The organism is Mycetocola zhadangensis (assembly GCF_003668565.1).
GTDB classification, from domain to species: domain Bacteria; phylum Actinomycetota; class Actinomycetes; order Actinomycetales; family Microbacteriaceae; genus Mycetocola_A; species Mycetocola_A zhadangensis.
In genome coordinates this window covers 1-114239 of the sequence record NZ_RCWJ01000002.1, presented here as the reverse complement: position 1 = coordinate 114239, position 114239 = coordinate 1, and the positions used below count along the sequence as shown (strand labels likewise).

General features: G+C 65.0%; 109 protein-coding genes (1 of these 109 running past the window's edge). 60 read left to right on the top strand and 49 right to left on the bottom strand.

All coding sequences use genetic code 11. The features are described from left to right. The 4 genes from D9V28_RS07015 to D9V28_RS07000 form a co-directional block, all read right to left on the bottom strand. Positions 1–1199, bottom strand: partial view of a coiled-coil domain-containing protein gene (locus D9V28_RS07015; RefSeq protein WP_121659031.1) — the 5' portion only. Its footprint begins 94 nt before the window's first position; the window shows 1199 of its 1293 coding nt (coding positions 1–1199); the start codon lies at positions 1197–1199; its stop codon lies beyond the left edge, outside the window. Positions 1200–1257: 58 nt separating this feature from the next. Next, a complete protein-coding gene (locus D9V28_RS07010; RefSeq protein ID WP_183086457.1) occupies positions 1258–1956 on the bottom strand; it encodes an HAD hydrolase-like protein in 699 nt (232 codons plus the stop codon). A 65-nt stretch (positions 1957–2021) separates the two neighbouring features. Continuing rightward, on the bottom strand, positions 2022–2717 hold the full coding sequence (gene nucS, locus D9V28_RS07005) for an endonuclease NucS (RefSeq protein WP_121659030.1): 696 nt from the start codon (positions 2715–2717) through the stop codon (positions 2022–2024). 49 nt (positions 2718–2766) lie between these two features. Further along, a complete protein-coding gene (locus D9V28_RS07000; RefSeq protein WP_121659029.1) occupies positions 2767–4008 on the bottom strand; it encodes an MFS transporter in 1242 nt (413 codons plus the stop codon). A 154-nt stretch (positions 4009–4162) separates the two neighbouring features. Here D9V28_RS07000 and D9V28_RS06995 point away from each other — a divergent pair, with 154 nt between their 5' ends. Further along, entirely contained in the window at positions 4163–5242 is a 1080-nt protein-coding gene (locus tag D9V28_RS06995) for a LacI family DNA-binding transcriptional regulator (protein ID WP_121659028.1), read from the top strand. A gap of 143 nt (positions 5243–5385) precedes the next feature. Here D9V28_RS06995 and D9V28_RS06990 read toward each other — a convergent pair whose 3' ends face one another. From D9V28_RS06990 to D9V28_RS06945, 10 genes are all read right to left on the bottom strand, one after another. Next, positions 5386–6480 (bottom strand): FUSC family protein, encoded by a 1095-nt coding sequence (locus D9V28_RS06990; protein WP_121659027.1) that lies wholly within the window; start codon positions 6478–6480, stop codon positions 5386–5388. Between the two features lie 68 nt (positions 6481–6548). Further along, complete coding sequence (locus D9V28_RS06985; RefSeq protein WP_121659026.1) at positions 6549–7118, bottom strand: GNAT family N-acetyltransferase; 570 nt, start codon at positions 7116–7118, stop codon at positions 6549–6551. A gap of 72 nt (positions 7119–7190) precedes the next feature. Next, positions 7191–7844, bottom strand: a complete 654-nt coding sequence (locus D9V28_RS06980) for a response regulator (protein WP_121659025.1) — start codon at positions 7842–7844, stop codon at positions 7191–7193. After that, positions 7841–9013, bottom strand: a complete 1173-nt coding sequence (locus D9V28_RS06975; RefSeq protein WP_121659024.1) for a sensor histidine kinase — start codon at positions 9011–9013, stop codon at positions 7841–7843. The genes D9V28_RS06980 and D9V28_RS06975 overlap by 4 nt, the downstream gene beginning before the upstream one ends. Positions 9014–9074: 61 nt before the next feature. Continuing rightward, a complete protein-coding gene (locus D9V28_RS06970) occupies positions 9075–9947 on the bottom strand; it encodes an ABC transporter permease (RefSeq protein ID WP_121659023.1) in 873 nt (290 codons plus the stop codon). Further along, a complete protein-coding gene (locus D9V28_RS06965) occupies positions 9940–10881 on the bottom strand; it encodes an ABC transporter ATP-binding protein (RefSeq protein ID WP_121659022.1) in 942 nt (313 codons plus the stop codon). The genes D9V28_RS06970 and D9V28_RS06965 overlap by 8 nt, the downstream gene beginning before the upstream one ends. A gap of 81 nt (positions 10882–10962) precedes the next feature. Then, entirely contained in the window at positions 10963–12786 is a 1824-nt protein-coding gene (locus D9V28_RS06960) for a glycoside hydrolase family 15 protein (RefSeq protein WP_229727931.1), read from the bottom strand. An 83-nt stretch (positions 12787–12869) separates the two neighbouring features. After that, the gene (locus D9V28_RS06955; RefSeq protein WP_121659673.1) at positions 12870–13766 is read right to left on the bottom strand and encodes a glucose 1-dehydrogenase; all 897 of its coding nucleotides are present in this window, start codon (positions 13764–13766) and stop codon (positions 12870–12872) included. 39 nt (positions 13767–13805) lie between these two features. Beyond that, positions 13806–14393, bottom strand: a complete 588-nt coding sequence (locus D9V28_RS06950) for an RBBP9/YdeN family alpha/beta hydrolase (protein WP_121659021.1) — start codon at positions 14391–14393, stop codon at positions 13806–13808. Between the two features lie 173 nt (positions 14394–14566). Beyond that, positions 14567–15880, bottom strand: coding sequence for an MATE family efflux transporter (locus D9V28_RS06945; RefSeq protein WP_121659020.1), 1314 nt, complete (start codon positions 15878–15880; stop codon positions 14567–14569). 295 nt (positions 15881–16175) lie between these two features. On the opposite strand from D9V28_RS06945, the gene D9V28_RS06940 reads away from it, so the two are divergent. The 5 genes from D9V28_RS06940 (at position 16176) to D9V28_RS06920 (ending at position 20238) form a co-directional block, all read left to right on the top strand. Then, positions 16176–16529, top strand: a complete 354-nt coding sequence (locus D9V28_RS06940) for a VOC family protein (protein ID WP_121659672.1) — start codon at positions 16176–16178, stop codon at positions 16527–16529. Between the two features lie 50 nt (positions 16530–16579). Further along, positions 16580–17605 (top strand): ABC transporter ATP-binding protein, encoded by a 1026-nt coding sequence (locus D9V28_RS06935; protein ID WP_121659019.1) that lies wholly within the window; start codon positions 16580–16582, stop codon positions 17603–17605. Beyond that, a complete protein-coding gene (locus D9V28_RS06930) occupies positions 17602–19221 on the top strand; it encodes an ABC transporter permease (protein WP_121659018.1) in 1620 nt (539 codons plus the stop codon). Before D9V28_RS06935 ends, D9V28_RS06930 begins: the two co-directional genes overlap by 4 nt. 122 nt (positions 19222–19343) lie before the next feature. Then, entirely contained in the window at positions 19344–19787 is a 444-nt protein-coding gene (locus tag D9V28_RS06925) for an META domain-containing protein (RefSeq protein WP_121659671.1), read from the top strand. Positions 19788–19836: 49 nt separating this feature from the next. Beyond that, on the top strand, positions 19837–20238 hold the full coding sequence (locus D9V28_RS06920; protein ID WP_121659017.1) for a GlcG/HbpS family heme-binding protein: 402 nt from the start codon (positions 19837–19839) through the stop codon (positions 20236–20238). 57 nt (positions 20239–20295) lie between these two features. Here the strand turns inward: D9V28_RS06920 and D9V28_RS06915 are convergent, their stop codons facing one another. Continuing rightward, on the bottom strand, positions 20296–21741 hold the full coding sequence (locus D9V28_RS06915) for an MFS transporter (protein ID WP_229727933.1): 1446 nt from the start codon (positions 21739–21741) through the stop codon (positions 20296–20298). A gap of 50 nt (positions 21742–21791) precedes the next feature. Between D9V28_RS06915 and D9V28_RS06910 the strand changes: the two genes are divergently transcribed. The 5 genes from D9V28_RS06910 (at position 21792) to D9V28_RS06890 (ending at position 26934) form a co-directional block, all read left to right on the top strand. Next, positions 21792–22358, top strand: a complete 567-nt coding sequence (locus D9V28_RS06910; protein ID WP_121659015.1) for a TetR/AcrR family transcriptional regulator — start codon at positions 21792–21794, stop codon at positions 22356–22358. Positions 22359–22432: 74 nt separating this feature from the next. Then, positions 22433–24487, top strand: a complete 2055-nt coding sequence (locus D9V28_RS06905) for a M13 family metallopeptidase (RefSeq protein ID WP_121659014.1) — start codon at positions 22433–22435, stop codon at positions 24485–24487. Positions 24488–24681: 194 nt separating this feature from the next. Next, a complete protein-coding gene (locus D9V28_RS06900) occupies positions 24682–25605 on the top strand; it encodes a serine hydrolase (RefSeq protein WP_229727935.1) in 924 nt (307 codons plus the stop codon). 39 nt (positions 25606–25644) lie between these two features. Further along, a complete protein-coding gene (locus tag D9V28_RS15925) occupies positions 25645–26064 on the top strand; it encodes a hypothetical protein (protein WP_147440930.1) in 420 nt (139 codons plus the stop codon). A gap of 444 nt (positions 26065–26508) precedes the next feature. Further along, positions 26509–26934: a VOC family protein gene (locus D9V28_RS06890; RefSeq protein WP_220700469.1), complete on the top strand. Its 426-nt coding sequence runs from the start codon at positions 26509–26511 to the stop codon at positions 26932–26934. On the opposite strand, the gene D9V28_RS16255 is transcribed toward D9V28_RS06890, so the two are convergent. After that, entirely contained in the window at positions 26931–28076 is a 1146-nt protein-coding gene (locus D9V28_RS16255) for an NUDIX hydrolase (RefSeq protein ID WP_229727937.1), read from the bottom strand. The two genes, D9V28_RS06890 and D9V28_RS16255, sit on opposite strands and share 4 nt — an antisense overlap. After that, on the bottom strand, positions 28073–28822 hold the full coding sequence (locus D9V28_RS06875) for an alpha/beta fold hydrolase (protein WP_121659011.1): 750 nt from the start codon (positions 28820–28822) through the stop codon (positions 28073–28075). Before D9V28_RS06875 ends, D9V28_RS16255 begins: the two co-directional genes overlap by 4 nt. Positions 28823–28933: 111 nt before the next feature. On the opposite strand from D9V28_RS06875, the gene D9V28_RS06870 reads away from it, so the two are divergent. From D9V28_RS06870 to D9V28_RS06855, 4 genes are all read left to right on the top strand, one after another. After that, positions 28934–29788: a hypothetical protein gene (locus D9V28_RS06870; protein ID WP_121659010.1), complete on the top strand. Its 855-nt coding sequence runs from the start codon at positions 28934–28936 to the stop codon at positions 29786–29788. Between the two features lie 166 nt (positions 29789–29954). After that, positions 29955–31340 carry a glycine--tRNA ligase gene (locus D9V28_RS06865; protein ID WP_121659009.1) on the top strand — a complete coding sequence of 462 codons (1386 nt, stop codon included), beginning with the start codon at positions 29955–29957 and terminating at the stop codon, positions 31338–31340. Positions 31341–31464: 124 nt separating this feature from the next. After that, complete coding sequence (locus D9V28_RS06860; RefSeq protein ID WP_121659008.1) at positions 31465–31668, top strand: hypothetical protein; 204 nt, start codon at positions 31465–31467, stop codon at positions 31666–31668. Positions 31669–31796: 128 nt separating this feature from the next. Continuing rightward, positions 31797–32231, top strand: coding sequence for a DUF4190 domain-containing protein (locus D9V28_RS06855; RefSeq protein ID WP_121659007.1), 435 nt, complete (start codon positions 31797–31799; stop codon positions 32229–32231). Positions 32232–32314: 83 nt separating this feature from the next. On the opposite strand, the gene D9V28_RS06850 is transcribed toward D9V28_RS06855, so the two are convergent. Both D9V28_RS06850 and D9V28_RS06845 read right to left on the bottom strand, forming a co-directional pair. Then, positions 32315–33694, bottom strand: a complete 1380-nt coding sequence (locus D9V28_RS06850) for a glutamyl-tRNA reductase (protein WP_121659006.1) — start codon at positions 33692–33694, stop codon at positions 32315–32317. An 80-nt stretch (positions 33695–33774) separates the two neighbouring features. After that, positions 33775–34884, bottom strand: coding sequence for a hypothetical protein (locus tag D9V28_RS06845; protein ID WP_147440928.1), 1110 nt, complete (start codon positions 34882–34884; stop codon positions 33775–33777). Between the two features lie 134 nt (positions 34885–35018). On the opposite strand from D9V28_RS06845, the gene hemE reads away from it, so the two are divergent. From hemE to D9V28_RS16065, 12 genes are all read left to right on the top strand, one after another. Continuing rightward, complete coding sequence (gene hemE / locus D9V28_RS06840) at positions 35019–36131, top strand: uroporphyrinogen decarboxylase (RefSeq protein WP_121659004.1); 1113 nt, start codon at positions 35019–35021, stop codon at positions 36129–36131. After that, positions 36128–37696, top strand: a complete 1569-nt coding sequence (hemG, locus tag D9V28_RS06835; RefSeq protein WP_229727941.1) for a protoporphyrinogen oxidase — start codon at positions 36128–36130, stop codon at positions 37694–37696. Before hemE ends, hemG begins: the two co-directional genes overlap by 4 nt. Before the next feature lie 44 nt (positions 37697–37740). Further along, entirely contained in the window at positions 37741–38100 is a 360-nt protein-coding gene (locus tag D9V28_RS06830) for a hypothetical protein (RefSeq protein ID WP_121659003.1), read from the top strand. Between the two features lie 18 nt (positions 38101–38118). Then, on the top strand, positions 38119–38532 hold the full coding sequence (locus D9V28_RS06825) for a phage holin family protein (protein WP_121659002.1): 414 nt from the start codon (positions 38119–38121) through the stop codon (positions 38530–38532). Next, a complete protein-coding gene (locus tag D9V28_RS06820) occupies positions 38519–38761 on the top strand; it encodes a hypothetical protein (protein WP_121659001.1) in 243 nt (80 codons plus the stop codon). Before D9V28_RS06825 ends, D9V28_RS06820 begins: the two co-directional genes overlap by 14 nt. A 130-nt stretch (positions 38762–38891) precedes the next feature. Beyond that, complete coding sequence (gene hemQ, locus D9V28_RS06815; protein WP_121659000.1) at positions 38892–39611, top strand: hydrogen peroxide-dependent heme synthase; 720 nt, start codon at positions 38892–38894, stop codon at positions 39609–39611. Continuing rightward, a complete protein-coding gene (locus tag D9V28_RS06810; protein WP_121658999.1) occupies positions 39608–40789 on the top strand; it encodes a ferrochelatase in 1182 nt (393 codons plus the stop codon). The genes hemQ and D9V28_RS06810 overlap by 4 nt, the downstream gene beginning before the upstream one ends. Further along, the gene (gene hemC, locus D9V28_RS06805; protein ID WP_229727958.1) at positions 40786–41766 is read left to right on the top strand and encodes a hydroxymethylbilane synthase; all 981 of its coding nucleotides are present in this window, start codon (positions 40786–40788) and stop codon (positions 41764–41766) included. Before D9V28_RS06810 ends, hemC begins: the two co-directional genes overlap by 4 nt. A 7-nt stretch (positions 41767–41773) precedes the next feature. Beyond that, positions 41774–42565, top strand: a complete 792-nt coding sequence (locus D9V28_RS06800) for a uroporphyrinogen-III synthase (RefSeq protein ID WP_121658998.1) — start codon at positions 41774–41776, stop codon at positions 42563–42565. 116 nt (positions 42566–42681) lie between these two features. Beyond that, on the top strand, positions 42682–43608 hold the full coding sequence (gene hemB, locus D9V28_RS06795; protein ID WP_229728000.1) for a porphobilinogen synthase: 927 nt from the start codon (positions 42682–42684) through the stop codon (positions 43606–43608). Further along, entirely contained in the window at positions 43605–44924 is a 1320-nt protein-coding gene (gene hemL / locus D9V28_RS06790) for a glutamate-1-semialdehyde 2,1-aminomutase (RefSeq protein ID WP_121658996.1), read from the top strand. Before hemB ends, hemL begins: the two co-directional genes overlap by 4 nt. 97 nt (positions 44925–45021) lie before the next feature. Beyond that, positions 45022–45789, top strand: coding sequence for a hypothetical protein (locus D9V28_RS16065; RefSeq protein ID WP_183086456.1), 768 nt, complete (start codon positions 45022–45024; stop codon positions 45787–45789). An 81-nt stretch (positions 45790–45870) separates the two neighbouring features. Here D9V28_RS16065 and D9V28_RS06780 read toward each other — a convergent pair whose 3' ends face one another. Together D9V28_RS06780 and D9V28_RS06775 are read right to left on the bottom strand one after the other, a co-directional pair. Continuing rightward, positions 45871–47862: a sialidase family protein gene (locus tag D9V28_RS06780; protein WP_121658995.1), complete on the bottom strand. Its 1992-nt coding sequence runs from the start codon at positions 47860–47862 to the stop codon at positions 45871–45873. A gap of 175 nt (positions 47863–48037) precedes the next feature. Continuing rightward, complete coding sequence (locus D9V28_RS06775; RefSeq protein WP_121658994.1) at positions 48038–49048, bottom strand: MDR family oxidoreductase; 1011 nt, start codon at positions 49046–49048, stop codon at positions 48038–48040. 75 nt (positions 49049–49123) lie between these two features. Between D9V28_RS06775 and D9V28_RS06770 the strand changes: the two genes are divergently transcribed. The 3 genes from D9V28_RS06770 to D9V28_RS06760 all read left to right on the top strand — a co-directional run bounded on the left by D9V28_RS06770 (position 49124) and on the right by D9V28_RS06760 (position 52169). Continuing rightward, positions 49124–50527, top strand: coding sequence for an MFS transporter (locus tag D9V28_RS06770; RefSeq protein ID WP_121658993.1), 1404 nt, complete (start codon positions 49124–49126; stop codon positions 50525–50527). 51 nt (positions 50528–50578) lie between these two features. After that, a complete protein-coding gene (locus D9V28_RS06765; RefSeq protein ID WP_121658992.1) occupies positions 50579–51829 on the top strand; it encodes an MFS transporter in 1251 nt (416 codons plus the stop codon). 94 nt (positions 51830–51923) lie between these two features. Next, positions 51924–52169 carry a hypothetical protein gene (locus tag D9V28_RS06760; RefSeq protein WP_121658991.1) on the top strand — a complete coding sequence of 82 codons (246 nt, stop codon included), beginning with the start codon at positions 51924–51926 and terminating at the stop codon, positions 52167–52169. A gap of 204 nt (positions 52170–52373) precedes the next feature. Here the strand turns inward: D9V28_RS06760 and D9V28_RS06755 are convergent, their stop codons facing one another. The 4 genes from D9V28_RS06755 to D9V28_RS06740 all read right to left on the bottom strand — a co-directional run bounded on the left by D9V28_RS06755 (position 52374) and on the right by D9V28_RS06740 (position 56697). After that, the gene (locus D9V28_RS06755) at positions 52374–54359 is read right to left on the bottom strand and encodes a DUF222 domain-containing protein (protein ID WP_183086455.1); all 1986 of its coding nucleotides are present in this window, start codon (positions 54357–54359) and stop codon (positions 52374–52376) included. Between the two features lie 194 nt (positions 54360–54553). Beyond that, on the bottom strand, positions 54554–55471 hold the full coding sequence (gene trhO, locus D9V28_RS06750; protein ID WP_121658989.1) for an oxygen-dependent tRNA uridine(34) hydroxylase TrhO: 918 nt from the start codon (positions 55469–55471) through the stop codon (positions 54554–54556). 108 nt (positions 55472–55579) lie between these two features. Next, positions 55580–55987, bottom strand: coding sequence for a hypothetical protein (locus tag D9V28_RS06745; RefSeq protein WP_121658988.1), 408 nt, complete (start codon positions 55985–55987; stop codon positions 55580–55582). Positions 55988–56130: 143 nt separating this feature from the next. Further along, positions 56131–56697, bottom strand: a complete 567-nt coding sequence (locus D9V28_RS06740) for a dihydrofolate reductase family protein (protein ID WP_121658987.1) — start codon at positions 56695–56697, stop codon at positions 56131–56133. Between the two features lie 242 nt (positions 56698–56939). Here D9V28_RS06740 and ppk2 point away from each other — a divergent pair, with 242 nt between their 5' ends. From ppk2 to D9V28_RS06690, 10 genes are all read left to right on the top strand, one after another. Then, on the top strand, positions 56940–57770 hold the full coding sequence (gene ppk2, locus D9V28_RS06735; protein WP_121658986.1) for a polyphosphate kinase 2: 831 nt from the start codon (positions 56940–56942) through the stop codon (positions 57768–57770). A 103-nt stretch (positions 57771–57873) separates the two neighbouring features. After that, positions 57874–59067 (top strand): thiolase family protein, encoded by a 1194-nt coding sequence (locus D9V28_RS06730; RefSeq protein WP_121658985.1) that lies wholly within the window; start codon positions 57874–57876, stop codon positions 59065–59067. 140 nt (positions 59068–59207) lie between these two features. Next, positions 59208–59972 carry a 3-hydroxyacyl-CoA dehydrogenase gene (locus tag D9V28_RS06725; RefSeq protein ID WP_121658984.1) on the top strand — a complete coding sequence of 255 codons (765 nt, stop codon included), beginning with the start codon at positions 59208–59210 and terminating at the stop codon, positions 59970–59972. 70 nt (positions 59973–60042) lie between these two features. Beyond that, a complete protein-coding gene (locus D9V28_RS06720) occupies positions 60043–60816 on the top strand; it encodes an enoyl-CoA hydratase/isomerase family protein (protein ID WP_121658983.1) in 774 nt (257 codons plus the stop codon). 41 nt (positions 60817–60857) lie between these two features. After that, positions 60858–61685 carry an SDR family oxidoreductase gene (locus D9V28_RS06715; RefSeq protein ID WP_121658982.1) on the top strand — a complete coding sequence of 276 codons (828 nt, stop codon included), beginning with the start codon at positions 60858–60860 and terminating at the stop codon, positions 61683–61685. 64 nt (positions 61686–61749) lie between these two features. Continuing rightward, on the top strand, positions 61750–62784 hold the full coding sequence (locus tag D9V28_RS06710; RefSeq protein ID WP_229727961.1) for an enoyl-CoA hydratase/isomerase family protein: 1035 nt from the start codon (positions 61750–61752) through the stop codon (positions 62782–62784). A gap of 92 nt (positions 62785–62876) precedes the next feature. Then, on the top strand, positions 62877–63545 hold the full coding sequence (locus D9V28_RS06705; protein ID WP_121658980.1) for a GntR family transcriptional regulator: 669 nt from the start codon (positions 62877–62879) through the stop codon (positions 63543–63545). After that, complete coding sequence (locus tag D9V28_RS06700) at positions 63542–65065, top strand: MmgE/PrpD family protein (RefSeq protein WP_121658979.1); 1524 nt, start codon at positions 63542–63544, stop codon at positions 65063–65065. The genes D9V28_RS06705 and D9V28_RS06700 overlap by 4 nt, the downstream gene beginning before the upstream one ends. After that, positions 65066–65965, top strand: coding sequence for a methylisocitrate lyase (gene prpB, locus D9V28_RS06695; RefSeq protein WP_121658978.1), 900 nt, complete (start codon positions 65066–65068; stop codon positions 65963–65965). 90 nt (positions 65966–66055) lie between these two features. Then, positions 66056–67165 (top strand): bifunctional 2-methylcitrate synthase/citrate synthase, encoded by a 1110-nt coding sequence (locus tag D9V28_RS06690; protein WP_121658977.1) that lies wholly within the window; start codon positions 66056–66058, stop codon positions 67163–67165. 79 nt (positions 67166–67244) lie between these two features. On the opposite strand, the gene D9V28_RS06685 is transcribed toward D9V28_RS06690, so the two are convergent. Further along, positions 67245–68624, bottom strand: coding sequence for an FAD-binding oxidoreductase (locus D9V28_RS06685; protein ID WP_121658976.1), 1380 nt, complete (start codon positions 68622–68624; stop codon positions 67245–67247). Positions 68625–68736: 112 nt separating this feature from the next. Here D9V28_RS06685 and D9V28_RS06680 point away from each other — a divergent pair, with 112 nt between their 5' ends. After that, the gene (locus D9V28_RS06680; RefSeq protein ID WP_121658975.1) at positions 68737–69684 is read left to right on the top strand and encodes a DNA-3-methyladenine glycosylase family protein; all 948 of its coding nucleotides are present in this window, start codon (positions 68737–68739) and stop codon (positions 69682–69684) included. Positions 69685–69960: 276 nt separating this feature from the next. Here D9V28_RS06680 and D9V28_RS06675 read toward each other — a convergent pair whose 3' ends face one another. From D9V28_RS06675 to D9V28_RS06660, 4 genes are all read right to left on the bottom strand, one after another. After that, entirely contained in the window at positions 69961–72000 is a 2040-nt protein-coding gene (locus tag D9V28_RS06675; protein ID WP_121658974.1) for a bifunctional diguanylate cyclase/phosphodiesterase, read from the bottom strand. Positions 72001–72091: 91 nt separating this feature from the next. After that, positions 72092–73768: a phytoene desaturase family protein gene (locus D9V28_RS06670; RefSeq protein WP_121658973.1), complete on the bottom strand. Its 1677-nt coding sequence runs from the start codon at positions 73766–73768 to the stop codon at positions 72092–72094. Positions 73769–73805: 37 nt separating this feature from the next. Beyond that, complete coding sequence (locus D9V28_RS06665) at positions 73806–74216, bottom strand: VOC family protein (RefSeq protein ID WP_121658972.1); 411 nt, start codon at positions 74214–74216, stop codon at positions 73806–73808. A 429-nt stretch (positions 74217–74645) separates the two neighbouring features. After that, a complete protein-coding gene (locus D9V28_RS06660; protein ID WP_121658971.1) occupies positions 74646–75539 on the bottom strand; it encodes a LysR family transcriptional regulator in 894 nt (297 codons plus the stop codon). Positions 75540–75693: 154 nt separating this feature from the next. Between D9V28_RS06660 and D9V28_RS06655 the strand changes: the two genes are divergently transcribed. From D9V28_RS06655 to D9V28_RS06645, 3 genes are all read left to right on the top strand, one after another. Beyond that, the gene (locus D9V28_RS06655) at positions 75694–79371 is read left to right on the top strand and encodes a proline dehydrogenase family protein (protein WP_121659666.1); all 3678 of its coding nucleotides are present in this window, start codon (positions 75694–75696) and stop codon (positions 79369–79371) included. 120 nt (positions 79372–79491) lie between these two features. Then, positions 79492–79848, top strand: coding sequence for a hypothetical protein (locus tag D9V28_RS06650; RefSeq protein WP_121658970.1), 357 nt, complete (start codon positions 79492–79494; stop codon positions 79846–79848). 3 nt (positions 79849–79851) lie between these two features. Then, positions 79852–80163 carry a DUF7882 family protein gene (locus D9V28_RS06645; RefSeq protein WP_121658969.1) on the top strand — a complete coding sequence of 104 codons (312 nt, stop codon included), beginning with the start codon at positions 79852–79854 and terminating at the stop codon, positions 80161–80163. Between the two features lie 10 nt (positions 80164–80173). Here the strand turns inward: D9V28_RS06645 and D9V28_RS06640 are convergent, their stop codons facing one another. After that, on the bottom strand, positions 80174–81124 hold the full coding sequence (locus D9V28_RS06640) for a TolB family protein (RefSeq protein WP_183086454.1): 951 nt from the start codon (positions 81122–81124) through the stop codon (positions 80174–80176). A 198-nt stretch (positions 81125–81322) separates the two neighbouring features. Between D9V28_RS06640 and D9V28_RS06635 the strand changes: the two genes are divergently transcribed. Further along, positions 81323–82714 (top strand): MFS transporter, encoded by a 1392-nt coding sequence (locus D9V28_RS06635; RefSeq protein ID WP_121658967.1) that lies wholly within the window; start codon positions 81323–81325, stop codon positions 82712–82714. On the opposite strand, the gene D9V28_RS06630 is transcribed toward D9V28_RS06635, so the two are convergent. After that, entirely contained in the window at positions 82715–83083 is a 369-nt protein-coding gene (locus D9V28_RS06630; protein WP_121658966.1) for a GntR family transcriptional regulator, read from the bottom strand. It abuts the gene before it with no gap. 125 nt (positions 83084–83208) lie between these two features. Here D9V28_RS06630 and D9V28_RS06625 point away from each other — a divergent pair, with 125 nt between their 5' ends. Then, a complete protein-coding gene (locus D9V28_RS06625; protein WP_121658965.1) occupies positions 83209–84096 on the top strand; it encodes a Vgb family protein in 888 nt (295 codons plus the stop codon). A gap of 3 nt (positions 84097–84099) precedes the next feature. On the opposite strand, the gene D9V28_RS06620 is transcribed toward D9V28_RS06625, so the two are convergent. Further along, positions 84100–84843 carry a GTP pyrophosphokinase gene (locus tag D9V28_RS06620; protein ID WP_121658964.1) on the bottom strand — a complete coding sequence of 248 codons (744 nt, stop codon included), beginning with the start codon at positions 84841–84843 and terminating at the stop codon, positions 84100–84102. A 142-nt stretch (positions 84844–84985) separates the two neighbouring features. Between D9V28_RS06620 and D9V28_RS06615 the strand changes: the two genes are divergently transcribed. After that, a complete protein-coding gene (locus D9V28_RS06615; protein ID WP_121658963.1) occupies positions 84986–85816 on the top strand; it encodes an alpha/beta fold hydrolase in 831 nt (276 codons plus the stop codon). Positions 85817–85890: 74 nt separating this feature from the next. Here D9V28_RS06615 and D9V28_RS06610 read toward each other — a convergent pair whose 3' ends face one another. Next, a complete protein-coding gene (locus tag D9V28_RS06610) occupies positions 85891–86229 on the bottom strand; it encodes a cupin domain-containing protein (RefSeq protein ID WP_121658962.1) in 339 nt (112 codons plus the stop codon). Positions 86230–86358: 129 nt separating this feature from the next. On the opposite strand from D9V28_RS06610, the gene D9V28_RS16060 reads away from it, so the two are divergent. Continuing rightward, positions 86359–86523, top strand: a complete 165-nt coding sequence (locus tag D9V28_RS16060; protein ID WP_183086453.1) for a hypothetical protein — start codon at positions 86359–86361, stop codon at positions 86521–86523. A gap of 249 nt (positions 86524–86772) precedes the next feature. On the opposite strand, the gene D9V28_RS06605 is transcribed toward D9V28_RS16060, so the two are convergent. Next, on the bottom strand, positions 86773–87210 hold the full coding sequence (locus D9V28_RS06605) for an Lrp/AsnC family transcriptional regulator (RefSeq protein ID WP_121658961.1): 438 nt from the start codon (positions 87208–87210) through the stop codon (positions 86773–86775). A 183-nt stretch (positions 87211–87393) separates the two neighbouring features. Here D9V28_RS06605 and ddaH point away from each other — a divergent pair, with 183 nt between their 5' ends. The 4 genes from ddaH (at position 87394) to D9V28_RS06585 (ending at position 91875) form a co-directional block, all read left to right on the top strand. Beyond that, the gene (ddaH, locus tag D9V28_RS06600; protein WP_121658960.1) at positions 87394–88257 is read left to right on the top strand and encodes a dimethylargininase; all 864 of its coding nucleotides are present in this window, start codon (positions 87394–87396) and stop codon (positions 88255–88257) included. A 17-nt stretch (positions 88258–88274) separates the two neighbouring features. Continuing rightward, entirely contained in the window at positions 88275–89501 is a 1227-nt protein-coding gene (rocD, locus tag D9V28_RS06595; RefSeq protein WP_183086495.1) for an ornithine--oxo-acid transaminase, read from the top strand. Positions 89502–89602: 101 nt separating this feature from the next. Then, on the top strand, positions 89603–91069 hold the full coding sequence (locus D9V28_RS06590) for a peptide MFS transporter (RefSeq protein ID WP_121658958.1): 1467 nt from the start codon (positions 89603–89605) through the stop codon (positions 91067–91069). 68 nt (positions 91070–91137) lie between these two features. Then, positions 91138–91875, top strand: a complete 738-nt coding sequence (locus tag D9V28_RS06585) for a polyprenol monophosphomannose synthase (RefSeq protein ID WP_121658957.1) — start codon at positions 91138–91140, stop codon at positions 91873–91875. Between the two features lie 53 nt (positions 91876–91928). Here D9V28_RS06585 and D9V28_RS06580 read toward each other — a convergent pair whose 3' ends face one another. The 8 genes from D9V28_RS06580 to D9V28_RS06545 all read right to left on the bottom strand — a co-directional run bounded on the left by D9V28_RS06580 (position 91929) and on the right by D9V28_RS06545 (position 99309). Further along, positions 91929–93197: an alpha-hydroxy acid oxidase gene (locus D9V28_RS06580; protein WP_121658956.1), complete on the bottom strand. Its 1269-nt coding sequence runs from the start codon at positions 93195–93197 to the stop codon at positions 91929–91931. Between the two features lie 52 nt (positions 93198–93249). Then, positions 93250–94008 (bottom strand): FadR/GntR family transcriptional regulator, encoded by a 759-nt coding sequence (locus tag D9V28_RS06575; protein ID WP_121658955.1) that lies wholly within the window; start codon positions 94006–94008, stop codon positions 93250–93252. A gap of 113 nt (positions 94009–94121) precedes the next feature. Further along, a complete protein-coding gene (locus D9V28_RS06570; protein WP_121658954.1) occupies positions 94122–94796 on the bottom strand; it encodes a signal peptidase I in 675 nt (224 codons plus the stop codon). Further along, positions 94780–95613: a hypothetical protein gene (locus tag D9V28_RS06565; protein ID WP_121658953.1), complete on the bottom strand. Its 834-nt coding sequence runs from the start codon at positions 95611–95613 to the stop codon at positions 94780–94782. Before D9V28_RS06565 ends, D9V28_RS06570 begins: the two co-directional genes overlap by 17 nt. A 2-nt stretch (positions 95614–95615) precedes the next feature. Next, positions 95616–96938: an RICIN domain-containing protein gene (locus D9V28_RS06560; protein WP_121658952.1), complete on the bottom strand. Its 1323-nt coding sequence runs from the start codon at positions 96936–96938 to the stop codon at positions 95616–95618. Between the two features lies 1 nt (position 96939). Beyond that, complete coding sequence (locus D9V28_RS06555; RefSeq protein ID WP_121658951.1) at positions 96940–97584, bottom strand: hypothetical protein; 645 nt, start codon at positions 97582–97584, stop codon at positions 96940–96942. A gap of 2 nt (positions 97585–97586) precedes the next feature. After that, positions 97587–98174 carry an alternate-type signal peptide domain-containing protein gene (locus tag D9V28_RS06550; RefSeq protein ID WP_121658950.1) on the bottom strand — a complete coding sequence of 196 codons (588 nt, stop codon included), beginning with the start codon at positions 98172–98174 and terminating at the stop codon, positions 97587–97589. Positions 98175–98388: 214 nt separating this feature from the next. Beyond that, complete coding sequence (locus D9V28_RS06545; RefSeq protein WP_121658949.1) at positions 98389–99309, bottom strand: 2-hydroxyacid dehydrogenase; 921 nt, start codon at positions 99307–99309, stop codon at positions 98389–98391. 70 nt (positions 99310–99379) lie between these two features. Between D9V28_RS06545 and D9V28_RS06540 the strand changes: the two genes are divergently transcribed. Beyond that, entirely contained in the window at positions 99380–99598 is a 219-nt protein-coding gene (locus D9V28_RS06540; RefSeq protein ID WP_121658948.1) for an SCO4848 family membrane protein, read from the top strand. A 76-nt stretch (positions 99599–99674) separates the two neighbouring features. On the opposite strand, the gene D9V28_RS06535 is transcribed toward D9V28_RS06540, so the two are convergent. The 3 genes from D9V28_RS06535 to D9V28_RS06525 form a co-directional block, all read right to left on the bottom strand. Next, on the bottom strand, positions 99675–101042 hold the full coding sequence (locus D9V28_RS06535) for a rhamnulokinase (RefSeq protein WP_121659665.1): 1368 nt from the start codon (positions 101040–101042) through the stop codon (positions 99675–99677). An 85-nt stretch (positions 101043–101127) separates the two neighbouring features. Continuing rightward, on the bottom strand, positions 101128–103164 hold the full coding sequence (locus tag D9V28_RS06530; protein WP_121658947.1) for a bifunctional aldolase/short-chain dehydrogenase: 2037 nt from the start codon (positions 103162–103164) through the stop codon (positions 101128–101130). 82 nt (positions 103165–103246) lie between these two features. Continuing rightward, on the bottom strand, positions 103247–104008 hold the full coding sequence (locus tag D9V28_RS06525; RefSeq protein WP_121658946.1) for a DeoR/GlpR family DNA-binding transcription regulator: 762 nt from the start codon (positions 104006–104008) through the stop codon (positions 103247–103249). Positions 104009–104202: 194 nt separating this feature from the next. On the opposite strand from D9V28_RS06525, the gene D9V28_RS06520 reads away from it, so the two are divergent. The 6 genes from D9V28_RS06520 to D9V28_RS06495 all read left to right on the top strand — a co-directional run bounded on the left by D9V28_RS06520 (position 104203) and on the right by D9V28_RS06495 (position 110539). Continuing rightward, a complete protein-coding gene (locus D9V28_RS06520; RefSeq protein WP_183086452.1) occupies positions 104203–105015 on the top strand; it encodes a DeoR/GlpR family DNA-binding transcription regulator in 813 nt (270 codons plus the stop codon). 97 nt (positions 105016–105112) lie between these two features. Further along, a complete protein-coding gene (locus D9V28_RS06515) occupies positions 105113–106147 on the top strand; it encodes an autoinducer 2 ABC transporter substrate-binding protein (protein WP_121658944.1) in 1035 nt (344 codons plus the stop codon). A gap of 74 nt (positions 106148–106221) precedes the next feature. Continuing rightward, positions 106222–107757 carry a sugar ABC transporter ATP-binding protein gene (locus D9V28_RS06510; RefSeq protein ID WP_121658943.1) on the top strand — a complete coding sequence of 512 codons (1536 nt, stop codon included), beginning with the start codon at positions 106222–106224 and terminating at the stop codon, positions 107755–107757. Then, positions 107754–108764, top strand: coding sequence for an ABC transporter permease (locus tag D9V28_RS06505; RefSeq protein WP_121658942.1), 1011 nt, complete (start codon positions 107754–107756; stop codon positions 108762–108764). Before D9V28_RS06510 ends, D9V28_RS06505 begins: the two co-directional genes overlap by 4 nt. Continuing rightward, a complete protein-coding gene (locus D9V28_RS06500) occupies positions 108761–109849 on the top strand; it encodes an ABC transporter permease (protein ID WP_121658941.1) in 1089 nt (362 codons plus the stop codon). The genes D9V28_RS06505 and D9V28_RS06500 overlap by 4 nt, the downstream gene beginning before the upstream one ends. A gap of 111 nt (positions 109850–109960) precedes the next feature. Continuing rightward, on the top strand, positions 109961–110539 hold the full coding sequence (locus D9V28_RS06495) for a dienelactone hydrolase family protein (protein ID WP_121658940.1): 579 nt from the start codon (positions 109961–109963) through the stop codon (positions 110537–110539). Positions 110540–110633: 94 nt separating this feature from the next. On the opposite strand, the gene rhaI is transcribed toward D9V28_RS06495, so the two are convergent. The 3 genes from rhaI to D9V28_RS06480 form a co-directional block, all read right to left on the bottom strand. Further along, positions 110634–111800, bottom strand: coding sequence for an L-rhamnose isomerase (rhaI, locus tag D9V28_RS06490; protein WP_121658939.1), 1167 nt, complete (start codon positions 111798–111800; stop codon positions 110634–110636). A 133-nt stretch (positions 111801–111933) separates the two neighbouring features. Then, positions 111934–112119 (bottom strand): hypothetical protein, encoded by a 186-nt coding sequence (locus D9V28_RS06485; RefSeq protein ID WP_147440927.1) that lies wholly within the window; start codon positions 112117–112119, stop codon positions 111934–111936. A 95-nt stretch (positions 112120–112214) separates the two neighbouring features. Further along, positions 112215–112544, bottom strand: coding sequence for an L-rhamnose mutarotase (locus D9V28_RS06480; RefSeq protein WP_121658937.1), 330 nt, complete (start codon positions 112542–112544; stop codon positions 112215–112217). Between the two features lie 244 nt (positions 112545–112788). Between D9V28_RS06480 and D9V28_RS06475 the strand changes: the two genes are divergently transcribed. Beyond that, positions 112789–113802, top strand: a complete 1014-nt coding sequence (locus D9V28_RS06475; protein ID WP_121658936.1) for a LacI family DNA-binding transcriptional regulator — start codon at positions 112789–112791, stop codon at positions 113800–113802. Positions 113803–114239: the final 437 nt, after the last annotated feature.

The following is a 114239-nucleotide window of genomic DNA, read 5'->3' as shown; positions in this document are numbered from 1 at the left end:
GCGGTGTCCAGTGCCTCGACCGGGTCATCGGCCGCATTGGCCAGCGCCAACTGTCGCTCAGCCTCGGCGAGCCGAGTGCGAGCGTCTGCACCAACCCGACCGCGGTTGTCTTCGATGAAGCCGCTGGCCACATCGAGGTGACTGCGTGCTGAGAAGAGAGCCCCGCGCAGCGCCTCGCGCGCGTTGTCGATGCGCTGCTGCTGACTCCGCGCCGTCGCCAGGGCGGCATCGAGGCGTGAAACGGCGTCGCGAAGTTCGTCCAATCGGGCCAACGGATCCGGCAGCTGCCTGCGGTCGGTGACGAGCGCGATCGTCGCCGTGGCGACATCCAGTGCTCGTGAAATCTCGTCGGCAGACTCAGGAAGTGTCGCGGCGTCGCGTTGTGCTGCCGCATCACTCACGGCACGGCGGGTCTGAGCCACGACGGTGGCGAGTTCGGCGCTTGAAGAATCGAGGCCGGATGCTGTCCGGCTGACGGATTCGATGGCGTGGCGAGCCGCTCGCAGCTCTTGAGCGGCGGAGTCGAGGGCTTCCGCTGCCGGTTCGCGTGCGGCGAGTTTTTGCCGTGCAATGGCCAGCGCCGACTGCGCCGCGGAGAGCGACTCGGTTGCATGGGCCGGGGCGGACTCGACCCGTGAGTACGTTGCCGGCGCGTAGGTTTCGCTGAGCCTGTCGAGGGTCGCCTCCGCCTCGGCAACCTCAGCCCGTGTCGCCGCGATGCCCCGTTCGAGTTCGGACAGCTGTTCGGGTGCAGATCGCTCGATCGATCGCCGACCGTCCAGCTGGGTCATCTCGGTTGTGAGACCCTGTGAGATCGCGCCGCACAACTCGACAATGCGTTCCGACCAGCGGCGTCGCTGAGAGTCGCTGTCTGGCACAGCGTCGTGAAGTTGCTGGTGCAGGTGAAATGCCTCGCGCAGCTGCTCCCGGCCCGACTGAACGGCGGAGGCCAGACCAACAGCTGCGCGATCACCGAACTGGGCGCGGGCGAATTCGACCTCGTCCTCGGCGGCGCTCAACAGGTCGTCGACTCGCACCAGCTCGACGCCAGCGGACTGCTCAAGCGCAGCGCGCGTTGACACCGGGTCGATACCCCGTGTGCGCTGGCGTGAGCGCAGTGCTCGTGCACCGAGAATCACCGCGAGCGCGGCTGTTCCGAAGACAAGAAGCGACGGGAGCCACCACAGTCCGTTCAGCATGCTCCGAGTGTAGGTCGGGCCGTTGGGAGGACGCCGAGAACGGCCAGCGGAATGAACGCTAGCCGAGGAGAAGCTTGCTCAGCTGGTCCGTTGAGTGGACGACGGCCATCGCGTGCTCGGCCTCGACGGGAGAGCCGTAGCCCCACTCGACCATGATGGTCGGGATCCCGTGCACAGCGGCGCCTTCGACGTCGTGATGACGATCGCCGACGAGCACAACCTGGTTGAGGTCGATCTCCTTCGCGGTGAGGCGGAGGAGTGCTTCCTGGATCACGTCGGCCTTCGAGCTGCGCACCTCATCTTCCGATGCGCCACAGAGCTCGGTGAAGTACTGGCTCAGATCGAAGTGGTCGAGCACGGCACGCACCTGCGACTCGGGCTTGCTGCTCGTGATCGCGATGGGAATTCCTGCGGCGAACAGGTTCTTGATGACGCCGGCGATGCCCGGGTAGACGGCTGAACCGGTCCACGGTCCGTCGATGTCTGAGATACCGCGGTAGACGGTCAGGGCGTTGAAGGCCTCAGCGGCGGTCATCCCTGCGCGAACCTCGAGCGATTCAAGCAGGGGTGGTCCGACCCAGTTCAGCAGTTCGTCGTCGGATGGGACGGGGAGACCGAGCGCAACAAAGGTCTTGGCGAGACGGGCGACGATTCCGGGAGCGGAATCTGTGATCGTGCCGTCGAGGTCGAAGAGCACGCACGACCAGGTTCGGGTGACCGTGCCGGTGCTCGTCAGTTCGGGTGAGGTAATAGACATAGGGACTCTATGATAGGCAATTTCGCGATCAACGCCACAATTACCTGTGTGTAAGCAGGGAGCTCCTAGAACAAGCGCCCGTCTGCGTTGTCGAGTCCGCGCATGGCGTCGTAATCAAGAACGAGACAGCGGATGCCACGATCCTCGGCAAGCGTCCGGGCCTGCGGTTTGATTTCCTGGGCCGCGAAGACACCCGAAACCGGTGCGAGGTGCGGATCCCGGTTCATCAGTTCGAGATAGCGCGTGAGCTGCTCAACGCCGTCGATGTCCCCGCGCCGCTTAAGTTCAACGGCGACGGACGCGCCGCTGGAGTCCCGCGCGAGGATATCGACTGGGCCGATCGCCGTCATGTACTCACGGCGAACGAGGGTGTGGCCATCGCCGAGAAGTTCGATCTGTTCGGCAAGCAGTTTTTGCAGGTGCGCTTCGACACCATCCTTCTGCAGTCCGGGGTCGATGCCCAGTTCGTGCGCCGAATCATGCAGCACGTCGTAGATCGAGACGATCAGTGCGTCCCCGGTCTTGGCGTGCGTGACCTTCCAGGTCTCCGTGACACCGGCATCCGCCTGGGTCTGATCCGGTTCAACGATGGTGAGGCTGCACGGCGGGCTCATCCAGTTGAGTGGCTTGTAGCTGCCGCCGTCGGAGTGGACGAGGAGGCTGCCGTCGCTCTTCACCATGAGCAGGCGCGTCGCCAGCGGGAGGTGCGCCGAGAGTCGTCCTGCATAGTCAACGGAACACTTCGCAATCACCAAACGCACTCGACGAGTGTAGCCCGGCTCAGGGCAGCGCGCCCACCGGTCAGGATTGTCAGGGCGTTGGAGCCGGCCGCACCTTCTGCTCGCGGGCGGCCGGGGACGCGAGGCCCGAAAGCACGACCAGAATGAGGACGACGTAGAGCGCATTGAGCAGGCCGACCTGGTCGCCGAGCAGGCCGATCAGCGGCGGTCCGACGAGGAATGCCAGGTAGCCGATCATGGCGACGGCGCTCACCCGGGCTGCGGCGTTTTTGCCCTCAGCAGCCGCAGACATGCCGAGCGGGAAGCCGAGCGCGCTGCCGAGCCCCCAAAACACGGTGCCGAGAACGATGACCCAAAGCTCGGACCCGAGGATGAAGACGAGCAGACCGATGACAGCGGACACGGCCGAGACCTGCAGCACCAGCACGCGCCCGAAGCGATCAATGAGCGGGCCACCGGCCACCCGGCCGACGGTCATCGCTGAAACGAACACACCAAACACGATCGCGCCGGTCGGCTCGGACTGGCCGTGCCCCTCGACTGTGGCGAGAGCGAGCCAGTCGTTGGCGCTGCCTTCGGCGAACGCCATGCCGAGCATGATCACACCGATCAGAATGAGCCGCAGATCGGCCCAGACCGACAGGTTGGCACGCAGTCGTGCTTTCCAGTCCAGCTTGTGGGAGTGCGTCGGGGTGTCGTCACCCAGGTTTTCGCGCACCGGCACGAAACGCACAGCGATCACCACAGCAATCGCTATGACCGCCGCCATTCCGGACGCGTGCCAGACAACACCGATTTCCAGAGCGGATGCCACGGCGCCGATTCCGGCACCGATCACGGTACCGAGACTGAAGCAGGCGTGCATCAGCGGCAGGACTGTCTTTCCCAATTCGGTTTCGGCCGCAGCGCCCTCGACGTTCATCATCACGTCGACGCTTCCGTTGCCGAAGCCGAACAGGGCGAGGCCAACAAAGACGAGTGCAGGCGAGAACGCGACACCGGCTCCGATGCCGATGAGCACGAGGCCAACCGCAACACACGAGAGCGAGAACACCATGCCGGCGCGCGCTCCGAACCGCACCATCAGCCAGGCAGAGGCCATCAGTCCGAGGATCGACCCGGCGCTCATGCCGAGAATGAGGATGCCGATGGAGCCCGTCGATACGTCGAGGTTCGATTTGATCTCGGGCAGGCGCGCTGCCCAGGTCGCGATGCTCAGGCCGGACAGCGTGAAGATCACGAAGATGGCGTTGCGCCAGGCGGCCAGTTCGTTCCGAGAACGGGTGGCTGGAGAAGTGCTGGGGGATGGCATTGGGCGTCCGAGTCTCTCTAGGCGGAAAGCGAAGGTGTCGACGGCGAGGATCGAATCGATTCGACCTCGTGCTTCGCCTAAGCTAACGCCAGGAAACACCCTCGGTCAAGGGCGCCGTGCCCGCAACCGATGGTCTGGCCAATCGAGAGTAAGTATGACAACCCAGCCACAGGCATCCGCTTCGAATTCGCACGAGGGCAGGCCAACGCTCGCCGCTGTCGCCGCGCGGGCCGGTGTGTCGCCATCGACGGCATCGCTTGCCTTCAGCGGGCAAGGCCCGGTGTCGGATTCGACGCGCGAGCGGGTGTTGGCGGCTGCCCGTGAACTGAACTACGGCGGGCCTGACCCGCTTGCCCAGTCGCTCCGGCGGGGCCGAAGCGGGATCGTTGGGGCACTCATTCCCGCACGCATCGGTGTCTCGTTCCGCGACCCTGTCCTCATCCAAACCCTCGACGGACTCGCCGAAGAGATCAGTGTCATCGGTGCCGGGCTGCTCCTGATGCCAGACCTGGGTGATGGTGTGGTGAGCGTGACGACCGCGCCGGTCGACGCCGTTGTTCTTGTCGGCTGCAACGCCGACGCAATCGAGACGCTCGAGGTACTGCGCCGCCGCAACATCCCGATTGTGCAGATCGAGGGCCCAGGCGACAGCGGAGTGCACACCGTGAGCGTCGACAACCGTGGCGGGTCGAGGCTTCTGGCCCAGCACCTGGCCGACCTCGGCCACACCCGCGTCGCCCTCGTCACGCTCGGCCTCGACCGCAACCGAGCGCTCGCACCGCTCACTGCCGAGCGGGAAGCGGGAGCCACGGTGACCACAACGCTCGAGCGCATCGCCGGAGTGCGAGAGGTGTACCCGAACGCGACAGGCATGATCGCGGCAGGCAGCCGCAGTGACGCCGGTCGGGAGGCCGGCCTGCGCCTGCTCGACGTTGCGGCCGACGTGCGCCCGACCGCGATTCTCGCGCAGAGCGACCTGCTCGCGGCCGGGGTCATCGCAGCGGCGGAGGAGCTCGGTCTGCGGGTGCCCGAAGACGTCAGCGTCGTCGGTTTCGATGGCATCAGGGTGGACGGCCTCGACCGGCAACTCACCACGGTGTGGCAGCCGGCCCAGGGCAAGGGTGCGGCGGCCGGGCGCGCTGTCGTGGAGATGCTCGCGGGCGAAACGCCGGCCCCTGTGGCCTTCGAGGTGCGCTTCCAGCCGGGCGACACCACGGGTCCGCCGCCGGCCTGAGATCCCGGGTCATCAGGCCTCAACCTGGCGACCTGGTTCGCTCAGGTTACGCGAAAGCATCGCGTAGCTCGCTTCTCGGCGTGGTTAACGCGAGCTTGCGGCACTGGAACGAGGAGACAGCGAACGGATGCCATGTGTCCCGCTCACTCGGCCGGGTCGGCACGCTCCATGCTGGCGAGAATCCGGTGAAGATCCATAGCGACGGATGCCACGGGGCTGAGCGTCGACGGAGCACTGTCGCGATCCTCATCGAGTCGCGCAATCAAAGTGTCCGCCGCTGTATTGGCCACAAGAACCGCCTCATTCACGCCCTCGCCTGAGTTGTGCGCCTTGAGCACCTCAGCGACCGCGTGCAGGGTGTCCGACAACGGTTCGCGCAGGCGATCGGGAACTTCGGAGTGGAATGGCGCGTCCCAGATTGCCGCGGCGAGCACTTCGGTGAGGTCTCGAATGTAAAAGGTGATCCGCTCGAGTCTTTCGAGCTCACGGTAGTCCTCGCCGAGGTCTCGCTTGTGCCTGCGCGCGCGAGGGTTGCCCTTACGGCTCTCGTCTGCCTCACCGACGGCCTGGCGAACAGCGTCTGCTGTGGTCACGAGCGTCTGGCTGCGGCTTGCCCACTCCTCGTGCTCCGGCGGCCACGTCTCGGTGAGCGCGGCGCCGATGTCGTCGAGGTGTTTGGCGAGCAGCGTGCGAAACTGGGCCAGTTTCATCACGGCACCGCTGAAGTTAAGCGGCGGAAAGATCAGCAGGTTGACGAGCAGGCCGACAGTGATGCCGACGCTCATCTGCACGAGATAGCCAATCGAGTACTCGTCGGCGTTCGGCCCTCCGATGATCAGGACGAACAGCGCGGCAACCGCGACATAGTCTCCGCCTGTGCGGAGCCAGCGACTGCCGGCGATGACCACCCCCGCACCACAGACCAACGAGATGGTGAGCACATTTGGTTCGGCAACGAGCAGGACGATGACGGCCAGCACAATTCCGATCGCGAGTGACGCCAGGGTCTCGACGCTCGTGCGGAGGGAGCTCATCAGCGTTGGATACATGCTGATCAGGGCGCCGAGCGGCGCGTAGTACGGGTATTCCTCGGCGACGCCAGGCACGAGTTGGGCGATCGTCCACGCGATTCCGACGGCGATCGAAGTCTTCACGGCCAGCAGGAAGCGAGGGTGAGCGAGCCATGACTTCACACGCGTGCTCATACTGCGTGCTGTGGTGCGTGGTGCTGACGTCATTGCCCCATCCTCACAAACTGACCCTGTGAGAGCCATCGACGTCGACCCGTGTGGAGTCCGAACCGGCGTCACCCGCTTGCTGCTGCCCACTCTCGGTGGAGGATCGCGTAAACGCCTGTGTCAGCCCACTCGCCCTTTACGCGCATGTCTTCGAGCAGGTGAGCCTCTTTGCGCATGCCCAGGCGATGGCAGACGCGCACCGAGGCCTCATTGGCGGGGTCGAGGGTTGCAATCACGCGATGGGCGCCAACGGTTCGAAACGCGAAATCAAGCAACGCGAACGCAGCCTCCGTCGCGAAGCCGCGCCCAGCGTAGTCGGGGTGCATGATCCATCCGATCTCGACACATTCGTTCTCCACGCTGTCGATGCTCAGGTACATCTGGCCCATCACCCGGCCGTCGTCACGCCGCTCCATCGTCGGCTGGAGGTAGTCGCCCGGTTTCTCGAGCCGGGTTTTTGTGGTGCTCTCCGCCACCTTGGCCTCGACCGAGGCGCGGTCGCGCGGCGCGAACAGAAGGTAGGCGCAGACGTCCTCGCGCGACTGGAAGGCGTGGATCGCGTCGACATCCGTCAGCTCAGGACGCCGAAGGGTCAGCCGCTCCGTCTGGATGGGGCGGGAGAACTCGGTCGGGCGCATGCCTCATGCTAACCAGCAGCGTCGAACCGAACCAGACCGAGCCTCTGCCACGCGACCAATAAACATCGTCGTTCAGAGCAGCCCGAGCTCAAGGGCCAGCGTCACGGCACGTGTCCGATCCGAGACGCCGAGCTTCTCGAACACGTGGATGAGGTGCGTTTTCACCGTGGCCTCACTGATGAAGAGCGTCCGCGCGATCGCCGCGTTACTGTTGCCGACGCTGACCAGTTTGAGTACCTCAAGTTCGCGCGCGCTCAGCCGGGGACGCTCAGGAGCAGCGCCCTGTCGCATCCGCTCGACCAGTTTCGCCGCAATCGCGGGGGCGAGCACGGTCTGCCCGCCAACCACCGAGCGCACTCCGGCGACGATCTCGTCCTGCGGCGCCGCCTTGAGCAGGTACCCGCTCGCTCCGGCCTCGATCGCGCCGAGGATGTGGTCGTCGGTTTCGTATGTGGTGAGGATCAGCACGCGGGTGCCTGGGACCGTCGCGATAATCTGCGCGGTCGCCGCCGCGCCGTCGACCTCGGGCCCGTTGGCCACAGGCATCCGCAGGTCCATCAGCACGAGGTCGGGCTCGAGCGACTGCGCCAGCGAGATTGCCTCTGCGCCGCTGGCGGCCTCGCCGACCACCTCGATGCCATCGGCCAGGGTCAAGAGCGACGCGATCCCCGACCTCACGATGGGGTGGTCGTCTGCCACGAGAACCCGAATCGAACGGTCGGTCATGCTGTGTGTGCTTTCATCAGGGGAATGTCGACGGTGAGAATTGTGCCGGACGCGGTGTCAGCATCCGTCACCGTCAATGTACCGCCGACGAGACCCACACGATCGCGCATGCCACTGAGGCCAAAACCGCGTTCGTCGCCCGGTGTGTAGCCGCGGAGCCCGCGACCGTCATCGCGGATCTCCAGGGTCACGCTGGATTCGGTGGACGACACGGTGACGGATGCTGTTCGTGCGGCGGCGTGTTTTCTCACGTTGGCGAGGCCCTCCTGTGCGCAGCGCAACAGCACAACTTCGATATCGCGGGGCAGCCCGGACAGGGTCACATGCGTTGTGACGGCGACGGAGGTTTCGCGGGAGAAGCGCTCGCCGAGTCTGGACAGCGTTTCGGCGAGGGAAGCGTCGGTCGACGGGAGCCCGGCGTTCGCGGTGACCAGCGCCCGCGCTTCTCCGAGCGCGTCGCGGGCCGTCGATTCGATCAGCTCGAGTGCGGTCTCGGGGGTGGGTTGTTCGAGCCGGGCGCGCTGGGCCAGCATGACAATGCTCGTGAGGCTCTGGGCGATGGTGTCGTGAATCTCGCGGGCAATCCTCTCCCGCTCTGCGGTCGCACCGGCAATCCGGCTCATGCCCTCGAGCTCGCCCTGGGTGGCGCGCAACTCGGCGAGCAGCCTGTCGCGTTCCTCGGCGTAGTTCGCGATGCTCGTGATCCAGAGGCCGAGCGCGAGGCTGAAGGCCAGCGACAGGCCGGCGACGAAGAGCGCCTGGATGGCGCCCGTTGCGCCGCCGAGTCCGATACCGAAGCCGACGGCTATCACGATGGCCGCGAAGATGTTGGCGATCACGGCCTGCCTGGTGTTGAGTGACACCACCCAGATCAACGGGAAGGCGATGGCCTGCGCCGTCACGACGTTCGGTTCGAACGCGGCGCCGACCGCGACAATAATGGCGAGCAGCGCTTGGAACGTGATGCTCGGTGCCATCGACGTTGGCGGCGGGACCCGATCGGTCGCCCCGACCAGCCTGCGGCCGAACAGGTAGTAGACGAGGCACAGCATCACGAGGGAGACGAACGCAGCCCACCCTTCGTAACCGCCCGTGGTGTAAACCACGGTGATACCGACAATGACCGCGGTGCCTGCGACAGCAATGTCCCACCATTTCGGATTGTTCACGGCACTACTCTCTCGCATTGGAAGCGGGCAGGTGACGCTCGACCGGGGTGAACGCCAGGCGTCAGCTATCCTTGCGGATCCAGCGGAAGGTGAACCGGCACAGCACCAGGCCGACAACACACCAGATCAGCAGAACCAGCGCAACCCATCCCAGCTCCCAGCTCCCGTTCTGCTCCAACGATGCAAAGCTCTCGGGCAGGAACACCGACCGCATGCCCTGCGCCAGCCATTTCAGCGGAAAGATGCTCGCGATGTTTTGCAGCCACTCGGGCAGCATGGTGAACATCAGGTAGACGCCGGAGATGAACTGCAGCACGAGCACAATCGGGATGACGACAGCTGTCGCGCTCTTCCCGGTTCGCGGCAGTGCCGACAGCGCGATACCGAGAACCGCCGAGGTGACGATACCGAGCAGGTAGAGCCACGCAAAACGTGCCCAGAGTTCGGGCTCTGTCGGCAGCTCGATCGAGAACACCACACGCGCGACCAGCAGGAGGAGAGCGATCTGCGCAAGCGACGTCACGAACACCTGCCCCATCTTGCCGATGAAGTAGCTGATCACCGGAAGTGGTGATCCCCCCAACCGCTTGAGCGTCCCGTCACTCTTCTCGGTCGCAATATCAACGGCGAGATTCTGCACCCCAGAGAGCAGGATGCCAGCTGCGATCATTCCCGGAAGGAAATACGCACCCTGGGTGATCCCGCCGGTGCCGTCCGGGTTGGTACCGACATTGCCCGAGGCGCTGAATGCCGCCGCAAAGATCGACAGCATCACCACCGGAAAAAGGAAGGTGAAGAAGACCTGGTCGCCGACGCGAAAGTAGGTCTTGATCTCGTACCCGATGCGTTTCATTCCCAAACGGATGCCACGGCCACGCGGCAGCGCCGGAACCGGTTGTGTTGTGTTTGGCCGGGTGAGTGTCGATTCAGACATGGGCTGCTCCTGTCGCGTGGGTTGCGGAAGTCGCGTCTGCCGCTTTCGCGTCAGCTGCGCTGACAAGGCCGAGGTAGACGTCCTCGAGGCTCGGCCGGATCACCTCAAGGTCACGCGGTTCTTCGCCGATCTCCGCGGAGAGGGCGCGAACAAATGCGGCGGGCTCGAGTGTGCGTTCGGTCCGAAGACCTGCGGCGTCCCGCCAGCGCACAACGGGGACTCGGGCGTCTGCGCCACCGATCGTGTCGACCGGCCCGATCTCGACCAGCCGGCCGGCCGCGATGACCGCGACCCGATCAGCAAGCTGTGCGGCTTCGTCGAGGTAGTGGGTGGTGAGAAGGATCGTCGTACCCTCGGCCTTGAGTGACCGGATGAGGTCCCAGAAGTGGCGACGGGCCTCGGGGTCGAATCCCGTCGTCGGCTCGTCAAGGAACAGCAGCTGTGGGCGCCCGACGACGCCGAGCGCCACGTCCACCCGTCTGCGCTGACCGCCGGAGAGTTTGCCGATCCGAGTTTTCGACTGGTCGGTCAGGCCGACGGCCGCGATGACCTCGTCGACGTCGCGCGGATGCGGATAGTACGCCGCGAACTGCTCGACCTGCTCACGCACTGTGACGTGTGCGGCCTCAGCGCTCGACTGCAGCACGATGCCGAGTTGCGCCTTCCAGGCCAGGTCTCCCTTCTGCGGGTCGACGCCGAGAACCTGCACATCGCCGCTCGTGCGATCGCGGTATCCCTCAAGGATCTCGATCGTTGTCGACTTGCCTGCACCGTTAGGGCCGAGCAGGGCAAAGGTCTCGCCGCGGACGATGTCGAAGCTGACCCCGCTTACGGTGGTCTGCGCGCCGTAGCGTTTGACGAGGTTCCTCACCTCGACCACGGGCGAACTTGAGAGACCAGCGGATGTCTGCGCCACGTTTATCGGAGAAGTCATGGTTACAGGATCGTCCTGTATCCGATAGTGCAACAGAGGTGGTTCGACTGATATCCCGATCAACCGATCGGTGGATGGCCGTCAGTCGGAGAGTTCGCTGATGAGGATGGCCGTGTAGATGAGTGACAGGTGGCTGAGCCCCTGCGGCAGGTTTCCGGCGAAGTCGAGGGAGTCGGCGTCGATCATCTCCGCGTACATGCCGACGTTGTTCGCGAGCGGGATGAGCTCGTCCATGAGTGCGCGAGCCTCGTCGATGCGGCCGACACAGGCCAGCGCGCCCGCTCGCCAGAAGGCGCAGGCCACAAACGTCGCCTCTTCCTCACGCATCCCCGTGTAGCGGTAGACCAGCGGGCCATCGCCCAACTCAGCCGTGATTGCATCAATGGTCCGTGACATCCGCTCGCCTCGGTTAAAGCCACTCGGCGCGTGAAGCAGGATCGACGCGTCAAGCTCGTCAGAGCCGGGGTACATCGTGAACGCCCCTCGCTCCTCTGACCAGCAGTTCTCGTTCACCCAGTCGGCGATCCGGTCGCGTTCGGTCTCCCAGCGCGCGGCGTCGCCGGGGATCTCGCCGAGTTTCGCCAGGTGAACGGCGCTCGAGAGTGCCTGCCAGCAGCCGAGCTTCGACGTCGTGTAGTGCCGGTTTTGCTCGAGCTCCCAAATGCCGGCGTCGGGTTTCTGCCAGTCGTCGCAGGCCTGGTCGGCGACGGAGGCCAGTGAACGGCCGGTCTCGGCGTCGAGGATGTTGCCCGCGTCGACGTAGCTGCGCATGACGTCGAACAGGTCGCCGTACGGCCCAAGCTGCAGCTGGTGTTTCGCGTCATTGCCACACACGACGGGGCCGAGTCCGCGCCAGCCGGGCGCCTCGGTGCGCACGATCTCGTCTGGGATTTCCCCGTCTAGTGTGTAAAACACCTCGAGCTCAGGCCCGTGTTTGCGGATGGTGGTGAGCATCCACGAGACAGCGGCCTGGCTCTCCTCGCGCAGCCCGAACCTGATCATGGCCTGCAGCGTGTACGCCACATCGCGGACCCAGGCGAACCGGTAGTCCCAGTTTTTGCCACCGGTGATCGTCTCGGGCAGCGAGGTTGTTGCCGCGGCCGCAATGGCGCCGGTGGGACTGTGAATGAGGAGCTTGAGGGCCAGGGCACTGCGTTGGACGGCATCGGCCCACGGCCCCTCGTAGGAGAACTCACGTGACCACGCGCGCCAGTTGTCGACGGTGCGGTCGATGCCGCGGTCGACGTTGCGCGGGTTCGGCGGGTGGATCGGTTCACGTGAGGTGCCTGACACCGCGAAGAGGTGTCGTGAGCCGGCGCTGGTCGTGAATGCCCCGTCGAGGTGGTGTGTGCCCGGCTCGTTCGCTCCGTGCTCAAAACCGGTGACCGAGAGCATCACGCCGCCGACCCGGATGACCGGACCGTGCACCGTGTTGTCTACCCACGGCATCGCGGTTCGGAGCGCTCGGCCCGGCTCAACCGCCCACCTCATTTCGACGGATCCGCGAATCCCGTCGATGCGCCGCGCCAGCTCGGTCCACGGCAGTCGACCGGCGACGCCGGTAACCAAAGCGTCGGTGAGGCGGACAACACCGGATGCTGTCGTGAACGTCGTCTGCAGCACGTTCGTTCCGGGTATGTAGGCGCGAGTCGTCGTGTACGCCTCGACCGGCGCCAGGGTGATCCGTCCGCCGTTCTCCGCGTCGAGCAGGGCCGCGAAGACGGGGACGGAGTCGAGCGCTGGAATCGGCAGCCAGTCCACTGAGCCGTCGCGAGCGATGAGAGCGACGGTGCGTCCGTCACCGATCCCGGCATAACCGCGGAGGTCGGCGTACCCGTCCTTCCGGGCGAGCGGGCCAGCGCTGTCGGCCTTCGGCAACAGCTGTGCGGCTTTTCTCGCTGTCACTCTCGCTCCTGTCCGAGTGGCTGGGAACGCGTCGCCGGAAGAAAGGGTGCCGCCCGCCGGTTGGCGGACGGCACATCTCCGAGCTACGGCGTCGGCATCCCGCCGTTGACGTGGAGGGTTTCCCCCGAGACGTAGCTGGACTCCCCAGATGCCAGGAACACGTACGCCGGCGCGAGCTCGGCCGGCTGGCCGGGGCGACCGAGCGGGGTGTCTTCACCGAAGTCGGGCAGTGCCTCGGTCGGCTGGCCACCCGCGGTCTGCAGCGGAGTCCAGATCGGGCCTGGAGCCACGACGTTGACTCGGATTCCCTTGGGCGCGAGTTGCTGGGCGAGCGCCTTGGAAAAGGTGTTGATCGACGCCTTGGTTGTGGCGTAGTCGACGAGGTTTTCCGACGGCTGGTAGGCCTGGATCGACGACGTGTTGATAATGGTCGAGCCAGGGCCCATGTGCTTGAGCGCGGCCTTGGTCACCCAGAACATCGCGTAGACGTTGGTCTTGAATGTCTCGTCGAACTGCTCGTCGCTGAGGTCGAGAAGGTCCTCGACGTGCTGCTGCTTGCCGGCGTTGTTGATAAGGATGTCGAGTCCGCCGAGCTCGGTGACCGAACGCTCGACGAGTTCACGGCAGTAGTTCACATCGGTCAGGTCGCCTGGGATGGCCACGGCGGTTCGACCGGCTTCCTGAATGAGGGCGACAACACCCTGCGCGTCTTCTTCCTCCTCGGGCAGGTAGGAGAGAGCAATGTCTGCTCCCTCGCGCGCGAATGCGATGGCTACGGCGGCGCCGATGCCCGAGTCTGCGCCGGTGATGAGCGCCTTACGGCCCTCGAGGCGGCCAGCGCCGCGGTAGCTCTTCTCGCCTCGGTCGGCCTTCTGGACCAGATCGGCGTCGAGGCCAGGGCCTCCCTGTGACTGGGCGGTGGTGTCAATGTCTGAGTACTTCTTGCTTGGATCTTCGAACGTGTGCTGGTCGGGCGACATGGTGACCTCTCCTGCCTGATCGTGGAACAACGCGGAAATTCAGCGCCGTGTTTCGATGGTGTCAGGGGGACTGGCTTCCAGCATGCGGTTGACCACGGGAAGCAGTTCAGGTATGGAATGACAGCCGAGGCGATCGACGAAGTGCCCTCCGCCTGAAACGATTGTGAGCGGCGCCTCGAGGCCGCGAGCCAGCTCCGCGGTGAATGCTGGCGCGACGGTTGTGTCATTGTCCGAGCCGATGACCGAGCGGTGCTCGATGTGCGCGGCGAGGGTTGCCAGGTCGACGGGGGGAGCGGTGAACTCATCGAGTTTGGGCAGGTTCGGCAGGGATGAGACGAAACCGGCCACGAGAATCAAGCCGCGCAGCCGCCAGGGGCGTGGCATCCGCTCGAGGACGCGAAGCGTCGTGATCGCCCCGAGGCTGTGGCCGATCAGGATCGTCTCGTCGTCGACCCCGCCGATGGCTGCGGCAAGAGTGTCGACCCAGGGCTCGAGCTCGGGCGCCGTCGAATTCGGCAGGGCAGGGACGGTGACGACGCCCGGGTCGAATTGTTCGACCAGCCAGGGGAACCAGTGCCGATGCGGGGCGGCGTTGTAGCCGTGTGCGACGATGATGCGGGGTGCCATGCATCGAGTCTGTCACCGGGGTCGTTGTCGAGGGGCGAGATGACACACACTTCGTCGCTCGCCGAGCCGGTGGGCGACGAAAAGTGGCAACTGAGATCCGGGAGGGCACGCTGTGGCAACCCTGGTCGGTGGTCGTCAGTCCGTGGTCGGTGGTCGGTGGTGGTCGGCGGTCGTCAGACGCCGGTGCGCATCCACGCCGTCGTGCGCGCCCGCAGACCGAGTGTGAGCGCACGTGCCGACAGGTAGCCGAGTGAGAACGCGGCCGTCAGCAAGGCGAGGCCAGCGGCGTTCGTCGGGGCAGCGAGAGCGACCCAGAGCGCGAGCGGTGTGAAACAGGCGAGGTTCAGGATGCCTGTGAGGGCCAGGTAGCGTGCGTCACCTGCGCCGATCAGCACTCCGTCGAGCACGAAGACGAACCCGGCGAGCGGTGCGCTGACGCCGAGAATGATCAGGGACGGCGTCAGCAGCGCGGCGAGGTCGGGGTCGCCGGTGAAGAGCAGGCCGGTGACGCCGGATGTCGCCGCGACGAGGAGCCCGAGCGCCACTCCCGAGCCGACGCCCCAGGTAAGGCAGCGGGCCAGGACGGCGCGCACTCCCGCAGTGTCGGCCGCGCCGAGCCCCTTGCCGATGAGGGCCTGGGCCGCGATAGCCAGGGCGTCGAGGATGAACGCGGTGAGGGTGAACATGGTCATCACGACCTGGAAGCCGGCGAGCTCGCTTGTGCCCAGGCCGGTCGCAACGAAGGTCGCGAGCAGGATGGCAGCGCGGAGGCTGGCCGTTCGAACGAAGAGCCAGCCGCCGGACATCGCTGACCCGGAGATGCCGTCGCGGGAGGGGCGGATATCTGCCCCGGTGCGTCGGGCGTGCCGCAGAACGACGGCGAGGTAGACGCCGGCCATTCCCCACTGGGCCACGACGGTGCCGATTGCTGAGCCGGCGATGCCCAGGTCGAGCAGGTAGATGAAGACGAAGTTGAGCACGACGTTGGCGGCGAATCCGAGCCCGGCGACGAGGAGCGGTGTGCGGGTGTCCTGGAGGCCGCGGAGCAGCCCCGTTGCCGCGAAGACGAGGAGCATCGCCGGGATGCCGATCATCGAAATCGAGAGGTAAATCGAGGCTTGCTCCGTGACATCCGTTGTCGCACCGAACAGGGAGAGCAGGAACGGTGTCGCAGCGAATCCCGCGATGGCGAGCACCAGGCCGAGGCCGAGTGACAGCCAGATGCCGTCGATGCCGACGGAGACGCCGCCGCGCTCGTTCCCAGCACCGAGTCGGCGGGCGACGGCGGGCGTTGTGGCGTAGGCCAGGAAGACCATCAGGCCGATGATGGTTTGCAGCACGGCGCCGGCGAGGCCGAGGCCGGCGAGTGGGGTGACGCCGAGGTGGCCGATCATGGCGGAGTCGGCGAGGAGGAAGAGGGGTTCGGCCACGAGGGCGCCCAGTGCCGGAACGGCGAGGCGCAGGATGTCGCGGTCAACCGTTCTCACACGTTCGAGCCTACGGGAGGCCGCCGGCGTCGGTTCGTCGGCGGCCGCGAGGTTCGGCTGGCCGCCGGCGTGGTCACGAACGGCGGTTGGGGACGGGTGCGGGCGTTGCTCGGTCGCAACGGGTTGGATTTTTCGTCAACGAACAGCCGTTTTCGACCGAGCAAAGGTGCGTGCCGCCGTTTTCGACCGCGCAAAGGGGCGTGCAGCCGTTTGTGACCGCGCAATGGTGCGTGCCGCCGCTCGTGACCGAGCAAGGCCTTCCGCTGGCCGGGCCCGCCCCCGTAGTCTCACCCTCATGATCGGTGAATTTCGCAGCGTCGTCCTCGACTGCCCTGACCCCCGCGCCCTTGCCTCGTTCTATGAAGAGTTGCTCGGAATGCAGCGCGCCGTTGACCAGGACGACTGGGTCGCCCTGCAGGAACCCGAGGGCGGTCCGCGGGTGGCGTTCCAGAAAATCGACGACTACAACCCACCGCAGTGGCCTGGCCAGCTCGTACCGCAACAGCTGCACATCGACGTCAGGGTCGCCGACCTCGACGCCGCCGAGCAACAGGTACTCGCGATCGGAGCCTCAGACGCCGGCTATCGTGAGGACGATTTCCGGGTGTTTCTCGACCCCGCCGGCCACCCGTTCTGCCTCGTTGAATAGGGCCTAAACCCCCTTACCAACCGTCGCGGGCAGGCGTAGTGTTCCGCTCCATGAGCACGGTGATCCGAACTCGTGACCTGCACAAGCACTTCGGTCATGTGCGCGCCCTCGACGGCCTCGACCTCGACGTCGACGCAGGCGAAATCCACGGCTTCCTCGGCCCGAACGGCGCAGGCAAGTCGACGACGATCCGCATCCTGCTCGGCCTGGCGCGAGCCACGTCAGGCAGCGCGTCGGTTTTTGGAGCGAACCCCCGAGCGGATGCTGTCGCTATCCACTCCAGACTGGCCTACGTTCCGGGCGACGTGAGTCTGTGGCCCAACCTGACCGGCGGTGAAGCAATTGACCTGCTCAGCCGGCTCCGTGGCATCCGGGATCGTGTCGAATACGAGCGTAGCAAGCAGCACCTCCTCGACGTCTTCGAGCTGGACCCGACCAAGAAGGGGCGCACGTACTCCAAGGGCAACAGGCAAAAGGTGGCGCTCGTCGCGGCGTTCGCCGTGCCAGCTGAGCTGTACCTGCTCGACGAGCCGACCTCGGGGCTCGACCCGCTGATGGAGGCTGTGTTTCGAAGCGAGCTCCTCGATCGTGTGGCCGACGGCGGCACAGTGCTGCTGTCGAGCCACATCCTCAGTGAGGTTGAGCTGCTCTGCTCGCGGGTGAGCATCATCCGCGCGGGGCGGCGCGTCGAAGAGGGAACGCTGAGCGACCTGCGACGTCTCACCCGCACCGAGGTGGCCTTCTCGGCCGGCGAGCTTGCAGCGACCGACCTCGTCGTCATCCCCGGCGTGACCGATCTGCGGGTCGAGAACGGCAGGGCCACCTTCACGGCGGACTCGTCCGCACTCCTTGACGCGCTGCCGGCGCTCGCCGCGTTGCGGGTGCAGAACCTGACCATCACGCCGCCGTCGCTTGAGGAGCTCTTCCTGCGGCACTACGGCGACGCCGGACCGGCAAACCAACCGGCCGCCGAGCCGGCCGCCGACCCTGCCATCGAGCCGGGCGCCGACCCCGTCATCGAACCGGCAACCGAATCGGCCCCGGCGCACGCCAGGCACGCCAAGAGCTCGAGATGAGCATCTTCTTCACGCTGCTTCGACAGCGTGTTCGGCGTGACCGGGTGCAGGTGCTCAGCTGGCTCCTCGTGATGGCCACGATCGTGTTCCTCACCGCATCGGCGCTTCAGGACGTTTTCGGCGAGGAAAGCGAGCGGGCCGCCCTGATTCAACTGGCCACGGCGAATCCGGCCATTCTCGTGCTCCGCGGCCCGCCGCAGGGCGTGGATCTGGACGCGCTCTTCATCTTTTCATCCTTCTCCTTTCTCGGCCTGCTCGTCGGTTTGATCAACACATTCCTCGCCGTTCGCCACTCCCGAGCCGAGGAGGAGACCGGTCGTGCAGAACTCGTCGGCGCAACACCGATTCCCCGGTTGCTTCCGCTCAGCGCGACGGTGGTGTGGGGAGTGATCGTCAACCTGCTGATGGCGGTGATGGTGAGCGGATGCTGCGTGGCGGCCGGTATGGACGTCGCGGGCTCGGTGCTCACCGGAGTCGCCCTCGGGGCGATCGGGCTCTCGTTTCTCGCGGTCGGTCTCCTCGCCTCAGAACTGATGCTCACCTCCCGTGCAGCGAATGCCGTCGCGGCCGGTTCCGTTTTGCTTGCCTACCTCGCCCGCGGCGTCGGGGACGCGTTCGGCGAGGTGTCGCAGGACGGCCTCGTTGTGCAAAGCGCCTGGCCCAGTGCGTTGTCGCCGATCGGCTGGGGTCTCGCAACGCACCCGTTCACGGCCAATGACTGGACTCCGCTGCTGCTGAACCTCGCCCTCGCGGTCGTACTGACGGCATCCGCGTGTTTGCTCGCTGTGACGCGTGACAGTGGGGCGAGTGTTTTCGGCGCCGGAGTTGGGCGCGCAACCGCCAGGCGGAGCCTGTCGAGCTCGATCGGCCTGGCCTGGCGGCTGCATCGGCCGAGCGTGATCGGCTGGGTGCTCGGCGGGCTTCTGCTCGGCGTTTTCGCCGGTGCCCTCGGAACCGTCGCTGGGCAGAATGACGTCGCGAACAACCCGCTCGCCGAGCAGTTGCGGCGGCTGTCTGACGGAGGCGAGACCCTGGACCAGGCGTTCCTCACGGCGATCTTCAATCTGGTCGGCGTGCTCGCGGCCGGTTGCGCCGTCCAGGCAGCTGTTCGTGCCAGGCAGGAGGAAGCCGTCACGACGGCCGAGCTCGTTCTGGCAACGCCGGTACGGCGTGTGCGGTGGCTCGTCGACTATCTGGTGGTCGGGGTGGTCGCTGTGGTTCTCGTGCTCGGCGTCGCAGCCCTTGCCGCCATCGGGGCAGCTGCCGCCGTCGGAGCCGCGAGCGCGTCAAACTCGGACGCTGTGGCGTCGGCACTCGCCCAACTGCCTGCCCCGCTGCTCTATCTCGGCACCGTCGCGCTGATTTTCGTCCTGCTGCCGCGGTACACCGCTCCGCTCGGCTGGGCACTGCTCACGGCGGGGGCGTTCGTCGGGTTGTTCGGCAAACTCATCGGATTCCCGGACTGGCTGAACAACCTCTCGCCGTTCACTCACGCGCCGGCTGCGATTGGATCGGAAACCGACTGGAGCAGTGGATTTGTGATGCTTGCCCTCGCGCTTGGTGCCGGTGTCGTGGCATCCGTTCTGCTTGAAAAACGGGATATCGCGAGTGCGTGACAGCCGCCGCTTCGCTGGTTAGGATGGCGCTCACGGGCATCGGTGCGATGGGTTTCGCCGAGGATTCCGAGATCACGGGATCGAGTCGCGAGCAGCACGGGGTGCCACATCGGAGGTGCACCATGGTCGCTTCACGTTTTCCGGTTTCCCGGGTTTCGATTGCCGTCTCGACGCTCGCGGCTGGGCTGTTGCTCGGTGGGTGCGCCTCGTCGGGCGGGTCAGGCGACGAGCCGTCGCCGAAGGCAACCGAAACAGCGAAGGCGCTGACCACCAACACGCTTGTCGGCACCTGGGGATCCACCGCTGTGCAGGAACCCAACCTCGTGTTCGACGCAGAGGGAGGGCTCACGGGCACCGATGGCTGCAACCGCCTCGTCGGGACATGGAGCGTGGAGGGGGACACGGTGCTCCTCTCCGACATCGCCAGCACACTGATGGCCTGCGAGGGCGTCGATACCTGGCTGAGCGGGGCGGCCTCGGCCACCCTGGTTGCGGGCAACGACGATGAGCTTCAGATCTTCGACAGCGCCGATCAGGAGATCGGAACCCTCGAGCGCGCCGACTGAAGGAACGTACGATGGGCGCAACTCGTTCGACACCGACGTCAGGAGCACCATGAACGCACTCACCCTCAACGACGCACGCACCCTCATCGCCGCCGCGGAGAAACGGGCCCAGGAAATCGGCCAGCCCATGAACATCGCCGTCGTTGACGCCGGCGGAAACCTCATCGCCCACGTACGAATGGACGGCGCCTGGATCGGGAGCGTCGACATCTCGATCAGCAAGGCGTGGACAGCGCGTGCCTTCGACATCTCGACCAGGGACCTCGCCGAGAACTCGCAGCCTGGCCAGCAGTTCTTCGGCATTTCCGCGAGCAACGCAGGCAAGGTGATGATCTTTGCCGGCGGCATTCCGATCACCCGCGACGGGACAGTTGTCGGTGGCCTCGGCGTGAGCGGTGGGTCGGGCGAGCAGGACCAGACCGTCGCTGAAGCCGGGGTGGCCGCGCTCTAAAAAGTGAAACGCCCTTCCTTCCGACGGACGAGCCGTCGGAAGGAAGGGCGTGGGCCGCTAACCGAGGTGCAGCACCTTCTCGGCCGGCTCGCCCATGGGCATCAGCGTCTCTTTGGGGCCGCGGATGAACGTGGCCGCGATGATCGAACCAACAACCAGCGCGACGGCCGTTCCGATGAAGACTGCGGAGTAACCGGAGACCAGGGCGTCGAAGCCGGTCCCGCTCGCGCTGCCCGCCGTGTACAGCGCGGTGTAAATCCCGAGGCCGATTGAGCCACCGATCTGCATGGCCGCCGTGTTCGCCGCGCTCGCCGCCCCAGCGTCGTGGGGTTCGACTCCGAGAAGCGCGAGGTTTTGCATCGGCACGAAGAGCATGGCCATTCCGATGCCGAGGAGCACCATGCCTGGGAGGATTTCGGCCAGGTAGCCGCCGGTGGATGTGAGCCCACTCAACCAGACCATGCCGACCGCGGCGATGAGCGGGCCGGCGACCATGAGCGGCTTCGGTCCGATGCGGGGCAGGAGCTTGGTTGCGATGGGTGCGACGATGCTGATCACGATTGTCAGTGGGAGGGAGGCGACGCCGGCCAGGAGCGGTGAGAATCCGAGCACGATCTGCAGGTGCAGCGTGACGTACAACATCATGCCGATCATCACGCTGCCGGACACCATCTGGAGCAGGAGCGAACCGCCGCGCACCCTGCTCGCGATGACGCGAAGCGGGAGTAGCGGCTGGGCGATTTTGGACTGCGAGTAGAAGAAGAGTGCCATCAGCACGACGCCGGCACCAAGGCAGGCCCAGACGCCGAGCGAGTTCCAGCCGTGTTCGGCGAGGGTGAGACCGTAAACGAGTGCGCCGAGTCCGAACGCGACGAGCACTGTGCCGAGGAAGTCGTACTTGTTGTCGCCCTCTGCCTTGCTCTCGCGGAGAAGGAACGCGGCGGCGATCATCGCAACCAGGACGATCGGCACGTTGACGAGGAGGCACCAGCGCCAGCTGAAGAACTCGGTGAGCACTCCGCCGAGCACGAGGCCGACAGCGGCGCCCGCTCCACCGATCGAGCCGAAGACCGCAAACGCCGTGTTGCGCTCACGGCCGGAGGGGAACGTCGTTGTGAGGATGGCCAAAGCCGCCGGTGCCATCAGTGCGGCGAACAGGCCCTGAAGGCCGCGCGCAACGATGAGTTCGATACCGGTGCCGATGAGTCCGCCGTATGCACTGGCGATACCGAAGCCGACCATGCCGACCATGAATGAGCGCTTACGCCCCCAGTAGTCGGCGATACGTCCGCCCAGAAGGAGCAGCGCACCGAAGGCGAGGGCGTACGCGGTGACGACCCACTGGCGTTCGACATCGGTGAGCCCAAGGTCGGCCTGCGCCTGCGGCAGGGCAATGTTGACGATGGTGCCGTCGAGAACGACCACCAGCTGGGTGAGCGCCACGATGGCGAGCACCCACCAGCGGCGCTTGGTAGAGAGGGGAGCTTCGGACGGAACTGACACAGGAAACCTTTTCCAAATAAGTATTTGCTTTTTAGCTCTATCATGATGACATGACATCGCCATCGGTTCGGACCAGAAAGGTCATCCTCGACGCCGCGAGGGAAGAATTCGCCGCGCACGGGCTCGCTGGCGGTCGAGTCGAGCGCATCGCCAAAGCGGCTGGCGCCAACGTGCAACGGATCTACGCGTACTACTCAGACAAACAGGGACTCTTCGACGCGGTCGTGCTCGATGCCGCGGCCAGCCTCGCCGAGGCGATCAGGACCGAGCACCGCGACATCGACTCGCTGGCGAACGCGATCTTCGACTTCGTGGTGAATGACCCCGCCAACACCCGCACGATGACCTGGGCCAGACTCGAGCGGGAAGACGAGTTCTTCCAGCTGATGGACACCGGCCAGAGCGGCGTTGGTGCTGTCTCCGAGCTCGCTCGGTTGCAGGACGCCGGTCTGGTCACGACGGACTGGGACGCCGTGACGATCCTCGAGGCACTCATTGCCCTGTGCGAGCAGTGGCACCCAAACACGCGCGAGAACGGCCGCAGCGACATCGACAGGCACCGTGCCCTTGTGCTCCGGTTCGTCAGGACCCTCGCTGTGGAGCCGGCCGCCTCTTAACCGGGCGTAACGCGCCGACGCTGCCGATGGCATCCGCTCGCCTGTCAAAACCGCCTCACAACTAGGGTGGAATCATGACGAACGCACCGCTCGACTCCGGTATTGCACTCGACGAACTCGACAAGGGGGTGCGTCCGCAGGACGACCTCTACCGCCACGTGAACGGCAAATGGCTCGATCGCACCGAGATTCCAGCCGATAAGGCGCGCTGGGGATCTTTCCACCAGCTGGCCGAAGAGGCCGAGAAGGCCGTCAAGGACATCATTTCCGAGGCGCAGGATGCCACGGGGGAGCCCTCAGGCGACACGGCTCTCGAGCAGCGCAAGGTCGGCGACCTCTACTCGAGCTTCATGGACGACGAACTGATCGACACGCTTGGGGTGGCGCCGATCGCCGAGCAGCTGGCCTCGATTGACGCGATTGAGTCGATCGAGCAGCTGGTGTCGACGGTCGCGGGGCTGGAGCGGGCCGGAGTCGGCGGTTTCTTCCAGCTCTACGTCGACAACGACCCGGGCAACCCCGAGCGCTACCTCGTGCAGATCGAGCAGGGCGGCATCTCGCTGCCCGATGAGAGCTACTACCGCGAGGACTCGTTCGCGGCGATTCGCGAGGCCTACCTGGCCCACGTGCAGCGCTTGTTCGAGCTTGCCGCTGACGGCATTCCCGCCGGTGAGGAGGCCACGGCCGCCGATGTGCGGGCCCAGCGGGTGTTCGAGCTCGAGACGAGCATCGCCGCTGCCCACTGGGACAACGTGCGCACCCGCGACAGCGAGGCGACATACAACCTGTATTCGTGGGCGGATGCTTCGGCGCTGTTCGCGGGGACGGCCGCCGTTGGCAGCGACCCGCGTGAGGTATCCGGCGCAGCCGCCGGACTGCTCGAAACGTGGCGGGTGGGGCTTGGAGCGCCAGAGGGTGCCTTCGATGAGGTAGTGGTTCGCGAGCCGAGCTTCTTCGAAGACCTCGCGCCGCTTCTCGTTCCGTCGCGGCTCGAGGCGTGGAAGGACTGGCTGGCGTGGAAGGTGATCCACGGCGCTGCGCCCTACCTGTCGAGTGACTTCGTCGAGGAGAACTTCGACTTCTACGGCCGCACCCTCTCGGGCACGCCCGAGCTGCGCGAACGGTGGAAGCGCGGTGTTTCTCTGGTCGAGGGCGTCATGGGTGAGGCCGTTGGCAAGATCTACGTCGAGCGGCACTTCCCGCCGCAGGCCAAGGAGCAGATGGACGTTCTCGTCGACTACCTGGTCGAGGCGTACCGGCAGTCGATCTCCACTCTCGACTGGATGAGCGAGGCCACCCGGGCGCGCGCCCTGGAGAAGCTGGAGAAGTTCACGCCGAAGATCGGCTTCCCGGTGAAATGGCGCGACTATGCGACGCTTACCGTCGACAAGCGCGACCTGCTCGGCAATGTGCGCCGTGCCAGCGCGTTCGAATTCGACCGCGAGCTCGGCAAGATCGGCAAGCCGCTCGACCGCGACGAGTGGTTCATGACCCCACAGACGATCAACGCCTATTACAACCCGGGTTTTAACGAGATCGTCTTCCCGGCCGCCATCCTTCAGTTCCCGTTCTTCGATGAGAAGCGCGATGCTGCCGCAAATTACGGTGCGATCGGCGCGGTTATCGGGCATGAGATCGGGCACGGCTTCGACGATCAGGGCTCGAAGTACGACGGCGACGGACGACTCACCGACTGGTGGACCGAAGAAGACCGAGCAGCGTTTGAGCAGCGGACGGCATCCCTGATCGAGCAGTACAACACGCTCGCTCCCGCCCAGGTGCCCGACAACCACGTCAACGGCGCGCTGACCATCGGCGAGAACATCGGAGACCTCGGCGGGCTCTCTATCGCCTGGAAGGCGTACCTGCTTTCGCTCGGCGGCGAGGAACCGCCCGTGATCGACGGTCTCACAGGGGCCGAGCGCTTCTTCCTCTCCTGGGCCCAGGCTTGGCAGCAGAAGAGCCGCGACGCCGAGGCGATCCGGCTGCTAGCGATCGACCCGCACTCCCCGAACGAGTTCCGCTGCAACCAGATCGTGCGCAACATCGATGAGTTCTACGACACGTTCGGCGTCACGGCGACAGACGCGCTGTGGCTCGACGAGGCCGAGCGCGTCACCATCTGGTAGCCCCATTCCGGGTGCATTCCTCGGCATTTTTGAGATACGGGGAGGGCATTTGGGGTAGCGTGGAAAACGGTCGAAACCGGACGCGAGGGTGAACGGGGCGAGTGCAGCAGTCGGCCGTTATCGACGTCGATGGTTCGCGGGCACACGCTTCCGAGTGGTCACGGACGAGTCGCTTCTTGTGATGGAGAACCCCAGTGGTACCGCCGACTCAGCAACCCCCAGCACCGCACTCCCACGGGAGACTGCGTGCGCGGGATCGTCGACGTGCCAAGCACCGATCCACCGAACCGAGCGAGTCGTTCACCCGCAGTTTCAAGGCGCTCGGCTACCTGGCGCGAAACGGCGTTCAGGTGTCCGCGCGGGTCACCGATCTCTCCAGCGGCGCCGAGCTGCTCAGCGTCGACGACTACGTCGTCATGCCGACGGCCTCGATCGGCAAGGTCCTTCTGCTGATCGACGTTGCGGCGAAACTCTCCGACCCCGATTTCGCCGCTCTCACGATCCTCGATCGTGAGTCGGACGACTCCGTCGGCAACTCGGGTATCTGGCAGCACCTGCAGGTGCCGTCCTTTCCCGTTGCCGACCTGGCTGCCCTCGTTGCCGCGACAAGCGACAATCTCGCCACGAACGTTCTGCTCCGTCGCGTCGGCCTCGACTCCGTGCGTGAACGAGCCGAGTCGATCGGCCTGAAGCGACTGGCCCTTCTCGATAAGGTGCGTGACAGTCGCGGGCCCGATGACGCCCCGCAACTGTCGGTCGGCTCCATGAAAGAGCTCGCCTGGCTGTTCTCCGCCCTGGCCCGCGGCGAAGTCGTGAACCAGGAAACGAGCCAGCGCGTCACCAGCTGGCTCTCGCTCAACAATGACCTCTCGATGGTCGCATCGGCGTTCGGTCTCGACCCGCTCGCGCACCGCAGCGGTGACCACGGCATCCAGATCTTCAACAAGACGGGCACCGACGTTGGGGTGCGCACCGATGTCGGTGCTGTTCGCGGACCGCGAGCCGGTGTTGCATACGCGGTGTCCGCGTCCTTCACCGACTCGGGCCTCACCACGCGGCTCGCTGTGCTCGACGCGATGCACACGATCGGGCTCGACCTCGTGGAGTACGTGCACTAACTCGGGCTTCGCCGAACTCCGATCCCTTACGCTCGAGGTATGCCACGACCATCGCGACCTACGCCGAGGGAGCTCGTCGATGGGTGGCCCGATGCCGCATCCACCGACCCGGTCGGCGAGGTTGCCCGCCAATTCACGGCTAACCTCCGCGCCGCGATCGGCGACCGCACCCTTCGCGCTGCCGCGGAGGCTGCCGGGGGTCGACCACAGCACGATATCGGCGATTCTGCAGGGCCGGACCTGGCCCGACCTGTACACGGTGGCGAAACTCGAGCGTGGCCTCGAAGCAAACCTCTGGCCGGGCCGCGCGTCGGCTCAGCCATAGGCTCACCCAGCCCGGCGACCAAGGCCGTGCGCACCTCGCACCTCGCACGTCGCGTCTCGCGCACCTCGCGTCCGGCGCACCTCGCGCCCTCAACCCCGCACCGGGCGCCGTCGCACCCGCGCCCATCCACCTAGCGCAACGGTTGGAGCCGTTCGGGGCACCTCAGCTCCGTCACGAACGGCTGATCGAGCCGCGTTCGGTCGATAACGGTTGGAGTTTCCGCGGATTTCGAGCCGCTTTTGACCGAGCAACACCTCGAGATGCGCCCGGCCAGCCGTTCGTGACCGAGCAACGCCTCGAGGTGCGTGGATCAGCCGTTCGTGACCGAGCAGGGCAGCGAGGGTTTTGCTCGGTCGATAATGGTTGGAGTTTCCGCGGATTTCGAGCCGTTTTTGACCGAGCAACACCTCGAGATGCGCCCGGCCAGCCGTTCGCGACCGAGCAACGCCTCGAGATGGGCCCGAACAGCCGTTTGAGCCCGAGCGGCACGGCCGGCACGGCAAACCCGGTCGCGCCCACGGGAAGGCAGCACGCGCCGCCGCGGTTACACCCACAACAACCGCAGAGGAGCCCCAGACATGAGCAAAGTCCTACAGATGCGCCTGGTCGTCGAAGCCGACGACTTCGACACCGCCATCGCCTTCTACCGCGACGCCCTCGGCCTGCCGGAGGAGGCCGCGTTCGAGGGTGACGGCGACGCCCGCGTGATGATCCTCGACGCCGGCCGCGCCACCCTCGAGATCGCCAACCCCGCGCAGAAACGCATGATCGACGCCGTCGAGGTGGGCAGGCAGGTCGCCCCGCGTCTCAGGGTCGCCTTCGAGGTGACGGATGCCACGGGGCACACCGCGATCCTCACCGAGCACGGCGCTGACCTGGTCGCTCCGCCAACGGTGACACCGTGGAACTCCCTCAACTCGCGGCTCGACGCCCCGGCCGGCCTGCAGATCACCCTGTTCGAAGAACTTGACGAGGCCGCGCGAACGCCGGACCCGACCAGCTAGTCGATCAGGTCGAGGGCCGCGAGCTGCCGCAGCACCTCAGCCCCTGCCGGCGGGCAGCGGTCGATATCGGCCGTGGTCACCCAGTGCACCTCGCTGACCTCCGCGCTCGGCTGTGGCTCAGCATCCGCCTTACCACCGAACACAACCATGCGCACCTGCCGCCCGTCCGGTTCGCCGTGCGCCTGCGTTACGACCGTGAACAGTTCGTGAACCGAGCCGGGAACGAGACCGACCGACACCTCTTCACGGGTTTCGCGAGCGGCAGCATCCGCTGGGCTTTCGCCCTCATCAATTTTGCCGCCTGGCATGTACAAAACATCTCGCCCGCGCGCCCGCACCATGAGCACGTGCCTGTCGCGAAGAAGCGCGACGGCCGCGACGAGGATGTCGGGGTGTTCGGTGGGCTGAGCCGTTTTTTGAACAGCGGATGCCGTCACTCGCGTGTCAGGACGGCTCGCCAACAAGCGCACAGCGTCTGCGGCCGCGTCGATCGCCTCGGCGGAGTGCAGAATGCGGAAGTGGCCGCTGACCGGGATTTGCACGTTCGTCGCTCCGACCAGGACGCTGCCATCGGGCACGTGCGGGTCGAACGGTCCGAAGATCGACACGATCTCGGCGTTGACGCTCGAGTTGCGGCCGAGCAGCACGATCGTGTCATTGGTCGGCGAGAACGCTCGCAACGTCTGCCCGAGCACGTATTTGGCGTAGCGCGAACCGGCAAACGGGGTGCAGACGGCAACGAGACCGCGAACGCCCAAATCGTCGCTGTGGCTGAGCATGAGGTGCTTGCCGACGAGTCCGCCCTTGCTGTGCGCGACGATGATGCGGCCGGCCGGGTTCGCCCGCACGCGGGAGAGTGCGGCGGTGAGCCGGTCGGAGGTCTCGACGATCGGGCGGAGGTTGTAGCCGAGCCCGTGAACGATGCTGATCGGGTAGCCGTCTTCCCAGAGGCGGTCGGCGATCGGCTTGAGGAAGTTCCAGCGTTCGTAGACGCCCGGAATGAGCACGATCGTTGGTTTGCCCGGCTCACCGTGCGCATAGTGCGCCGGAACCCTCCAGCCACCGGCCACCGCGCGCACGTGCAGCACGGCCGCGTCGAGGTAGTCGAGCGCCCAAACCCCTGCTTTGTCGAGAAGATTCACACGTGCCCCCGTTCGTGCCTGACGATGAGCGATGCTACCGCCGACCCGTTCGTCATCATCACCTCGTGACCGGTCCCCGGCACCTCGACGAGCCGAGAACGCGGAATCGCAGCCACCATCCGATCCACCCATCCGCGCGGGCAGAGTTTGTCGTCGCTTCCGCGCACGATGAGTGTGTTCGCGCGAACCCGCGGCAGGGTCTTCTCGACCTCGTGCCGCATCATCGCGGCCAGGGTGGTGAAGTACCAACGCGGGCCTGCCTTGAGGTAATACAAGGCGCCGGTACCGACGACCCGCCACTGTGCGCCCCAAAGATCCTGCACCAGCCGCAGCGCCTGGGTGGTCGCACGGCGTTCGGCCGGGTTCACCGTTGGGCTGATCAACACGATCGATTCAAAGGCGAGCGGATGCCGCGCCGCAGCTTCGACAGCAACCTGGGCCCCCATGGAATGGCCGACAAGCACGGGACGCTTGATGCCCTCCCGTTCGACGAGTTCGGCAACGAGGTCGCCGAACTCGGCCATGGTGAGCGGCTCGTCCGGCTCGGGTGCGTCGCCGAATCCCGGAAGGTCGAGGGCATACACGCGGCCGTCGAAGCCGAGTGAGTCGGTCAGCGCTGCCCAGTAGCGTCTGCCCATTCCAACGCCGTGCAACAGGATGAACGACGCTCCGGTGTGGACTCCGCGCTCCGCGACAACTGTGACGTTCCCACGGGCGTGGAACTCGTGGACGGAGGGTCTCGGCATGCGGCAAGTCTACGGACGCTGTCTGATCACTCCCTCGCCATGTCAGCGCGCCCAAGCCAAGGTGAACTTAGGTTTCGGGACGCAAGAGGTCACGCCGCATGAAGTTGCTCGGTGCTGCCGGCCAGCATCCCGGTTGAGCGTTTCATAGTCGTGATGGCTAAGACGGCGGCCAGATTGCTCTCAACGAACCAGCGTCAGATCCTTCGAGGTCGTAATGTGGTGGGATTCAGGCTTATTGACGAAGAACTAGCGGTCCGTATTGAGGGGGCAGAGATGGATAGTTGGCTGGCCTTGGCGGTGTTCGCTGTTCTTGTGGGGGTAGGCGTATGGCGTTGGAAGGTGGTCACCAGACGCACTCTTACCGACGTGCAGTGTGAGGAAATCGCCGAATCGACCGTGAACGCACTGTTCCGAGCAACACGGGCTGTGGGGACCTCGGTAGCGATTCCGCCGTCCTTCTGGGAGGGCTTGAGCGGACACCAGGCGATCGAGGCGGCGCGATGGATGATTGGTCGAGGATATGTCACCGCCAATGACTGGGGCTTGATTGGAATACTTCTGGGCAGTCCCCCACATCACCTCGCGCTGACGCAAGGCTCCTATGACTTACAGATCGCCGAGCGAGCGGGGGGTCCCACGTTTGTTGGGAACGGTCACATCAACATAGGTGGGGTTCAAATAGTGGCTGGCAATTCCGTTCACATTTCGGCACGGGACCTTGTTGACTTGGCGATGGCCGTTCGCCAAGACTCCGAACACCTCGACTCGCTTGAGCGTTCGCAGGCTCACAGTGCGGCGGACACACTTGACCAGGCGGCACGAGGGGAGTTGGCTCCTGACTCTCCCCAACTGTCAGGTGCGATCAAATGGCTGAAAGAGCGGGCCGATGAGGCTGTGGGCGGTGCGATGGGCGCGGCCATGTGGGCGGCCACTTCGACGATCCTCGCCCGAATTTTCACGGGATGATCACACGGACAGGTGCCAGAGCAAGTTTGAGCACCGCGGTCCGTCACCATGCGGCGTCTCGCGTTCAGCGAACACTCTTGCGAAATGGTCCCGGAATCGTCGCGGCTAAGCTTGAGGGGCGTCTGTGCAAGCCGGCACGGGCAATTTTTTCGTATCAGGAGCCACAGTGGCCGCATCCAGCCGTCTCGACTCAGTCATCGCCCTCGCCCGCCACCGCGGATTCGTCTTCCAGGCCGGAGAGATCTACGGAGGGTCGCGATCCGCCTGGGACTACGGGCCCCTAGGTGTCGAGCTCAAAGAGAACATCAAACGCCAGTGGTGGAAGTACATGGTCACGCGCCGCGACGATGTCGTCGGCCTCGACTCGAGCGTCATCCTGCCGAAGAAGGTCTGGGAAGCATCCGGCCACGTCGGCGTCTTCACCGACCCGCTCGTCGAGTGCCTGAACTGCCACAAGCGGTTCCGCGAAGACCACTTGCTCGAGGCGTTCGAAGAGAAGAAGGGCCGCGCACCCGAGACCGGCATGCTCGAAATCGCCTGCCCCAACTGCGGCACCCGTGGCGAGTGGACCCCTCCGCGCGACTTCAACATGATGCTCAAGACCTACCTTGGGCCGGTTGAGGACGAGTCAGGCATGCACTACCTGCGCCCCGAAACGGCACAGGGCATCTTCGTCAACTTCGCCAACGTGCTGCAGGCCGCACGCGTGAAGCCGCCGTTCGGAGTCGGCCAGATCGGCAAGAGCTTCCGCAACGAGATCACACCGGGGAACTTTATCTTCCGTACCCGCGAGTTCGAGCAGATGGAACTCGAGTTCTTCGTCGAGCCGGGCACCGATGAGGACTGGCACCAGTACTGGATCGACTACCGCTTCAACTGGTACACCGACCTCGGCATCAACCCCGAGAACCTGCGCCTGTTCGAGCACCCGGCTGAGAAGCTGTCGCACTACTCCAAGCGCACCGTCGACATCGAGTACAAGTTCGGCTTCACCGGTGGCGACTGGGGTGAGCTCGAGGGTGTTGCGAACCGCACAGACTTCGACCTCAACACCCACGCCGAGCACTCGGGCAAGGACCTGTCGTTCTTCGACCAGGGCAAGAACGAGCGCTGGGTGCCATACGTGATCGAGCCCGCAGCCGGTCTCACTCGCTCGCTCATGGCATTCCTCGTCGACGCGTACCACGAGGAGGAAGTGCCGAACGCGAAGGGCGGCACAGACAAGCGCACGGTGCTCAAGCTCGACCCGCGCCTCGCTCCGGTGAAGGCAGCCGTGCTCCCGCTCAGCCGCAACGAAGCTCTCTCGCCGCTCGCGCGGAGGGTTGCTGCCGAACTCCGCGAGTCATGGAACATCGACTTCGACGATGCCGGTGCCATCGGTCGCCGCTACCGTCGCCAGGACGAGGTGGGAACCCCGTTCTGCGTCACTGTTGACTTCGACTCGCTCGAGGACAACGCCGTGACCGTGCGTGACCGCGACACGATGGCACAGGAGCGGGTGTCGATCGACAAGCTCTACGTCTACCTGGCTGAGCGGCTGAAGGGCGCCTAAGCCACTGATCGACCGTGTCGAGCGCCGCAACTGACCTGTTGCGGCGCTCGACCTGTTTGTGCGCCACGTTTGCTCGAGCGCGCGTATCGCCCTACGTTGGAGGAACTCGAACGGAGGCATAACCATGGATTTCGGAACGATTCTTTTGCTCGTCGCCCTTCCACTGCTCATCCTCGGGCTCGTCATCTTCCTCGGAATTCGGGACCGACGCAGCAAGCGCACGTCGTACTCCGACGGCGACGTTCTCGACCGGTCGAGAGAACACCTCGAAGCGGATGCGGCGGCGCGCGCCGCTCACTTTTCCCGCACCGGCCCCGGCCAGATGTGACCGTTTGTGTCGCTCGCACCGACCGGTAACGCGAGGGCGGGTACTTCTCCCCACGCGACGGGCCGCGCTGTAATTGACACTCGTACTGGGTGACTGCCAGTCTGGAACCCGGCTTATAAAGGAGCACAATGACTGACGAAAACAACAACAACATTCCGCCAGTACCCAACGCTGGCTCTAACCAGCCTCCGGCACCATACGGGCAGAACCCGCAGGCACCCCAGTACAGCGCGCCTCAGGCTCCGCAGTACGGTGCTCCCCAGTACGGCAACGCGCCGCAGGGCCAGTACGGAGCCCCCCAGGGTCAGTACGGTGCACAGCCGGCCAAGTGGAATGTCCTCTCCATCATCACCCTGGTGAGCGGTGTGCTCGGCTTCTCGGTCATCTCGATCGTCCTCGGCATCATCTCGCTCAACCAGATCAAAAAGACGGGTGAGCAGGGCAAGGTCCTCGCGATCATCGGAATCATCCTCGGCGCGCTGTACACGCTCGGATACATCCTCCTGGCTATCGGCTTTGTTGCATTGCTGAACAGCCCGGACCTTTACGACACGACGTACTAAACAACATCCGGCACCCGCCGGAGCCACAAAACGCCCGCCTCACGGATTCGTGAGGCGGGCGTTTTTTGTCTGGGTGTTGCCGCTTAGGAGGCTTCAGCGTCCCGAATCTGGGTGACGTCGCCGTGCGACGCCGACAGGGTGACGGGAGCGGGCTCGGCCGGTTCTTCGTTCACCGTGATGGCGAACAGCGTCTCGAGGGCGTCGATGTAACGGTCGTGGTCACCGGCACGGGCGTATTCGCGGGCGCGCACCGTCGGGGTGTGCAGCAGGCGACCCATCATGTGGCGGAGAGCACGTTCGATGTTTCCGTCGGCGTCACGAGGCGCAACCCGCGCGATCTCCTGCTCGAGCACCTCATTTGCACGTGAGCGCAGCGCGACAACCGCGGGAGCAAGGCTCTGTTCATCGGTCACCGATGCGAACTTGCGTGCGGCCTTGTTGACGATCTGTCTGGCGTGGTCTGTGGCCTGAAGCTCTTCGAGCGGAGCGTGAATGCGAATGGTTTCGAGGTCGAGCAGGTCGACGCCGCTCAGTGTGGCGACGTCGGGGTCAACGTTCCTCGGCAGGCCGAGGTCGATCACGAGCTGGCCAGCCGAGTGGTCGACGGGGCAACCGGGGGTGCTGTCGATCGGGAAGGCGGGAAGCATTGCTTCGAGGTCGCGACGGCCAGCGGCGATCGTCTCAGCGTCAAGCACGAAACCGGATGCTGTCGTGCAGGTCACGATGACCGTCGCCTCTGCCGCCTCCCGCGGGAAAACGTCAGCTTCGACCGGGCGGATGTCATGACCGGCCGCGAACTTCGACGCCCGACCGGACGGCGAATAAACGGCGACGTCGGTGACGCCGCGGTCACGGAGGGCGGCGAGGCTCGCTCCGGCGTACGCGCCGGTGCCGATTAGCAGCACTCGAACCTTGGACCAGTCGGTGATGCGGCCCTCGGCGAGGTCGAGGCCGAGGCGCACGATGGAGCGGCCGGCGCGGCCGAGCGGAGTGTTGTTCTTGACGCCGCGCGACGTCTGTGACGCGCGCTGGAAGAGGCGTTCGAGGTCGCTCGTCGTCGTTCCCGATTCGCGGGCAAGCTGCAGTGAGCGGCGCACCTGGCCGGCGATCTCGCCCTCGCCGACGACGACGGATTCCAGGCCGGCAGAGACCGCGAAGAGGTGGCGAGCCGCCTCTTCATCTGTGTGCGTGATCCAGGTCTGGTGCAGGGCATCGGTGGGAATTCCGGTCGCCGCACTGACGGCATCCGTCGCTGCCTGAAGAGCCACCTGGGCACCTGCGGTCACCGGCTCATCGAGATCGATGTACGCCTCGAACCTGTTGCAGGTGGCGATGACGATGGCCCCGGCGACGCATTCGGAGTGATCGGTTATGCGTTGGCCGACGGTCTCGGCGCCCGTTGAGAGTCGCTCGAGCAGATCGAAGGAGGCGTTTTTGTGACTCGCCGTCAGACACATGAGCACTGATTAAGGATACCGGGCGATTCTGAGTGTTCCGTCCGTGGGCGTTGTGCACGGTGCCGCAGGCCGCTGGGTTCGAGCCGCTACCCCAGAGAGTTCGCCACGAGAACCGCGATGACATATGCGGCACCGAGCACAGCGGCCAGAATCGCGCCACCGCCGAGGCCCATTCTCAGGCGCCGGCCGCTCTGAGCGACGCGCGGCATTGACGCCGAGAGGGTCGCGGCCGCTCGGGAAAATTCGGCCGAAGTCGCAGGCACGCGAGTATCCCGCCAGCGGACCCACCGCTCAACCTTCTGCGTGAGCGCTGTTGTCGCCGTGACAACGTTGTGCCAGGTTTCCGGATTGGTGGTGACAACGTCACGGCTGGACTCGAGAAAGAGCCAGTCATCGATGATCTCAACGTCGAAACCATTCACCCGGTCGATGAGGGTGGCCATCACATCCGGGGTGAACAGGTACAGCGCGTCCTGCTCATAACCTCGAGGGCAATATAGGGTGAAATAGTTGTCGAAGTTGCCTTCGAGGGAGAGTGCCTGGCTCCCAGCCGGTGCTGCGGAGGCGAGGTCCGGCCTGCCGTCTTTCGCCCGGAGCACGATGTGGGGCAGAGAAAGCGGGAGCTTGATCGAGCAGATACCCCCGAAGTTCGAATTCCGGCTCTTCGAGGTGCCCGAGTCGAGAAGGTAGTTCGCGAACTCGATCGGTGGGTCGGAGATCGGGCGCATGACCCGGGTCAGTGCGAGCTCACCGCGTTCTTGCCAGGGGGTCAGGTGAGCGCCAGGGATCGGTCCTGGCACATAGCTCATCCCGTTTTCGTGAGCGAACGTCGCGAGGCGATAGTGCCTCTCGGGATTGCCGCGCTGCTTCCACATCCGAAAGCTGGTCCAACAGAGCAGAACGCCGGCATAAACGAAAAGCCCGCAGATCGCCGCCATGGCCACGAGCTCCTTGACCATGTCGGGGGCTGCTTCCTCGATCTCCGAGCTGATGCCAACGGACATGGCAAGCAACCCGACCGGCGCGACCACCCACCCGACCGACACAATGATTCGTCGGGCGGTTCCCGCTGGGTCACGGACGGATGGATACTGCTGGGCGAAAGCGCGGTAGAACGCCCGAACATCTCGACGCCTCAGCCGGGACGTGAGCGCGTCTGTGCGCAGGCTCGTGCCCGCCTCCTCCATCGTTTCCACCCTCGAACTCCTCCACGGTTGTGAGGCGACCCGTCTCGCCACCGCTTCGAGGCTAGTGGCATCGTGCAGCGCACGAACGTGCGTGTATATACACCGAACGTGTGTGTCCGCACGCAATTTGAGAGGATTGTGACGTGCAGCTGAACTCGAACCACCCACTTGAAGCAGGACTCACCCCCTCATCCCGGTTGATTACCGCCTACCGGGGTGAGCGACCCGACGTCACCCCCGTGTGGTTTATGCGACAGGCGGGCCGGTCGCTTCCGGAGTACCGGGACCTCCGCGTCGGCACGGCGATGCTCGACGCCTGCCTCAACCCGGAACTGGCCAGCGAGATCACGCTGCAGCCCGTCCGTCGCCACGGCGTCGACGCCGGCATCTTCTTCAGCGACATCGTGGTTCCGCTCAAGCAGGTCGGTGTCGATGTGGACATCGTGCCTGGGAAGGGACCTGTACTCGGCAAGGCGGTTCGAACGGCCGCCGATGCGGACGAGCTCGTTTCTCTCGATCCGTCCGTGCTCGATGAGACCCTCGCGCCGGTGCGCGACGCCGTCGCGCTCACGGTGGCCGAACTCGGTTCAACTCCACTCATCGGCTTCGCGGGCGCGCCGTTCACCCTCGCGGCCTACCTGGTCGAGGGCGGACCCAGCAAGGACCACATCCACGCTCGAACCCTGATGCACTCAGACCCCGAGGCATGGTCGCGCCTGATGGAGTGGGTCGCCGAGGTCACCGGACGGTTCCTCCGCACCCAGGTTCTCGCCGGAGCGTCGGCAGCGCAACTCTTCGATTCGTGGGCCGGGGCCCTCTCACTTGATGACTATGTGCGATACGTGGCGCCAGCATCCGCTCGTGCTCTAGAACACGTCCGTGACCTGAGTTACACGGTTGCGGGCGAGGCGGAGGACACCCGCGAGACGCGCAACGTGCCGATCGTGCACTTTGGTGTCGGCACAGGTGAACTGCTGAAGGCGATGCACGACATTGGGGCGGATGTCGTCGGCGTCGACTACCGGGTGCAGCTCGATGAGGCCTCTCGCCGACTCGGTGGGCTCGTTCCGGTGCAGGGCAATGTTGACCCGGCACTCCTCGCCGCGCCGTGGCCTGTGCTCGAGGCGCACGTGCGCGATGTGCTCGATCGCGGCAAGAGTGCGCCGTCGCATGTGCTCAACCTTGGGCACGGAGTTCCGCCGGAGACAGACCCGACCGTACTCACTCGACTCGTCGAATTCGTTCACGCGCAGTGACCGGCCCGCGACACGTCCTGGTAATCGGCGGCGGCGTCGCCGGGCTGGTTGCCGCGCTTGACTGCGTTCGCGCCGGAATCCGCGTCACACTCGTTGAAAAGGCCGACCGCGCCGGTGGTTCAGTCGCCACCGAAACCGTCGCGGGCATCCGCGTTGACACCGGCGCGGAGAGCTACGCCACCCGCCAGGGCACCGTGCGCAGGCTCGTAGACGAGCTGGGCCTGTCGGATTCTGTGGTGCAACCCGCGGCAGGCGGCGCCTGGGTGCGCCTGCCGACTGGCGTCAGCGCCCCGCTTCCGAAAGCGGGACTGCTCGGGATCCCGTCGAACCCGCTAGCCGAGGACGTGCGTCGGGTTATCGGTTGGCGCGGGGCGATTCGCGCCTACCTCGATCGGCTCAGGCCGGTGCTGACCATCGGGCCGGAGCGCAACCTTGGTGACCTTGTCGAGAAACGCATGGGCAAAGCCGTGCTCGACGCGCTGGTCGCGCCGGTGACGCGCGGTGTCTACTCCGCTGACCCGACAGACCTCGACGTGACGCGTGCGGCGCCCGGCCTCAACAACGCCCTCACCAAGACGGGGTCGCTGTCTGGCGCTGTGGCATCACTTCGCGCCGCCGCTCCGGCGGGTTCGAACGTTGAGGGTCTTCGCGGAGGCATGTACACGCTCGTCGAGGCAATTCTCAAGGAGCTTCGCCTGCGCGAGGTCGAAATCATTCTCGGCGTCGGGGTGAGCGAGCTGCACAGACCTTCCCCTGACGAGGATGCGCCGGACGCAGCTGAGGAGCCAGCGCAGACCGAACGGGCCGCTCAGTGGCGTGCGATTCTCGACGACGACCGGGCTGTCGACGCCGATTATGTTCTCGTTGCGACGCCCGAGTCCACAGCTTTTCGGCTGCTCGAGCCGCTGTCGGAGGAGTTCGCCGGCGAAGAGCCAATGCAAACGCCCACGGTCGAGTTGGCGACGCTCGTTCTCGACGCGCCAGAGCTCGACAACAAGCCCCGAGGTACGGGCGTTCTCGTCGCCGAAGCGGTGGCCGGTCAGCGTGCCAGCGGGCGCCAGGTCACCGCGAAAGCGCTCACCCACTCAACAGCCAAGTGGCAATGGCTCGCAGACGAAGCGGCCAGCGGGCACCCGCACCGCCACGTCGTTCGGCTCTCCTTCGGTCGCCTCGGCCAGCCGAACCCCAGCCTCGAACTCGATGACGACGCGCTTCGGGCTCTGGCCGTCTCGGACGCCGCTGAGATCCTCGGTCTTGCTCTCGATGAACGTCAGGTTGTCGGTTTCGCCCGCACCCGGTGGGTTGGGACGCTTCCAGGGGCCGCGATCGGCCAGCGCGAGCGGGCGCAGCGTCTGCGCGACGCGGCGATCGGTATCGGTGAGATCGACGTAACCGGCGGCTGGCTCTCCGGAACCGGGCTCGCCTCAGTCGTGCCTGACGCTCTCGCAGCGTCAGCTCGGATTCGGCAGCTCGTTGTCGCTGCTTACCGAGCCGAGCGGGCCGCCAGCGACCCGCATACCAGAACGAGCATGAACGACACCAGCCCGGACGCAAACACGCCATAGGGGCTACGCTGGACCCACTAACCGCCTATTGAACGGAGCCACCCATGAGGGGCAAGCTGATTTTTGTGGCAGGTATGGCCACCGGATACGTGCTCGGATCCCGCGCGGGCCGCGAGCGGTACAACCAGATCAAGCGAAACTGGTTGAAGGTCTGGAACACCGACGTGGTGCAGGACAAGGTTGAGGTCGTTCAGGGGTTTGCCAAGGCACGTCTGAGCGAGGTCCCAGGAGCCGTCTTCGCCGGTGTGAAGAAGGTCTCAACGGCTGTTGGCGGCGAAGGTACTCCAGGCCAGAAGCTGGACCGCACCATTGCGAAGACCAAGGACGCCGTAGACGACGTTGCAGACAGAGTCCTCCCGCACGACGATGCACCAAGCTCGTCAACCGGAACCCCCTCGAAGTAGCACCTGGAGCGTTCGACTATGACGGACAGAAATTTCGGCGATAAGAGCCGCGAATCGATCTTTGAGCTGCTCGCGGACCTGCCCAACCTGATCACCAACCTGATTCAGGCGGAGATCGAGCAGGTCAAAACCAAGGCCAAGCACCTCGGAAGCTACGCCGGTAAGGGTGCCATCTTCATGGTGCTCGCGCTGATCTTCCTGTTCTTTGCGATCGGCACCCTCGTCGCCGTCGCGATTCTCGCGCTCGCCCTTGTCCTTCCGGCCTGGCTCAGTGCGCTGATCGTTTTCGTGGCGTTCCTGCTCATAGCCGTTGTGCTTGCACTGATCGGGCTCAAGTTCTTCAAGAAGCTGAGCGACGACCCCAATCCGATCGAGAGCGTGAAGAAGGACATCCGCGCAGTGAAGGGAGAGGGTGAATATGACCGCTACTAACCCCGGAACACCTGCAGCGGCACGAGCTGAGCTCGTCGCAACACTCAATGCAATCGAGGACAAGCTCAACGTCCCTCGAAAGTTCAATCGCCTGGTCGTGCAGGGCAAGAAGCAGGTAGCGACGCTCCAGCGGGAAAATCCGGCGGCGATTTACGCAGGAATCGCCGCCGTGGCATCCGTCGCGGGCCTCGCCGCGTGGGCGATCGTTCGCGGGATCGCTCACCGTTAAACGGGTCACAGCGATTTCGAGACGCTGATCGCGCCCAAAATCGGGTGCGAAGCAGGCCCGCGTTGAGGGAACCTTCAGGTGAAGCTGTCCCTATTTGGTGGGGAGAGATTAAGGGGTGATGATGTTAGGTATGACTCACCCGGCCTCCGCCGAGGCACCCCTGCCCCCCGAAATTTCCGAACCCGAAGAGAACCCGACAGGATTTGCCCTCTGGGCGGTTCTGCGCCGACCTCAGGCTCCTCTCGCGATCAGCGACCATGCTGTTTTCGAACTCGACTCCGCCGTCAAGCGGGTCGAGCAAAACGGCGTAACCGTGCGCGGTTTTTATGACGTGTCCGGTCTCAAAGCCGACGCTGACATCATGATCTGGCTGCACGGCGACACAGCGGACGCCCTCCAGCGTGCGTTGCGGGAGGTGCGCCGCACGAGCATTCTTCGCGGACTCGTTCCGACCTGGAACGCGATGGGTGTGCACCGCGAGGCCGAGTTCAACAAACGCCACGTTCCCGGATTCCTGCGCGGCATCGAACCGAAGGACTGGCTGACGGTATACCCGTTCGTGCGCAGCTTCGAGTGGTACCTCCTCCCGGACGCCGAGCGCAGCAAGATGCTGGCCGACCACGGCCGCAAGGGAGCCGCCTTCCGCGGTGCCATCGCCAACACGGTGTCTGCCTTCGCCCTCGGTGACTACGAGTGGATCCTCCCGATCGAATCAGACGACCTCGTCGAGCTCGTCGACCTCATGCGCGAATTGCGAGCGACGGACGCCCGTCGCCACGTGCGTGAGGAAGTTCCCTTCTACACAGGTCGTCGCATCACGACGGCAGAAATTCCCGAGGTAATTCAGTGACCGATATCGTTCTCGGCGCAACGGAAGCTGCGGCGTCCGGTGAGCCGCACATCACCGAGCCCGTCGCGTATGACGCGATCCTCCTCGCCGGCTTCGGCGGACCAGAGGGCCAGGATGACGTCATCCCGTTCCTGCGCAACGTCACCCGCGGCCGCGGAATCCCCGAGGAACGCCTCGAGGAGGTCGCTCACCACTATCGTCACTTCGGCGGCGTGAGCCCGATCAACGACCAGAACCGTCAGCTGAAGGCGGCGCTTGAAGCGGAACTGAAGTCACGGGGCATCGATCTTCCGGTGCTGTGGGGCAACCGCAACTGGGACCCGTACCTGCGTGACGCGCTGGTTGAGGCCAACGAGCGTGGGTACACCAAGCTCATCGCCATCGCGACGAGCGCATACTCGTCGTACTCGAGCTGCCGGCAGTACCGCGAGGACTTTGCCATTGCCCTCGACGAGACCAGCCTGTTCGGGCACATCTCGATCGACAAGGTGCGCCAGTTCTTTGACCACCCCGGTTTTGTCACACCGTTCATCGACGGCGTTCGTGATGGCCTCGCGCAGATTCAGCGGGACAATCCCGGTATCGACCTGGCAACCGAGGTGGAGATCCTGTTCTCGACCCACTCCATTCCGTCGACGGATGCCGCCAAGTCAGGTCCGGCTGAACGCGGTTTCGGTGAGGGTGGCGCTTACGCAGCGCAGCACATGGCCGTCGCCGAAGTCGTTATCGAATCCGTGAAGCGTGAACTCTCGCTCGAAGCGGAGCTCGCCTGGCAGCTGGTTTACCAGTCCCGCTCCGGCCCCCCGAGCATGCCGTGGCTTGAGCCGGACATCAACGATGCGATTGCGGAACTGCCGGCCCGTGGCATCCGTGCTGTCGTCATCGTCCCTCTCGGCTTCGTCAGCGACCACATGGAAGTTCTGTGGGACCTCGACAACGAAGCCACCGAGTCCGCCGAAGAAAACGGGCTGTACTCGGTGCGCGTGCCTACGCCGGGTACGCACCAGGCGTACGTCACCGGGCTGATCGACCTGGTCCTCGAGCGTCGCGACGGCGTCGCGGTCGCTGACCGCCCGGCGATGACCGACCTCGGTCCCTGGTACGACGTGTGCCGCCCCGGTTGCTGCGAGAACGTTCGTCTCGGCTTCAAGCCAGCATTGGCGGGCCTTCAGCCGTGACTCTGCTTGTGGGAACGCGTGGCAGCGCCCTTGCCCTGGCCCAGGCGGGCGACATCGCCCGGGAGATCACCGAGCGAACCGGCGTGCCGACCGAACTCGTGCCAGTCACCACTCACGGTGACGTGTCACGCGAATCGCTGTCGAGCCTCGGTGGCACCGGGGTCTTCGCTTCGGCGCTGCGCGAGTTCCTGCTTGCGGGGAAGTGCGACCTCGTCGTTCACTCGATGAAGGATCTGCCGACGGCGCCGTACACGGGTCTCCGTATCGGTGCGGTTCCGATTCGTGCTGACGCTCGCGACGCTCTGTGCGCTCGCGACGGGCTCACGCTCGAGACTTTGCCGGACGGCGCACGGGTCGGAACCGGGTCGCCGAGGCGAGCCGCACAGCTTGCCGCGCGACGTCCAGACCTGGTGATCGTTGACATCCGAGGCAACGTCGACACTCGGCTGAACTTCGTTAGCTCCGGTGAACTCGACGCTGTTGTGCTCGCGGCCGCTGGTCTCGGCCGGCTGGGCCGAACCGAGCGGATCACCGAGTACTTCGATCTTGAGTCCTGGCCGACGGCTCCAGCGCAGGGTGCGCTCGCTATCGAAGTGCGGGACGAGGACCATTCCGACGCCCTTGCCCGGGCCCTCGCTGCCATCCAGGACGACGCCAGCCACGCTGCTGCGGCGGCAGAGCGCAGCATCCTCTACCGGCTGGAAGCGGGTTGTGCCGCGCCGATCGGAGCGCACGCCATCGTCGGGCAGGGGAACGTCACGTTGCTTGGCGCCGTTTACGCTCCTGACGGATCGGACTCTCTCGCTCTCACCGGATCCGGCGACGTCGTCACCCCGGCGGGTGCCCCCGAAACTGAGGATTTCGTAAGTTTGAGTTCAGCCAGCATCATAGAGACAGCCGAAGAGGTTGGCCGAGCGCTCGCCGACGAACTGCTGGCGCGGGGAGCAGCCGCGCTCGCACCGCTGAAGCACAACTGAGGACCCGATGAACTCTGTAGCAGCAAGCAAGCCCCTCAAGGGCTGGCGCATCCTCGTCCCACGGGGAGGTCCATGGGGTGACAGCGTCGCCGCCGATCTGCGCGCACGCGGGGCAACACCGGTCGTCGCGCCGATGATCAACTTCGCCCCGACCGACGACCCGGAGAGCCTCACCGTCGCCCTCGCCGCACTCGAGAACGGTGAGTTCGACTGGCTCACCGTCACGAGCGCGACGACCGTTGACGTCATGTTTTCCCAGGATGTCAAGATTCCGGACCGCACCCGCGTTGCCGCCGTCGGTGAGACCACCGCTGCTGCGCTTCAGGCCGTTGGCTACCGGGTCGACCTCGTCCCGGCCAAAGAGAACTCCGCGCGCGGCATGGTTTCCGAGCTCACCCAGCTCGAGCCGACACCCAAGCGGTTCCTCACGCTTCGGTCCGAAATTGCGAAGCCGCTGCTGAGCGAGGGCCTCGCCGCTGCCGGCCACTACGTCCAGTCGGTTGTCGCCTACCGCACCATCGGTGAGCCGGTTGCCGAGAACATCATTGCGGACGTCCAGTCCGGGCGTATCAACGCGATCCTGGTCACCAGTGGTTCCGTTGCCGAGCAGGTCGTCGAGCAGTTCGGTGACTTGCCTGAGGCAACACTCGTCGCTGCTATCGGTCCACGGACGGCGAAGGATGCTGTCGCTTTCGGCCTGCAGGTCGACGTCGTTTCGAGGCACCAGACCGTTTCAGCGCTGCTCGACTCCATCGTTGCAACTGTCGAAGCGGCCCAGCCGCAGCCCAGCGAGTTCTAGGCCGCTCGCGCGTTCGCTGCGAGCGTGCATCCGGCTGGGTCACAGCCGGCGACGCGTAGGCTGGAAGCGTGAATGTTCCCGTGATCCGGCCCCGCAGACTCCGCTCATCCCCGGCAATGCGCCGTCTCGTTTCAGAGACCCGAGTGCACCCGTCGGAACTCGTGCTTCCGCTCTTCGTCCGAGAGGGCGCAACGGAGCCAACGCCGATCGGCTCGATGCCCGGCGTGATGCACCACTCAATCGACTCGCTCAAGCGAGCCGCGACGAACGCGGCCGAAGCAGGCGTCGGGGGCGTCATGCTCTTCGGAGTTCCCCTCACCCGGGACGCGACCGGCTCACAGGCATCCGCTCCTGAAGGCATTCTCAACATCGCAACGGAGGCGCTCGTCGCCGAGGTGGGCGACGCACTTGTCATACAGACCGACCTCTGCCTCGATGAGTTCACCGACCACGGCCACTGCGGTGTGCTCGACTCGCGTGGTGCTGTCGACAACGACGCAACACTCGAGCGCTACGTCGATATGGCGCTGTCGCAGGCGCACGCTGGTTCCGCGATCCTCGGGCTCTCCGGCATGATGGACGGTCAGGTGGACGCAGTGCGAGCCGCTCTCGACGAGGAAGGCTTTATCGACACGGCCATCCTCGCCTACTCGGCAAAGTACGCCTCGGCGTTCTACGGTCCCTTCCGCGAGGCCGTGGACTCCCAGCTCCAGGGTGACCGTCGCACCTACCAGCTCGACCCGGGCAACCGGCGCGAGGGCATGCGGGAGTCGACCCTCGACATGTCAGAGGGCGCAGACATTGTCATGGTGAAGCCGGCGATGAGCTATCTCGACGTTCTCGCCGACGTTGCGGCAATGAGTGACATCCCGGTCTGGGCCTACCAGGTCTCCGGTGAATACGCGATGATCGAGGCCGCAGCAGCCAACGGGTGGATCGACCGGCGCCGCGCCATCGAGGAGTCACTCGTCAGCATCCGCCGCGCGGGTGCCGACGCGGTGCTGACCTACTGGGCAACCGAGGCAGCCGGGTGGCTCAAGTGAGCAACGACACTCTCTTCGCCCGCGCCAAGGAATCCATCCCAGGCGGAGTCAACTCGCCGGTTCGCGCCTTCGGCTCCGTCGGCGGAACCCCACGTTTCCTCGTGAAAGCGTCTGGCGCATACGTCACAGACGCCGACGGTACCGAGTATGTCGACCTGGTCGGTTCGTGGGGCCCCGCCATCCTCGGCCACGCCCAGCCCGATGTCGTCCGCGCCGTGCAGGATGCGGCGGCGCTCGGTCTGTCCTTCGGTGCATCGACGCCAGCTGAAACCGAACTCGCAGAACTCGTCAAGGCGCGCGTCGCTGCCAGCGGCATGTCGCCGATCGAGAAGCTCCGTCTCGTCTCAACCGGTACCGAAGCCACCATGACCGCGATCCGGCTGGCCCGCGGGTACACCGGCCGCGACCTGCTCGTGAAGTTTGCCGGGCACTACCACGGTCACTCCGATGGACTCCTCGCCGAGGCCGGGTCCGGCCTCGCGACGCTGGCCCTTCCCGGCTCGGCCGGCGTTCCGGCGCCGATCGCGGCTCAGACCCTCGTCGTTCCATACAACGACCTCGACGCCCTCCGCGTGGTGTTCGATGAGCGTGGTGACCAGATCGCCGCCGTCATCACGGAATCCGCCGCGGCGAACATGGGAGTGCTCCCACCGCTTCCTGGCTTCAACGCCGCACTGGTCGAACTGGCCCATGAGCACGGTGCGCTCGTCATCCTCGACGAAGTGCTCACCGGATTCCGGGTGAGCGCGTCCGGGTACTGGGGTCTCTCCGTTTCCGAAGGCCCCGCATACCAGCCCGACCTGTTCACCTTCGGCAAGGTCATCGGCGGCGGCATGCCGCTCGCTGCGCTCGGCGGACGCGCTGAGATCATGGATCACCTCGCCCCGGCCGGTCCGGTGTACCAGGCCGGAACGCTGTCGGGTAACCCGGTCGCCGTTGCCGCCGGGATCGCGACCCTTGAACGGGCAACCGCCGAGGTGTACTCACGCCTGGACGCGGCATCCGTCACTCTGTCGAATGCTGTCTCCGACGCTTTCGCTCGCGAGGGCGTCGCGCACGTCGTTCAGCGCGCTGGCAACCTGTTCAGCTTTGTGTTTGCCGACAAGCAACCACGTAACTACGTCGACGTGCAAGCGCAGGACGTCTGGCGTTACGCACCGTTCTTTCACGCCATGCTTGATGGCGGCGTCTCGCTGCCACCCAGTGTTTTCGAGGCGTGGTTCGTCTCAGCTATGCACGATGACGAGGTTCTCGACCGCATCATCGATGTGCTGCCCGCAGCAGCGAAGGCCGCAGCAGCCGCGAAGCCCGTCTAACCGGTTTCGCGGCCTGCGGCCCAATCACAACCCCGCTGTTACCTCTTTGTGAGGTTTCACCACCCGATTTCGCCGACCCGACCGGCAGACTGGAAACATGGCTCGTCTTCACCTGCACCCCGACCGACTTGAGATCGCACTGTCGACGGCCGAGAAGACCTTTTCGCTGCGCAAAGAGAACATCATCATTCCGCGCTCGGCCATTCGCTCAGCCACGCTGACCGACGACCCGTGGATCTGGGTGCGCGGCATTCGTGCGCCAGGCACGGCGATCCCGCTCACGCTGGCGGTCGGTCAGTGGAAGTTCCACGGCGGCAAGGACTTCCTCGTACTCCGGGGCACCAAACCCTCCGTGGTGATCGACATCGCTGACGAAGAATTCTCGCGCGTCATCATCACCACCAAGCACGGGCTCGAGCTCGTCGCGAACCTACAGCTTGACGTGAAACCAGCCAAAAAGACTGCCCGCGCTCGTAAGGCGACGCCGCAGGTCACACCGAAACCGAAACGTGTGTTCAAGCAGGTGACGGATGCTGACGCGCCGGCTCCGGCGGACGGCCCCACATCCACAGATGCTCTCGCTGTAGTCACTCCCGAGACCGCTGTCGCGGCGGCGAAGGCGCGTGCGCCACGCAAATCGTCGGCGAAGTCGGCGGCCGGAGCGGTCGCGGCTGCGCCTGACGAGAGCGTCGAGAAGCGAACAAAGTCCGTACGCCCTCCAGCGCCGAGAACACCGCGGACGCCCAAGGCGACGCAGCCCGACGCAAAGAAGCCTCGCGCTCGGAAGGCACCGCCGCTCGACGCGAGCGGGTCAACAGAGGTGGCGCCTGCACAGTCGACTCTTGAGTCGAACGAAACCCTCTGACCTCGGGGTTTGCTCCGCTGAACACGAAGGCGCCTGCCGCGAATACCGCGGCAGGCGCCTTGTTGTTTACAGCCCGCGTCCTCAGCCGAGGTTCACGGGAGCTCCCAACAGTCGTGCGCTTGTGCTGGTCGCCCCGGACGTGACCGTCCACGACGTGTCCGGCACGAAGTAGTTCTGCGCAGCTTCCGCTGCCGTCACCGTGTGAATCGGGGTTGAGCAGGTGTACGACTGTCCCGGTGCAAGAGCCGTGTAGCGGCAGTTCCCTGCGCCGGTCGGAACGAACGGTGTGAGATTGCCAGCCGTCGGAGTCACGGCGAGTGTCGTCGACGTCGTGTTCGTGACCTGGAAGGTGTACGACACCTGCTGTCCTGCGGCGTACGGCGACGCGGCAAGGTCGCGCGCGCCGTCCGACCGGTAGCCGACGATGGTGGCGCCGCCGACGGAACCGACACCGGCCTGGATGCCTCCGCGCAGCGGAACAGGCGTTCCAAGCACCTGGGAGCTTCCAGTCGAATCACCGGTCGATGACCAGAGAGTGTTCGGTACGAAGTATCCGGCGGAGGCCTCCGCGGCGGTCACCGTGTGACGGGGAGTCCCGCAGTCGTAGGAGCCGGCCGCTGGCAGGGCGAGGTAGCGGCAGTTACCGGCGCCCGGAGCGACCAACGGCGAGAAGTTGCCGCTCGTCGGAGTGACAGCGCTCGTTCCTCCCCCGTGATTACGCACGGTGAACGCGTAGGGCACGGCCTGTCCGGCGGTGTACGGCGTCGTGGTGAGGTTCCGTGATGTGTCCGTGCGGGCTCCGGAAATGGTGATCGAGTCGAGCACGTTCACATCGTCGCAGGCGTAACCGAGCCATTCATCGTCGAACCTGGCGAGGTTCATCGATGTGAACCCGGGTGATTCGTAAAGCACCCCGAAGGTGTCAGGCGTGAGCCGCGTGACCGTCGAGTAGCCCGACGTTCCGGCGTTGATCTGGCGGGAGAACGGCCAGGTCTGACCGTCGTCGCACGATACGCGTGCGGTGAGGTTCGACCGCGCCGACTGCGAAGCGGTGTTGGTGAAGAGGAGGATCTTCGCCTCACGCGAGTTGGCCGGGGCGTCAGGGAAGACACGCGTGATGGCCGCGTTGTTGGTGGGGTCAGGCAGTTCGCGGTCCTGCGTGACGGGCCCATAGGTGATGCCGCCGTCGGTGGAGATGGCAACCTTGCGGTACCCACCGCCCGCACGGGTGTTCAGCATGACGCGACCGTCCGAGAGTTCGACGACCTTGTTCTCGTCCATCTGCGTTCCCGTGAACGCGCCGCGCTTCCAGGTCACCCCGTGGTCATCCGAGTACACGCTGTATGCCTGGATGGCGTTCGTTCCGTCCGCCTGGCGCACATCGCCGGCGAACTGCTGAATGAGGCGGCCAGCGTGCGGACCATACTTGAGCTGGATGCCGAGGCCCGAGGTTGCGAACATCGAACGCACATCACCCGGTGCAACGCTCGACGCGCTCGCTCCCGGCTTGGCGACGTTCGTAATGAGCCGTGGCGCACTCCAGGTCAGACCGCCGTCGCTCGACTCGGAGACCTGTGCGCTGATGACCTGCCGGTTGGCGTCGTCGTTGCCGAAGATGCTGCCACCAAAGCCCTGATCCTTCGAGTAGACGGAGAACAGGAAGACCTTGCCTGCTTCTTCGTCATACACGAAGCTCGGGTCGCTGTATCCGCTCTTGGGTGAACCGGTGACTCCGGCTCGCACCACGGTCTGTGCGCCCCAGGTGACGCCGCCGTCGGTGCTTCGGCGCAGCACTATCGAGTTCGGGTTCGGAGAATCGGCTGCGCCTCCCGGTCGGCCGTCGTACGCGGCGAGAGCCACTCCGTTACCGAGCGAGACGAGCGCGGGGATGCGGTAGGAGGCGAACGGAGCGACCGGCGCGCCCGAGATGTTTGCGGTCGAAAACGTGCCGGGCGGGTCAGCCGGTGCGGCCTGTGCCGCTGAGACGGGGAGGGCGAGCGCGACGGCGACGAATGTCGCGGCGGCGGCCATCACCCCTCTGCGTCCCCGAACGTGTTTCTTCAAAACTGTCATAGTTTCTCCTCTAAGGGCGCACGACTTCGTGCGGCATGGTTGGGCCAGAGCCCCATATCAAACGTTGCGTTCGGGTCACAGCGTGATCGTCAGATAACCACATATGACGTGGGATGTCCAGCGAGATGACCCACATTCGTGGGACATCTTCCTAACTCGACTGGATCGCAGGGTTTTATGCCGAAACATCGACGACCGTGCGGCCGTGCAACTCGCCCTTCAGGATCCGTCCGGCAGCGTCGGCAGCATCCTCGAGTCCGATCGACGTGGTCAGTTCATCGAGAATGTCCGTGTCCAGGTCGGTAGCGAGCCGATTCCACGCTTCCTCACGCATGGCCAATGGCGCGTCGACCGAGTTGATTCCGGCAAGGGTCACTCCGCGCAGAATGAACGGCATCACGGTTCCTGGCAGGTCGGCACCCTGCGCCAGTCCACACGCTGTGGCGATTCCCCCGTAGTTCAGCTGCGCGAGCGCATTCACCAGCGTGGTGCTTCCGACCGCGTCGACGACAGCCGCGTATGTCTGAGACTGCAGCGGCTTGCCCGCCTCGCTGATCTCGGCCCGGTCGATCACCGAGTTCGCACCGAGTCGCCGCAGGTAATCACCCTGGCTGTCGGCCCGGCCGGTCGAGGCCACTACCTCGAATCCCAGTTTCGCCAGCAACGCGATCGCTATCGAACCGACGCCGCCTGCAGCCCCGGTAACGAGCACGGGGCCATCACCCGGCGTCACGCCGTGTCGCTCGACGGCCAGTACCGACAGCATGGCCGTGAATCCGGCCGTGCCGATCGCCGCTGAACGCTTCGCACCGAGCGACGTCGGCACCCGCACCAGCGACGCACTGTCGACGCGCGCCCGTTGAGCGAGGCCGCCGTGGTGAGTTTCGCCGAGTCCGGCGCCGTTGAGCAGCACCTCGTCGCCGACGGCAAACCGCTTCGTTTCGCTCGAGGTCACCGTTCCGACCACGTCGATCCCCGGGATCAGCGGCCAGGCCCGCACCACTCCCGGCTTACCGGTCAGGGCGAGGCCATCCTTGAAGTTGATACTTGACCACGAAACATCGAGGCTGACGTTCCCAGGCATCAGGTCCTCGTCGGTGAGATCTGAAACGGATGCTGTTTGCGAGGCAGAGCCGGAGGCATCCGTTTGCTTCTCAACCAGCCAGGCGCGGAACGTCGTTGTCATGCGCCCAAGCCTAGAGTGCCTGCACTCCCGCCCGGAGTTAGCGGCACACGGTTGCCACTCGTGCAGAATAGGACGATGACCCGATCGGCGACGCTCAACAGGCCACTCGCGTTGCTCGTCGCGGCCACGTTCTTCATGGAGAACCTGGACGGAACGATCATTCAGACCGCCGCGCCTGTTATGGCGCTCGACCTTGGGGTTCGCGCGGTCGACATCAACATCGCGATGACCGCGTACCTGCTCACCCTCGCTATCGGTATCCCGGTAAGCGGCTGGCTCGCCGACCGTTTCGGAACGCGCAGGATCTTCACCCTGGCGATCGTGATCTTCACTGTGGCGTCTGCCTTGTGTGCGCTCAGCACCACGCTGCCGATGCTGGTGGCCATGCGCGTGCTGCAGGGCATCGGTGGTGCCATGATGGTGCCGGTCGGACGCCTCGCCGTTCTGCGCGCGATCGATAAGCGTGACCTGCTGGATGCCATGGCCTACCTGACCTGGCCGGCCCTGTTGGCGCCGGTGCTCGCGCCCGTGATCGGTGGGGTGCTCGCCGACACGGTTGGTTGGCAGTGGATTTTCCTGATCAACATCCCGATTGGGGTGATCGCGTTCATCGCGGCGCTTCGGCTCGTTCCGGTTGTCGAGCGGATCGAGCGGCACGGACTCGACTGGGCCGGTTTCGTCCTTGTCGGTGTCGCACTCGCCGCTCTCGTGCTCGGCATGGAGCAGCTCGGGTCTGGCTCAACCGACTGGGTCTCGGCGGGCGGACTGCTCGCGCTCGCCGTTGTCACCGGTGTGGGCGCTGTGCTGCGCCTTCGGAGGGCAGCGCACCCTCTGCTCGACCTGTCAGCGCTGCGGATCCACACCTTCCGGGTGGGCAACGTCGGTGGTGGCCTCTATCGGCTCCTCATCGGGGCGGCGCCGTTCCTCTTTGTGTTGATGTTCCAGTCAGGATTCGGCTGGAGCGCCTCACAGGCCGGACTGCTGGTGATGGCCGTCTTTGCAGGCAACGTCGTGATCAAGCCGGCGACCAGCCCGCTGATTCGCCGGTTCGGGTTTCGTGCGGTGATCGTGTGGAGCAACCTGTGCGGCGCGGTCGTGTTCGCGCTGTGCGCATGCGTCGACTCTTCGACGCCGATCGTGATCATCGCCATTCTGCTCTTTCTGAGCGGGGTGTTCCGGTCAATCGGGTTCAGTGGATACAACTCGGTGCAGTTCGCCGACGTGCCCTCCTCGCTTACCTCGGGTGCCAACACACTGGCCTCGACGCTGCAGCAGGTCGCGGTCGGACTCGGCATCGCGGTGGCCGCGCTCATCGTGCGTGCGACGTCCGCGGGCGCCGCACTGGTCGACCCCGGCTCGGCCGAGCTTGGCTACCGGTGGGCCTTCGCCGTTCTCGCCGTCCTGCTCCTCGTCCCCGCGATCGAGGCGTGGCGCATGTCAACTCATGCCGGCGCGGAAGTGGCCGCGGCTCGTCGCTGACTCTCGGCAAACGGTTGTAGGCGGTGCTGAGGGCGCGCAAAATGAAGAGCCATGTCCGATGCGCCACTTCTGAAGAACCGCGACTTTCGGCTGCTGCTGATTGGTCAAACCACGAGCCAGCTCGGCGCTCAAGTCAGCGGAGTGGCCATTCCATTGCTCGCGGTGCTCACCCTGGACGCCTCGCCAATTGAACTTGGCCTCGTGACCGCCTCATCGACCCTCGCCTTCGCGCTGATCGGGCTTCCCGCGGGTGCCTGGCTCGATCGCTGGAGGAAACTCCCAGTACTGGTGGCGAGCGATCTCATCCGCGCACTGCTTCTAGTCACTATCCCGCTCGCCGCACTGTTCGGTGTCCTCACCATCATTCAGCTTGTCATCGTCGCCCTGCTCACCGGCTTCGCCCGAGTGTTCTTCGATGTTGGTTATCAGAGCTACCTGCCGTCGGTGATGGGCAAGGAAAGGATTCTCGCTGGCAACTCATTCATGGAAGCCATCCGAGCCTCGGGCCAGGTTGTCGGGCCCGGCCTGGGTGGCGGGCTGGTAGCGCTGGTCGGCGGGGCCAGCGTTGTGCTTCTCCAGTCGGTCACTTTTGTGGTGTCTGCGGTGTGCCTTATCGGGATCCGTACCCGCGAGGCTCCTGTTCCCGCACACCCGGACCGTCCCCGGCTCTGGACGCAAATTGTGGAAGGGCTCGCTTTTGTCGCCCGCAACCGGATCCTTCGCGCTACGGCCCTCGCCAGCGCAGCCGGAAACTTCTCGTTCGCGATCTCTTCGGCGGTGACTTTCATATTTCTTTCGCGCACCCTGGACCTCTCTCCGCTAGCGATCGGCTTGATCGTCGCGGCTGGTTCGGTGTCGGCCATCGTTGGGGCGGCGTTCACGCCGGTCCTGTCGCGTCGCGTCGGGAGCGTCCGTGTCATTTGGCTCGCGCTCGTGGCGACTGGACCGCTGGCAGTGCTGACTCCGTTGGCCCAACCAGGCTGGTCGGCGCTCCTGGTCGTCGTCGCCATGGCAGCCGGCGAGCTGGGGCAGATCGTCTACGCGGTGACGAACGTGAGTTTGCGGCAACGGCTCTGTCCGGACGACATGCTCAGTCGAGTGAACGCCACCATGCGTGTTCTCATCATGGGGCTGTTCCCCCTCGGTGCTTTAGTCGGGGGAATGCTCGGCGAACTGATCGGACTGCGGGGCACGTTGTGGGTGGCTGGCGGCCTCATTCTGCTCTCACCGATCCCGCTGATCCGCACGTTCGGAAACACCCGCGACATCGAATCGCTTGCGGCGTGGCGCACGCAACCCTGAGCCTGTGTCGCTCGAGGGCCTGCCTCGCAAGGCCCTTGCCGGAGTGCAGGGCACCAGCTTACGGTCGAAGAACGCAACACGAAGGAGATTTCACATGACTGACGCAGAATCACCAAAGAACGCTCTTCCCGACGGTTTGGCCGCGACTCCCGAGGTCGTTGACGCACAGTTCGTCGAGCAGGGTTACGGCGAGGACATCGTCTCCTCACCCGAGCTCCGCGCGCAAGACTACGAGGGCGACAATGAGACTCTCAAGGAGCACTACAACAACTCGGATGCCGACACTGAGGCTGCCGACGCGATTCTCGACGATCAGATCGACGGCCGTACCGACGGCTAAGCCCTTTGCGGTGACAACTTCTGCCGTTGCGGCTCGCCCTGAATGGAGCGGAGCCGCAGCGGCGGAAACGTCTCAACGATGTTGGCTGTGGGCCAAGTCGTTCAGGGCCGCTAAGCAAGCTTGAGCGCTACCGCACAAGAGAGCCGCTCCCCGCTTCGCGTCGCTTCGTGGGTTGCACGGCGATGACCTCGAGTTCTGCGGCGATTAGCTGCTGGGCTCCTCAGGCGCCACGTACCAGGTTTCCATAACGCGGCGGTTTGATTCGCGACGCCGGGGACCGGCTGGTGGGTCGGTCTTCTTGTCGTGGTTCCGGGGCCTTGAAGTCCCGGCGGGTGACGATGGTCCGGGCGGGGACCCGGGCGCCTGCCGTGGCGGAGTGGGCGACGAGGCCTGCGAGGACCGCTGAGCTCGTGCCGGCGGCGGTGCCGAGGTCGCGGGTTTCGACGTTGACGTTGATAGCGGTGTTTGGGAGGACCAGCTGGGTGGCGGGGGTGCCGACACAGTTCCCTGTGGGTCGGGTACATTCCAGGCGGGCTCGGGTGCCGCACGACGCTGTTGTGGTGGGAGCCCGCTATTGCTCGATTGCGCGCCGGCTTTATGCGTCTCGTCCGGTATCTGGAGTTGCCGTGCTCGCGGTGGGGCTTGTTTGAGCGTGGATTTGGACCGGACGCGGCGGGGCCTTTGTTCGGGGTCAACGTCTATTGGTGGGATGAGGTCGTACTCGGTGCCGGTGCGGACGAACTTCCAGCCCTTGTTGTGGAGCAGCATGTGATCTTCATGGCAGACAAGGATGCCGTCCGCGATATCGGTGAGTCCGGCCTCGGCTGCCCATTCGTTGATGTGGTGTGCTTCGGTGTACGACGGCGGTTTGGTGCAATCGTTGAACATGCAACCGCCGTCACGGATGCCCAGTCCAATGCGTTGTTTGGTGGTGAACAGACGCTCTTCGCGACCGACATCGAGCGGGTTATTGTCGGTGTCGACGGTCACGAGGCGAATGCCGGTGTTGCAGACGAATCGTTCAATCACGTTGCCGGGGATCGCTTCGCCGGTGTCTTCGTTGAACCCGGTTCCAGTGAGGTGACCGTCGGCGTCGCGGGTGTGAAACTGTTCCTCGGTGATCACGACCCGGACTCCGGGTTGCCGGGAGCCGAATGCGACCGTTGGGTCGGCGTCCACGCCGGCTTTGATGGTGGCCATCAGCAGGTCGAAGACGAGTTGATCGTTGCTGCGCGGGTCGTCGATGAGTTCTTGGGCGCGTTCAGCTTCGAGCGGGTCGACCATGCGCGGTCCGCCGCGGCGAGGGCGCATTCCGATGCCCACGAGTTGGTCAATGTAGGCGGCGGACTCATCATCGAACTCGACCCATGCGGTGCGGACACCGTCCGCTGAGCGACTGAACCGCCATTTTCGGTTCTCATAGTGTTGGTCCCACCGCAACCGCACTCCGACCGGGTCGATCTGGTCGCGGAGCAGTCGGGCTCGCCGGCCCAGTTCGTCAGCGTTCACGCCGGCGGCGCCTTCCAGGATCTGTTCGGCCGAGAGGCGAAGGTCTTCGACGCTGACGCGTTCGTTGGGTTCGCCGAGGCCACGCATGATGATGGTCACCGCCTCTGGCTTTAAAGAGCCGTTCCGAACTGCCCGGGTGAGCGGTTCATGCCACGGCACCTCGAGCACCGGCGTTGCTATGCCGGGGGTCCCGTCAGCGCCGTCGTCATCAGGGCGACCGGTACCGCTCTTGGTGGGATGGGTGGCGACATCGGCCTCCCTCATCGCTTCGCCGAGCTTCACCTGTCGAGCGGCTTCGACTCGGGTCGACCCGGTCAGCCGTTGCACCATGTCAACGGCGTTGTGATCACCGTTGCGTTTGGCTAATCCGGATTGACCCAGCTCACGGGCAGAACGCTTCGCGATCACCCCGGCCGTCGCTGCGACGACAGCGTCTGCCTCGGACCGCAGCCGGGACGACTCCCGAAGCAAATGCTGGAGTTGAGCGTCGGACGCACCGTCGATGATCACCGACAGGGGAACCGCAGCAAGTGACGCGGACGAGGTGCCAGCGGTGGGGGTGCCAACCTGTGATGTGTTGGCAGTGGAGGCAAAGATGGAGGGGGGTGCGGGCTCCAGCGAAGCAATCCGATCGCACATCTCCTGTGCGATCTGGCGAATCTGCTCCGATATCTGGACCATGCTTGATTTTACCAAAGCACCGCTGACATTAGAAGCTATGTTCGAAATGTTCTGAAAAAGTGCTCCTGTGGAGGACTTTTCTCGAAACGGCGTAAAAAGGAAGATCATGCCGCAAGACCGAGCGCTCGAGCATTCACGGCGAACGGAACGGCCAGTTCACCAGCCACACACCGAGGGTTGCGCGACCGGGAGATTTACGCCGTGATGTTGTTCGACGCTGCGGCGTGCTCGTCACAGAGCGGCGCTTCAGCCGCGTGCGCATCGCACAGGACCAGCTGGGTGCGGCAGGAGGCATCCGCACAGTTCTGCATGTGCTTGCTCGCCTCACCGCAGATCGCGCAGGCGCCGACAATCGCCGCGTGGTCTGAGAAGTCCATCGACAGTCGGTTGTCGAAGACGTAGAGCGAGCCCTCCCACAGTCCGCCGTCGCCAAACGTCTCGCCGTAGCGAACGATGCCGCCGTCCAGCTGGTAGACCTCGCCGAATCCGCGGCTTTTCATCAGGCCTGAGAGCACTTCACAACGGATGCCTCCGGTGCAGTAGGTCACGACCGGCTTGTTTTTGAGGTGGTCATATTTACCGCTCTCCAGCTCCGCGACGAACTCGCGCGTGTTGGAAACGTCGGGGACCACCGCGTTCTTAAAGTGTCCGATCTCGGCCTCGAACGCGTTGCGCCCGTCAAAGAAGACGACATCGTCGCCGCGCTCGGCCACGAGTTCGTGCAGCTCGGTCGGCTGCAGTTTCGTGCCACCTCCGACGACGCCGTTCTCATCCACCTGAAGCTCGCCGGGAGCGCCGAACGAGACGATCTCCTCGCGAACCTTTACGACCAGGCGCGGGAAGTCGACGCTCCCGCCGTTATCGTCGAGACCTGTGCCCTCGGACCACTTCACGTCGAGGTTCTTGAACGCGGGGTACTCGCGTGTCTTCCGCAGGTACTTCTTCACGGCGCTGAGCTCGCCGCCAACCGTGCCGTTGAGGCCGTCCTTCGAGATCAGGATGCGGCCGCGCAGGTTCAGCGACTCGCAAAGGTCTCGCTGCCAGAGCCGGATCGCATCGGGGTCGGCCAGGGGCGTGAAGACGTAGTACAGGAGGATCTTCGAAATGGCCACCCGCTGATTTTAGCCGGTGTTCGCTGGGTGGTGCCGGACGTAGCTGCCGTACCACGCGGCCCGGTCAGTACCGCGGGACGGCAGATTGACCTGTCAGGAGTTCAGAGCTCAGCAGACGAGCCTGGTGCAGACCTCGACGCCCCAGAACGGCGCGGTGAGCAGCAAAGACGCAAGCGCGATGGCCGAGATGACCACCCCGCTTACGGCGAGCCCGTGTCCGCGGGGACGTGGCGTCCAGCCGCGGGAACGCGCCAGCCAGACCACACCCAAGGTGAGCGCTGGAGCCGCGAGGGGAATGACGGTGGACGCAGCGGCGATCGCACACATCTTGCCGATGCTGGCGAGCACGTGCATCGGCGCGCCGGTCAGAAGGCTGAGCGCAGCCCATCCGGCGAAGATGAGCAGCACGACGACGGCGGCGATCACGCCGAGAATCGCGAGGACGAGGGATGTCACGGCGAGGCCGCGGCCTGGGCCTGCCGCTGGCTGTGGCTGTGGCTGGGGTGGGTAGGTCACGAAGTCACCCTATCGTTCGTCGCCCGCGCGCGAGTCGCGCACCAGCGTCTCGCCGGCCCGGACACAGGCGGCCAGGTCGAACAGGCGCCGCCCGGCCATACGGGCCGTCGCTTCGCCGGTCGTGAGTGCTGGAGGGGCGGAGTTCAGAGGAGGGCGTAGTCGGCGGTGAGCAGTCCCGAATCGTACGTCTTGCTCCGGAGCAGCCGCATGGCTCCCGTTGAATAACCGACCGGGAGCGCCCTCCGCCCGCCACCGAGCGCCATCGGGCAGACCCGCCAGCGCACCTCATCGACACCACCCGACTGGAAGAGCTGGTCTGTGAGGGTCAGGCTGCCCCACACGACCACGTCGCCTGGCGCGTCATCCGCGAGCGCGCGCAGAGTCTGAGCGGCATCGCCTGCGACGACCCGGCCCGCCGGATAATCGCCCCACGGCGCTCTGTCGAGTGATCGTGAGAACACGACCTTGTCGAGCGCGTTCACCTTGTCCGCGATGATCTCTGCGCTCGACTGCTCGGTCGGCCAGTAGCCCGCGAACATGCGATACGTCTTCCGCCCCAGAGCCATCAACGACAGCGAGTCGAGAAAGGTGAGCTGGTCGGCGTCAGATTGGGTCCAGTCGGACACCGATTCGAAGAAGCTGATGTCTCCTTCAGCGTCCGCAGCGAAGCCATCGATGGTGACGAGCTGCTGCACGATGATCTTTCCCATGGGGCCACCTCACTGCGTCCGGTCGTACTCGACTACGTTGCCATCGCGTGCGCGATTCGGGAAGGGGGCCGTCCTGCGGTGGCCCGGCAGGGAGCATCCGTTCTTGCTCCGAGAGAGGAGGGTTAACCGCACACTCAGTCCCCGTCAGCCAGCGCAAGCCCCCTGCCGCTCGCCGCACAGTGTTTATGATCATGCAACCGGTGCTGACAGTCAGTGGGACTGCAGCACGGCGAAAGGCAACCATGTCGAAGTCGAAAAAGTCGGGCTCCATCAAACGCGTCTCCAAGTCGCTCTACGAGCAGGAACTGGAACGGCTGCAAGCGGAACTCGTGAGCATGCAGCAATGGGTGATCGAGACCGGGGCACGAGTGCTGGTCATCTTTGAGGGCCGCGACGCCGCCGGTAAAGGCGGCGCGATCAAGCGGATCGTTCAGTATCTCAATCCACGCTCAGCCCGGGTGGTCGCACTTCCGACGCCGAGCGAGCGGGAGAGAGGCCAGTGGTACTTCCAGCGCTACATCGAACACCTGCCCAGTACCGGTGAAATCGTGCTGATGGACCGCTCCTGGTACAACCGCGCCGGGGTTGAACGGGTGATGGGCTATTGCAGTGATGAGCAGTACCACCGGTTTCTTGAGCAGGTACCCCAGGTCGAGAAGATGCTGGTTGACGATGGGATCATCCTGGTGAAGTACTGGTTCTCCGTCTCGGACACTATTCAGGAGGAACGCTTCCGCTCGCGTCTTGAGGACCCGATGCGTCGCTGGAAACTCTCAGACACGGACCTCTTTTCGATCACTCGCTGGGAGGACTACTCGCGAGCCAAGGACGACATGTTTGCGGCGACCGACCAGGACTTCTCGCCGTGGTGGACCATCGAAAGTGACGACAAGCGCGCTGCCCGGCTCAACTCCATCAAGCACTTGCTCGATCAGGTCCCCTATGAGCATCGGGAACCGGAGAAGGTGACCATTCCCGATCGGCCGGTCGCAGCCTCGTACGAACGACCACCCAGGGACGAGTCGAAACTCGTCATTGATCACGCGAGAACCCTGAAAGCAAAAAAGAAGTAGGCGCTCCCACCGCACGTTCTCGACAAACCGGGCCGTCCTGCGGTGGCCCGGAAGGGAGCATCCGTCGTACGCTCGAAATGCACGCCGAGTCGAAGGAGCTCCCATGTCACGAGCAGTGATCGTTGATGCCGTTCGCACCGCCGCGGGGCGAGGCAAGCACGGGGGAGGCCTCAGCGGCATTCACCCCGTCGACCTGCTTGCTCAGACCCTGCAACGGCTGGTCGAGCGCGTGGGTCTCGACCCCGCACTGGTTGAGGACGTGATCGCCGGCTGCGTCACCCAGTCCGGGCGGCAGTCGACGAACATCGCTCGCAATGCGGTGCTCGCGGCCGGCTTCCCGGATAGCGTGCCGGGCACCACGGTCGATCGGCAGTGCGGGTCGAGCCAGCAGGCCGCACAGTTCGCCGCGCAGGCGATTCTGGCCGGCACCAACGACATCGTCATCGCGTGCGGTGTCGAGCAGATGAGCCAGCAGCCGATCGGCTACGCCACCCAGGGTGAGGACTACCTCGGCCCAATGCTCGCCTCGCGCTACCCGGATGGCCTCGTACACCAGGGCATCTCGGCCGAGCTCATTGCCGCTCGCTGGAAGATCAGCCGCGCCGAGCTCGACGCGTATGCAGCCCAGTCGCACACCCGGGCCAGCGCCGCGATCGACCGTGGCCTGTTCGCTCCCGAAGTTGTGCCGATCACCCTCAGAGCGCTCGACGGCTCGACCACGACGTTCGGCATCGACGAAACCGTGCGCCGCGGAACAACAGCCGACGCCCTCGCCACCCTGCCGCCCGCCTTCCATACCGACGAACTCGCCGAACGTTTTCCGGAGATCGGCTGGAACATCACAGCTGGCAACTCCTCGCCGCTCACCGACGGCGCGTCGGCCGCCCTGATCATGAGCGAGGAGAAGGCCGAGCAGCTCGGACTCACTCCTCGAGCCCGTTTCGTCGGCTTCGCGGCCGTCGGCAGCGACCCGCTCGAAATGCTGACCGGGGTTCTCCCAGCCACCCGTCGCGTCCTCGAACGCACGGGCATCGCGATCGACGAGATCGACGTGTTTGAGGTCAATGAGGCGTTCGCTTCTGTTCCCCTCGCCTGGCAGCGTGAGTTCGACGTGAACGTGTCCAAACTCAACCCATGGGGCGGCGCCATCGCACTCGGGCACCCACTTGGTGCGTCGGGCACCCGCATCCTCGCCACCCTGGTCAACGCGCTGCAGGTCAGCGGCGGCCGATACGGTTTGCAGACCATGTGCGAGGGCGGTGGCATGGCCAACGCCACGATCATCGAACGGCTGTAGCCGGGCACTCGAAATTGTGGGGACGGCACAACATCCCCGCTCCGCGCCCCGGCTCGCGGCGCTGTGCAGCACAAGCAGGCCGCCGCGCGTCAGCGGCCAGCCCTAGGCTGCACTCGACCCGTTCTCTGGAGGATCAAGCAATGAAGCTCGACGGAATTTCCGCACTCATCACCGGTGGCGCCTCAGGCCTCGGTCACGCAACGGCCACCCGCCTCGCCGCGCAGGGCGTCTCGGTCGTGATCGTCGACCTGCCCAGTTCAAAGGGGGCGGATGCTGCCACTCACCTGGGCGAAAACGCTCGCTTTGTGGCCGCAGACGTGACCAGCGAAGAACAGGTTCAGGCCGCCGTTGACGCAGCGGTTGCGCTGGCACCGCTCGGCATCGTCGTGAACTGTGCCGGCGTCGCGACCCCAGGCAAGGTGCTCGGCCGCGACGGGACACTCCCGCTCGCCGCATTCCAGACGGTCATCCAGGTCAACCTCGTCGGCACCTTCAATGTGCTGCGCCTCGCCGCAGCAGTCATGTCGACAAACGAGGGGGACGAGAACGGGAGCCGAGGGCTCATCGTCAACACAGCATCCGTTGCGGCGTTCGACGGCCAGATCGGCCAGCCCGCCTACGCCGCATCAAAGGGCGCCGTGCACGCGATGACCCTTCCGATCGCCCGCGAACTCGCCAGGTACGGCATCCGGGTGAACACGATCGCGCCGGGGATCATGGAGACGCCCATGCTGATGGGGCTGCCGCAGGAAGCACAGGACTCGCTTGGAACCCAGGTGCCCTTCCCCTCCCGGCTCGGGCGCCCTGACGAATACGCCGCTCTCGTGCAGCACCTCGCCGAGAACGACTACCTCAACGGCGAGACCATTCGGCTCGACGGCGCCATCCGGATGGCACCGAAGTAAGCCAGCAGCATCCGTTCGTCGCCCGAATATCTGCCTTCCAGAACTCCCGCATTCCTTCGAAAGGAACAGCATGACCGACAGCATCCTCTTCACGGTCGACAACGGCCTCGCCCACCTCACCCTCAACCGGCCGACCCGACTGAACGCGATCAATGAAGACGCCGCGCGTGCCTGGCGCGACCTTGCGCAGCAGGTCGCCGACCGCGATGACATCGGTGCCGTGCTCTTCGACGCGGCCGGCCCGGCGTTCTGCGCTGGAGGAGACGTCGCCGAAATGTCCGCCATGGACGGCGACAGCGCCGCAACCATCGGTGAGCTCGCCGACATCATCCACGAGGGGCACCGCACCTTCGCGGCCACCCCGAAACCGATCGTCGCAGCGGTGAACGGCGCCGTCGCCGGTGGCGGGCTCGGCTTCATGCTCGTGGCCGACTACATCGTTGCCGCGGAGTCCGCCAGGTTCGTGTCGAAGTACGCCGACATCGGCCTCACCCCGGACTGCGGCGTCTCAACGCTCCTGCCCGAAGCGATCGGCATGCGCCGCGCGCTCGAACTCACCCTAAGCAGCAGGTCGCTGACCGCTGCGGAAGCCCTCGACTGGGGACTGGTCACCGAGGTCGTTTCCGACGGTCAAACGGATGCCCGAGCGCGCGAGATCGCGGACGTCTGGCTCTCCGGCGCGACAGCGGCATTCGGTGAGGCGAAGCGGCTCCTCCGGGCTGGCGTCGGTCGTGACTACCCCTCGGCTCTCGATGACGAGGCACGCACCATCGCGGCTGCTGCCGCTACGAGCGACGCCCGTGGTCGAATCGCCGCGTTCGTTTCCCGTTCTGCCAGCCGATAACATCCGCTCGCCTTATTTCTTCCCTCGATCGAAGGACGTTCATGACCGAAAACCTTGCAGGCAAAACCCTGATCATGTCTGGCGGCAGCCGTGGAATCGGCCTGGCCATCGCCCTTCGAGCCGCGCGTGACAGAGCGAACATCACGCTGCTCGCCAAGACGGACACCCCCGACCCGCGGCTGGAGGGCACCATTCACACGGCTGCGGAGGCGATCCGCGAGGCTGGCGGGCAGGCGCTCGCCGTCGTCGGTGATGTGCGTGACGACGCGTCGATTGCCGACGCGGTCGCGAAAACCGTCGAGGAGTTCGGCGGCATCGACATCGTCGTGAACAACGCGAGCGTGATCAGCCTGGCGCGCACCCTCGAGCTCGACCCGAAGCGGTTCGACCTCATGCAGGACGTCAACATGCGCGGCACGTTCATGTTGTCGCGCGCGGCCATCCCGCACCTCAAGCAGGCACCGAACGCCCACATCCTGTCGCTCAGCCCGCCGATCAACCTCGACCCAAAATGGCTCGGTGCCCACACCGGATACACCCTCGCGAAGTACGGCATGTCGATGGCGACCCTGGGTTTCGCCGCTGAATTCGCCCGCGACGGCATCGCGGCCAACACGCTCTGGCCGCGCACGACCATCAAAACGGCGGCCGTCGGCAACATCCTTGGCGGTGAGGCGTTGCTCGCCAGGAGCCGCACCCCGGAGATCTACGCGGACGCCGCGTACGAGGTGCTGACGAAGCCGTCGCGCGAGTACACCGGCCAGTCGCTCATCGTCGAGGACGTGCTTCTCGCAGCGGGCGTGACCGACTTCTCGCAGTACTCGCCGGGGGTGGACGAGAAGGACCTTTTTCCTGACATTTTCCTGTAGCGGGGAGAGGTGGCACGGCACCGGCCGTCGCCTCGCGATACTGGGAGAGACGAAGGGAATATCCGTGGCAGACCTGATCACGAGCGTGGCAGACGGCGTTGGCCGTATCACCCTCAACCGCCCGCACGTGCTCAACGCGTTGACCCACGAGATGATCTCCGGCATCGCCGACGCGCTCGAGCGCTGGCGCACCGACTCTGAGGTGGCGATGGTCGTGATCGACGGGGCTGGCGACCGCGGGCTGTGCGCGGGCGGCGACATTCGCGGTTTGCGCGAGCACGCCCTGAGCGGCCGCAACGACCTCTCCCGACGCTTCTGGCGCGACGAGTACGAGCTCTGCGCCACGATCGATGAGTACCCCAAGCCGTACATCGCGTTCATGACCGGCATCACCATGGGCGGAGGCGTCGGCGTCTCCGCGCACGGCAGCATCCGCATTGTCACCGAGACCAGCCGTGTGGCCATGCCCGAAACCCGCATCGGGTTCAGCCCTGACGTCGGCGGCAGCTGGCTCCTCGCCCGCGCCCCTGGGGAACTCGGCACCTACCTCGCGCTCAACGGCGTAACGATGAGCGGGGCGGATGCCGTGGCGTGCGGATTCGCGGATTATTACGTCCCGGTGGATCGCCTCCCGCACCTGCTCCAGGCTTTCGGCGAACGCGCAGACCCCGGCTCACCAGGCGAGGTGGTGCTGCTGTTCGACGAGACCCCGCCGGCTTCCGAGCTGGAGCAGAAGCGGGAGTGGATCGACCGGTGTTACTCGGCCGATTCGGTGGCCGAGATTCTCGAGCGGCTCCGCGACGAGGCAGGGGCCGCGGCCGCCGCTGCGGCGCTCGAACTCGAATCGCTGTCACCGATGGCGCTGACCGTTGCGCTCGCCGCCGTTCGACGTGCGCGCGAACTGGGTTCGTTGCGCGATGTCCTCGCGCAGGAGTACCGCACCTCGGCGTGGCTTGCCGCACAACCCGACCTGGCCGAGGGCATCCGCGCGCAGGTGGTGGACAAGGACCGCTCACCGAACTGGACCCCGTCGTCGCTCGATGCCGTACCGGACTCGCTCGCGGCGGCCGCACTGGCGCACGAGCCACCGCGGCACTAGCCGGTATACCAAACAGGCGATCGGCTCGCAACCGGCACCCGATTTTGTGGCCTCTGTATACCGAGCGGATGTTGCGTGCGTATACTGGCCGGGTGCGAGCAAGCGATAGGGCCTACGACGTCCTGAAAGAGGACATTCTTTCGTGGCGGCTCTCGCCAGGCACCGTTCTCGCCGAGACCGAGCAGTCTGAACGACTCGGCATCTCCCGGACACCCCTTCGTGAGGCCATCACCCGCCTCGCGGCCGAGGGGCTCGTCGACACCCAGCGGGGCCGCGCCGGCGTCGTAACCGACGTGTCTGCGGCCAACCTCGCTGAACTCTTCGAACTCCGTGAGGCGCTCGAAACGCAGGCCGCCCGGCTGGCCGCTCGCCGCCGCAACGCGCGAATCTTCGAGGCGCTCCGCGCGGACTTCGAGAGCGCCCGCACCACGGTTGCGGGCGACACGGCTGGTTACTACGCGCTCGTTGCGCGTCTTGATGCGGCCATCGACGCGGCCATGCAAAACCAGTTCCTGCTCAGCTCGCTCCGCAGCCTCCGCGGCCACCTCGCCCGGGCTCGACGCCTCGCCCAGGACAACCCGGCGCGCCTCACCGAATCTGTCGGTGAACACCTGCTCATCGTGCAGGCGATCCTCGACAGCGACGAACTGCTCGCGGCACAGGCCACCGCTGTCCACCTGCGCAAGAGCCTCACCAACCTGCTTGACACCGCCGCGCTCTCCGCCGGCACCCCTGCGTCTTCGATGAAAGGAACACCATGAAGACCCACCACCTGCGCGTACACAGGAGCGAGGAAAATCTCGTCCGCGAAGGGCAGCTCGCCTGGGCTCTCGCCGAAGTTGCGGCTGACCCTGTCGAAGTCACCCCCGAGGTGACCGAGATGATCATCAATCGGATCATCGACAATGCTGCGGTCGCTGCCGCCTCACTGACCCGTGCACCGGTCGTGGCCGCCCGCTCGCAGGCGCTCGCTCACCCGGTCACGACAGGCGGAAACGGTTCGACCGTGTTCGGACCTGACGCAGCGCGTCGGGTCAGCCCCGAGTGGGCAGCGTGGGCGAACGGCGTCGCCGTTCGTGAGCTCGACTACCACGACACGTTCCTCGCTGCCGAGTACTCGCACCCGGGCGACAACATCCCGCCGCTCGTCGCCGTCGCCCAGCACGTGGGTGCAACGGGCAAGGACCTTCTCCGCGGTATCGCAACGGGTTACGAGATCCAGGTTGACCTCGTCAAGGCGATCAGCCTGCACGCCCACAAGATCGACCACGTCGCGCACCTCGGCCCGTCGGCTGCCGCCGGAATTGGCACCATGCTCGGCCTCGACGTCGAAACAATCTTCCAGGCCATCGGCCAGGCGCTGCATACCACCACGGCCACCCGCCAGTCACGCAAGGGCCAGATCTCCACCTGGAAAGCACACGCTCCGGCGTTCGCGGGCAAGATGGCCGTTGAAGCCGTCGACCGGGCAATGCGCGGACAAACCTCCCCCGAGCCGATCTACGAGGGCGAAGACGGCGTCATCGCCTGGATGCTCGACGGTCCGAACGCGACATACGAGGTCCCGCTGCCCGAGGCGGGCGAAGCCAAGCGCGCCATTCTCGACAGCTACACGAAGGAGCACTCGGCCGAGTACCAGGCGCAGGCGTGGATCGACCTCGCCCGCAAACTGCACAACGAGCACCCCGAGTTGCTCGTCGACGGAGCGATCGCCTCCGTCGTCCTGCACACCTCGCACCACACCCACTACGTCATCGGTTCTGGCGCAAACGACCCGCAGAAGTACGACCCGACAGCGTCGCGCGAAACGCTCGACCACTCGATTCCATACATCTTCACTGTCGCCCTGCAGGACGGACGCTGGCACCACGTCGACTCATACTCGCCCGAGCGCGCCGCACGACCGGAGACCGTCGAGCTGTGGAACAAGGTGACCACTCAGGAAGACGCCGAGTGGACGCGCCGCTACCACTCGCACGACCCGGCCGAGAAGGCCTTCGGCGGCCGGGTAGAGATCACACTGACCGACGGCAGCACCCTGGTCGACGAAATCGCCGTCGCCGACGCACACCCGCTCGGAGCACGGCCGTTCGCCCGCGAGGACTACATCGCCAAGTTCCGCACCCTGGCTGAGCCCGTACTCGAGCCCGAGGAGATTGAGCGTTTCCTCACCACGGTGCAGCGACTGCCCGAACTCACCGCGGATGAGCTGAGCGGACTCACCATTCACGCGGCCCCCGGGGTCCTGGCCGCGGTCGAATCCCCGAAGGGACTGTTCTAAATGCTCTACGCCAAGACCACACCCGAAGAGAAGCGCCGGATCTTCCGCGACCGTCTTGCCACCGGTGAACTGCTGCGCTTCCCCGGGGCATTCAACCCGCTGTCTGCCCGACTGATCGAGCAGAAGGGTTTCGACGGCATCTACATCTCCGGCGCCGTGCTCAGCGCAGACCTCGGCCTGCCAGACATCGGGCTAACCACCCTCACCGAGGTCGCCGGCCGGGCGAAGCAGATCGCCCGCATGACCGAGCTGCCGGCGCTCGTTGACGCTGACACCGGCTTCGGTGAACCGATGAACGTCGCCCGCACCATCCAGGAGCTCGAAGACGCGGGCATCGCCGGCATGCACATCGAGGACCAGGTCAACCCCAAGCGCTGCGGACACCTCGACGGCAAACAGGTCGTCGACGAATCGACAGCGCTCAAGCGGATTCGATCGGCAGCCGACGCGCGTCGCGACGACAACTTCCTCATCATGGCGCGTACAGACATCCGTGCCGTCGATGGACTCGACGCAGCGATCGACCGCGCCAAGAAGCTCGTCGACGCCGGGGCTGACGCGATCTTCCCCGAGGCGATGCGTGACCTCAGCGAGTTTGAGGCCATTCGTCAGGCTGTCGACGTGCCGATCCTCGCCAACATGACCGAGTTCGGCAAGAGCGAGCTGTTCACCAGTGCTCAGCTGGCCGACGTCGGCATCAACATTGTGATCTGGCCCGTCTCGCTGCTGCGCACCGCCATGGGCGCAGCCGGACGCGCGCTCGACACCCTGAATGACGAGGGCAACCTCACGTCGAAGCTCGGCGAGATGCAGCACCGCGCCGACCTGTACGAGCTCATCGATTACGAGGGCTACAACCAGTTCGACACCTCGGTGTTCAACTTCACCGTCGAACGGTAGGGTTCCTCGCACCGGCGGTGTGGCATCCGTTCTCGTAATTGTCACACCGCCCCAGACACTTCGCACCACACTCACGCAAAGGAGCACGGCATGACCGATACCGACATCAAGAAGGGCCTCGCCGGCGTCGTCGTCGACTACACGGCCGTCTCCAAGGTCAACCCGGAGACGAATTCGCTGCTGTACCGCGGCTACCCGGTGCAGGAGCTCGCCGCGAACTGCAGCTTCGAGCAGGTCGCCTACCTGTTGTGGCGCGGTGAATTGCCGACGGATGCTGCGCTGCAGGAATTCGAGGATGTCGAACGTGGGCAGCGCGCTCTCGACGACAACGTGAAGGCTGTCGTCGATCTCATTCCGATGACCGCCCACCCGATGGACGTGCTGCGCACCGCCGTCTCTGCCATCGGAGCGACCGACCCCGAGGCTGAGCTCGCAACCGAGGAATCGAGCCTCAACAAGGCCGCGCGACTGTACGCGCAGATCCCGGCCATCGTGGCGTACGACCAGCGCCGTCGCCGTGGTGAGGACCTCGTTCCGCCGCGTGATGACCTCGGCTACTCGGCCAACTTCCTGTACATGACGTTCGGCGAGGTGCCGGCCGACGAGGTGGTTGAGGCGTTCAACGTGTCGATTATCCTCTACGCCGAGCACTCGTTCAACGCCTCGACCTTCACGGCTCGAGTCATCACCTCGACGCTCAGCGACCTGTACTCGGCGGTGGTCGGCGGAATCGGAGCACTGAAGGGCGCACTGCACGGCGGCGCCAACGAAGCCGTCATGCACACATTCGATGAGATCGGCACCGCGGACAAGGCTGAGGCCTGGCTCGAGCAGGCGCTCGCTGAGAAGCGCAAGATCATGGGCTTCGGGCACCGGGTCTACAAGAACGGCGACTCGCGGGTGCCGACCATGAAGGCCGCGCTCGAGAAGCTCGTCACCTACTACAACCGGCCGGACACTCTCGAGTTGTACAACTCACTAGAGGAGGCCATGGTGTCGCGCAAGAACATCAAGCCGAACCTCGACTACCCGTCAGGGCCGGCGTACAACCTGATGGGCTTCGACACCCTGACGTTCACGCCGCTGTTCGTGGCCGCTCGAGTCGTCGGCTGGACGGCGCACATCATGGAGCAGGCGGCATCGAACGCGCTGATTCGCCCGCTGTCGGAGTACAACGGGCCCGACGAGCGTCACCTCTAGCTCCGCGTCTCGCGAGTTGCTGGGTTTGCGGGGTTCCTGAATGGGCAACCTCGTAAACCCAGCATCTCGCGGCACGAGATCAGAGTTGCGCGACGGTTTCCGCCGGCCCGAACGCGAAGAGGCCCTCCGGGTCGTAGGTCGCTCTCACTTGGGCCAGCCGCTCGAACGTCTCGGGCGGCCAGGCCTGTGCGAAGTGATCCGGGGTTTCGACTCGGGCAGAGAAGTTGATGTTCGTCTCGGGCGAGATGAAGCGTCGCACACGCTCGAGAAAAGCGTTCGCGACGACAGGCATCCGTTCAAAGAGCGGTGGCACGACACCAATGAGCGTGAGGGTGAATGCGCCGGTGCGGCCGCCGACCGCGGAGCCTCCGTCGACGTCGCGGTAGGTGGCGCCGCCGAGGTGGCGGATTTCGGTGGCCACGAACGGGGAGTTCGCGTCGGGCCCGAAGCTTGCAAGAAGTTCGGTCACGAAGTCCTGGTCGATGTGGCCGAGCAGGAGGCCGAGATCCCAGATCGGCGACGGCTGGTCGGGATCGGCGTGGATCGACCCCATGGCCGTTGCCGGGATCTCGGTGACCCCGTCGAGATAGACGGGCGCCGCCTGGCGCAGGGGTTCGAGCAGCCGGGCGCCCTCCGCGGGGCCGCCTGGATAGGCGAACCGCATGCTCAAGAGGAATTTGCCCCGAAGAAGCTCGGGAACCTCGTCGATCGGCGGCATCGAGAGCAGGGCGATCGAGGTAGTGACGGTGTCGGGTGCTGTGCGGGTCCAGTCCACCCAGGTGCGAAGCGCCGTCTCAATGTTGGGCGTATCGAAGAGGAGGCTGCCGGCGTAGAGCGTGCGCAGTGGCACGAGCTCGAGCCGCATCTCGGTCACGATGCCGAGGCCCCCCTTGCCTCCCCGCAGGGCCCAGAACAGATCGGGGTTCTCGGCGGGCGTTGCGGCGGCGACGGAGCCGTCGGCGAGGACGACTCGGAAGCCGCGCACCCAATCGGCTGTGAAGCCATGACTGCGGGACAGGGGGCCGAGCCCACCGCCGAGCGTGTAACCGATGGCGCCGACGTGTGGCGAGGATCCGGTGATGGGGGCGAGCCCGAACGGCGCTGCTTTGTCGATGACGGCGCTCCAGCGTGCGCCAGCACCGATCGTCGCGATTCGCTCGTTCTCGTCGACCGACACCGAGTTGAGGCTGGAGGTGAGGATGATGAGGCCCGAGGCCACGGGGCGCCAGGCCCCGTGGCCGGTTGCCTGCACCGTCACGGGGAGGTCGTGCTCGGCCGCGAACCGCACGGCTGTTGAGACGTCGGCCTCGTCTGCGACCGCGACCGCGATGTCTGGGTCGTGCACCACAAGAGTGTTCTGGGCGGCAACGGCAGCGGCCATTCCCTCGTCCCCGCGCTCAAAAACCTCACCAGTCAGGGCCGCGCGGAGGCTCGTGACGTCGGTGGGAGAAAAAGTCATGCGGGAACTCTATGGGTATCGGCAACGGGAGCACCAGCCATACCCGAGTTTTCCTCACGTATGTGGTGATCGTTCTGTCGGCGTGTCGGTGCCATTCACGTAGTGTGGTCGCATGGACACGCTCGCAGCTCCCGACCAGGGGCTGCGCTCACGTTATGCGCCGTCGCACCCGGTGTCGGTGTCGAAGACCCTGTCACCGCTCTCGCGCGGCGGAGACGGTCCGTGCTTCCGCCGAACAGCCACCGGCGCGTGGCTGACACTGCGCACACCGCTCGGGCCGGCGACTCTCCACCTCGAGCAACGCGCGGATGAGATCGCCGTTTCGGCGTGGGGTGATGGTGCCGAGTGGGCGATCGACGGGGTGCCAGAGCTCCTCGGTTCGCGCGACACCTGGGACGACCTCGACCTGAGTTCGAGCCCGCTGCTCACCGAGGTTCGTCGACGCAACCAGGGACTTCGGTTGAGCCGCAACCGGCTCGTGTTCGAAATGCTTGTGCCTGCGGTGCTCGAGCAGAAGGTCACTGTTGTCGAGGCGTGGCGTGCCTGGCGCATGCTGGTTCGACGCCACGGTGATCCGGCACCCGGCCCGGCGCCGGAAGGCATGGTGGTCGCACCGTCCCCCGACACGTGGAGGCTCATTCCGAGCTGGGAGTGGCACGAGGCGGGCGTCGGCCCGCAACGGTCGGAGACCGCTGTTCGCGCCAGCCGCGTCGCCGGAGCTCTCGAACGTACGCTCTCGACAGGGGAGGATGTTCTGCGGGAGTCGGTGACGGCATCCGCTCGTCTTCGAAGTCTGCCGGGGATTGGCGTTTGGACGGCCGCGGAGGTCACGGCGCGGGCGCACGGGAACCCGGATGCTGTCAGCGTTGGCGACTACCACCTCGCGTCGACGGTTGGTGTGGCGCTGGCCGGCTCGCCGGTGGACGACGACGGCATGCTTGAGCTGCTTGCGCCGTGGGAGGGGCAGCGGCAGCGCGTGCTGCGGCTCATTCTCGCGAGCGGCGTGCGGAAGCCGCGGCGTGGCCCGCGGATCACCATTCAGGATCACCGCTGGCACTGAGGGGCGTCAGTGCTCGTTGGCCTGGCTGGCTCGCTGGCTGGCTCGTGGTCCGAACTCGGGGCCAGCTCGGGCCACCTTGCTGGCTTGGTCGCAAACGGTCGCAGCCTCTTTGCTCAGTCGATAAGGGTCGAGCTTTTTCGGGTTTTCGAGCCCCTTGTGACCACGCCAGGTAGCGATCAGCCCTTTGTGACCACGCCGGGTAGCGATCAGCCCTTTGTGACCATGCCGGGTAGCGATCAGCCCTTTGTGACCGAGCAGCGGTGCGCGTCGTGTCAGTCAGGGCCGGGCGGGCTCACGCCGACGTGCTTTCGCCCGGTACATGTCGACGTCCGCTCGCCGCAGGATGTCTGAGGCCTCGGAGTCGCCGGCCGCGACGGCTGTGCCGACGGACGCCGTGACGGAGAGGGAAAGGTCGCCGATGGTGATGGGCTCTGCAATTGATGCGCGCACGCGCGACGCGATCACATCGACTTCGCCGCCGCCCGCGTCCTCGCAGAGAACCACGAACTCGTCTCCGCCGAGCCGGGCCACGAGGTCGTCTGCGCGGGTCGCCGAAACGACACGCTGGCCAACGAGGGTGAGGAGCGAGTCGCCGACGTCGTGTCCGTGAGAGTCGTTGATGCCCTTGAAGCCATCCAGATCGATGAAGAGAAGGCTGAGTTGAGTGTCGGCGTTCTCGCGATCGAGCGCGAGTTCGAGCTGACTGATGAGGTTGCGGCGGTTCGGCAGGCCCGTCAGGGCGTCGTGGAGAGCGAGGTGGGCGAGTTCAGACTCGGCTTTTCGGAGCAGCGCACCTTCGAGGTCACGGGCAAGTTCGGCCGCTTCCGGAATGAGGTCATCCCATGGCTCTGCAGTGTCCGTGACGCTGTCTGTCCACGACGAGAACGAGTTGCGGGGCGAAAGCACAGTGTTGCGGTTGGCGCTCGTCTGGTCGCCGAGCCAGGAGACGCTGCGCAGGATCTCGTTCCGGAAGAAGGCCAGGTAGTCGCCGTTTCCTCCGATGCGGAGCACGAGAACACCGGCTGACGAGCGGCCGACCGCCGCCAGCTCCGGGTGATCGACGGCGATTGCGTCGCTGGCAAATGGTTCGACAGACCAGGTGCGTTCAGCATGAGTGATCAGCAGTTCGCGCTCGCTCGCCTGCGGCACGGTGCCCGTGACCGAGCTGATGCCGCCGAGGCGCACAGCGACTCCGTCGGCTTCGATCACGTCCTGCACGGTGACCTCTCCGCGAAGCAGGGATTCCACAATGTCGTCGGTGGCGGCGAGCTGGCTCATCAGCTGCGAACGCATGCTTCGCACGGCCACCTGTCGGGTGAGCTGCTCGACCCGGCCAAGCGCGTCGAGTTGCAACGCGATCTGGTTGGCAAGAACCTCGATGCCGCGGCGCAGCAGGAACGGGATTCTCAGCACGCTGCGGTGCGCGCAGGTGATCATGCCGATGAGCTCTCCGTTGCGCACCATCGAGATGGACAGCGTCGATTCCTGCCCCATGTTGCTCATGAACTTCAGGTGGTGGGGCGATACGCTCCGCAGTTCGGCCTGGCCGAGGTCGAGGGGAGAAGCCATGGACTCATCGGTGTTGGTGAGAAGGTTCACACTCGACCGCGATGTGTTCACGATCGCGCGGGAGAGTTTGGTGAGATACAGCTCTCGAGCCTGCGCGGGGATGTCGGACGCCGGAAAGTGCAGTCCGCCGTACGGCTCCATGCCGTCGGCGTGGTCGTCAGCGACAATCTCACCGTGACCGTCCGGGTGGAAGTGGTAGATCATCACCTGGTCGAATCCGGTGAGTGCGCGCAGCCCGGCAGCGGCGTCGGCGCGGAGCTCCTCAACCGTTGTGCTGCGCGCCAGCCGGTGGTGCAGCGCGTGCAACGCCGACGTCGACAGTGGAGACGGCCCAGACAACTCCGGCTCGAGTTCAATGACAACGAAGCCGTCGACCGAGTGCACGATGGCGTCGAATGAGCGTTCTCCGACGATCAGGTGAAGCGGGTTCAGTTCATTTGCAGAACCCGAAACGGATGCTCGGACGTCACGTTCGAAGGTTCCCCCGGTGACCTCTGCCAGAGCCTGGCCAAGAAGGGGGGAACCGGTTCCGAGCATGTCTGCGCAGTTCGCACTCACGATGCTGATCACGAAACTCTGCGGGTCGAGAGCCAGAAGTGCGCCGTGCGGCTGGATCGACCCGGGAGTGCGGATCGGTTCGCGGGCGCACTGGTCGAGGCGGAGAAGCTCTGCGCTGTTCCTGCCGTCGTCGGCCGTTTGCGAATCGACGTCGCTCGTGATCGGTGTGCTCAAGTGTGCCTTTCCCATACTCCGGATGGTCGGGAGCACACGCCCCACAATACTCACCGCCACTGCACGACAGCCCGGAAAGCGCCCCGCTCCGGTCGCGGGGACGGAGCTACTCGCTCTCGAGCAGCGCCATCGCGGCGTTGTGCCCGCCGATTCCCGAGACGGCTCCACCGCGGCGCGCTCCCGATCCGCAAACCAGCACTCGCGGGTGCGCCGTCGCCACGCCCCAGCGCTCGGCCGGGGTGTTGAGCCGGGCATCGTCCTCGGCGAACGGCCAGTCGAGCCCACCGTGAAAGATGTTGCCGAGCGGCATCCCGACCGCACGCTCGATGTCTCGAGTGGTCTTGGTTTCGATACAGGGCCGCCCCGTGGCATCCGTCAATAAAAGGTCTTCAATCGGTTCGGCCAGCACCGAATTCAGCGACACCAGCACGGCTGCCTGCAGGCGAGCGCGCATCTCGTCGTTATTCGCGTCGGTGACGAGCCGCGCCGGCGTGTGCAGGCCGAAGACGGTGAGGGTGTGCGCTCCTGCCTCGCGCAGTTCGGGGGAGAGGATGGTCGGGTCGGCGACGGAATGGCAGTAGATCTCGCAGGGCAGCGGGCTCGGGATGCCACCCCCGGCGGCGGTCAGGTATGCCGCGTCGAGTTCGGACCACGACTCGTGGATGTGGAAGGTGCCGCCGAACGCGGCTTCGGGGGTGACGTTTGCATCACGCAGTTGCGGCAGGCGCTTCAGCAGGAGGTTCACCTTGACCTGGGCGCCCTCGCGGGAGGTGTTGGGTTTGGATGTCGCTGCGGTGCCGATGCCGAACGGGTGCGCCTCGAAGACGCCGACAGAGGGCTCGCCCGCCGCGAGTTGCTCGCGCCCGTGGCTGACGGTGGTGCCGGCGACGAGCAACCGATCGAGCACGGCAGGGGCCACGTTGGAGAGGATCCAGTCGGCGCGCGCCTCGTGCTCGGCGCCGCCGTGACGGTACCGAACGACGCCGTCGGGGGAAACGGAAGTGACCTCGGCGTTCGTGACCAGGGTGGCGCCGGCGTCGCGGGCAGCGCGGGCAAGCTCGGCCGACACTGCGCCCATCCCGCCGACGGGGACGTCCCAGTCGCCTGTGCCTCCGCCGATCAGGTGGTAGAGGAAGCAGATGTTCTGCTGCAGGTCGGCGTCGTGGGCCCTGGCGAAGGTGCCGATAAGGGCGTCGGTGAAGACGACGCCGCGAACGAGGTCGTTCTGCAGGTGCCGTGAGATCACCTCACCGATCGGCGTCTCGATCATCGCCTCCCACTCGCTCGCGCCTCCGGCCTCTGTGACCAGTCGTTTGGCTTCCGAGCGAGTGAGCAGCGGCGCGGTCATCGTGGGCCAGAGCGCCTGGGTGAGCCGTCGGCAGTGCTCGTAGAACTGGGTGAACAGGTCGAACTCATCACCGGGGGCGCCGATGCGATCGAACGATGCTCTCGTCGCGGCCGCATCGTCGTTGTCGACGAGCAGACCTCGCGTCGGATCGGTCGGGTCCGGCGTGTACGACGAGTACCTGCGCCGCACCAGGGTGATGTCGAGTTTGAGATCGTCGATGATGCGCTGCGGCAACAGGCTGACGAGGTACGAGTAGCGCGACAGCCACGCCTCGACGCCGTCGAAGGCCTGCGCTGAGATCGCGGCGCCGCCGAGAACGTCGAGCCGCTCGAGCAGCAGCACCCGCTTGCCTGCCTTGCCCAGATAGGCGGCAGCGACGAGGCCGTTGTGGCCCCCGCCGACGAGAATGGCGTCGTACGTTCCCGGTGTCGTCATGCGGCCGATTCTGTCACGGGCGCTCTGGGATAGGCGACTATTCGCCCGTGGTCAGCCACGGTGTCGACACCAGCCCGACCAGAAGCCCCTCCGGGCTCAGGAGGCGTGCGGTGACCTGGCCCCACGGCTCAAGCCGCGTGCCGTGGATGAGGGCCAGCCCTTTCTCGCGAAGCTCGCGCTCCGCGACGGCAACGTCGGCGACCTCGAACTCGATGGTGGCTTGCGGCACAGGGATGTGCGCCGGCCAGGTCGGAGTGCCGAAGCAGGTCTCGGCGGCCTCGGCGAGCGGCCACAGGCCGAGGTGTTTCACGCCTGCAAGCTCATGGGTGTAGCTGTAGTCGTCCATCTTCTTCTCGAACTGCACGCCGAGCACATCGCCGTAGAAGGATCGGGAGGCGTTCGGGTCGGCGACGATGGGCGAGAAGCCGGCGACGAAGAGGATGTCCATGGCTCAAGTGTGCTGTCCTTCGGAGGTGCTGTCACGTGGCATCCGTGTCGGGTGGCGTAACGCCCGTCGCGGCGCCCGCGAGACGCTGAAGTTGCGGGGTTGCGTGCCGGAAGGAATCGCAAACTCAGCACCTCGCGAGGTGCTGAGTTTGCGGGGTTGACTGCCTCAGAAGCGCCTCATACCCGGCAACTCGCGGCTGGGTGATGCAGCTCGCTGCGCGCTGAGGCAGTCGGTGCCCGCGAGGTGCTGCAATTGCGGGGTTGACCGCCTCGAAAGGGTCACATAGTCAGCAACTCGTGGCTCGGTGAGAGGCACCTCGCGGCTCGTGGCTCGCTGAGAGGCGCCTCGTGGCAAGGGCGAGGCACGCAATGGCAAGGGTGAGGCGCCTCGGCCCATGCTCGGGCTGGGGCACGCACAGCAGCTCGTGGATCAGTCCGCGACTAGGAACCCGGTCGCCCGCGCCAGCGCACTCCGCACCGCGGTGACCGCCGGCCGGGCGGCACTCACCCGCCGCGCCGAGGTGAACACGGTACGCGCCGGAGTCCCCGGCAGGTCGACAAGGCGCAGCGCCGGTTCGCGTCCGGCCCACACCAGATCGGGCAGCATCCCGACGGCGTTGCCCGATTCGATCAACCGAATGTGCGCGATGAGGTCGGCCGTTTCGAACCGCACGTCTGGTTCGAACCCGGCAGCGCGACAGAGCTGCGTCGACCACAACCTCGCCACGGTGCCCTCCGGTTCCATCACAAACGGGAGGTCCGTGGCATCCGTCAATGTAGAAATAGCGGATGCCGTTGGTACGGCAAGTCGGAGGGCATCGGTTGCGAGAAACTCACGATCGAGATCGGGCAGGTGCGGTCGGGTGTGGCCCGGGTACTGCTCGGCCAGGACCAGGTCGAAGTCCCGAGCGGCCAGGTCGAAGAGGCCGGCCTCGGGCTCGCGCTCGACGATCTCGACCCGGAGCTGCGGGTGCTCAACCCGAAGCAGGGAAAGCGCCTCGGGGATAACGGCGTGCGCGGCGGACTGGAACACGGCCAGCCGCACCGTGCCGATCACCGCATCGAGGGACGTGGCGAGCTCGGCCTCTGCCCGCTCGAGCCCGTCGAGAAGTTCGGCCGCACGGGCGGCGAGCAGTTCGCCCTGCGGAGTGAGTTGCACCCGACGGCCACTCTTCTGCAGCAGCTTCACGCCTGCCTCGCGCTCAAGCTGGGCCAGCTGCTGTGACACCGAGGACGGGCTGAAGGCGAGTGCTTCGGCAACTCCGGCCAGCGTGCCGCGCAACTGTACTTCGCGCAGCAGGCGGAGCCGTCTCATGTCGAGCATGCGGCCCAGCCTATCCATCAGAAAATCCGATGAATACCGGTAAGAAAGATTCACTTTTCTGGATGAACGATCGGGCTCACACTAAAACTGGGAGTTGACGCAACCCGCGTGCAGCTCACTTCTCACCCACGCAAGAGGGAATAGTCTCGTGATCATGCCTCACACCTCGGCCGGCGCTGAGCTCAGCGCCACCCAGCTCGCCGCCGACGCCATTGTCCTCGCTCAAAAGTGGGTGACCGAGAGCGCTGATGCTCCCGTCGATCCCGCCGCCCAGCGACTCGCCGAAGTCCTGAAAGATCCCAACGGACTCGCCTTCACCGTCGGCTTCGTCGACGGCGTCATGCGCCCAGAAGACCTTTTTGTGGCCGGCTACAACCTGCAACGGGTCGCGAAACTCACGCCCGCGTTCCTGCCCTGGTACCTCAAGGCGGCCATCGCGGCCGGCGGAGTTCTCGGGCCAGTGATCCCCGGCGTCGTCATTCCGATCGCCAGACGTGTGCTCCGCAACATGGTTGGGCACCTGGTCGTCGACGCCACCCCTGAGAAGCTCGGCCCGGCCATCGCGCACCTGCGGGAGGGCGGCTCCCGGCTCAACCTCAACCTGCTCGGTGAGGCTGTCCTCGGTGAGCACGAGGCGCACAACCGCTACGAGGGAACCCGCGACCTCCTCGCCCGCGATGACGTCGACTACGTCTCGATCAAGGTGTCGGCGATCGTCTCGCAGCTGTCCATGTGGTCGTTCGACGAGGCAGTCGAGCGGATTGTGGAACGTTTGACTCCGCTGTATGAGTTGGCGGCAGCATCCGCTTCACCAAAATTCATCAACCTCGACATGGAGGAATACCGCGACCTCGACCTCACCCTCGCGGTGTTCATGCGGGTGCTCGACCAGCACAAGCTGCGCAAGCTCGAGGCCGGAATCGTGCTGCAGGCCTACCTGCCCGACGCCCTGTCGGCGATGCAGACGTTGCAGGACTGGGCGGCTCAGCGGGTTGCCGCAGGCGGTGCCGCCATCAAGGTACGTCTGGTCAAGGGTGCGAACCTCGCCATGGAGGGCGTCGAGGCCAAGATCCACGACTGGCCCACAGCGCCGTACAACGTGAAGCAAGACACAGACACCAACTACAAGCGGGTGCTGATGTGGGCGCTGAGCCCCGAACGCACTCGGAACGTTCGCATCGGTGTCGCAGGACACAACCTCTTCGACCTCGCTTTCGCCTGGCTGCTCGCGCAAAAGCGCGAAGTGACCGGCGGTGTCGACTTCGAGATGCTGCTCGGCATGGCCACGGGTCAGGCCGCTGCAGTGAAGCGCGACGTCGGCAACCTGCTGCTCTACACACCGGTCGTCAACCCGCGAGAGTTCGACGTCGCAATCAGCTACCTGATCCGCCGCCTCGAGGAGAACGCGTCGCAGGAGAACTTCATGTCTGCGGTGTTCGAGCTGACCACGAACACGGCGCTGTTCGAGCGGGAGAAGCGCCGTTTCCTTGCGAGTGCACAGGCGCTGGATGCCACGGCGCACGACGTTCCTTCGCCTCGCCGCACGCAGAACCGCGAGACCGAATGGACAATCGCGCCCGTTGAGGAGCTGTCGCCGGGTAAGACCGGTGCGATGGCCGAGCAGTCGTTCACAAGGGCCATCGCCGACGAGGAAGAAATCGGGATGACCCAGCAGGTGCTCGGGCTCTCGCGTGCGTCGAAGGCCGAGTCTCCGTTCGACACGGTTCGGGTGTTCGACACCACGACCCTCAACACCATTCCGGCGACCGATCTCGGTGCGCCCGGCTTCGTCAACACCCGGGACACCGACCCGGCGCTCCCGGCCAACCGGGCGTGGGGTCGCCGGATCCTCGCGCGTGTCCCTGGCAGCGAGCTCGGCATGGCGACCATCGACGCGTGCACGGTCACCGACGCGGCAACGCTCGACTTCATCCTTGAGGGAGTCCGCGCCCGTGGTGCTGCCTGGGGGGCAACGCCAGCGGCAGAACGTGCAGCACTTCTCGACCGTGCCGGTTTCGCGCTCGCCGCAAACCGTGACCGCCTGATCGAGGTCATGGCATCCGAAACCGGAAAAACCATCGCCGAGGCCGACCCCGAAGTCAGCGAAGCGATTGACTTCGCCCACTACTACGCCGCCAAGGCGCGCGAGCTCGACGCCATTCGTGGCGCACGCTTCGTGCCGTCGCAGCTCACCGTCGTCACACCGCCGTGGAACTTCCCTGTGGCGATCCCAGCCGGAGGGGTGCTTGCAGCGCTCGCCGCTGGGTCTGCCGTCGTGATCAAGCCGGCGCACCAGGCCCGTCGCTCAGCGGCAGTGATGGTTGAGGCGCTCTGGGAAGCCGGCATTCCGCAGGAGTTGCTGACCCTCGTCTCGCTCGACGAAGGCGGGCTCGGCAAACAGCTGGTGTCGCACCCGGCTGTCGACCGGGTGATCCTCACCGGTGCGTGGGAGACCGCGAAGCTGTTCCGTTCCTGGCGGCCGGAGCTCAACCTGCACGCCGAGACGAGCGGCAAGAACGCCATCATCGTCACGCCGAGTGCTGACCTCGACCTCGCTGCGGCCGACGTTGTGAAGAGCGCGTTCGGCCACGCCGGGCAGAAGTGCTCGGCGGCAAGCCTCGTGATTTTGGTCGGGTCTGTCGCGAAGAGCGACAGGTTCCGGCGTCAGCTCATCGACGCGGCGACGTCGCTTCGTGTTGGTTACCCGGACGACCCCACCAGCCAGATGGGCCCGATCATCGAGCCGGCGAACGGCAAGCTGCTGCACGCTCTCACCGAACTCGGCGTTGGCGAGAAATGGCTGGTCAAGCCGCGGCAGCTCGATGACACAGGCAAGCTCTGGTCGCCGGGAATTCGCGGTGATGTCGCGCCGGGCTCGTACTTCCACCTGACCGAGTTCTTCGGCCCAGTGCTCGGTGTCATGCACGCTCCGAACCTCACCGAGGCCATCCGCTATACGAACGCCATCGACTATGGGCTGACGAGCGGGCTGCACACGCAGGATGCCGATGACCTCGACGAGTGGCTCAGCACCATCGAAGCGGGCAACCTTTACGTCAACCGTGGCATCACTGGCGCCATCGTGCAGCGTCAGCCGTTCGGTGGCTGGAAGCGGTCCGCTGTTGGTGCCGGCGCGAAGGCCGGCGGCCCCAACTACCTGATGACGCTGGGCTCATGGCTGCCCGACTCCGGTTCAAGCAGCAAGACGCTGCACCTGCGAGGACTCGATTCTCGGGTCACCCGCATCATCGAGTCGGCACAGCCGTCGCTCGGTTACGAAGAGTTCGATGTGCTGCGTCGGTCCGCCCTCTCGGATGCCATCGCCTGGGGCAATGAGTACGGCGAGGTGAAGGACGCCTCGGCGCTCGGAGTTGAACGCAACCTGTTCCGCTACCGCCCGGTGCCCGTCGCGGTGCGCGCCACGGCCGACGCCGACCTCGGTGAGGTGCTTCGAGTGGTGATTTCTGCGGTGCGTTCGCGGTCCAAGTTCACGCTGAGCGTGGCATCCGGTCTGCCCTCCGCGATTCGCGGAGTGCTCGGCGACCTGCTCGTACCCGTTTCTGTTGAAACGGATGCTGAATGGATCGCGCGAGCGTCGAAAGTCGACGCCGATGCTGGCCGGGTGCGACTCGTCGGAAGCGCTGAGGCGCGGCGGTCGTTGCACTCGGCGCTCGCTGTGGCCGCCGAGGGCAACCCGGATCTCGCGATCTACTCGGGAGCTGTGACGCAGTCTGGCCGGATCGAGTTGCTTCCGTTCCTGCACGAGCAGGCGATTTCGATCACGGCGCACCGGTTCGGAAACCCCGATCCGTGGAGCGAAGAGGTCATTTAGCCGCGATCCGAGCGGCCTCTTCGACGTGCGCCTGGCCATGATTGGGGGCGGGCGTAGCACGCGCACCGGCACGGGTCGAGGGGTGTGGCGGTAAATTTTTCGTGGGCTACTGTCGGAAGAATGAAGCGCATTACTTACAGCGGTGGGTCCATTGTGACGGGCAACGCCATCACGGCAGCGCTTCTCCAGTACACCACCACGGTGGCCGACGCGGAGAACAGCGTCACGGTGAACATCCCGGTTCTTGAAGCCAACGGCGAAGTCACGGTGCACGAGTTTCTTCTCAGCCAGGCCAGCCAGTTTGACGTCGCAGACGTTGGCGGCGTCAGTGCGGAGGAAGAGGCCGCGCGTTTTCCGGTTCCTGACATGCCGCAGGTTGGCATCCACGGCATGGTCGAACAATCGGCGGACGCAGGCAACACCGCGGACGACTTCAATGCCGTCATGCACGAAATCGACGCTGGGCTAGGGGAGTAGACGTTGGGCAAGTTCATTTACGGCACACCGTCCATTTCGGTCGATTTCGACGACAGGGTGCTCGCGCACCTCAAGGTCGTCATCCTCTCCAAGGTGCGCCGCGGTGAGAGCTTCTCGTTCTCCTGGGAGTACACCGTTGCGTCTGGCAGCGGACACAGTTCTATCTGGATCCACCCGGCGATCCCCCTGCAGTTCGACTTTGTCGGCAGCAGGGAACCACGTCTGAATCGTGCCTGGGTCGAAGAGCTGGTCCGGCTGGCGAACTCACCTGCCGGTCTCCGCATCACGCCGGAGCCACCCGAACCCTCTAAATAGAGCGAAGTCGCTATTGTCGCCACGCTGGGAACGCGTCGTGCGACTCGTGGTTGGTCAGATTCGTGGTTTCTCGGGTCCTCAGGTCAACCACGACGATCTCGCCAACCAGATCGGTACCGTCCGCTGTGAAGGCGAGCTGCATACTGTCTGGCGACCAGGCCGGAGGCCAGTGATCGTTGCCGGGGAGGGCCGCGACTCGACGATCTGATCCGCCGCCGGCAGGCATGATGAAGATGTCCTCTTCGGTTTCCTCACTGCCCACCGAGACGTACGCGATTGTTCGTCCATCCGGCGACCACGCAGGCTCGGTAAGTTCACTGTCGCCATCGGCCAGTAGCGCCTTGTCGCTTCCGTCTCGATTCACCGTCCAGAGGTCCTGCGCTGAAGAACCGCGACTGGCGCTGAAGACGATGAGCTCGCCATCCGGAGACCAGCTGGGCCAATTACCGTTGGATGTGATTCGATGGCTGCGTTTCCCGGTGCTGTCCATCACGTGCAGTTCGTGAGCCTTGCCTTTCCAGGTCCCGTAGACGATCTCGGAGCCGTCTGGCGACCATGACGGCGTGGTCTCGTAGACGTCCGGGGTGCTGGTGAGGTTCTTGAGCCCTGTTCCGTCGGCGTTGATCACGCAGACGTCGCCGTTGCTCTCCGTGTCGACGGCCGACAGGAAGAGCAATTGAGTACCGTCGGGTGACCACGACGCCATCCCCTCGACACCATCGGCGGTGGTCAGCTGGACCGGATCCGTGCCATCCGCTCCCATCAGCCACAGGTCGAAGCTGTCGGCGCGGTTCGAGCTGAAGGCGAGGGGACGCGTTGAGGGGTCCTCGACCGTCGGGGTCGACGATGGTTCGTCGCAGAGTTGAGCGCTCGCCGCGTCGGTGGCTGTGCTGCAACCACTGCCACAGACAACGATGGCCGCAGCGGTGAGCGCGATGCCGATTCGCCTTGCTCGGCGCATCCTGACCTCCGTCAATGAACCGGTCGATCCGTGATTCTCAGCATGGGATCCGGACTTCCCCATGCTTACTCCGCGGGAGAGAGAGCGGCAAGGGGTGCTCGGTACTACCACCTCGCCCCGAAAAGACGAGCGGGTGGGCTTCCTGCCCTCCCGTTATCGGCCCTCCCGGGTCGGTGCGCTCCGGAGCATACTTGTTCAATGGCATCCGCCCCTCGAACCGACTCCGCCACCCAGCGCATAGTTCTTCTCGTCGCGATTCTGGCGTCATTCGTCGCGTTTCTCGACGGCACCATCATCAACGTTGCGCTGCCAGCCATCACCCGCGAATTCGGCGGCGGTCTTCCGGTTCAGCAGTGGGTCGTCGATGCGTATCTGCTCACACTTGGCGCGTTTATCCTTCTCGCTGGTTCCCTGTCGGATGCCTTCGGCCGGGTTCGCATCCTCGCGATCGGACTGGTTGGATTCGGGGCTACCTCTCTCCTCTGTGCCATCGCCCCGAGTGCCGAGTTCCTCATTTTCGTGCGAGCGCTGCAGGGCGCGACCGCCGCGCTTCTTGTGCCGAGTTCGCTGGCGATCATCATTTCAACCTTCTCGGGGCAGGCGCAGGCCAGGGCCATCGGTACCTGGACGGCGTGGACAGGCACGGCCATGATCGTCGGGCCGCTCATCGGCGGATTGCTCGTCGACACGGTCAGTTGGCGGCTCGTCTTCGGGATTAACGTGATTCCCATCGCGGTGACTCTCGTACTGCTGACCAGAATGGGAAAGGATCCCGAGCGGACAACGCGGCGGCCACGGGTGGATGTGATCGGTGCGATCCTCGGTGCCATCGGACTCGGCGGGCCGGTGTTCGCCCTGATTGAACAGGCCAGGTTCGGCTGGACGAGCCCTGTCGTCTGGGTTCCACTCCTCGTTGGTGTGATCGCGTTCGCCGCCTTCCTCTGGTGGGAAGGCCGAACACGCGACCCGATGATGCCGCTCTCGCTGTTTGAGTCCCGCAACTTCTCGGCTGGCAACATCGCCACCGTATTCATCTACGGCGCCCTGGGGCTCGGCTTCTTCGTGATCGCCATCTACCTGCAACAGGTCGCCGGTTGGCCCGCAACGCTGGCCGGAATTGCCACGCTTCCACCGACCCTGGTGATGCTTTTTCTCTCGAGCCGAATTGGCGCGTGGGCTGGCCGCGTCGGACCGCGCATGTTCATGACGGTTGGCCCGATCGTCGGTGGCCTCGGATTTCTGCTCATGCTCGCCGTCGACTCCGGAGTGAACTACTGGCTCGAACTGCTGCCGGGGCTCGTGATCTTCGGTATCGGCCTCTCGATCACGGTCGCACCGCTCACGAGCGCCATCCTCGGCGCGATCGACGAGTCGCAAGCCGGCATCGGCTCAGCCATCAACAACGCCGTTGCCCGTGTGGCCGGCCTCGTGGCCGTTGCCTGCGCTGGCCTCATTCTTGGCACTGTGCTCGACCTCGCGGGTTTCCACCGGGCGATGATCGCGACAGCAATCGCCATGATCCTCGGAGGAGTGATCTCGTTCGTCGGCATCCGCAACCCGACGGTAGTGGACGATTCCCCCGTGCGCTGATCAGGCGCGGATGCCCAGGGCCGCCGTGACGATCGACAGGGCGTCGTCGGCGGGAATGCCGAGCGATTTCACCCGGTCAGCGTATGCCACTGCGGCCAACTGCGCCTGCTGGTGCGTTGGGTCGCCAACGGCCGAGACGAATGTGCCATTGCGACCGCGGGTCTCGATGACGTCATCGCGCTCGAGCTCGCGGTAGGCGCGAGCGACGGTGTTCGCCGCGATTCCGAGCTCGGCGGCGAGGTTGCGCACCGTGGGCATTTTGTCTCCCGGCACCAGAGAGCCATCGCGCACAGCGTCGATGACCTGCACCCGAAGTTGCTCAAACGGTGGCGTTGACACCGAGGCGTCGAGAGTAAACGTGTGCGGCATGGGGTCCTCGCTGTTGTGTGGTCGCTGCGCTGAACGAACCGCCTCTCAACGTAGCAATACAAACCTGGTCGCGGCAAGCACGCAGGAAGTGATCCACGGGAAGCACAGACGCATAGGCTGGAATCATGACCGAGCCCATGCAGTTCTCCGAACACCGGATCTCCGCTGCGGAGGCCGCTCCGTACGGTGTCGCCATCACAGATGACGGTGCGGTGTGGGTCACGCTCATCCGCGGATCGGCCCTGGTGCGCCGCGACCCCGACGGCAGCTTCACCACAATTCCGCTCGGCAAAGGCTCCGAGCCATCGCTCCCCGCCGTGGCAACCGAAGACTCCGTCTGGGTCACCGATTCAGCGCTCAACCGCATAATCCGGGTCGGACCAGAAGGCGTCCGGGCCGAAACCGCTGTGCCAACCGCGAACGCGCGCCCCTTCGGTGTCGCCTCCGCCGACTCCGGCGAGGTGTGGTTCACCGAAATGACCACGGACTCGATCGGCCGTATCGACATTCTGGGCCGCGTCGCGGAGTTCACAGCCGGTGTCGAGCACGGCACCCCGTCGATGATCGCCGTCTCCGGCGAGAGCGTCTGGTTCACCCTCAACGCAGCCAACGCGGTCGGCTACATCCGCGGAGGCAACTCGGCAGTGGCCCTCACACAGCTCCCGACCCATGGAGCAGGCCCGGTTGGCATCACTGTTGCAACGGATGCTGCCGCCTGGTTTACCGAAATCGCCGCAGGCCAGATCGGACGAATCGACCGCAATGGAGAGCTCACCGAGTTCGAGTTGCCGGATCGCGAGAGCAAGCCGCACGCCATCGTCGCGAACCCGGACGGTGGGTGCTGGTTCACCCTGTGGGGCTCGAACCAGTTGGGCTTCATCGCCGCAGACGGAACGATCGCGGTGATCGACCTGCCGACGCCGAACAGTGAGCCGCACGGGCTCGCGGTTGCTCAGGACGGCACAGTGTGGGTCGCACTCGAGACCGGGTTCCTGGCCGAACTGCGCCCGTAGGCGTTACTCGGCCGACCGCGAGACGGCGAGCATCCGAAGCAGCGCCTCCGGCACGCCTGCCCGGCCGATGTCGCGCGCGTCCATCACACCGTCGTCGGCGCCGCCCAGATCGCGGAGAGCGATCACCTCGTCGTGCAGCCGCTCCATTCTCACGTCAAGTGAGCCCGCGGCCAGGGCAGCGTCACGCAGCTCGGCGAGCAGGCGCTCGGGCACGGCGCGGTTGTATTTGTAATAGATCTTGTGCTCGAGGCTTGCCCAAAAATCCATGGCAATCGTGCGGATCTGGATTTCCACCTTCACTTGCTCGACGTGGTCCGACAAAAACACCGGCACCTCGACGATCATGTGCAGGCTCCTGTAGCCGTTCGGCTTGGGCTCCTTGATGTAGTCGCGCACCTGCAGCACAGTGACATCCCGCTGCGCTGCGATCATGTCGAAAATCTTGTAGGTGTCAGAAATGAAGCTGCAGGTCACCCGAATACCGGCAATGTCATGAAGATCTGAACGGATGCCTGCCAGCGTCAGCTCGCAACCCTTCCGAGCGGCCTTGGCCAGAATGCTGTCCGGCGACTTGAGTCGCGAACTCACGTGCTCGATCGGGCTGTAGTCGTGCCGGTGAGAAAACTCTTCCCTGAGGATGTTGATCTTCGTCATCATCTCGTCGACAGCGAACTTGTACGACAGCATGAACCGCGTGAACTCGTCGGTGAGGGCTCGAAGTTGCTTGAGATCTCCGGCATCGGGCATGTGGGCGGTTCCTTCCGGTGGCGGACTCGACCGCCGCACCTCAGTCTGCCATCGGCGTGCTGGTCGTGGCCCGAGAAGCGTGTCACCATCGCTATAACCAGTTCGGTGCCGCACGGCGGCAAGAGGAAACGGAGATACGCGAATGAGCTTCATTTCGGTCGGAACAGAGAACTCAACGGACATCAACCTGTACTACGAGGACCATGGCTCTGGGCAGCCCGTCGTCCTCATCCACGGTTACCCGCTCGACGGCCACTCCTGGGAGAAACAGTCCGCTGCCCTCCTCAACGCCGGATACCGCGTGATCACCTACGACCGCCGCGGGTTCGGCCAGTCAGACCAGCCCACCATCGGCTACGACGTCGACACGTTCACCGCTGACCTGAACACGCTGCTCGAAACTCTCGACCTTCACGACGCGATCCTCGTCGGCTTCTCGATGGGCACAGGCGAGGTGGCCCGCTACCTCGGCACCCACGGCTCGAAGCGCGTCGCCAAGGCCGTGTTCCTCGCCTCGCTGCAGCCGTTCCTGCTCCACGCCGACGACAACCCCACCGGTGTTGCGCAGAGCGTGTTCGACGAGATCGAAACGGCCGCAACCGGCGATCGCTACGGCTGGTTCGACGACTTCTTCTCCAACTTCTACAACCTCGACGAGAACCTCGGTTCGCGCATCAGCGAAGCGGCCGTCCGCGGCAGCTGGAACGTGGCCGTCGCAGGCTCCTGGTTCGCAGCATCCGCCGTCGTGCCCACCTGGTACTCCGACTTCCGTGGCGACATCGCAAAGATCGACGTCCCAACGCTCATCGTGCACGGCACAGCCGACCGTATCCTGCCGATCGATTCGACGGGGCGACCCTTCGCCAAGCTCCTGCCCGATGCAACGTACATTGAGATCGACGGAGCGCCGCACGGTCTGCTCTGGACTCATGCCGACGAGGTCACCGAGGCGTTGCTCTCTTTTATCTCGTAGTTATTTCGAACGGATGCCATGGGCAGCGTCTCGACGTTCCTGTCGCGTTCGCTGCACCAGCGGCATCCGTTCGGTCATTCGAGGTTTTCCTGAATCATCGCCGGTGACGCGTGGATGCACACCATGTGCAGCGAACCGTGTCCTGAGTTGATGAACTTGTGCGGTGTGTGAGCCGGAACCGTGAGGATGTCGCCGCCCGCGGCGTCGACCGTCTCGTCACCGACCGTGATGGTCACTGACCCCGACTGCACCAGCCAGGTCTCGGTGTACGGGTGCTTGTGCAATCCGGGCCCCTGCCCAGGGTCGTTGTCGACAAGGTAGAACGAGACCCCCGAGTCGTGCGCCACCCCCTCGAAGCGCGCCGTCCTCCCGCTGCCGATGCGCAGATCCGCGGCTTTCACGATGGTGACCACGGTGTTCTCCCTCGAGCTTCGCGGCGAAAACTCACCTAACTCACACCCTGTTACCAGCTACGAGGGTTAGGAGTCAAGGCCCCGGGGCTTTCTGGCACCCAAACGTGGGGCGCTGTTACGGTCGTAGACATGAACATTCTCCTTGTAGTGGTCGCAATCATCGCCATCATCCTTCTTGTCACCGGTGGCTTCGTCCAGTCCCTCAACTTCCTCCTGTGGGTCGGCGTCGTGCTCCTCGTTCTGGCAATCATCGCCTGGCTGCTCCGCGTCGTCACCGGCAAGAAGAGCATCTAGCTTCTTCCCTGAACTTCGTCTAAGGGCTCGCTGAGCCCGACTTGACGACAGCAGCAAGGCCACACCGTCACCGACGGGGTGGCCTTGCTTCAGTTAACGCGCGTGCACATCACCGCGGCCGGGTCCAGAGCCGCCGTGGGCCTGGTGCGCGCTCGAGTGACAGATGTGATGGGTGCGTGGCGGGGTAACCGGCCATAAGTGTCACTCGAAAGAACCCCGACGAAGGCGACCGCCGTCTGAGACGCCCGCCTAGTCGACGGCGCGGGAGATCAGCCGCGACAGGACGATGGCGCTGCGGGTGTGATCAACGTGCGGCGCACGGCGAACCCGCTCAAGTGCCGCTTCCAAACTGGGGATGTCACGTGAGCGCATGTGGACGATGGCGTCCGCGCTTCCCGTGACCGTGCCTGCATCAATGACCTCGGGAACATCCGCCAGTATTCGGAGGAGCTCATCCGGCGCAACGGTGCCGCGACAGAAAATCTCAACGTAGGCCTCGGTGTGCAGGCCGTCGACAGCCGGGTCCACCTGCACCGTGAAGCTGCGGATGACTCCATCCGCTGTCAGCCGGTCAACGCGCCTCTTCACGGCCGAGGCCGACAGGCCGATCTCCTGCCCGATATCGCCGTATCCGGCGCGGGCGTTCTGCCTCAGCAGGTCGATAATGCCGCGGTCGAGGTTGTCCATGGCCGCAGTCTACGCCCGATTCTTGCGTCTGAGCGAGAATTCACGCAGCATTCATGCGCTGAACTGCAGACAAGATTTCGGGGCTGCGTGCCACACTGGGAGCACGGCGTGCCTGCCGGTTCGCGACCCGCGAGCTGCTGGCCAACCAGGACACCGTCCGCCGCTTTCCTGACGGGAACCAGCATGACGAACATCGACACCCTGACGCAGGCACCGGAGCAGCGCCGCGTCCCAACGACCCGCAGCTACCTGATGTGCCGCCCTGAACACTTCACGGTCTCGTACAAGATCAACCCGTGGATGGAGCCGGCGAACCCAACCGACACCGCCAAGGCACTCGCGCAGTGGCAGGTGCTGTACGACACTTACGTCGGGCTCGGCCACGACGTCCACCTGATCGATCCCGTCGAGGGCCTGCCTGACATGGTCTACTCGGCGAACGGTGGTTTCGTGATCGACAACATCGCGTACGGCGCGAGCTTCACCTTCCCCGAGCGCATGCCGGAGGGACCCGCATACATGGACTGGTTCCGCGAGCAGGGCTTCGACGTGCGGGTTCCCGAGAACATCAATGAGGGTGAGGGTGATTTCCTCCTGGTCGGCGACACAATCCTGGCCGGCACGGGTTTCCGGAGTGAGTCGAAGAGCCACAGCGAGGTCGCCGCACTGTACGGCCGCGAGGTCGTCACCCTGAACCTCGTCAACCCGAGTTTCTACCACCTCGACACAGCGATCGCGGTGCTCGACCCGCTCACGGGAGACCGGGGCGCCAACATCGCCTACCTGCCGAGCGCTTTCGACGCGAAATCCCTTTTGATCCTCCAGGATCGATACCCGGATGCCATTCTCGTCAGTGAGGAGGACGCCTCTATTCTCGGCCTCAACTCGATCTCCGACGGGTACAACGTCGTCATCGCGAAGCGCGCTGTTGGCTTCGAACGTCAGCTGCGCGAGCGCGGCTACAACCCCATCGGAGTTGACCTCTCCGAGCTGCTGCTCGGTGGCGGTGGCGTGAAGTGCTGCACCCTGGAGCTGCGGAAGTCATGAGCATCGTGAATGGGGAAATGACCGTGATGACCAGTGAGGCGCGACGCGTTATCGCGAGCGAAGAAGAGTTCGTTGCCCACAACTATCACCCGCTCGAGGTGGTTGTGGCATCCGCTGATGGTGCATGGGTGACCGACGTGCACGGCAAGCGGTATCTCGACTGCCTTGCGGCGTACTCGGCCGTGAACTTCGGGCACTCGAACCACACTTTACTCGCCGCAGCGCGTGAGCAGCTCGACCGGGTCACCCTGACCAGCCGTGCCTTCTACAACGATCAGCTCGGGTCATTCGCCCAGGCGCTCGCCGAACTGGCCGGCAAAGAGATGGTGCTGCCAATGAACACCGGTGCTGAGGCGGTGGAGTCAGCGATCAAGGTTGCGCGCGCCTGGGGATACCGGGTGAAGGGCGTTGCGGCCGGGCAGGCCAACATCATCGTGATGGCCGGCAACTTCCACGGTCGCACCACGACGATCATCAGCTTCTCCGACGACGAAGATGCCCGCGCTGACTTCGGCCCGTACACGCCTGGCTTCCGTACGGTGCCATACGGTGACGCTGCGGCGCTCGCTGCGGCCATCGACGAGAACACGGTTGCTGTTCTGATCGAGCCGATCCAGGGCGAGTCCGGCATCGTTGTTCCGCCGGCCGACTACCTGCCCACGGTTCGCGAACTGTGCACCGATCACAACGTGCTGTTCATCGCCGACGAGATCCAGTCAGGCCTCGGTCGAACCGGAGCCACCTTTGCCTGCGACCTCGTCGACGTTGTGCCCGACCTGTACCTGCTCGGCAAAGCGCTCGGCGGTGGCATCGTTCCGGTGTCTGCTGTCGTCGGCAACCGCGACATCCTCGGTGTGCTCCAGCCGGGCCAGCACGGGTCAACCTTCGGCGGCAACCCGCTGGCCGCCGCCGTTGGCCGCGCTGTCGTGCGGATGCTGGCGAGCGGCGAATACCAGAAGCGGGCGCGCGTGCTCGGCGCTCGACTGCACGAACGGCTCGGCGCTCTCGTCGGGCACGGCGTGCTCGAGGTGCGAGGCGCCGGACTCTGGGCCGGAATCGACATCGACCCAGCGCTCGCCTCGGGCCGGGCTGTCTGCGAGCGACTGATGGAGCGCGGGGTCCTCGCCAAGGACACACACGGCTCAACGATTCGGCTGGCCCCGCCGATCGTGGTCGAGGAGAACGACCTCGACTGGGCGGTCGACCAGCTGGAGGCCGTTCTCGAGGAGTTCCGCGGCGCGTAGCGCCGGAAGCCTCGCTCGGGCTCGGGCTCGGGCTCGGGCTCGGGCTCGTGATCGAGCAATAGCTTTCGCGAAGCCGTGATTCGGGGAGTACCGTCTTAGGTATGAGCCAGACCACAACTCCGGCCTCCGCACGCGAAGACCACAGTTTTTTCGGACAACCCCGTTCTCTCGCCAACCTGTTTGGTGTCGAGATGTGGGAGCGCTTCTCGTTCTACGGAATGCAGGGCATCCTCCTCATCTACCTGTACTACTCGGTAGAAGAGGGCGGACTCGGCATTCCGCAGGTCACAGCCGCCGGCATCGTCGGCGCGTACGGCGGTGGCGTGTACCTGTCGACGATCCTCGGCGCCTGGGTTGCTGACCGGCTGCTCGGCAGTGAACGTGTGCTGTTCTACAGCGCCATCGTCATCATGGTCGGGCACATCGCCCTGGCCCTTGTCCCTGGCGTCGCCGGTGTTGCTGCAGGCCTCATCCTCGTCGCCATCGGGTCCGGTGGTCTCAAGGCCAATGCCACGAGTGTGGTCGGAACGCTGTATGCGGAGAAGGATCCGCGCCGCGACGCCGGCTTCTCCCTGTTCTACCTCGGCATCAACCTGGGTGCGTTCTTTGGACCCATCCTCACGGGACTGCTCCAGCAGAGCCTCGGCTTCCACTACGGCTTCGCCCTCGCCGCTGTCGGAATGGCGATCGGCCTGATCCAGTACTCGTTCGGCCGCAAGCGTCTGCCCGCGATCGCGAGCCACGTTCCCGACCCGCTGCCGAAGTCACGCTGGCTGCTGTACGGGCTGATCGGTGCCGCAGCACTTGTGCTGATCGTGATCCTCGTGATGACCGGCGTCATCACCGCAGAGAACCTCGTCACGATTGTGATCGGTCTGACCGTGGCATCCGCAATTCTGTATTTCATCGTGATTCTCACGAGCAAGCACGTCTCCTCGATCGAGCGCAAGCGGGTGTACGCGTTCATTCCGCTGTTCATCGCGAGTGCGGCGTTCTGGTCGCTGTACCAGCAGCAGTTCACCGTCGTCACAATCTACTCGGACGAACGGCTCGACCGTGGCCTGTTCGGCTGGGAGATGCCGGTGTCGTGGGTGCAGTCGATCAACCCGATCTTCATCATCGTTCTGTCCGGTGTGTTTGCGGCGATCTGGACGAAGTGGGGCACGAAACAGCCGAGCACTCCGCTCAAGTTCGCGGCGGGCACAGCCATCATGGGTCTCGCGTTCCTGCTGTTCCTGCCGTTTGCCGGTGGGGCAGCGAACTCGACACCGTTGCTCGCGATGATCGGCATCCTCCTCGTCTTCACCATCGCGGAGCTGCTGATCTCGCCGGTGGGGCTCTCGGTCGCCACGAAGCTCGCGCCAGAGGCGTTCCGCACGCAGATGGTCGCCCTGTTCTTTCTCTCGGTCGCGCTGGGCTCCGCCGTCTCGGGCCTTCTGGCCGAGTGGTACCTCACCGTGGATGAGTCGCTGTACTTCGGCCTGCTCGGCGGCATCGCGATCGTGATCGGAATCGTGCTCGCACTCATCGCCCGCCCGGTGCTGCGACTCATGAGCGGGGTGCGCTGACGGAAGGGCCCTTGCCGAAGGATTAGGCTGGGAAGCCGCGCGGCGCCCGCCGCCTCGGGAGGACGCACGTGGCAGAAACGCTTGTCGTCATTCCGACGTACAACGAGCGCGAGAATGTTGCGGCCATCGTCGCTCGAGTGCGCGCGGCGACGCCCGACGTGCACATTCTCGTGGTCGACGACAATTCTCCAGACGGCACCGGTGCGATCGCCGACGGCCTGGCGGCATCCGACTCTTCGCTCTTTGTCCTGCATCGCGCGGGCAAGAACGGCCTCGGCATGGCCTACGGCGAGGCGTTTCGCTGGGCGCTCGCCCGCGGTTACGAGCGCATCGTCGAGATGGACGCTGACGGATCACACGCCCCCGAGCAGCTTCCGTCGTTATTGAGAGCAGCGGATGCTGGCGCTGACGTCGTTCTCGGATCGCGCTGGATTTCTGGCGGTGGCGTCGAGAACTGGCCGAAGTACCGTGAACTGCTGTCGCGGGGCGGAAGTGCATACGCGCGACTCGTGCTCGGGCTGCCGCAACGGGACGTGACCGGGGGATATCGGGTGTTTACCGCATCCGCGCTGAGCAGCATCCGTCTGGAAAATGTGCACAGCCAGGGCTACGGCTTCCAGGTCGACATGCTGTTTCACGCTCAGCGTGCCGGGCTCACCATCGTCGAGGTGCCGATCACCTTTGTGGAGCGGGAGTTCGGGGTGTCGAAAATGACCGGCGGCATTGTGGCCGAGGCCATGCTGCGGGTGACGCTGTGGGGGATCGGCGCCCTGCCGGGGAGGGTGCGGGGCTGGTTCGTCCGCTGATGCGAAAGGTCCACCGCCCGGAGGCGATGGACCCGATTCGCAGAGGTGCGCTCTTAGCCGTTCAGGGCGGAAACAGTGTTCGCGGCTGGTTGCCCGATGGGCATGAGGCGCGCGAGCTGGGTCACGTGGCGCGGCTCGAGCTCCTCGAGGCTCGCGACACCGAGCAGCTTCATGGTGCGGCGGATTTCCTCGGAGAGGATGGAGATCGTGCGATCGACACCCTGGCGGCCACCGGCCATGAGGCCGTAGAGGTAGGCACGGCCGATGAGGGTGAACTGGGCGCCGAGGGCGACGGAGGCCACGATGTCGGCGCCGTTCATGATGCCGGTGTCGAGGTGCACCTCGACCTCGGTGCCGACCTCCCGGACGACAGCTGGGAGCAGGTGGAACGGAATCGGTGCGCGGTCGAGCTGGCGTCCGCCGTGGTTCGACAGCACGATGGCGTCCGCACCGAGCTCAACGGCGAGGCGAGCGTCTGCGACGGACTGGATGCCCTTGACGACGAGCTTGCCCTTCCACTGCTCGCGGATGAACTTCACCTCGTCGGGGCCGACCGTCGGGTCGAACATCGTGTCGATGAGGGCGGCAACGGTGCCCGACCAGCGGTCAAGGCTCGCGAAGGCGAGGGGCTCTGTGGTGAGGAAGTTGATCCACCAGGCCGGGCGAGGCAGCGCGTTGATCACGGTCTTCGGGGTGAGGGCAGGCGGAATCGAAAAGCCGTTTTTGACGTCGCGGAGGCGTGCGCCACCGACCGGGGTGTCGACGGTGACCATGAGGGTGTCGTAGCCTGCGGCCTGGGCACGGTCAACGAGGGCGAGCGACCGGTCGCGGTCGGTCCACATGTAGAGCTGGAACCAGTTCCGTCCACCCGGTGCTGCGGCGGCGACGTCCTCGATCGAGGTGGTGCCCATGGTGGAGAGGGTGAATGGGATGCCGGCGGCCTCGGCTGCGGTTGCTCCGGCGCGCTCACCCTCGGTCTGCATCATGCGGGTGAAGCCGGTCGGGGCGATACCGAACGGCAGAGCGCTGGTCTTGCCGAGCACCTCGCGCGTGGTGTCGACCTTGGACACGTCGCGCAGCACGGACGGGTGGAACTCGATGTCCTGGAACGCCTGGCGGGCGCGGCTCAGCGAGATCTCGCCCTCCGCAGCGCCGTCGGTGTAGTCGAACGGAGCCTTCGGGGTGACACGCTTCGCGATCGTCCGCAGGTCGGCGATGCTTGTCGCTGCAGCGAGCCGCCGGGTGCGTGCGTTGAACTCCGGCTTCTTGAACTGCATCAGCGGTGCGAGGTCGTGCACCTTCGGGATTCGTCTCTCGACCATGGGGTCTCTTTCTGTCGGGGGTAGTGGTGGTCCAAATGCCAAAAAGGGTTGTCTACGTGCCTCGTGGCGTGGCATCCGGAACCGTTTCTGGCAAACCGACCACTCGATGCGCGGGCAGGTTGGTCTCGGAGTAGTAGTTCTCGATGTGCGAGTGCACCGTTGCGCGGGCGACAGCCGCGTCGCCGGACTCGATTGCCCTCACGATGTCGCGATGCTCGAGCATCAGCCGAGCGGATGTCGCCTCCCACGACGGCAGGGTCGACGCCCCGGCGCGCACGTAACTCTCGATCGAACTGCGCAGGCCGGCCATCGTCGCCGCGATCACCTGGTTGCCAGACGCCTCGGCGAGCGAGAGGTGAAACTGCGCGTCCAAAGCGAGAAACTCGTCGGCTGAGAGTGTGCGCGACTCCATGACATCCAGAAGACCGACGGATGCCTCAAGGCTCCGCTTCGGAGCGGACTCGGCCAGGTCGGCAGCAACGGCGGTCTCGAGAACGAGTCGCGTTCCTACGATGTCGGCGACAGCGAAGCCCGTCGCGGCAACCTGGAGTCGCATAAGGGCGGACATGCCGCCGCCGGGCAGCGCAACGATGATCGCACCCGCACTGGGGCCCGAGCCCGTCGCCGTGCGGATCAGACCGAGCACCTCGAGCACCCGAAGTGCTTCACGCACACTCGAGCGTCCGACGCCGAGGTCGGCGGAGAGGGTGCGTTCGCCTGGCAGTCGGTCGCCGGGGCGCAGGCGGCCGTCGAGCAGGTCGCGCTCGATCGACTCGAGCACGACGCGCCAGGCGCGGGGTTCATCCGTCACGCTGCTCCCGTTCGTGGTGTGGTCAGACCACACACTCTACACGGAAAAGCGCGCGCAGCGTGGGCTTGGACTGGCGCTTGGGTGCGAGCCGGCCCGAGTCGCCCTGAGTTGCGTTAGTGGACCTGGCGGCGCGCGCGGCGCGTTAGCGGCTGCCCATCCGCAAGCGCGGGCGTTCCGTCGGCCGGCGCCTTGGCAGCCAGCGCCGAGTCGGCCGCTTCACTGCGTGCGGGTCCACCTTTGGGGCGCTTGGTGCGCTCCCTAAGGCCGGATCCGATCATCCAGATTGCGTAGATCCCAAGAGCTCCCGCCGCGAGCGGTACGACGACCGCTCGAATGTCGCCCGTGACGATCTGGCTGACCCAGCCGACCCACGGCACCGCGTACCAAACCGTGCCGACTACCTGGTCTTCGATCACGAAGCCGGCGTCCGGGCTGGGGTTCGCGTCACCCTGTGTGGTGAACATGAATTCGCCATCCGCCGTACGTCTCTGCTCCGTCACGCGGTGAGTCACGAGCGTCGGCTCTCCGCTGTGCAGCTGATAGGTCAGGACGTCACCCGGAGCGATGTCGTCGACGTCTGTCGGGCGCACCACAATCAGAGTGCCCGCTGGATAGTGCGGCTCCATTGACGATGTCATCACGGTGAGCGCCGTCGACCCAGTCACGGCAGGAACGACAATCGCGACAATCCCGACGAGGACAATGATCGAGAACAGGCCGGTCATGATCCCGGTGCTCAGAGCACGCAGAAATCCGGGCAGTCGTTTCCGGTTACGGGTGTTGGGCATCGATGCTGGCTTCGTGGCGCCGGCGCGAGAGCGCGATGCCGATGGCTCCGCCCCCGAGGAACACGGTGCTCAGGAGAACGGCAAAGGCGCTGAACTGGCCACCGGTGGTCGGAAGGTCGCCGTTCGAGTTCCCCGAACCAGGCAGACCAGCACCCGCGCCTCCGTTGCCGCCGGCGCCAGGGGTGCCGGGGTCCGGGGTGCCGGGGTCAGGGTTCGGCCCTGTTCCACCCGTCGGCGGGCACAACACAGAGCCGTCGTCGCCTGGGTCGACCTGGGCGTCAGTGAGGGTGGCGCGGAGCTGAAAGCTCAAGGTCCCAAGCGCGCCCTCACGGCCGCTGTCGCCGGGGGCGGAACCCGTGGTCGCGTCAAAATTCAGCGCGATGTCGAGGGGGAAGGTCTCGCCAGGTGCGAGCACGATGTCGTTATTCAGCGGGGCGCATGGCGCGGCCGCAACGGCCTCCTCGACGGTGATTTGAGCGAGTTCGCGGCCATCTACGTCGGTGAAGGTGAGATCGGATGCCTGTGCGAGGTCCCGGTTCGTTGCTGTGGCGTTCGCAAGGTTTAGTCCGAGGCGCCCAGCCTCGGTGGAGTCGTTGCGCAGCCAGACGCGATCTGTGACCTCATCGCCTGGCACGATGCGCCCGGCCAAGGGGAAGAGCGGCACGTCGCTTGCGGGCGCAAAGGTCACACCGTCACGCGAGATCAGGAGCGGCTCGTCGACAGCTGCGGTAGCGGCGGTTGCGGGAGTGAGCGCGAGGGCAACGCCGAAGGCAATCGCCAATGGCAGAACTTTGCGGCTGAGTGGGCGCGACATCATTCTCAACCCGTCCCGGAGACGGCCGTGACAACAGTGCCGGCTCGGTTGAGAACGAGGTTGTTGTACGCCGGGAAAGTTCCATCAATGAAAATGATGCGCATTGTGTTCGGACCTTCCACGAGAAGGTCGTTGGCGACGGTCAACGCGTTCGCCTGTGACGTCGTGGTCACAGTGGTCCACGTTCCGCCCGAGAGCCGTTGCAAGAAGAACGGCGCGGCCGCGACGCGCGGACCAACCGTGAGCGTGGTTGTCGTGGCGTTTGAGGAGAATCCGAGGGGGATGCGCAGGGGGTTCACGATTACAGAGCCGATGTTGCTGCAGTCAATCATCGTGAGAGCTGCGACACCAGAGGCCTGTGGCATGGAGAGACACAGTCCGTTCGTCGCAGATACAAATTGCACGGTGGTCGTTGAGACGCGTTGGACGTACCACTGCTGGGCGGGAGACGCGGGGTCAGACGACACGGTCACCTGGCGGTTGGATCCGTCCACTGCGAGACGGCTGTTCGGAGAGTGGCGTGGACGCAGAGTGATGAGCGAGCGATCGGCTTCGCTGACCGGGACGACCTGCCACATCTGATTCGCTTGGACGGAGCTTCCGCATTGATAGGCGATTGCGTTGCCGAAGGTGTTGTTGGCCTCGACATCGAGACAGGTCGCGCCGTTCGCGCTTCGAATCGAGTGCCATCGAGAATCGTTGACGGGTGCGAGCGCGGTGTCCAGCGGGTAGATGGCTGACATAGTTTGCGTCGCTACGGCTGGAGTAGATGCCGCTGTCCACCCGGTGGTAGTCGCGAGGGAAACATTGAGGGTGCCCGCAGCCCTGGCGTCGCCTGTGGCCGATGCCACACTGTCTCGTTGTGAAAGCGGGATGGTTGTGCGTACACATAAGGTCTGCGCCTGACCGGCTGCAAGCTGGATGTTCCCGAGGGTTGCCGACGCCCATGTGCCCGTAACGGCGTCTGAAGGAATCGTCGACCCTGCGACGCAGGCTGCTGAATTCGCAACACGCCAGATCGTCAGTGGCAGTTGCGCAGCGATGGGCGCAGTCGAGGAGATGCTCGCGGTCGCAAAACCGGCGACGCTTCCTGTGTTGGAGATCGAGAAAGGGCCGGTCACTGTCTGACGTGCGTGTGCGTTGGTGTACGTCGCATTCAGTGATGGGAAGCTGATTTGAGTCACAGTCACGGAAGGGGTGGTGACCTGCCCTGTTCCCTGAGCCGACGCTGTCCAGTATGCCCAGGCCGCGCCGCCGCCGCCCACAAGCAGGGCGAACGCCATGATGCCGGCAAGAAAGCCTGCTACGCCTTGACGGGCACTTCGCATATTAGCGCGCCTCCTGGTCGGCACCGATGGTGAGCGTGAATCCGACGCCCTGACCGCTCTGGGTAGTCGGTGTTGCCGGCCTGAGCCGTACCTCGAGACAGTATGTCTTTGTCTGGCCGGCTGCGAGCCGGTCGAGAGATCCGAGGGTGTACCCGCTCAGGTCGGCGAGCGGACCGCCGAGCCCGACGGCACACGCCGCCGCATTTGCGACAGGAGTGAGTCGGGCCTGGGTGTTCGCGGTAATCGCCGTACTCGTGGTCGTGGCAATTCGTGCGTTGAGAACTGAGGGCACATCGCCGACACTGGTGACAGTGAAGGACCGAGCAACCGGAGTAGCCGGAGTCACGGCGGCCCACGTGCCGAGTGCTGACGATGCAGCGCCGTTTACCCGCAACTCGAAGGTTCCGGCTGTGACCGTGACGGCGGGGGTTTGGACGCTCGCATTCAGCAACGCATAGGTTCCACCGGCGCTCGCGAGGCCGAGCGCGAGCGCGCCGCCCGACAGCAGCGTGGCTGTCAGAAGCGATCGCGCTCGCGAGCTGGCTTTTGCGAGCCGTCGCGAATCGCGACGAGCTGTGTACTTCGTATTCGCGTGAACCATATGAACCCCGGTGTGGTCGTCGCCGAGGCGACGACCACGAGCCACTATCAGAGGCTGCCGTCGACCTGGGTTACGGCAACTGCGAACTGGGAGAGGTTAACCTGTCCGGTCTTCGAGGCGTTGTCATCTGCAGGAGCGCCAGCGAATGCCCAGTTGAGGTCAACATCGATCGTGACGGCGTATGTGCCTGCGGTGTTGCTGTTGTGCGCGATCGTCGCGGTGGGGCCGGCGACACCGTTGATGGTGAACGCGGCCGTCTGAGCGAGGTCGCCAGCAAGCGCCACGTCTGCGGGGTCAGCCGCATCGACCGGGGTGATTGATCCGGGAGCGACGGTTGCGGTGAACTCGAGGTTCTGGCCCTGAGCTGCGATCGAGTAGTCAGCGCTGAAGACGAGGCGGTCGCCGGGAACGACGCGAACCGCGGCGATGTCGGCGACGGGGGTCGATGTGCCGCTGGTGTGCACGATCGTCCAGGCGGGTGCAGCGGTCTGCGTGAGAGCAAGGTTACCTGCGGAGATGACAGCAGGAGTTCCCACGTCTACGGTGCTGTTCCAGTAGGCGAGAGATCCGCCGGTGCCGAGCAGGAGTGCGACGGCAGCGCCTGCAGCAATAGTTCCTTTAGTGATTTTCTTCATCAGTGTTCCTTTTGAGTGTCAGTTGGCGGGCACTCATCGACGGACATAGTCCACTGATGTTCCCCCCGGAAGCAAAGTTATGAATCCGCGCCATCCTTGGCGCAGGAATTCATCTTCTTGCGCCGGGGCACGAAAGCAATCCCCCAAAAGCGACGTTAGCATAGACGCCCGCTCAGCGATAGGGAAATTTTGCTCACTGAAGTTAGTGTGCAGATTAGCTCCGCAGCACCACGTTCTCCGGCTCATCGCCCCGAAGCATTCGCTCAATCTGACGGCGAGCGAGCCGCGCCATCCTGGGCATCATGGCGGTGGTGGCACCGCCGACGTGCGGACTGATGAGCACATTCGGCAGGGCGAACAGCGGGTGACCCTCTGGCAGGGGTTCCGGGTCTGTGACGTCGAGAGCGAACCGCAGTCGGCCGGACTCAGCGTGGCGAAGGATCGCGTCAGTGTTCGCAACGGCTCCGCGAGCGATATTCACGAGCAAGGCGCCATCGGGCATTGAGGAGAGAAATTGATCGTCGACGAGATCCGTGGTGTCGGCAGTGAGTGGAACCCCGACGATTACGATGTCGGCCTGAGGCAAGAGCTCGGGGAGCTCGTTGATTGCATGGATCTGGCCTCGTTCGTCGCTGCGCGCCCGCGTGGCGACACGGACGAGGTTCACCTCGAACGGCGCGAGCCGATCTTCGATGGCCTTCCCGACTCCGCCGTAACCCAGAAGCAGCACCGTGCGGTCGGCGAGGCTCTCGTAGCGGGCAGGGGCCCAGCGGCCGTCGCCCGCGGCGCGGACAAAGTCGGGGATGCCACGTTGTGATGCGAGGAGAAGCGCAAGCGTCAGTTCGGCCGTCGATGTTTCGTGCACCGAGCTGGCATTGGCAAAGACGTTTCCGGGCGGAAGGACCTCGTCGACGCCGTCATAGCCGATGGACTGACTTTGGACGAGCCTTGTGGTGACTCCGGCGAGGACGCCGAGCTTGTCTGTAGCGCCCATGTACGGAGTGATCACGATGTCGAACTCGGATCGAGGTGCGGGCCCTGAAAAGTCCCACTCGACGAATTCGACGCCATCAATGTCACCGATGGCTTTGCGGAGGGTCTTGCCTGGGACGCTCACGAGCAGTGGATCAGTCATGAATCGACCCTATCGAAGGGCGTTCCGCTGCCCGAGGAGTTGACAGTGGCGCCGCTGCTAGGTTCGACGAATGGACTCGCCGCTCGTCATCGCACTTCTGGCCGTCAACGTTGTGTTCAACCTCATCGTCTGGCCGCCGCTTTACCGTCGCGTTGTGAAAGACCCGAGGGCGCGGGATGCCGCGGGTAAAGCGACAAAGTTCCTCACCGTCCACATGGTGCTCTTCGTGCTGGCTGCGGTGATCACGCTGGCCAGTGCTATTGCGGCGATCGCCGCACTCGTCGGCTGACGTGGTAAACGACAACACGCGCTGAACCCATTCCAGCAGAAGAGCGGATCAGCGGGTGTTGCGCAGGGGTGGTCGTTCAGGAGCGCGAGCGCGGTTCGAACCTCACTGGCTCGAAGGATGCAGCAACCAGCGCTCGCAGCGATTCCAGATCACCGTCGAGAAGCCCCACAGCGCGAGCCTGCACGAGCACGTTGCCGATCGCGGTCGCCTCGACCGGCCCGGCGAGCACCGGCAGTTCGGCTCGGTCCGCGGTCAGCTGGCAGAGCAGCGTGTTGAGCGATCCACCGCCGACGATGTGGATCACCGATACTGTCGTGCCCGCGAGACGTGACGCGGTCTCGACAGCGTGAGCGAAAGCATCCGCAAGGCTCTCAACAATTGACCTGGTGAACTCAGCCTGCGAAAGCGGAACTGACTGGTTCGTTTCACGCAGCAGTTCGGCAATGCGCGCGGGCATGTCGCCCGGTGCCATGAGCCGAGCGTCGTTCGCGTCGAAGACGGGGACGGGGCCGGTCACCGCAGCGGCCTGACTCAGGAGGGCCGGCAGGTCGATGGGGGTTCCGGACTCGCGCTCCCACGTGCGCACCGACTCGCTGAGCAGCCACAGCCCCATCACGTTGTGAAGGAACCGCACCCGCCCGTCGACTCCACCCTCGTTCGTGAAGTTCGCCTCGCGGCTGGCGTTGGTGAGCACAGGCGCATCGAGTTCGAGCCCGACGAGCCCCCAGGTGCCGCACGAAATGTACGCTGCGTTCCCCGTCGTCATCGGAATACCAACAACAGCGGATGCCGTGTCGTGCGATCCGACGGCGGTCACGGGAACGCGCGAAGAAAGGCCGGTCAACTCGGCGAGAGGCGGCAGCAGCGTACCGATCGTCGTGCCCGGAGAAACGAGCGGCGCAAACAATGCGCGGGGCAGGCCAAGCCTGCTCATGAGCGCATCGTTCCATTCGCCATTGACAGTCAGCAGGCCGGTCGTCGATGCGTTGGTGGACTCGGTGACGCGGGCGCCGGTAAGCCAGTAGGCCAGCAGGTCGGGAATGAGCAGAGCCGAATCGGCCCTGTTCAGTTCGTCCCCGTCGGCGGCGAACTGGTAGAGCGAATTGAACGCGAGGAACTGCAGGCCGTTTTGGGCGTAGAGCTCCTCGAATGGAACTTTCGCGTGCGCGGCCGCGACGCCGCGTTCCGTGCGGCCGTCGCGGTAGTGGAACGGCTCACCGAGTAGCTCTCCGCCGGAGAGCAGGCCGTAGTCAACCGCCCACGAGTCGATGCCGATGCTCGCGAGGTTCGGGGCGCGAGTGGCGGCCTCGGTCAGGCCGGCCAACACCGACTCGTACAGGCCCGTCACGCTCCAGTGCAGCCCGCCGTCGATCTCGACGGGCCCGTTCGGGAAGCGAGACACCAACTCGAGCCGCAACTCATTTGGTCCGACGTGGCCGAGCATAACCCGGCCACTCGTCGCGCCGAGGTCGACGGCCGCAACCGTGCCGGTCACGCGGTGGCCCCAGCCTTGCTCGAAATGCGGTTGCTCATCGCAGGAAGGCGGCAGCGACCCCGGCGTCCACCGGAATGTGCAGGCCGGTCGTGTGCGACAGGTCGCTTGTGCAGAGCACGAACACCGCGTTGGCGACGTTCTCTGGAACGACCTCACGCTTGAGGATCGTGCGCTGTGCGTAGAACTTGCCGAGGTCCTCTTCTTCGATGCCGTAGGTTTTGGCACGGTTGGCGCCCCAACCCGATGCGAAGATACCCGAGCCGCGAACGACACCGTCAGGGTTGATGCCGTTGACCTTCACGCCGTACTCACCGAGCTCAGCGGCGAGCAGTCGCACCTGGTGCGCCTGGTCTGCCTTGGTCGCCGAGTATGCGATGTTGTTCGGGCCGGCGAAGACCGAGTTTTTCGACGAGATATAGATGATGTCGCCGCCGAGCTTCTGGTCGATGAGCACGCGGGCCGCAGCCTTCGACACGAGGAACGAGCCCTTGGCCATCACATTGTGCTGCAGGTCCCAGTCGGCCTCGGTGGTGTCGAGCAGGGACTTCGACAGCGACAGCCCGGCGTTGTTCACAACGAGATCGAGCCCGCCGAATGCCAGAACCGCTGCGTCGATCGCGGACTGCACCGCCTTCTCGCTGGAGACGTCAGCGGCGACGCCGATGGCGACATCCGTGTTTCCGATTTCGGCGGCAGCGGCCTCCGCCTTCTCGAGCGACAGGTCTGCGATGACGACGCAGGCGCCCTCGGCGGCCAGGCGGGTGGCGATCGCCTTTCCGATTCCGGATGCCGCACCGGTCACGAGCGCGACGCGGGTCGCGAGGGGCTTCGGCTTCGGCATGCGCTGCAGCTTGGCCTCTTCGAGGGCCCAGTACTCGATGCGGAACTTCTCGGTCTCGTCGATCGGAGCGTAGCTCGAGAGCCCCTCGGCCCCGCGCATCACGTGAATGGCGTTGAGATAGAACTCGCTCGCCACGCGTGCGGTCTGCTTGTTCGCGCCATAGCTGAACATGCCGACGCCCGGTACGAGAACGATGAGTGGGTCAGCGCCGCGAATCGCTGGGGAGTCCGCCGTCGCGTTGCGGTCGTAGTAGGCCTGGTAGTCCTTGCGATACTCCTCGTGGAGAACCCGCAGGCGCTCGATCGTCTCTTCCACCGAAGCGGATGCCGGCAGATCGACGACAAGCGGCTTCACCTTGGTGCGCAGGAAGTGGTCGGGGCAGCTGGTACCGAGTGCGGCGAGGCGGGGGTGTTCAGCGCTGGCCAGGAAGTCGAGAACGGCGGCGTCGTCGGTGAAGTGTCCGACCTGCGGCTTGTCGGTGGATGCCAAACCGCGGAGCGTCGGAGCGAGAGCGGCTGCCTTGGTGCGACGCTCGGCCTCGGGGAGTGCGGCGTAGCCGTCGAGGGCGGGGCCGAATGGCTCGGGGCGCGAGTTCGCCGCGATGTACTCGGCGGCGGTGTCGATGATCCAGAGCGAGCTGCTCTCGGACTCCTCGCTGGTGTCGCCCCACGCGGTGATGCCGTGCCCGCCGAGGATGCAACCGATGGCATCCGGGTTCTGCGCCTTGATCTCGGCGATGTCGAGGCCGAGCTGGAAGCCGGGGCGACGCCACGGAACCCAGACAACCCTGTTGCCGAAGATGGTCTTGGTGAGTTCTTCTCCGTCAGCGGCGGTGGCGATCGCGATGCCGGAGTCGGGGTGCAGGTGGTCGACGTGTGCGGCGTCTACGAGGCCGTGCATTGCAGTGTCGATCGACGGGGCAGCACCACCCTTGCCGTGCAGCGTGTAGTCGAACGCTGCGACCATCTCGTCTTCGCGGTCGACGCCGGGGTAGACGTTTGTGAGCGCGCGCATGCGGTCGAGACGAAGAACGGCGAGGCCCTTCTCGGTCAGCGTGCCGAGGTCTCCACCGGAGCCCTTGACCCAGAGCAGTTCGACGTTTTCGCCGGTGACCGGGTCGGTCTCGACGCCCTTGGCTGACGTGTTGCCGCCCGCATAGTTGGTGTTCTTCGGGTCGGCGCCGAGCCTGTTGCTTCGGGCGATCAGTGCCGCGGCTGTCTCGTTGGTCATGCGCGCTCCTGTTGTTCGTTCGTGTTAACTCTTACAGAAAGTAACACCGGCAACAGGATCCGTCAAGAAATCCGGCGACCGGTCAGGCCAGCGCGACCAGCTCCCGATACGGGTCAAGTCGACTGTCGGTCGGATCGAGCTCGGTGATCATGAGACTCACGTGCTGCCAGTTCAGCGCGCGGGCCAGGGCACGCTGGCCCAGCTTGGACGAATCGACGAGAAGAACGGTCTCGTCAGACGCGTCCACAAACGCGAGCTTGACCTGCGTCTCAGCGAGGGTGACCTCGCTCGTGCCACGCTCGGCGTCGACGGCTCCGGCCGAGGTGAAGAACCGGGAGTAGTGCAGTGAGCCCGCAGCCTGGCAAGCGAGCAGTCCGACGAAGCTGTCCGTTCGTTCCTCAGCCTCGCCGCCGATAAGCAGTGCCGTTCCCGCCACCCGGCGTGCGCTCTGAAAGTTCTCGTAGGAGTTTGTCGCGAGAGTGAGCTCGTCGCGCGTGCCCTCCATTCGCGCCAGAACTGTGCCAGCCGTCGACGATGCGTCGAACGCAACGGCACCAGTCGTCGGCATCAGGTCGAGGGCCTTATCCGCGATCACGAGCTTCGCGTCGGCGCCGGTCGACATCCGGTCGACGAACGAGCGCGGCCTGAGTGATGGGACCGCTCCACCTCGAACCCGGCGCAACTGCCCCTCGGTCTCAAGGTCGGCAAGGTCGCGCCGCACGGTCATGGCCGACACACCGAGGCGCTCGGCCGCAGCGTCCAAACGGATGATTCCGTCGGTGGTGAGGATCTCGAGCAGGCGCTCCCGACGCGACTCGGCGTCGACAGTCGATGTTGTAGCCATGATTTCGCGCTCCTCGCTTCGGGATGAAATGTTACAGCTCACGCTCCCGAACAGCGCGGGACGCCCACCGTCATGGGCCGTCGGGCAAGCGTGAAGCAACAGTTTGGTTTCGTTTCTTGACGCGAAGTGACGTTTACGTCTATCTTTCGAGTGCAAACCTGAGAGTTCGTCACTGTCGCCGAACGGGGAAAACGATGAGCCGGTACGACTTCGTACGTGAAGAGGTCATCCTCGACGAGCTCTCATCGCGGGGGCGTGTCACCGTGAATGACCTGGCCGAGCGGTTCGGCGTCTCACCGGTCACCGTCCGTAAAGACCTGGATCTTCTCGAGCAGCGATCATTGCTTCGGCGGGTTCGAGGGGGAGCGGTCGCCTCGACCCCGCGAGACGAGGGTGCCTTCGAGAGCAGGCTCCGTTCCGACGCCGCAGCGAAACGCGCGATCGCCGGTGCTGCAGCGACCCGGGTCCAGGACGGCGACGTCATCGCCATCGACTCGTCAACGACGGCGCACTACCTCGCAACCGAGTTGATCAGCCGCACCGGTCTCGTTGTCGTGACCAATGGCATCCACCTCGCAAGTTTTCTTATGGAGCGATCGGATGCCACGGTCATCCTTCCCGGCGGAGTGTTGCGTCGAGCGTCACGATCGGTGGTCGGCGCTTTCACCGATGTTCTCGAGGGTCGGGGGCGCGTAAAGGTCGGCTTCTTTGGAGCGACGAGTGTGTCACGGAGCCTCGGCCTGCTCGAATTGTCGAGCGAGGAGGGCGAGGCGAAAAAGGCACTCGCCCGCTCATGCGACTCGATCGTCGGCCTGTTCACGGCCGCGAAGGCGTCGGGTTTCGGCATTCACGCGTTCGCTCCGCCCGAGCAGATCTCGGCGCTGTACACGGACGACGCCGTCGGAACGGAGTTCGCGGACGCCTGGCAGGGCTCAGGCGTCGACGTCCACGTTGTGCCGGTGCCATCGCGCGTGCGGAACGAGCTATCCGAGACGGTGTCGGCATGACCGGACCTCGCCTCGCGCACCCCAACCACCTCGCGACGAGGAGCGTCGCGACCAGCAGGGCAATGCTGCCCGGTTCACAGAAGAAAGAGGCACCACTGTGTTGATCAGGAAGAAAGTACTCGCGTTCGGCGCACTCGCGCTGACGGCGGCCCTCGCCACCACCGCATGCACAAGTCGTGATGACACGGGCGGCGGCGGAGGAGGTGGAGGCGGTGGAGACGACAAGGTCACCGTCGCGTTCGTGCCAAAGCTGCAGGGTGTTCCTTACTTCGAGGCGATGAATGCCGGGGGTAAGGCTGCCGCCGAAGAACTGGGAATTGAGTGGCTGTACCAGGGGCCAACGACCGCAGACGCGGCCGCCCAGGCCGACATCGTTCGCTCGTTCATCCAGCAGGGCGTCGACGCACTCATTGTTGCTCCCAATGACCCCGACTCGATGGCTCCTCTGCTGCAGGAGGCAGCCGACGCCGGAATTCAGGTCGGAACGAGTGACACCGACGCTCCGAACTCGGTTCGCGAGGTCTTCGTCAACCAGGCCTCGGCCCAGGGCATCGGTGAGGGACTGACCGATGCGCTCCTTGAGGCCATGGGCGGATCCGGCAAGTACGCCATCGTCTCCTGCGGTGAGACAGCCGCGAACCTCAACTCCTGGATCGAGGTACAGGAGGCGTACACCGCGGAGAAGTACCCGGATGCCGAAATCGTCGACATTGTGTACGCGGGTGAAGACCAGGCGGCGGCGACGTCGATGGCCACAGACCTGATGAACGCACATCCTGACCTCACCGGGCTGGTCGGCGAGTGCACGTCATCGGCGCCAGGTGTGGCACAGGCGGTATCCGACGCCGGAAAGATCGGCCAGGTCTTCACGGTCGGGCTCGGCACTCCGCAATCCATGAAGCCGTACATCGAAGACGGATCATCGAGTGCATCGATCCTCTGGGATGTTGAGGCGCTTGGCTACCTCACCGCGTGGGCTGGACTCCAGCTCGCCGAGGACAACGGGTTCGAAGCGACGAACGATGTCAGCGACGACCTCCCCGAGGTTGCTTTCGACGAATCGAACAAGGAGCTCCTGCTCGGCCCTGCCCTGAGGATCACCTCCGAGAACGTCGACGACTTCGACTACTAACCAGCGACACCGTCGGAGGGGCTCGGCCGACCGGACCCCTCCGACTCCTTCTCTTTCGATTCAGCGAGGAACTCATGTCGAACACAGCAGAAGTGGTTGGGTCCGTCCCGCGGGTCGAGCTGTCCGGAATCGTCAAGACATACGGCGGTGTCCGGGCGATCCGCAACGCAGACCTGAGCGTCGCCCCTGGCACTGTGCACGCCCTCGTCGGAGAGAATGGGGCTGGCAAGTCCACACTCATCAAGATTCTCGCGGGCGCCGAGCGGGCCGACGCCGGTTCGCTCCAGTTCAACGGTGAACCGGTTTCCATTACATCAACGACGGATGCTCTCGGCCTGGGTGTGCAGACCGTCTATCAGGAGCCACAACTCTTCCCCGAACTGAGCGTTGCCGAGAACGTCTTCGTCGGGCGGGAGCTGCGCAGGGGAATCCGAGTGGACTGGGCAGCGCAGGCCGAGCAGATGAACTCGCTGCTCGACACGGTCGGGCTCGACGTGGGAATCGCCACGAGAACCGTCGGTGACCTGTCGATCGCACAGCAGCAGCAGGTGTCGATCGCGAAGGCGCTCGCCGGAGAGGCCCGCGTGCTCATTCTTGACGAGCCGTCGGCCATTCTGACCGACGCAGAAATCGACGTGCTGTTTGCCGTCATCCGGCGGCTCACAGCTACCGGCGTCTCGGTCATCTACATCTCCCACCGCCTCGACGAGCTCTTCCGCATCGCCGACGTTGTGACGATCATGCGAGACGGCGAGACGATCACCACACGTCCGATTGGTGAGCTGACCGTGCGGGAGATCGCCGAACTCATGGTTGGCGGTGTCCTCGCGGAGCCGCGAGCAGACGTGGAGGCGACTCGAGGTGACGTCGTGCTTCAACTCGACGATATGAGCCTCGCTGGCTCCTTCAGTGAAATCAGCCTCGATGTGCGCGCAGGTGAAATCGTTGGACTCTACGGTCTTATCGGCTCAGGTGCAGGCGAGATCGCCAGCACCATCTACGGGATGCAGCGTCCGACCGGCGGCAGGATGCTCGTTCGGGGCGAACCTGTGGTGCTTCGGCGGCCGTCCTCGGCGAAGAAGCGTGGCATCCACCTCCTCCCAGCCAACCGCTCAGCGCAGGGCTCGTTCTCCTTCCAGAGCATCGCGTTCAACATCACCATCGGCGAACTCCACCTGCTGTCACGCATCAAGGGATGGGTGCAACGCCGCGCCGAACGCGACATCGCCCGCAACTTCATCACGCGTCTGGCCGTGAAGACGCCGAGTGAAAGGCAACCGATCAGCGCGATGTCTGGCGGAAACGCGCAGAAGGTCGTTCTGGCTCGGCAGCTGGTCAACCGGCCGGAACTCCTCGTCCTTGTCGAACCGACCCAGGGTGTTGATGTTGGGGCGAAGGAAGAGATCCACAGAATCATCGACGACCTCGCGTCAGAGGGCACAGCGGTCCTCGTCGTCACAAGCGACCTCGGCGAAGTGCTGCGGATCTCCGATCGGATCATCGTGATCCGATCGGGCGAGATTGCTCACGAATTCACCCCGGATGCCACGCAGGTCGAAATTCTGGCGGCTGCGGCTGGCGAGACCCACGGAAGCGAGGAGCCATCATGACCGCTGTGGCGCACGAACGGGCGTCGAAGCCGATTGTAAAACGAATCCTCCCTCCTCCGGTGACGGGGCAGGAGCTGGTCCTCGTCGGTGTGATCGCGGTGCTGTGGGTGCTGCTCGGAATCTTCACTCCCTCCTTTCTCAGCCCGTCGTCGATCCAACCGCTGCTGGTCTCGGTCGCGCCCATCGCGCTGATTGGTGTGGGGATGACGTTCATCATCATCACGGCGGGCATCGACGTCTCGGTGGGAGGCGCGATCGCGCTCTGCGCCGTGGTGACCGCCAAACTCCTCGTGAACTACGACGTGCCACTGATCGTCGCAGTGCTGGTGAGTATGGTCCTCGGCACGGTGCTTGGTTTGATCAATGGCACCCTTATCGCCTACGGGCGTGTGCACGCGATCATCATCACCTTCGGAACGGCGAACATCTTCCAGTTCTTCGCCCTGAGGGTGTTCGGGTCGTCGACGGTGAACGGAATACCGTCGACCCTCGACGTCTTCGGCCGTGGTGAATCGGGCCGCACGCTTGGGGTGCCGCACAGTTTCGCGATCACGATCCTCGTCGTGCTGATCGCGTGGTGGTATTTGCGCAACACCGCTGGCGGCAGACACCTGTTCGCGATCGGCGGCAACGAGAACGCCGCCAGGCTGGCGGGTGTGAAGGTGCAGCCCCGTGTGGTGTTCGCGTACGTCGCAACCGGCGCGCTTGTCGGCCTCGGTGCCTGCTTCTTCATCGCGGCGGGCACATCGACCCTGGACCAGGGTGTCGGTGCTGGGCGGGAGCTCGCCGTGATCGCCGCTGTCGTCATCGGCGGAACCTCGATCCTCGGCGGCCGCGGTTCGGTCATCGGAACGCTTCTCGGGGCAATCCTCGTGCAGACGGTCAACTCCGGTGTGACACAGCTCGGCTGGCCGTCGCAACTCGCCAACCTGTTTGTTGGAATCTTCATCATCATCGCGGTTGGCACTGACCTGCTTCGCGAACGGGCTCGGAGGAGCAGAGCATGAGCGGACTGACGACCCAGACGGTACCGAAGGTCAGAACCCAGAACACGAAGCGGTCGATCGGTGGCCGCGCGCTCGAGGCGCTCCTCACCCAACGCGTCGTGCTTCTTGCGGTTCTCATTGTTCTCATGCTCATCCTCATGACGGTGCTTGACGCGACTGGGGCACTGAGCGGCTCGTACAACTCTGACTACCTCGCGGCATCCCTCATCAACGCCGTGCCCCTGGCCATGCTCGGGTTGGCCCAGCTCGGCGTCATCCTGTCTGGTCGAGGCGGCATCGACCTGTCGGTCGGATCGATGGTCTCCGTGACAGGCATTGCGTTCGGGATGTCATACGGACTGTGGGGGTGGAACCTTCCGGTCGCCATGATCTTCGCCATCGTGCTCGGCGGAATTCTCGGTGGCGTCAACGGAGCTCTTGTGTCGTTCGTCGGATTCCCTCCTCTCATCGCGACGCTCGCGACGTTCTACGCCTACCGGTCGATTGCCCTCGTGTGGAGTGGACAGAAGCCCGTCAACTCGACGGAGATCCAGTCCTTCTATTCGGCAGCAAAAGCAATCGAGCTTCCGCTCATCGGCTCGTACCTGCCGCTGGTTCCCCTCGGAATTTTCACCTTCCTGATCCCCGTAGTCCTCGTGGTGTGGATTCTGCTCAACAAGACCACCTTCGGGCGCCGGATCTACGCCCTCGGCACGAACGACACCGCGGCTGCCTGGGCTGGCATCAACGTGCGCCCGAACCGCTTCGCGGTCTATGTTCTCTCCGGTGTCATCTCCGGACTTGTCGGAATCGTCACTGTCGCCCAGTTCGCCTCAGCGCGACCGGACGCAGGGACCAGCGGAAATGGCATGGCGCTGCCCGCCATCACCATCGCGGTACTTGGAGGGGTGGCTATCACCGGCGGGATCGGCCGGGTCTCCGGCGTCGTCCTGGCGACGATCCTCATCGTCTGGCTCAACGCCGGAATCCTCCTCGCCTTCCCCGGTAACGACGGGGTGCAGGTGCAGCTCCTCGCCCTCGGTCTGGTGCTGGTGTTTGCGTCGCTTCTCAACGGGCTGACGAAACGTAAATACGGCGGGATCTGACCGAGCTCCGCCTGCCTGCCGTGTGATGCCGCTGCGCTTGAGGTCGGTGTAATAGGGTCAGGCACCAGCACATACGGGAGATTCGCGCGTAACCGGTTGAAAGGGTTTTCGATGGCTGAAGTGCTGCTGTTCCACCACGCACAGGGGCTGACGCCCGGTGTCCTGGCTTTCGGTGACAAACTCCGGAACGCCGGAAATACCGTTCACGTGCCGGACCTCTACGAGGGGCGCACGTTCGAGACGCTGGACGAGGGTGTGAACCACGCGAGGGGCATCGGCTTCGATGTGGTTCTCGAGCGCGGAAAGGCCGTCGCGGCCGAGCTGCCGTCAGACCTCGTCTACGCCGGCTTTTCGCTCGGAGTGATGCCTGCCCAGCTGCTCGCACAGGCTCGGCCCGGATGCCGCGGTGCACTTCTCTTTTCGGGATGCCTTCCCGTTTCCGAGTTCAGCCAGGCGTGGCCGACCGGAGTGCCTGTGCAAATCCACTCCACCGAAGCAGATCCGGAGTTTGTCGATTCCGGCGACATCGACGCCGCCAGGGCGCTCGTCGCCGAAGCCGAGGACGCGGAGCTCTTCCTGTACCCGGGAAACTCGCACCTCTTCGTCGATTCCAGCCTGCCGTCGTTCGAAGCGGAGTCCGCTTCCGTGCTGACGGATTACGTTGTGCGGTTCCTCGACCGGCTCAGGTAGCCGGCGTTTTCATACGACCGCAGGGTGCCTGCGGCGGGGAGGCCGAAGCCATCCCGGGCCGCCGACACCCCGTCAGCTGAAGAGCTCGTCTCTGTTATGCGCCCCAACCGGCCTGCTGGCCGCCAACGCGGTCGGCAGCGATCTGTTCCTGATAGCCGGAGGCGGCGTAGGCAGCCATCGGGTCAGCCGGAAGACCGCGGGACTCGCGCCACGCTGCCAGGTCGCTCCGAACATCCGTGTAGAAAGCATCCATCAGGATGGCGTTGGCACCGAGCACATCGCCGGCGTTCTGCGCGGCGGAGAGAGCGTCGCGGTCAACGAGCAGTGCACGTGCGGTCATCTCCTGAACGTTGAGCACGCTGCGGATCTGGCCCGGAATCTTGTCTTCGACGTTGTGGCACTGGTCGAGCATGAACGCGACGGGTGAGTCGTCGTCGAGTCCGCCACCGCGGACGACCTCGTAGAGGATCCGGAAGAGCTGGAACGGGTCGGCCGCGCCAACGATGAGGTCGTCGTCGGCGTAGAAGCGCGAATTGAAGTCAAACGAGCCGAGCTTGCCGAGGCGAAGCAGCTGGGCGACGATGAACTCGATGTTGGTGCCTGGCGCGTGGTGACCTGTGTCGAGGCAGACGAGCGCCTTGTCGCCGAGAGCGCTGACCTGGGCGTAGCTGGTTCCCCAGTCCGGAACATCGGTGTGGTAGAAAGCTGGCTCGAAGAACTTGTACTCGAGTACGAGGCGCTGGTCGTCGCCGAGGCGTGCGTAGATCTGCTCGAGTGACTCGGCGAGGCGGTCCTGGCGGCCCCGGATGTCGCCCTGTCCTGGGTAGTTGGTGCCGTCGGCGAGCCAGATCTTGAGGTCCCGCGAGCCGGTTTCGCTCATGATGTCGATGCACTCGAAGTGGTGGTCGATCGCCTTCTGGCGAATGGCGGCATCGGTGTGCGTGAGCGAGCCGAACTTGTAGATGTCGTCCTGGAAGGTGTTGGAGTTCACGGTTCCGAGGGTCACGTCGAGGTTGGCTGCGTAGTCGCGGAGAGCCGCGTAGTCATCGACCTTGTCCCACGGAATGTGAAGGGCGACCTTCGGTGCCAGGCGGGTGAGCTCGTGAACCTTGGCGGCGTCGGAGAGCTTCTCCTGGATGGTGCGGGGAGTGCCGGGGGTGCCGAATACCTTGAACCGGGTGCCGGAGTTGCCGAAGGCCCATGAGGGGAGTTCGATTGCCTGCTTCTCGAGCGTCGCAAGCGCTGTGGAGTCGATCGTCATTGTTCGTCCTTACTGAAGTTCACTCGCATCGGGCAAATGAATGAATCGTTTCAAGCTAAGTTACCAGACGGACGTGCCAAAAGGGGGAGTGCCGCATCGCAGCGCTCCCCCTTTCTCAATGGTCCTGATCGCGTTAGCGCGACGCGGCACCGGTGAGGTCGCCGGCGTCGGCGGCCGAAGTGGTGGCACCGGTCGACGCTCCCTCACGCTCGTCCTCGATCTCCTGGAGGCTTCGGCCCTGGGTCCGAGGTGCCCAGATCGCGCCGATAAGGAGCGAAGCGGCCAGCAGGCCGAGCATGATCCATCCGACGAACGGCACGCCATGCTCAACGAGGAATGACGGGAATCCTCGCTGCAACGCGAGGGGACGTTTCGGGTGGGGGACGCAGGTCAGGGTGCGGGGCTCGTCCGGTCTCAGGCCAGATGGAAGTATTCGTGCAGCTGCATCATCGTCTGGTCTGGCGCTGTCTCTTCAGCCAAGAAGCCGGCCATGGTCGCCTGCCAGCGAGCATTCACATCGGTACGGTCCATCTCGGCGCGCGCGCGGTCGAAGTCATCGGTCTCGAGGTAGCCGACGACGAGGCCATCTTCTTTGTGAAGGAAGAGAGAGTAATTGCGCCAACCGCAGGCGCTCAGCGCCTCGAGCATTTCTGGCCACACCGTTTCGTGGGCGGCGAGATAGTCGTCGACGCGTTCGGGCTTGAGGTGCATAAGAAAACACACACGTCCGGTTTCGCTGTCCATGTCGATGAGCTCCTTTGGTCACGATGCGAGTGGTGGATCGTCACTGGACGCGATTGGCGTTCTCGGTGATATCCCTCGATGCGGCGCCAGTGGCATCCGCAATTTTGTTCATTTCGGTGCATGAAATGAAATGATTCAATGCGCTCATTTGTATCACGTCTTCGCGAGTCGGTCGGCTCGCGCCGGAACCAGAGGACGTCGACTTCGCCGCTACGCTGGCATCACCAATGACGGAGGATCAGCTATGGGAATGAGTGTTCGCGATGTGGCGACACGGGCCGGAGTATCGGTGGGAACGGTCTCTAATGTTCTCAACCGTCCCGACAAGGTTTCCCCTCACACCGTGGATAAAGTCCGTGCGGCCATCGACGAGCTCGGGTTTGTGCGCAACGACGCCGCGCGCCAGTTGCGGGCAGGGCGGAGCCTCAGTATCGGCCTGATCGTGCTCGATGTCTCGAACCCCTTCTTCACAGACGTTGCACGCGGCGCGGAGGACCGGGCCGCGGAGGATGGGCTCACCGTCCTGCTCGGAAACAGTGATGAGAACGAGGACAGGGAGGCCGCGTACCTGGACCTGTTCGAGAAGCAACGAGTGCATGGCGTGCTGTTCTCCCCAGTCGGTGATGCGCAGAGTCGGCTGGACGCACTCCACCGGCGAGGCATTCCGACGGTGCTCGTTGACAGGCCCACGACCGATGAACGTTTCTCGTCGGTCGCGGTCGACGACGTTGCCGGCGGGTATCTCGCGGCCAGGCATCTTCTCGACACCGGGCGGCGGCGCCTCGCGTTCGTCGGGGGTCCGAGGGATCTCCACCAGGTGGCCGACCGGCTGGCGGGTGCGACGAATGCTGTCGATGAGACGGCCGACGCGACGCTCGAGTACATCGCGACGGACGCACTCACTGTGCTGCAGGGGCGGCAGGTGGGTGAGGCCATCCGGGAGCGCGACGCTGTCGAGCGACCCGACGCGCTTTTTGCAGCCAATGACCTGGTCGCCATGGGACTCCTTCAAGCGCTCAGCATGGTCGGCCCTCTCACGGTGCCGGGAGACGTCGCCATTGTTGGCTACGACGACATTGATTTCGCCAGCGCGGCGGTCGTCCCGCTGACCTCGATACGGCAGCCGAGCGCCCTTATTGGCTCCACCGCCGTTGACCTTCTCCTGCGTGAAGCAGAAGCGCCAGACGAATTCGAACGGCAGCATGTCGTTTTTCAGCCGGAGCTCGTGGTGCGTGACTCGACGGCGCCGAAGGTTTGAACCCGATTCCGCGCGATCACGGGCCACCGCGCGGCGACACGCCCGGGTTGCAGGGCAGATTTGCGGGGTAATCCTGATCGAACGTAGAGTAACTACTCGTCACCCCAAAGGTGCGGCTGAGCTTAGCTCGCCGGCCTCATGCGGGACCAATCCCAACCAAAAGATAAGCGCTCTTGAGCGTCTTCATTTTGAGGTTTAGGATATAAACCCACCCTCGAACAACCGAAGAAATTCGGCGGTTCTTGTGATGTCTGGCTCGACTGGAAATCACGGGGAGCGGCCGGTTTCACACGGCTGATCGATGTGGTAGGGTAGAGAAGTTGCCCTGCGGAGCAGCCCTGAGGGGTGAAAAGCGGGAGCATCCGATCCTTGAGAACTCAACAGCGTGCACAATGTCAAATGCCAAATACCCGTTGACTCGGCCTTTTCTGGTTGGG

Bases quoted from the DNA above. Each gene is read 5' to 3' on its own strand.
- D9V28_RS07010 (WP_183086457.1), bottom strand. From the start codon at position 1,956: ATGTCTATTACCTCACCCGAACTGACGAGCACCGGCACGGTCACCCGA.
- D9V28_RS07000 (WP_121659029.1), bottom strand. From the start codon at position 4,008: ATGCCATCCCCCAGCACTTCTCCAGCCACCCGTTCTCGGAACGAACTG.
- D9V28_RS06995 (WP_121659028.1), top strand. From the start codon at position 4,163: ATGACAACCCAGCCACAGGCATCCGCTTCGAATTCGCACGAGGGCAGG.
- D9V28_RS06990 (WP_121659027.1), bottom strand. From the start codon at position 6,480: ATGACGTCAGCACCACGCACCACAGCACGCAGTATGAGCACGCGTGTG.
- D9V28_RS06985 (WP_121659026.1), bottom strand. From the start codon at position 7,118: ATGCGCCCGACCGAGTTCTCCCGCCCCATCCAGACGGAGCGGCTGACC.
- D9V28_RS06980 (WP_121659025.1), bottom strand. From the start codon at position 7,844: ATGACCGACCGTTCGATTCGGGTTCTCGTGGCAGACGACCACCCCATC.
- D9V28_RS06970 (WP_121659023.1), bottom strand. From the start codon at position 9,947: ATGTCTGAATCGACACTCACCCGGCCAAACACAACACAACCGGTTCCG.
- D9V28_RS06965 (WP_121659022.1), bottom strand. From the start codon at position 10,881: ATGACTTCTCCGATAAACGTGGCGCAGACATCCGCTGGTCTCTCAAGT.
- D9V28_RS06955 (WP_121659673.1), bottom strand. From the start codon at position 13,766: ATGTCGCCCGACCAGCACACGTTCGAAGATCCAAGCAAGAAGTACTCA.
- D9V28_RS06950 (WP_121659021.1), bottom strand. From the start codon at position 14,393: ATGGCACCCCGCATCATCGTCGCACACGGCTACAACGCCGCCCCGCAT.
- D9V28_RS06940 (WP_121659672.1), top strand. From the start codon at position 16,176: ATGATCGGTGAATTTCGCAGCGTCGTCCTCGACTGCCCTGACCCCCGC.
- D9V28_RS06935 (WP_121659019.1), top strand. From the start codon at position 16,580: ATGAGCACGGTGATCCGAACTCGTGACCTGCACAAGCACTTCGGTCAT.
- D9V28_RS06930 (WP_121659018.1), top strand. From the start codon at position 17,602: ATGAGCATCTTCTTCACGCTGCTTCGACAGCGTGTTCGGCGTGACCGG.
- D9V28_RS06925 (WP_121659671.1), top strand. From the start codon at position 19,344: ATGGTCGCTTCACGTTTTCCGGTTTCCCGGGTTTCGATTGCCGTCTCG.
- D9V28_RS06920 (WP_121659017.1), top strand. From the start codon at position 19,837: ATGAACGCACTCACCCTCAACGACGCACGCACCCTCATCGCCGCCGCG.
- D9V28_RS06910 (WP_121659015.1), top strand. From the start codon at position 21,792: ATGACATCGCCATCGGTTCGGACCAGAAAGGTCATCCTCGACGCCGCG.
- D9V28_RS06905 (WP_121659014.1), top strand. From the start codon at position 22,433: ATGACGAACGCACCGCTCGACTCCGGTATTGCACTCGACGAACTCGAC.
- D9V28_RS15925 (WP_147440930.1), top strand. From the start codon at position 25,645: ATGCCACGACCATCGCGACCTACGCCGAGGGAGCTCGTCGATGGGTGG.
- D9V28_RS06890 (WP_220700469.1), top strand. From the start codon at position 26,509: ATGAGCAAAGTCCTACAGATGCGCCTGGTCGTCGAAGCCGACGACTTC.
- D9V28_RS06875 (WP_121659011.1), bottom strand. From the start codon at position 28,822: ATGCCGAGACCCTCCGTCCACGAGTTCCACGCCCGTGGGAACGTCACA.
- D9V28_RS06860 (WP_121659008.1), top strand. From the start codon at position 31,465: ATGGATTTCGGAACGATTCTTTTGCTCGTCGCCCTTCCACTGCTCATC.
- D9V28_RS06855 (WP_121659007.1), top strand. From the start codon at position 31,797: ATGACTGACGAAAACAACAACAACATTCCGCCAGTACCCAACGCTGGC.
- D9V28_RS06830 (WP_121659003.1), top strand. From the start codon at position 37,741: ATGAGGGGCAAGCTGATTTTTGTGGCAGGTATGGCCACCGGATACGTG.
- D9V28_RS06825 (WP_121659002.1), top strand. From the start codon at position 38,119: ATGACGGACAGAAATTTCGGCGATAAGAGCCGCGAATCGATCTTTGAG.
- D9V28_RS06820 (WP_121659001.1), top strand. From the start codon at position 38,519: ATGACCGCTACTAACCCCGGAACACCTGCAGCGGCACGAGCTGAGCTC.
- hemQ (WP_121659000.1), top strand. From the start codon at position 38,892: ATGACTCACCCGGCCTCCGCCGAGGCACCCCTGCCCCCCGAAATTTCC.
- D9V28_RS06800 (WP_121658998.1), top strand. From the start codon at position 41,774: ATGAACTCTGTAGCAGCAAGCAAGCCCCTCAAGGGCTGGCGCATCCTC.
- hemB (WP_229728000.1), top strand. From the start codon at position 42,682: ATGCGCCGTCTCGTTTCAGAGACCCGAGTGCACCCGTCGGAACTCGTG.
- D9V28_RS16065 (WP_183086456.1), top strand. From the start codon at position 45,022: ATGGCTCGTCTTCACCTGCACCCCGACCGACTTGAGATCGCACTGTCG.
- D9V28_RS06780 (WP_121658995.1), bottom strand. From the start codon at position 47,862: ATGACAGTTTTGAAGAAACACGTTCGGGGACGCAGAGGGGTGATGGCC.
- D9V28_RS06775 (WP_121658994.1), bottom strand. From the start codon at position 49,048: ATGACAACGACGTTCCGCGCCTGGCTGGTTGAGAAGCAAACGGATGCC.
- D9V28_RS06770 (WP_121658993.1), top strand. From the start codon at position 49,124: ATGACCCGATCGGCGACGCTCAACAGGCCACTCGCGTTGCTCGTCGCG.
- D9V28_RS06765 (WP_121658992.1), top strand. From the start codon at position 50,579: ATGTCCGATGCGCCACTTCTGAAGAACCGCGACTTTCGGCTGCTGCTG.
- D9V28_RS06760 (WP_121658991.1), top strand. From the start codon at position 51,924: ATGACTGACGCAGAATCACCAAAGAACGCTCTTCCCGACGGTTTGGCC.
- D9V28_RS06755 (WP_183086455.1), bottom strand. From the start codon at position 54,359: ATGGTCCAGATATCGGAGCAGATTCGCCAGATCGCACAGGAGATGTGC.
- D9V28_RS06740 (WP_121658987.1), bottom strand. From the start codon at position 56,697: ATGGGAAAGATCATCGTGCAGCAGCTCGTCACCATCGATGGCTTCGCT.
- ppk2 (WP_121658986.1), top strand. From the start codon at position 56,940: ATGTCGAAGTCGAAAAAGTCGGGCTCCATCAAACGCGTCTCCAAGTCG.
- D9V28_RS06730 (WP_121658985.1), top strand. From the start codon at position 57,874: ATGTCACGAGCAGTGATCGTTGATGCCGTTCGCACCGCCGCGGGGCGA.
- D9V28_RS06725 (WP_121658984.1), top strand. From the start codon at position 59,208: ATGAAGCTCGACGGAATTTCCGCACTCATCACCGGTGGCGCCTCAGGC.
- D9V28_RS06720 (WP_121658983.1), top strand. From the start codon at position 60,043: ATGACCGACAGCATCCTCTTCACGGTCGACAACGGCCTCGCCCACCTC.
- D9V28_RS06715 (WP_121658982.1), top strand. From the start codon at position 60,858: ATGACCGAAAACCTTGCAGGCAAAACCCTGATCATGTCTGGCGGCAGC.
- D9V28_RS06700 (WP_121658979.1), top strand. From the start codon at position 63,542: ATGAAGACCCACCACCTGCGCGTACACAGGAGCGAGGAAAATCTCGTC.
- prpB (WP_121658978.1), top strand. From the start codon at position 65,066: ATGCTCTACGCCAAGACCACACCCGAAGAGAAGCGCCGGATCTTCCGC.
- D9V28_RS06690 (WP_121658977.1), top strand. From the start codon at position 66,056: ATGACCGATACCGACATCAAGAAGGGCCTCGCCGGCGTCGTCGTCGAC.
- D9V28_RS06685 (WP_121658976.1), bottom strand. From the start codon at position 68,624: ATGACTTTTTCTCCCACCGACGTCACGAGCCTCCGCGCGGCCCTGACT.
- D9V28_RS06680 (WP_121658975.1), top strand. From the start codon at position 68,737: ATGGACACGCTCGCAGCTCCCGACCAGGGGCTGCGCTCACGTTATGCG.
- D9V28_RS06675 (WP_121658974.1), bottom strand. From the start codon at position 72,000: ATGGGAAAGGCACACTTGAGCACACCGATCACGAGCGACGTCGATTCG.
- D9V28_RS06670 (WP_121658973.1), bottom strand. From the start codon at position 73,768: ATGACGACACCGGGAACGTACGACGCCATTCTCGTCGGCGGGGGCCAC.
- D9V28_RS06665 (WP_121658972.1), bottom strand. From the start codon at position 74,216: ATGGACATCCTCTTCGTCGCCGGCTTCTCGCCCATCGTCGCCGACCCG.
- D9V28_RS06660 (WP_121658971.1), bottom strand. From the start codon at position 75,539: ATGCTCGACATGAGACGGCTCCGCCTGCTGCGCGAAGTACAGTTGCGC.
- D9V28_RS06655 (WP_121659666.1), top strand. From the start codon at position 75,694: ATGCCTCACACCTCGGCCGGCGCTGAGCTCAGCGCCACCCAGCTCGCC.
- D9V28_RS06650 (WP_121658970.1), top strand. From the start codon at position 79,492: ATGAAGCGCATTACTTACAGCGGTGGGTCCATTGTGACGGGCAACGCC.
- D9V28_RS06640 (WP_183086454.1), bottom strand. From the start codon at position 81,124: ATGCGCCGAGCAAGGCGAATCGGCATCGCGCTCACCGCTGCGGCCATC.
- D9V28_RS06635 (WP_121658967.1), top strand. From the start codon at position 81,323: ATGGCATCCGCCCCTCGAACCGACTCCGCCACCCAGCGCATAGTTCTT.
- D9V28_RS06630 (WP_121658966.1), bottom strand. From the start codon at position 83,083: ATGCCGCACACGTTTACTCTCGACGCCTCGGTGTCAACGCCACCGTTT.
- D9V28_RS06625 (WP_121658965.1), top strand. From the start codon at position 83,209: ATGACCGAGCCCATGCAGTTCTCCGAACACCGGATCTCCGCTGCGGAG.
- D9V28_RS06620 (WP_121658964.1), bottom strand. From the start codon at position 84,843: ATGCCCGATGCCGGAGATCTCAAGCAACTTCGAGCCCTCACCGACGAG.
- D9V28_RS06615 (WP_121658963.1), top strand. From the start codon at position 84,986: ATGAGCTTCATTTCGGTCGGAACAGAGAACTCAACGGACATCAACCTG.
- D9V28_RS16060 (WP_183086453.1), top strand. From the start codon at position 86,359: ATGAACATTCTCCTTGTAGTGGTCGCAATCATCGCCATCATCCTTCTT.
- D9V28_RS06605 (WP_121658961.1), bottom strand. From the start codon at position 87,210: ATGGACAACCTCGACCGCGGCATTATCGACCTGCTGAGGCAGAACGCC.
- ddaH (WP_121658960.1), top strand. From the start codon at position 87,394: ATGACGAACATCGACACCCTGACGCAGGCACCGGAGCAGCGCCGCGTC.
- rocD (WP_183086495.1), top strand. From the start codon at position 88,275: ATGACCGTGATGACCAGTGAGGCGCGACGCGTTATCGCGAGCGAAGAA.
- D9V28_RS06590 (WP_121658958.1), top strand. From the start codon at position 89,603: ATGAGCCAGACCACAACTCCGGCCTCCGCACGCGAAGACCACAGTTTT.
- D9V28_RS06580 (WP_121658956.1), bottom strand. From the start codon at position 93,197: ATGGTCGAGAGACGAATCCCGAAGGTGCACGACCTCGCACCGCTGATG.
- D9V28_RS06570 (WP_121658954.1), bottom strand. From the start codon at position 94,796: ATGCCCAACACCCGTAACCGGAAACGACTGCCCGGATTTCTGCGTGCT.
- D9V28_RS06565 (WP_121658953.1), bottom strand. From the start codon at position 95,613: ATGATGTCGCGCCCACTCAGCCGCAAAGTTCTGCCATTGGCGATTGCC.
- D9V28_RS06560 (WP_121658952.1), bottom strand. From the start codon at position 96,938: ATGCGAAGTGCCCGTCAAGGCGTAGCAGGCTTTCTTGCCGGCATCATG.
- D9V28_RS06550 (WP_121658950.1), bottom strand. From the start codon at position 98,174: ATGAAGAAAATCACTAAAGGAACTATTGCTGCAGGCGCTGCCGTCGCA.
- D9V28_RS06545 (WP_121658949.1), bottom strand. From the start codon at position 99,309: ATGACTGATCCACTGCTCGTGAGCGTCCCAGGCAAGACCCTCCGCAAA.
- D9V28_RS06540 (WP_121658948.1), top strand. From the start codon at position 99,380: ATGGACTCGCCGCTCGTCATCGCACTTCTGGCCGTCAACGTTGTGTTC.
- D9V28_RS06535 (WP_121659665.1), bottom strand. From the start codon at position 101,042: ATGCTCGGCCACGTCGGACCAAATGAGTTGCGGCTCGAGTTGGTGTCT.
- D9V28_RS06530 (WP_121658947.1), bottom strand. From the start codon at position 103,164: ATGACCAACGAGACAGCCGCGGCACTGATCGCCCGAAGCAACAGGCTC.
- D9V28_RS06525 (WP_121658946.1), bottom strand. From the start codon at position 104,008: ATGGCTACAACATCGACTGTCGACGCCGAGTCGCGTCGGGAGCGCCTG.
- D9V28_RS06520 (WP_183086452.1), top strand. From the start codon at position 104,203: ATGAGCCGGTACGACTTCGTACGTGAAGAGGTCATCCTCGACGAGCTC.
- D9V28_RS06510 (WP_121658943.1), top strand. From the start codon at position 106,222: ATGTCGAACACAGCAGAAGTGGTTGGGTCCGTCCCGCGGGTCGAGCTG.
- D9V28_RS06505 (WP_121658942.1), top strand. From the start codon at position 107,754: ATGACCGCTGTGGCGCACGAACGGGCGTCGAAGCCGATTGTAAAACGA.
- D9V28_RS06500 (WP_121658941.1), top strand. From the start codon at position 108,761: ATGAGCGGACTGACGACCCAGACGGTACCGAAGGTCAGAACCCAGAAC.
- D9V28_RS06495 (WP_121658940.1), top strand. From the start codon at position 109,961: ATGGCTGAAGTGCTGCTGTTCCACCACGCACAGGGGCTGACGCCCGGT.
- rhaI (WP_121658939.1), bottom strand. From the start codon at position 111,800: ATGACGATCGACTCCACAGCGCTTGCGACGCTCGAGAAGCAGGCAATC.
- D9V28_RS06480 (WP_121658937.1), bottom strand. From the start codon at position 112,544: ATGGACAGCGAAACCGGACGTGTGTGTTTTCTTATGCACCTCAAGCCC.
- D9V28_RS06475 (WP_121658936.1), top strand. From the start codon at position 112,789: ATGGGAATGAGTGTTCGCGATGTGGCGACACGGGCCGGAGTATCGGTG.